Genomic DNA, 115,343 nt, shown 5'->3' on the forward strand with positions numbered 1-115,343 from the left:
AGTGTGTTGTCGGTAACATTAAAAACGGCATATAAGTAGTTATCAAATTTACCTACCATGTGGTCGAACGATAAATCGCTGGCTTGGTGATCTTTATTAGTTTTTTGTAAATAGCGTTTATCGTAATGCCAAAATAACGGTTTGTAGGGTTCCCAGTCGGTTAGTTTGCCGTCGAGCTGAATAGGGTTTTTTAAGTTATAGGCGTATAAATCGCGGCCTTTTATTACTTGGTCTAAAAAGTTGGTTTGCTCGTCAAATAAGGCAGGGCGTTCGTGCAGAGCAGTGGCAAGTGCACGCGTTGTGCCTACGAGTGTTTTTTCTTGGCCTTGGCGTAAAAACTTTTCCATTTCCCATACGTACTCGTAGCCTAGCCACGGCAGTAAAAATAAAAAACAAGAAAGCACAATAAACTTACTACGTAGGCCAAATCTAAGCATTAATGCTGCTCCCACCTATAACCCATACCATACACGGTATCGATACAATCAAATTGTGAGTCAAGGGCGATAAACTTTTTACGAATGCGTTTTACATGAGAGGTGATGGTGCTGTCGTCCACATAAATTTTTGCATCGCTCATTAAATCGTTACGACTTTTTACATGGCCTGGGCGCTGCGCCAGTGAATGCAGCATCCAAAATTCGGTCACGGTTAAATCCACTAATTGCTGTTGCCAAAATACTTGCATGCGTTGTGTGTCGAGCGTTAACTGTCCGCGTGTTATAAGTGCATTGGCATCGGCGGGATGTTCAAGGGCTTCCATTCTACGAAATAATGCGCCTATCCGTGCTGCTAAGTGTGCCAAGCTAATGTCTTTTGTTAAGTAGTCGTCAGCGCCCATACGTAAGCCGCAAACCGTATCTATTTCGCTATCGCGTGCGGTTAAAAAAATAATAGGGAGCGTTTTAGATAAGGTACGCAGGGTTTGGCATAGTAAAAAGCCGCCATCAATTTCGTGGCCAAGGCCTATATCAACGATGGCTAAATCGGGGAGTGCGTCTTTAAATGCACTTTCTGCCGTTATGCGGTCGCTGTAACCACTCACTTGGTAGCCTTGTGCGCCTAACATTTCCATGTAGTTTTCGCGAATGGCGGTTTCATCTTCAATGATGGCTATTTTTTTCATTCTACACACCCTTATTTATTTTAAAACGCACTATATCGAAGTTTTTCAGCTATGTACGGTTAAAAAGGCAATTGCCATTTTTTTGCCACAATTGCTCAGCGGTTTGCCATTTTTGCTCCCCTTTGTTGCCACTTGGTGTTGTTTTAATGCACCTATCGAAACAAAACATCACAAAGTTAAATCAATTTTAAGGATCATATTATGAAGAAGACATTAATCGCGCTAACGCTTGTTGCTGGTTTTTCTACTCCGACATTTTCATCGGCATCTGAACATTCGCCCTCAAAAGAAGCAACTCAAGAAACCGCAATAGGTTTAGGTACAGGCGCTATTATTGGTGGTGTGGTTGGTGGACCAATCGGCGCGTTTATAGGCGCATTTGCTGGTGGCTTAATTGGTGATGCAAAAGTCGCCGACAACAAACTTGATGAACAACAACGCGCCTTGGCAGTAATGAAACAAAAAACCAACGACTATCAACACGTACTTAATCATAACAATCTGTTAGAGCAGCAATTAGACGTGCTTGCACAGCAAAACGAGCAGTTAACACAATCTCAAATTAATAACCTGCTTGCGATGACCGTTCAATTTAAAACGGGTTCAAGCACCATAGCGCCTCACTTTGCTAAACAGCTCGACCAGTTAGTTGTACTTTTAAACAACCAACCTCAATTAGCGCTTGATTTAAGTGGCTTTGCCGACCAACGAGGCGATGAGCAAGCCAACCTTCTGCTCTCTAAAAAGCGTGTCAATGCAGTGCAAAGTTATTTAATAAAACACGGTGTTAGCCACAAACGTTTAAGTACACAAGCCTTTGGTGAGCAGCACACATTGGCAAATAGCAATACAATAGAAGATAACTTTTTTGACCGTCGAGTAACGCTGACTACCCGTTCACTAGCGCCTGTAAATGGCCAAACGGCGAGTAATTAATTTTAGCATTCGATGGAGTGATTTTATGTTGAGTAACCCAACCAAAATGCTTGTTAAGGCAAGCATTTTTATATTCACGGCAATAGCGCTATTAGCAAGTAATAGCAGCTATGCGCAATCGCCAAAGCTTGAACTAACCGATACCTTAGGTAAGCCCGTTAGCCCTGCCATAATATTAAAAAGCGACGCTCATATGACAGTAACAGGGTTAATTAACCATGTTGTCGTTAAGCAAACTTATCAAAACGAAAACCCATTTGCGGTGAATGCACGTTATGTGTTTCCACTACCCGACGAAAGTGCAGTGCACGCCATGACAATGCGTATTGGTGAGCGTGTTATTAAAGGGCATATTGATAAAAAAATTGAGGCCGAAAAAAAATACGCACAAGCTCAAAAGGCAGGAAAGCAGGCTGCATTGGTGCGTCAACAACGGGCAAATATGTTTGTCACTAATGTGGCAAATATTGGTCCTGGTGAACAGGTGGCTATTGAGCTTGAGTATCAAGAAATTATTAATTACCGCAGTGGCACTTTTACCATTCGTTTCCCTACCACAATTACGCCGCGCTACCATGCAATAAATGGCACATTAGAACAGCCTAGTTCAAGCCTTATGGATCAAAACTTAGGGCCCAGTGGTTGGCTAAGCCCGGTATATAACGTTCAAAAAAATAATGATGCACCTAGCAGTGAGTTTACTTTAAACATAGACATAGATGTGGGATTAGAGCTTGTTGATATAACCTCTAAACATCACCGTATTAATGTTAATAATCCCGCGTTTGGGCAATATAAAATAGCACTGAACGATACAAATGGGGCTAATCGTGACTTTATTTTAGCGTTTAAGCCGCTTCAAAAAGAAAACGCGCAAGCAGCCTTTTTTACCCAGCAGTTTGAAAATGCAGACCGCTATGGCCTTGCTATGTTAATGCCGCCAGGGGATCATTTTACGCAAACTCAGCGCTTACCCCGAGAAATGGTATTTGTAGTAGATACATCGGGCTCAATGCATGGGCAGTCTATTGAGCAGGCCAAAAAGGCATTATTTTATGCGCTGTCGTTACTTGAAAGCGACGACAGTTTTAACATTATTGGTTTTGATAATAATGTCACCACCATGAGTGATAGGCCTCTTATAGCCAGTGATTTTAACTTACGCCGAGCAGAGCGTTTTATTTACAGCCTTGAAGCCGATGGTGGCACCGAAATACAAGGCGCGCTTGATGCGGTACTTGATGGCAGTACGTTTGATGGCTTTGTACGCCAAGTGGTGTTTTTAACCGACGGCAGTGTAAGTAACGAAGCTACTTTATTTAAAAATATTCAGGCTAAATTAGGTGATAGCCGTTTATTTACGGTAGGAATTGGTAGTGCTCCTAATAGCTTTTTTATGCGCCGTGCAGCCGATATAGGAAAAGGCACATTTACTTTTATTGGCAGCACACAAGAAGTACAGCCTAAAATGGAGCAGTTATTTGATAAGCTCGCCCACCCAGCCATTACAGACCTCGCTTTAAGCGATGAAAACGGTAACAGCTTAGATTTTTGGCCGTCACCACTGCCTGATTTATATTTTGGCGAACCAGTTATGGTTGCTATAAAACTTAATGATGCTAAAAGTGTGATACTGACAGGGCAAACAGCACAAGGGCCTTTAAGTATTAAATTAAGCACACAAAATAGCTCTCAAGCCAAAGGCATAGCAAAATTGTGGGCGCGTCAAAAAATTAAGTCACTACTTTTATATAACGAGCAAAGTAGTGTTAAAGACGAGGTGCAAAAATTAGCTTTAACGCATCAGCTTTTAAGTCCATTTACTGCGTTTATTGCCATTGAACATACTCAAATTAAAGACGTTGCAGATCAAACAGCGCAAGCCGCTAACGAAGTGCCGCAAGGAATGGAAATGCGTTTGCCGCAAACCGATGGTCAAAGTAGGCTGCATATAATGTTGGGTAGTATGTTACTTATAACGTTTGGTGCTCTTAAATTAAAAAGACGCGTTAAAACATGAAAAAGTGGTTAAGTGCAGGGCTATTAATTGCTGGGCTCAGCTTGTTTGGCCACGGTTTGTATATGCAAGCAAAGGCATGGCTTGCACAAGTGCTTATTGAGCATGCGTGGCAGCAAGCTCTTGCAGAGCCGGGTAAAAAAGTAAAACCGTGGTTTTTTTGCTGACAGTTTTGTAACCGCGCAGCTTCACTTTCCATCGCATAATAAAACGTTAAGTGTGCTTGGTGGTGCGAGTGGTCGAAATTTAGCATTTGCACCAAGCCATTTTTTGCCCGCGGGGGAATTGGGCAATCGCCAAAAGGGAGCGCTAATAGCAGGTCATAACGACACCCACTTTGCGTTTTTACAGCACGCCAAAGTAGGGGAGCAGTTTACTATGCAGTTACAAAGCGGGGAGTTACAGCAGTATAAAGTCACGGCGGTTGATATAATTCATCAATCGCAGCATGACTTTTTACGCACACCGGGGCTTTATTTACTTACCTGTTATCCCTTTGATGCATTAGCATCGGGCACCGATTTGAGGTTATTGGTATCGGCAGAAATATCTTCACCAGATTCACTAAGTGGTATATCAACAACAAGCTCTTGATGGCGCTGACTAACCATAACGCCAATAAATACCACAAAAATACTAAGCCACTGCCAAAGTGTAAGTACTTCTCCCAAAATAATGGCCGATAAAATAAGTGTAAAAATAGGAATTAAATTTGAATACGCCGCTGCAGTAAGCACCGATACCTTGCTAATTGCATAGTTGTACATACCGTAGCCGCCTAAAGTAACACAAGAGCCTAAATATAAAATACTCATAAGTGCCGTTAGGTCGTGTTGATTTTCGCTGGGTAGGTCAATAAAAAATAAAAAGGGGGCAAAAAACAAACTCCCGCTAATACCTTGTAATGCAATTAAAGTCAGTGGTGAATACCGGTTTGCTAAGTGCTTAATACTAACAGTATAAAATGCAGCGCACACCATAGCCATTAACTCTAAAAAGTTACCCAATATAGGATTAGGCGCTTGTTCTGAACTTGGTGAGAGCAGCGTAAGTAAAATACTGCCGCCAATACATAGCGTAAAGCCCACTACAATGGCTTTACTTATGTATTCTTTGAGCATAAAAAATGCTAAAAACGCCACTATTATTGGCAAGCATGACACAATAACACCCGCCTGAGATGCCGATGTATATTCCATTGCGTGCCCTTCAAATAAAAAGTACAAGCAAGGCTCAGCAAGCGACATGCCCACTAAATACTTCCAATCACCTTTTTGATATTCAAAGCGAATAACATAACGCCATAAACACAATGAAATAACGAGCGTAGTAAGCATACGTAAAAATATCACTAACGCTGGATCGTAAATGGCAATGGCGTATTTAAGCGCTATAAACGAACTGCCCCATAAAAAAGTGGCAATAATTAAACATAAACTGGCAGGCATAAGACGTAATTTAAACAATAAAATATAGCGCGATCCTAGCATGAATATTTTTAACTTGTTCAAAAATACCGAGCTGGTATAAGTTAAATCATAATAAAATTTTAATAGCTAAAAATAATGCAAAGGGAACAGATAATAGTTATAAAGTTAGGTACAAGCGTACTAACTGGTGGCACCGATAAACTAGATAAAGCTCATATGGTTGAGTTAGTTCGCCAATGCTGCGAGCTTAAAAAGCAGGGGCATCAGGTTGTTATGGTATCGAGCGGCGCCGTAGCTGCAGGCCGTGAGCAACTATTAAAATCCTGTGGTACGAGCTTAGCGGATAAACAAATGTTAGCCGCCATTGGGCAGGGCCAACTTATTCATATATGGCAAAGTTTGTTTGCCTTGTATGGTGTAAACGTAGGGCAAATGCTGCTAACACGCGCTGATGTTGATGACAGAGAGCGCTACTTAAACGCACGCGATACATTAACGGCCTTACTTAGTTACAACGTGGTGCCTATTATAAATGAAAACGATGCGGTGGCGACAAGCGAAATAAAAGTGGGTGATAATGATAACCTATCGGCCTTGGTGGCTATATTAGCTAATGCAGACAAATTACTATTACTTACCGATCAAGACGGCTTGTTTACCAGCGATCCGCGCACCAATGCCGATGCAAAGCTTATTGACGAAGTAACTCACATAAACGATGAACTGCGTCAACTTGCTGGTGGCAGTGGTACTAACTTAGGCACTGGCGGTATGGCAACAAAGCTGCAAGCGGCTGATATAGCAAGGCGTGCAGGCGTTGAAGTTATTATTGCCAAAGGCGCTGGCAGCAACGTTATTTTAAAATGCATGAGCGAGCAATTACCGGGTACTCGCTTTTTAAAGTTGACAGCGCCTAAAGATGGTCGCAAAAAATGGTTATTAGCCGGGCCTAAAAGTAATGGGCAAATAGCAATAGACGCAGGCGCTATTCGTGCGCTGCAAAATAATGGGGCAAGTTTATTGGCCAAAGGAGTCACTTGTGCCTTTGGGGATTTTGAGCGTGGTGATTTAATAGATTTGATTGATACAAATAACCAAGTAATTGCGCGTGGTTTAACCCGCTTTAGTCGCTCGGAGGTTAATAAAATTAAAGGCGCACATTCAAAAAATATTGCACAGTTACTTAGTTATGACGCTGGGGCAGAAGTATTGCATAGGGATGATTTGGTACTACTTTAATGCTTAGCTAAAAAGCATGTATTTTAATTAACTGTCTAATTATTTAGTAAAGTTATAGAACATGTTTATACTGGTTAAAAATTATTCAAATTGGGTGTAGCAATGCAAGCCAATTCATGTGGCCACGAGTGGGTAGTCGAACTCACTTGTCAGGAAGACGAAAGCCATTTAGATTCGGCTTTAATAGACGTGCTAGGTGACTTACTAAGCGTCGATAATTTTGCGATTTACATAAACAAGCACGTTACCTTGCAAGCCCCACCAATACTGATAAACACACACAGCAACTTAACATACCTAGAGCCCAATCAAGCCCAATTAATACTTAATAAAGCAACACCTAGTAAAACAAGGGTTATTCATACGACTGATGATGTAACAACATACATCCCGGTTAATCATAGCGATACCATTCTGGGTGTTTTAATAATTAAAACCAAGCAGTTAATAACCGATAGAATAAGTGCATTAGCGATGTACATTTTAAATGTGTATGCGAATCAATTATGGATTTTGCATAAGTCGCGGCTTGATCCTTTAACGGGGCTTTTAAATCGGCAAACCTTTGACAAAAAAGTAATGGAAATAGTCACCGGTAATGGTTTTTTATTACCCCGAGAGCAAGCACATAAAAAACGCTGTTGGTATTTAGCCATTGTTGACATTGATTTATTTAAAAATGTTAACGATACATTTGGCCATGTAGTTGGCGACGGTGTAATTGCACAAGTTGCTAAACTCATAAAAAATAATTTTAGAATTGAGGATTATGCTTTTAGATACGGAGGGGAAGAGTTTGCAATAGTGTTTCAGTCGCAAACAAATACGGATGCACTTAATGCACTCACTCGTTTACGACAGCGAGTAGCCAGTCATGATTTTGAGCACATACAGCAGTTAACAATTAGCATTGGCTTTTTAGAGCTGCAGAGCGCTGACACCGTTTCAAGCATAGTAAACCAAGCCGATATGGCGTTATATCACTCAAAAAAAACAGGACGGAATAAGGTGACATCATGTCACGAACTTACGGTCAGTAAAGAAGTCAGGATTTCTCAATAGTATTGAGCTTTTTTGATTGTAAAATTGTGCTAAAATCTGGCTCCTTAAATTGTTGTAGTCAGAGTATTAAGCATGAAATTCGTTCGTTGGTTTTTAGGTTGTATAATTTTATTCTTTAATTTTATATTTACTCCTCGTAGTAAAAAGCGTGCAAGCGAAGAGCAAGCCAAGCTTGATCTGCAAACCTCTCATTTTAAACTTTACCAATTTAAAGCATGCCCGTTTTGTGTGAAAGTACGCCGTGCTATTAAGCGCGAAGGCTTAAACATAGAAACACGCGATGCAAAAAACAATGAGCAATATCGCCAAGAGCTACTAGAACAAGGTGGCAAAATTAAAGTGCCTTGTTTACGTATAGAGCAAAATGGCCAAACTCAATGGCTTTACGAATCTAACGATATTATTGCGTACTTAAATAAAGTAGCTGCTTAAACGATTCATTTAATTTTTATCTCACTTATTTAAAGAGACATTATCATGACAATCCGTACTCGTGTTGCCCCGTCACCTACTGGTGACCCGCATCTTGGCACCGCTTATATTGCATTATTTAACTACTGTTTTGCTAAGCAGCAAGGCGGCGAATTTGTTCTTCGTATCGAAGATACAGACCAAGTACGAAGCACACCTGAGTCGGAACAAGCGATAATGGATAGCCTACGTTGGTTAGGTCTTGAGTGGGATCATGGCCCTGATGTAGGCGGTGAATTTGGCCCGTACCGTCAGTCTGAACGTAGCGATTTATATAAAAAATACGCACACCAACTTGTTGAGCAAGGCAAAGCATTTTACTGTTTTGCAACAAGCGAAGAGCTTGACCAAATGCGCGAAGAGCAAATGGCTGAAGGTCTGCGTCCTAAATACGACGGTCGTGGTTTAAACCACACAGAAGACGAAATTAAAGCTAACCTAGCTGCAGGAAAGCCTTACGTTATCCGTATGAAAATTCCAAGTGAAGGCACCTTCAAGTTTAACGACTACCTACGCGACGAAATTGAGATCCCGTGGGAAAACGTAGACATGCAAGTGCTATTAAAAGCCGATGGCTTCCCAACGTATTTCTTAGCAAATGTGGTAGACGATCACCACATGCAAATTAGCCATATTTTCCGTGGTGAAGAGTGGATTAACTCAGCACCTAAACTATTAAAGCTTTACGAAGATTTTGGTTGGGAAGCGCCAGTACTTGGGCACCTGCCACTATTACGTAACCCAGATAAGTCAAAGCTTTCTAAGCGTAAAAACCCTACAAGTATCAATTACTACAAAGAAATGGGTTACCTACCAGAAGCGGTACTTAACTACTTAGGCCGCATGGGCTGGTCAATGCCAGACGAGCGTGAAAAGTTCACACTTGATGAAATGATTGAACACTTTGACATGAAGCGTGTATCGCTTGGTGGCCCAGTATTTGACGTAGATAAGTTAAGCTGGTTGAACGGGACGTGGATCCGCGAAAACTTGACTGACGAAGAGCTTGTGCAGCGCTTTGTTGATTGGAAGTTTAACGGCGAAATGCTAGCTAAAGTATTACCAGAAGCTAAAACGCGTATTAATACGTTGTCGGATATGGTTGATTTAGCAGGTCATTTTGTAGGTGGTATTCCAACTTACGACCCAGCGCTGTTAACGGCGGGCAAAGCCGACGAAAATGTAATACGCCAAGCACTACAATTTTTTGTATGGCAATTAGAAGGCTTACGTAGTTTTGATAAGCCAGCTATTTTTGCCATTGCAAAAGAGGTTGCCACATTCCATGAGCTTAAAATTAAAGACTTTTTAGAGCCAATATTTGTAGCAATCACAGGTAAAACGTCATCGACGTCGGTACTTGATGCAATGGAAATTTTAGGCTCTGACCTATCACGTGCGCGTTTACGTGTAGCACTTGCTCATTTAGGTATTTCTAAAAAGCAGGCTAAAAATATTGAGCGTGCTTACCGCACATACCCAAGCGCATAATCTTTAGTCATACTTTTTAAAAAGCCGAGCTTATTAAATAAGCTCGGCTTTTTTGTTTTAGGGAGCCAGTGTTAATTAGTTCTGGTATTACTGCATTTATTTCAAGTCGTAAGCTTGACCAGTACAAGTAACCGAAATGTCGCAATAAGATTGAGGAGTTTCTCTACAAGAATTAATAGTAAAGGCATTACCGCCTCTGCGCATTGCATCCACTTTAAGTGAATCAATGGCACTTGATTTGGCGCGATTGTAACTAACGTTATTGTTTTCACCACGGCCATCTCCATTACAGCTCTCGCCTTTAATTCGGCCTAATAATGAAGCACCGCTTTCATGGGCTTGTTGGTCACTATAAAATTGATGCAAATCTCTTTTATTTACATAAGTACCAATTTCATCACCTAAAACATCGTTGTTTATATTGGTATGGTAAGTAACGCCAGAACACCCAGTTAGTGCAGTTAGCACACAGGTTACAGCAAAAATACGCAGCATAATGATTAATCCCTTATTTATTGTTGGCTTAAGAACAAATTATCAATAAAAACAAAAGCAAGCAAAGCAAAAGCAAAAGTAAGTTGTATCATTTTGTAAGTGATTCGACCTCTCTTTAAATTTTTTCTGGTAGTATGGGTAAGTTATAAGCAGTTTAAGCAGTGAACAAACTATGTTAAGTCCTTACTTTCAGCAGCACGCTGATTATGTTTCTATCTCTCGTGAGCAAGGGTGTCGTTTCGCAAAGTGCGTTGCAGATGATTACAATCCACTTCATGATAAAGATGCCAAAAAGTTTTGCGCGCCAGGAGACTTACTTTTTTCTTTAGTGTTAGACCGCTACGGTATAAGTGAGCGAATGGAATTTACCTTTGCTGGCATGGTTGACGAAAATACCAAACTTAACTTTCCACAAGGGGATGATGAGTTTGATGTAACCAACGGCGATAAGGTAATTTTAAAGGTAAAACGCGAAGGTAAAACCAGCAAATGCCCAACACTTACTAATAGCTTAATAAAAAACTATGTTGAGTTTTCTGGTGCAGCTTTCCCGCATGTCATTATTCCGTTAATGGGCAAGCAAGAGGTAATGATTAACCCAGCGCGCCCTATGGTTATTTACGAATCAATGATTATTAATCTTGATAACATTGAGATTAAAGCACCAACGCTTGAATTTGCAGAGCCAAGCTTTGAATATACAGGTAAGCGCGGCAAAATTACCCTGCGCTTTAACCTATTAGAAAACGGCGAAAAAGTTGGTTTTGGTGAAAAGCACATGGTGGTGTCGGGTATTCGTGAATACTGCCAAGCAACGGTTGATGACTTAATCGCATTTTATAATGAGCGGAAAGCGACCTTAAAACCAGTTTAAAATCAGCATTTAAATGAGGCGCTATTGATAGCGCCTTTTTTATTGCTAAAGCTCAGGTATAATGGCGCTCTTTGTTATTTTAAAGCTAAGCCTATGTCTGCTACATCATTTTCATCACTTAATCTCGACCCGTTATTATTAACAGCGATTGAGCAAAATAATTACACTCAGCCTACCGCAATTCAGATTAAAACTATTCCGCCAATTCTCGCGGGCAACGATGTAATGGGCAGCGCACAAACTGGCACAGGTAAAACAGCAGCCTTTGTATTGCCACTACTACATAAGCTTTTAAATACACCTAAAAAAGATGAGCCAGGCATTGCTCGAGTGGTCATTTTAACGCCTACGCGTGAGCTTGCTCAGCAAGTGTTTGCAAGCTTTGAAAAATACGCTCAAGGCAGTAATGTTCAGGGTGCTTTAGCGTATGGCGGCGCAAGTATTGGCCCGCAAATTAAAGCACTTAAAACGGCGCAAGTGATAGTGGCAACACCAGGTCGTTTGCTCGATCATATAGTTAAAGGCAGTGTGGTGCTTTCTAGTGTTGATTCATTAGTATTTGATGAAGCCGACCGCATGCTCGACATGGGCTTTATTGATGAAATAAAACGTATTTTGCGCCATATTCCGGGCGATCGCCAAACCTTATTGTTCTCAGCCACATTCGATGACAGCGTGTTTGAGCTAAGTAAAAAACTACTTAAAAACCCCGAGCTGATTGAAGTTGATAAACGTAACTCAGCCGCCGTTGAAGTAGAGCAAATTATTTACGCAGTTGATGAAGACCGTAAGCGCGAACTTGTATCGCATATGATCGGCATGAAAAATTGGCGCCAAGTACTTATATTTACGCGCACCAAACAAATGGCCGATAAGCTTGCCAAAGAAATGTGTAAAGACGGTTTAAAAACAGAATCCATTCATGGCGATAAATCGCAAGGCGCGCGAGACCGTGCACTACAAAACTTTAAAGAAGGTACTACTCGCGTATTAGTTGCCACCGATGTAGCTGCCCGTGGTTTAGATATTCCGGCGCTTAAATACGTAATTAACTTTGAATTGCCATATATAGCTGAAGATTATGTCCACCGCATAGGCCGTACGGGTCGCGCAGGCGAGCAAGGCCTTGCAATGTCGCTTGTAAGTATTGACGAGCAATGGTTACTTGAAGAAATTGAAGTATTGCTTGATACGCGTTTAGCACCACAATGGTTAGAAGGTTATGAGCCTGACTTAAACAAAGCCCCTAAAGATAACCGAAAAAACACCAATAAAGCGCGTAAAGATCGTGACAAAAAGCGTATTACAGGTAAAAGGGCACCAAGCAGACGACGAAAATAATAGCCAATAGCATGGGGCAGTTAATGCCCCATTTAGTGATAAAAATTAGTTTTTAAATAGTATTTAGCAATTTTATACACATCAGCTGCGCTTATTTTAATGGTCACTTTTACATAAAGCGGCAAAATAAATAATCCCCCCTTTAAATCGCAATACTTTGTAAGTGTTTTTTCTTCTTACAAATGTGCATTATTACAGTTTAAATCTATACTTAATCTACGACTAATAGATTGGTAGAGCGATGAAAGGTATTATTTTTACTGAATTTTTAGAAATGGTCGAAAGCACATTTTCACCTGCCGTTGCCGATCAAATTATTGAACAAAACGAACTGGATTCCAATGGGATTTACACCAGCGTTGGTAACTATAACAAGCAAGAGCTTTTAAAATTAGTGACTTCGTTGAGCAACATTGCCGATATTCCAGTAGATGTACTGGTTAAAGAGTACGGAAAATATCTGTTAACGCGCTTCTTAGTTTACTACCCACAGTTTTTTGAAAACCTCACTACCACGTTTGATTTTTTAGATACCATAGATAGACACGTGCATGTAGAAGTTGAAAAATTGTACACCGACGTTGAGTTACCTAGTTTTCAAACCAAGCGATTAAGTGATACTCAAATGCAGATGGTTTACCATTCGAGTAATCCCTTTGCAGTGCTCGCTGAGGGGTTAATAGAAGGTGCAGCCGAGCATTTTAAGGAAAATATCAGCATACGCAGCGATATCAGTGACGATCATCAAGTTGCTACATTTAACTTAACTCTGGTCGGTTAAATATGGATGTAGCTCTTTTACAGCGCAGATTAGAACGAGAGCGTTTGGCACGAAAAGAAGCTGAAAAACTACTTGAAGCCAAATCGTTACAGCTTTACGAAGCCAATAAGGTACTCAAAGGTGCGGCTGAAAATTTGGAGCAGGAGGTTGCTAACAGAACTCACGACCTTGAACTGGCTAAACAAGATGCAGAAGCTGCGAATGAGGCTAAATCAGACTTTTTAGCAAACATGAGCCATGAGATTCTCACCCCGATGAATGCCATAATAGGCATGGCTTATTTGGCTTTAGATACTGAGCTTTCGGAAAAACAGCGCGACTATGTTGAAAAAATTCATTATTCGGCAGAGTCTTTATTAGGAATAATTAATGATATTTTAGACTTTTCAAAGGTTGAAGCGGGTAAAATAGAGCTAGAACAAAAAGAATTCAATTTTAATACCTTCCTAGAAAATCTTGTAAATATTATTAGCACGCTAGCATCACAAAGAAAAATTGAAGTGGTGTTTGATATTGACCCCTTACTGCCTGACTTTTTTATTGGTGATGCATTAAGACTCAACCAAGTACTATTAAATCTGTTAAATAATGCACTTAAATTTTCAACACGGGGTAAGGTTATATTAGCTGTAAAACTAGTTCAGAAAGTAGATAGTTATTGCAGTGTTGCTTTCTCTATTTCAGATAACGGCATTGGGATGACCCAAGCACAAGTTGACTCACTATTTAAACCTTTTACTCAGGCTGACGTATCGACAACCCGAAAGTTTGGTGGAACGGGGCTTGGTTTGGTAATAAGCAAAACATTGGTCGAACTAATGCAGGGCGATATTACAGTAAACAGCAAATTAAATAAGGGGAGCTGCTTTAGTTTTACTATTCCACTCAATTATTCGACTAAGCAAAATGAGTTTGAAATATCACAAATTAGAGCCAAGCGAGCACTTGTTATTGAGAGTTCAGATAGTCAGTTAACATCATTACAAACGCTGCTTTTAGGTTTTGAAGTAAAATTTGACACTGTAAACAACATCAACCAAGTATTAGACCGGCTAGGCATTCTACATGATTACGATTTTATATTTATAGATTGGCGAACTTTAAATTTAAATCATGATAGTGCTGCGCAGTCTTTGCGCAATAAGCTTAAATTAAATGCAAAAAAGCTAATTGTAATAGCGCCTTGTGAAAATAAAGCGCTAAACGAAAGCCTACTAGGGTTTGGTAATAACACTTATAAAGTACTCATAAAACCAATAATTAAAAGTACTTTGCATAACGTACTTTTACAAATTATGCATATAAAAACACTAAAAAAACCAGAATCACAACAGAGCTTAAATACACAAAACACACTACAAAAACTGCAAGGTATTCATATTTTATTGGTTGAAGATAACCCGCTCAATCAACAAGTAGCTACACAAATACTACGTAAAAATGGCTTAATTGTTGATATTGCTAACGATGGCCTTGAGGCATTAGATGCGCTAAAACATAAAACTTACGATGGTGTGTTAATGGACTGCCAAATGCCTAGAATGGATGGTTATAACGCAGCCACAGAAATAAAAAAACAAGCAAAGTTTAAAAATTTACCCATTATTGCAATGACTGCTAATACAAGAGAAACGGATTTATTAAAGGCGCAAGACTGCGGTATGAATGGCTATATTTCAAAGCCCATTAAGGTTGAAAGTATGTTTGAAGTAATAGCAAAGTGGGTGTGTATTTAATTTTTTTGAGTTGTTTACTTAATAAGCTGGTGAGGTAAAAAAGGCAAGCATTAGCTTGCCAAGAAGGGTGTAAATTAGTTTAACTTTACGCTATTTGTTTCTCAGCTAGGTTGAGCTCCATAGTTGCTTTTAATAAACGGTATAGGTTAATTGATGCGTCAATTTCTTCTTTACGGTTTGTTAAGCTTTCAATGTTTAAACCCAGTGGCACGTCTAGGTGTGCACAGCTTTTTAAAATTGAATCGAGATTTTCGCGGCAAATACGCACCGATTCACTCAAGGTGTTGTCTGCGTCAAGCATGCGCCATTTGGTCGCCTCTGGTACTGAAATACCCAACCACTGCATAAACTCTAGGGTTTTTTCACCGCCACATGGTGTAAACGTGAGTATAATACGTTTTGGTGTAACGCCTTGTGCCTTGCAGGTACGCGCGTAACTTGTTATTAAATCAATAGTAGCTTGAGCATTATAAACCGCTTGCGATATAAAAAATTGGCAACCTTGTGTTGTTTTTTCTATTAAGCGTTCGTGTTCATTACGTTTACTTGCATGTCGCTCTGCAATGGTAACGCCTCCTAAAAAGAAGTCATCACTTTGCTTAGCTAATGTCTTATAAGCGTCAGGTAGGCTTAGTTTAATATCACCTTCCGACGATGGGCTACCTACTAAAACGACATTTTTTAAATCAAACTCGTTTTTAGTTTCATCTAGCCACTCTTTAAATTCAGCCTCACCGCGTTGCGCTACGCTTTTGTAGGTAATTACATCTAGGCGTGATAAGTCTTTTAGCAACTTACTGTACTCACGCGGATCAACCGTTTGTTTAAATGGAAACGGACGAGCCTGATTAGTACGGCTACTCTCATCTTGAATATCGTAAATTACAACACCGTCGTATTCAATTTCGTGTAAGCGGCCTAATAGTTTTTCTGCAATGGTTTTTAACTGCGCTTTATCAGTGCCTATTTTGGGTGGCGTTGTGCCAATAAGATAAACACCTTGATTAGTGTCCTCAATTTTCTCTTGAAGTGATAAAGCCATAATCCTCATTCCAGCTCAATGGTTGATAGATTTAATATAGCAGCCATTTAGACGTCTAGATAGATTTTTTAAGTGAAAGTTTTTCAAGCAACGTGAGGATTATTCATACAAAGGAGTTCCTAAATTAAGTGCATGACACAGTTGTTTACATAATAAAGCGACTGAGGGCTCTTATATTCATTGGCTTTGGGGCATAATTAGTAGTGAAATTGTAAATATTTTGACAACAACTTTGCTCAATTTACTAAAGGACAATTATGAAATTTAAATTATTAGCAACAAGCCTTGCGGTATCACTCGCTTTAACTGGCTGTGCAATGCAAAAAAATGAAACGACGCAAACAGCAAAACAAGAACAAATAAAAAAAGCTGATGACCGTGTTTTTTCACAAGATTACCTAATTGAAGAGCTTGAGAATGGCTTACGTGTAATGGTTGTAAAAACGGATTACCCTGATGTCGTTTCGCTGCAAATACCGGTTTCTGTTGGCTCGCGCAATGAAGTGGAAGCGGGTAAAACTGGTTTTGCTCATTTTTTTGAACATATGGTATTTAAAGGCTCTAAAAAATTTCCGCAAGACGAATACACCGCCATATTCAAAAATGCAGGGGTTGATAACCGTGCATACACTACCAACGATTACACTAACTACCATTTAAACTTTTCAAAGCAGCACCTTGATAAAGTACTTGAGATTGAAGCTGATATTTTCCAAAACTTAACCTACACCGAAGAGCAATTTAGAACCGAAGCATTGACGGTAAAAGGTGAGTACTTAAAAAATAACGCCAGCCCGATTCGCAAGTTATTAAGTGCTGTGCGTGCAGAGGCTTTTGAAAAGCATACTTACAAACACACCACAATGGGCTTTTTTGAAGACATAGAAGCCATGCCAGACCAAATGGCTTACGGTAAAGAGTTTTTTGATAAGTTTTATAAGCCAGAATATGTATCGCTAGTTATTGTGGGTGATGTTGACCCAAAAGCCACAATGGCAATGGTTAAAAAACACTGGGGTGGTTGGGAAAAAGGCAATTACGTTGCCGATATTAAAGCTGAGCCAAAACAGCAAGCTCCTAAATATTTGCATGAACAAAATAAAGCCTTGCCGGGGCATTGGCTATTGGTATCGTATAAAGGTGCTGCGTGGGAACCCGCTAAAAAAGACAGATCTGCACTTGATTTAATCTCGCAGCTTTATTTTTCAAGTAACTCAGATTTATATCAAGAGCTCGTTGTTGATAAACAAATAGCGAGTCAAATGTTTACTTATAATCCAGAAACCAAAGATCCAGGCTTACTGCATGTATTTGTAAAAGTAGAAAACGCTGATGATTTAGCAAAAGCGCGTGATGCAATTAACCGCACTTATGCAAAAGCCAGAACAGAATTGGTCGATGCACAAAAATTAAGTGACTTAAAGTCTAACCTTAAATATGGCTTTATTAATGGTTTAGATTCTTCGCAAGCAATTGCATCAACGCTTGCAAGTTACATGCATTTTGAACGCGATCCTGAGGTTATTAACCAGCTTTATAAGTCGGCCGACAACATCACAGCAGAAGATATTAAAGCGGTTGCTAATAAATACTTTGTAGATAACACGCGTACTACTGTAACTATGTCGGCACTTGATAAAGCACCGGGGTTTGCAGAAGAGGCGAGTTTAAGTGCAGTAGTTGCAAAACTTGAGCAAGCCCCAGAGGCACCTGTATTTAAAGTGCTTGATAAAACCAATAGCTCGCCGCTGATTGATGTAAACTTTTTATTTAATACAGGGGCTGCTGCTGATCCTCAAGGTAAAAAAGGTGTAGCCGCGCTCACCGCCGCAATGCTTGCTCAAGGTGGGTCGCAAAGCACCAGCTACAAAGAAATTCAAAAAGCGCTTTATCCGCTTGCAGGTAATTTTGGTTACCAGATTGACAAAGAAATGCTGTCGTTTCAAGGGCGTATTCATAAAGACAATGCTGAAACTTGGTATGCACTTGTAAGCGAACAATTACTTAATCCAGGCTTTAGAGACGATGACTTTAAACGCCTTAAAAAAGAAATGATCGACGGTATTAAGTCAGGATTAAAAGCATCTAACGATGAAGAGCTAGGTAAAGAAGTACTCTACAGCACGCTTTACAAAGGCCACCCATTTGAGAGCTACAACTACGGCGATATTTCTGATTTAGAAGCATTAACGCTTGATGATGTAAAAGCATTTTACAATTCAGAGCTTACTCAATCTAAACTAACACTGGGTTTAATTGGCGCCGTGCCAAACGCGCTTAAAGCAAATATTATGAGCGATTTAGCAACCTTACCTAAAGGCGAGCAAAGCCGTTTAAGTATTCCTGATGCGCCAGAGCTTAAAGGCCATCATGCAACGATTGTAGAAAAATCAGCGCAATCGACGGCAGTGTCGTTTGGCTTCCCAATTGATACTATTCGCAGCAGCGAAGATTGGACTGCCCTTTGGCTTGTGCGTTCGTACTTTGGTGAGCATCGTAGTTCTAACTCATACTTATATGAGCGAATTCGTCAAACGCGCGGTATGAATTACGGTGATTACGCATATATTGAATACTTCCCACGTGGTATGTTTCAAACTAAGCCTGATGCAAATTTAGGGCGTTCTGAGCAAATATTCCAAGTATGGTTGCGCCCACTTCGCTCTAACAACGACGCGCACTTTGCAACGCGTACCGCATTATTTGAGCTGGATAAGCTTATTAAAAACGGCTTAACAGAAAAAGACTTTGAGGCAACACGTAACTTTTTAATTAACTACGTGCCGCAGCTTGTAGCAAGTCAAAACCGCCAGCTAGGTTATGCACTTGATAGCGAATTTTATAACACTGAATCGTTTGTAAAATACGTAACAAGTAAACTTGAAAAGCTAACGCTTGCTGATGTGAATCGGGTGATTAAAGATAATCTACAAACCGATAACGTGCAGTACGTGTTTATTACCGGTGACGGTGAAGATATGAAAAAACGTTTAGTGTCAGAGCAAACATCGCCAATGGTTTACAACACAGAAAAACCAGCGGCGCTTGTTGCAGAGGATAAAGTTATTGCCGATTACGCATTAGCTATTCCGGCTAACAATATTGAAGTAGTGAAAGTTGATAGTGTTTTTAAATAAACCTTAAAAAAACGACTTGTAGATAATTAAAAGCCCCACGTTTGGGGCTTTTTTATAGCATTGAGCCAACCTTTATCCCTAACCCTAAAATTATTACTGCGCTTATTATGGCTATTAATGTGATATGGCCTCGTAATTCTTTTTCTTTACGTTCTGACATTTTTTAGCGCCTCAACTCATTATAAAAAATACAGTGATCATCCCCAATATAAAGCTGACTACTGACGATAGTGCTAAAATTGAGGTTATATTACGCGTGTTTAAAGCTGGACTAACATCGCAAGAGTTAGTGTTATCTTCAAGTTTAATTAATTCACCTTGGCGTACTTCCAATACAGCACATAAAGCCATTGTTGTTTCTTTTGATGCTGCACCTTCTTTCTCTACCCGTTGAATTGTTCTTAAACTAACATCGCAGGCGTCAGCAAGTTGCTGCTGAGTCCAATTTAACTGGCCTCTGAGTGATTTAACAGTTGTAGGATTTAATTGCACGTTAAAGCTTCCCTACAAATAGTTCAACAATGGTTGCAGTTGCATAGCCAAACACTGCACCGCCTAATGCGCAACCAGCAATAAAAAAGAAAGCCTTTTTAGGATCGTCAGGAAGACTGCATTGAATTTGTTTGGCAACGACTTTTGTATCTTTATAAAGTGTGCATTCCATTCGCCCTGTGAGTATGTTGAGCATGTCAAACTTTACTTGGTACTGTGAGTTCTCAAAATCAAAAGAGTGGGTGCTTGTGCAATTTACATTGCGCTTTTTACTAAATAAATCATCATTTATGTACACCTCTTCTTTACCAGTAAAGTAACTTCCAAAACAGGCTATTTGATTGTCGCCATCTTGAAAATAAAATTTATAGCCGAGTTTTTTAGTATTTAATATGTCGTTTTTCATCATCGTTATCCTTGTTGAGTAGATGATGCTAATTTAGCGTTTATTATTATTTTTTACGCCGTCATGAATATGCCAGTGAGCAGTTTGGCATATGACACTGTGTATGTCATGTGTGTTTAACTACTGATTTTAATGTGTTTTATTTAATTTTCGTTCAGGTTTAAAATGAGTGTTGCTGTCGTATCATTTTTATTCTTTGATTGAGTAAATAATAAATTTAAAGAAAAGTACGCATTTATTTTTGTCAAAAAAACGCTAAGTACATATACTTTCAGACAATTATTCTTATAAGTCTGAAGGTAAGCGTGCTAGATGATAAATTATTTTTAAAGTTAGTTTTGGACACTATGCCAGAGCAGGTTGTTGTAATTAATAAAGAAGGAGAAATGGTTTTTATAAATAAAGGATGGCAAAACTTTGGTGAAGAAAATGACTGCTCATGCGGTGCTTGGGAAAAAGAAAATTATTTATTTACCTGTAAAAAAGCCGCAGACAACGGTTACGAAATAGGCGAAAGGGCATTGAAGGGAATTAATGCTGTTATTAATGCAGAGCAAGAAGCGTTTTACTTAGAATACCCATGCCATAGTGATGATGAAAAACGCTGGTTTATGATGCGTGTAGTACCATTTAAGTACAGTACTGATTTTTATTATGTAATTACGCATCAAAATATTACAGAGCGAAAGCTCGCTGAAGAAGTCCAGAAACTGGCCAATATTGATGGGCTAACTGATATATTTAATCGTGGTTATTTTGATAGCTTTTTAGAGCAAGAATGGAATAGGTGCAAGCGTTTAAACATGCCTCTTTCATTGGCATTAATTGATTTAGATGACTTTAAGCTACTTAACGACACTTATGGCCATCAACAAGGTGATGAGTGTTTAAAACAAGTTGCGGCAGTCCTTAAGCAATATACAAAAAGACCCAGTGATATTTGCGCACGTTTTGGCGGAGAGGAGTTTGTACTTGTTTATGGCAACACAAACTCAGAGCAAGCTACAATAATTATTAATGCTATTGTGGAGCAGCTAAAGCAGCTTAATATTTGTAATGCGCTGTCATTACCAAGTAAAACACTTACTGTTAGTGTTGGGCTGGCAAGTGTTATTCCTTGTAACAGTTATAAAATACAAAATATGGTTAAAGAAGCCGATGACTTATTATACAAAGCAAAAACTGCGGGTAAAAATTTAGTATGTGCAGCCGATTTAACCGTGGTTGACTAAATTTTAAATACTTAGTTGTTAAATGTGCTTTGTTATACCTAATAACCAGAACAAATAACTAAGGCGTTAACACCTTGAGCTTTAAATCCGTTAGACTTAGCAAAAGGCTCTTTTTATATCAATTTAAGGCAGTTCAGTATTATGCGTCATGAAATTTGGCAACAGCTTCGAAGTGAAGCAAATGAAGTCGTCACTCGCGAACCACTTTTAGCAAGTCATGTTTATTCATGTATTTTGAACCATGAGTGTTTAGGTTCGGCGTTAAGCTTTATTGTTGCTAACAAGTTGGCCGATGCTGTTGTATCTGCATTTACTATTCGTGAATTATTCGATCAATCATTTGTAAAATGCGATCGCATGCTGTCTTTTGTCGCAGAAGACATTAAAGCTGTAAAAGATAGAGACCCTGCCGCAGAAACCTACCTGACTGTTATTTTAAATTTAAAGGGGTTTCATGCTATTCAGGCTCACCGTTTAGCTAATTGCCTATGGCAACAAAACCGTAAAGAACTGGCGCGTTTTATTCAAAGCCGTACCTCAGAGGTGTTTGGCGTAGATATTCACCCTGCGTGTCAGGTTGGTAAAGGCATAATGTTTGACCACGCAACGGGTATTGTTATTGGTGAAACGGCGGTAATTGAAGATAATGTATCAATACTGCAATCGGTTACGCTTGGCGGTACAGGTAATGAGCAGGGCGATCGTCATCCTAAAATCAGAGCGGGTGTGTTAATTGGTGCAGGCGCAAAAGTGCTGGGTAATATTGAAGTAGGCGAGGGCGCACGTATTGGTGCAGGGTCGGTGGTATTAACTGCTGTGCCACCTCATACAACGGCCGTTGGCGTACCAGCTAAAATTATTGGCAGACCTGAATGCCCGTGTCCTGCGCAAAGTATGAACCAAAACTTTTTAACCACACCAGAGCCTGAAAACGAATCACACACCAGCGCCATGCTGTAATAGCAGCTTGTATAAATAAAAATAATTTTAAAAGGAATTAAAATGAACAAAAATAGCTTATTAACACTAGGGATAGGATTTATTGCGGGTGTAGGTTTAACGTGGAGCTACTTTAATTTATCTTCAAGTGACTCAACTCCCGCAAAGGTACAGCATGCTGATACAAAGCAGCAGACCCCTCTTGTTCAGCCAGCTAAAATAAGTGAAGCAACAGCAAAGCGTGTTGTACCAGCTGCGCCTGAGCAAAGTGCTCGCTTAGAGCAAAAAGATATTTCCCCTAAACCAGATCCACAACCCCTTGATGAGCTTCCCCTAGAAGAGCAAGTTACACAGCTTAAGCTGCAATTAGCTCAGCAAAAGTCGGTAATGGAAAGTGTGGTCAAGCAGTTGCGAGCTCCAAATGATGTGCAAGCCGCTTTACAGGCACAGTTTGATGAACAACAACGTGATGAAGAGTGGGCTTATCAAACTGAAACCGCATTACAGGATTTTTTACTTACCGCAGATTTAGCATCGATACCTGATATTGTCAGCGCAGAATGTAAAACATCGGTTTGTAAATTTAAACTTGCAGCGCCAACGGATAACGATTCATTCGATCATACCCAATGGCGAGAGCTAAACGATAAGTTAATGAAGCAAAAGCTTTGGTTGCAATTTAAAAGAACAACCTCGACTTCAAGCGACACCGAACTAACGTTACTAATGGCAACAGAGCTTTAAAGCGCTGTTGACTTTACAGAGCCATCGACCAGCTCTGTAACTAAAACATCACCGGTTTTAATTTGACCCACAGATTTAACCACCTTCCCTTGTTGTGTTTTAGTGATGCTATAACCGCGTGCTAAAACATTAAGCGGGCTTACCGAATCTAGCTTACTTGCTTGTAATGCCAGGCTATTATTGGCTTGTTGTAATTGTTGTTGTATAGCTTGGTTTAATCTTGCTTGTAACTGCGACAGCTGATGAGAAGCTTGCGCTAGCTTTTTGTCGGGAGATTGACGCATTAAACGTGGCGTTAAATTATTAAGCGTGCGCTCTTGTTGGTACAACCGGCTTTGCATAGCTTGTTGTAAGGCAATACTTAACTCATCTAATCGCTGCGCTTTTTGATTTAGCTGATTGCGCGGGTGGCATAGATTTAAACGATGTTGCAATTGGGTTGCGAGTGCACGCTTATCTGCAATACTATGTTTAAATGCATTATTTAAGCGGTTAATAAGCTGGGTTACTTTGCTATGCAACTCTTGCGTGTTAGGACTGACAAGCTCAGCCGCCGCAGAGGGGGTAGGGGCCCGCATATCGGCAACATAATCACTGATTGTGGTGTCTATTTCATGGCCTACGGCACTTATAATAGGTAAATCACTGTTATGAATAGCGCGGGCGAGTTGTTCGTGGTTAAAACACCACATATCTTCAAGTGAACCACCGCCGCGCCCTAAAATAAGTATGTCTACTTCGTTGCGTGCATTGGCTAACTCTATTTGGTTAATCAAATGTATGTGGGCTTCTTTACCTTGCACCATAGCTGGGTAAATAATGACTTCTAATTGCGGTGCCCGGCGTTTAAGTACGGTTAATATATCTTTTATAGCTGCGCCCGTTGCAGAGGTTATTACACCAATACGGTTTATATTTTGCGGCAGTGGTTTTTTGTATGCAGAGCTAAACAGTCCTTCAGCAGCAAGACGCATTTTTAGCGCATCAAACTCTTGCTTGAGTTGGCCTTCGCCTGCCGGTTCCATATGTTCAACAATTAGCTGGTAATCGCCGCGGGGCTCATAAAGTGATACGCGTGCTTTTACTGTTACTTGTGCGCCGTTTTCTGGGCGGTAACTTTGGCTTCGGTTATTACCTCGCCACATAGCCGCTTTAATTTGTGCTTTGTCATCTTTTAACGAAAAATACCAATGCCCAGAAGCTGGCGCAATAAAATTAGAAATTTCACCGGTAAGCACTAATGAAGCAAAGCCTTGCTCTAGTACTGTTCTGATCTCTCTATTAAGGCGCGAGACGGTATAAACCGTTTGCGAAGGCTTTGAAAGCATAAAAAACAACCTAAAACTATTTATGAGGCAAGTTATAAGGGAAGTTTATCATAAATATTTGCGAAATATTATTTACGAATGCCTATAACGCTGTTAAAATTTGGCCGCAATTCCTTATCTTAGATCCACATGTGAGAAGTTGCCAAAATGCTTAGAATTGCTAAAGAAGCTCTTACCTTTGATGACGTACTTTTAGTACCAGGTCATTCTACTGTTTTGCCACACACGGCAAATATTTCAACTCGCTTAACGCGTGGTATCAAACTTAACTTGCCGCTTATTTCAGCATCTATGGATACTGTTACAGAAGCTCGTTTAGCTATTGCCCTTGCGCAAGAAGGTGGTCTTGGTTTTATTCATAAAAACATGACTATTGAAGAACAAGCGAAAAACGTACGTAAAGTTAAAACCTACGAAGCGGGTATTGTGTCTTACCCGGTAACAGTGACTGCTGATTTAACAATTGCAGATGCTATGGACCTTGCTGAAGAAAAAGGGTTCTCAGGCTTTCCAGTTACCGACCCAGAAAACACTTTAGTAGGTATTGTTACAAGCCGCGATATGCGTTTTGAGACAAAACTTGAACAGCCAATTTCGACTGTTATGACTAAAAAAGAAAAGCTAGTTACCGTTAAGGAAGGCGCAGCTCGCGAAGAAATTTTAGGTTTAATGCACGAACACCGCATTGAGAAGATTTTAGTTGTTGATGATGCGTTTAAACTTAAAGGCATGATCACCGTAAAAGATTATCAAAAAGCGCAAGATAAACCACATGCATGTAAAGACGAGTTAGGTCGTTTACGTGTAGGTGCTGCGGTAGGCGTTGGTGCGGGTACTGATGAGCGTATTGCTGCATTAGTTGAAGCGGGTGTTGATGTATTACTTATCGATACTTCTCATGGCCACTCTCAAGGTGTAATTGACCGCGTATCTGCAACTCGTCAGGCTTATCCAGATCTTCAAATTGTAGCGGGTAACGTTGCAACTGCTGAGGGAGCAATAGCGCTAGCTGATGCCGGTGTTGATGCAGTAAAAGTAGGGATCGGCCCTGGTTCTATTTGTACAACCCGTATTGTTACCGGTTGTGGTGTTCCACAAATCACGGCTATTTCAGATGCAGTTGATGGCTTAAAAGGCCGCGACATTCCAGTGATTGCCGATGGTGGTATTCGTTTTTCAGGCGACATTGTGAAAGCGCTTGTTGCGGGTGCATCGTGTGTAATGGTGGGCTCAATGCTCGCAGGCACCGAAGAAGCGCCTGGCGAAGTAGAACTATACCAAGGGCGTTACTACAAATCATACCGTGGTATGGGCAGCTTAGGCGCGATGGACCAAAAAGAAGGTTCATCAGATCGTTACTTCCAAAAATCAAACGAAGCTGACAAGTTAGTACCTGAAGGTATTGAAGGTCGCGTAGCGTATAAAGGGCCAATAGCGACTATTATTCACCAGCAGGTAGGTGGCCTTCGCAGCGCAATGGGCTTAACGGGTTGTGCAACAATTGAAGAGCTAAACACTAAGCCTCAGTTTGTGCGTGTTACATCTGCAGGTATGGGTGAGTCGCATGTTCATGATGTGCAAATTACTAAAGAAGCACCAAATTACCGCTTAGGTTAAACAACGACTTGAAATTACGGGGCTGGCTTTACCAGCCCTCTTTAATAGCCACTAAGCAAATTAGTGGAATTTAGCATCTACTTTACGAGATACTCCATGAGCAAAGATATTCACGATTCACGAATTCTCATTTTAGACTTTGGTTCACAATACACTCAGCTAATTGCTCGCCGTATACGCGAAATTGGTGTTTACTGTGAGCTGTGGGCATGGGATGTGACTGAAGAGCAAATTCGCGAATTTAACCCACAAGGTATTATTCTTTCTGGTGGCCCAGAGTCAACCACACTTGAAAACAGCCCGCGCGCTCCTGAGTATGTGTTTAATGCAGGCGTTCCTGTATTAGGCATTTGTTATGGCATGCAAACAATGGCTACTCAGCTTGGTGGTAGTGTTCACAGCTCTGATAAAAAAGAGTTTGGTTATGCGCAAGTTGAAAAGGTAGGCAACTGTGCATTGTTTGATGCAATTGAAGATCATATTACCGATGGCGGCAATGGTGTTTTAGACGTATGGATGAGCCACGGCGATAAAGTAATGGAAGTACCAGCAAGCTTTAGCACTACAGCTAAAACACCAACGTGTCCGCATGCTGCTATGTCTAACGAAGAAAAACGTTTTTACGGCGTACAGTTTCACCCAGAAGTAACGCACACTCATCAAGGGCAACGTTTATTAGAGCGCTTTGCTATTGATATTTGTGGTTGTGAAAAACTGTGGACTCCAGCAAAAATTATTGATGATGCCATTGAGCGCATTAAAGAAACCGTTGGCGACGACGAAGTTATCTTAGGCTTATCAGGCGGTGTTGATTCATCGGTTGTAGCTATGCTTATTCATCGTGCCATTGGTGATAGATTAACATGTGTATTTGTTGATAACGGTTTACTTCGTTTAAACGAAGGTCAGCAAGTAATGGACATGTTTGGCAACAAGTTTGGTTTAAACATTGTTAAGGTTGATGCTGAAGATCAATTTTTAGCTGACCTTGCCGGTAAGTCAGATCCAGAAGATAAGCGTAAAGCTATTGGCCATACTTTCATTAATGTATTTGATGAGCAAGCTAAAAAACTTAAGAATGCTAAATGGTTAGGTCAAGGTACCATTTACCCAGACGTTATTGAGTCAGCAGCATCTGCTACAGGTAAAGCACACGTTATCAAATCTCACCACAATGTGGGCGGATTACCAGATGACATGAAAATGGGTCTAGTTGAGCCACTTCGTGAGTTATTTAAAGATGAAGTACGTAAAATTGGTTTAGAGCTAGGTTTACCGTACGACATGCTTTACCGCCACCCATTCCCTGGTCCTGGTTTAGGTGTACGTGTACTTGGTGAAATTAAAAAAGAGTACTGTGATTTACTTCGCCGTGCAGATGCTATTTTCATTGAAGAGCTACACAAAGCCGAGCTTTATCATAAAGTAAGCCAAGCGTTTACTGTGTTCTTACCGGTTAAATCGGTAGGAGTTATGGGTGATGCACGTAAATACGATTGGGTTGTGTCACTGCGCTGTGTTGAAACTATCGACTTTATGACTGCGCGTTGGTCACATTTACCGTATGAGTTTTTGGGTGTGGTTTCTAACCGTATCATTAACGAAATTGATGGTATTTCACGCGTTGTTTACGATATTTCTGGTAAGCCACCGGCAACTATTGAGTGGGAATAATTTACCCTGCATTTAGTTATGTAAATTAAAGTGATAAAAAACGGCGAATTAGCATGCTAATTCGCCGTTTTGTTTATTTAAAAAGCAGTTAAACTAAATGTGTGATTTTTCTCTTTACCTTTAGCGAAACTTCTCTATAATTCGTCGTCATTGCAGGGGCGTAGTTCCAATTGGTAGAACAGCGGTCTCCAAAACCGACGGTTGGGAGTTCGAATCTCTCCGCCCCTGCCATTTCTTCTTTACATCGCATTTATTAATTCTTATATTATCTTACTTCCTCATTTCATCGAGTCGTTATGCATTCACGGTACGCAGCTGTTTTTGATATTGAAAATCTCGAATTAAATACTCACTTTCGACCAGTAAATACTGAACCCCTTAGAAATAATGTTGAAAAAGAATTAACGCCTGCTTCATTTGAATCCCTTGAGCTTTCTAGCCAATTACTTGCAGATATTAATCGTGCAGCAGTGCCTGTAGCTATAAATAGCGTGGTGAAAAGCAAGCACATGCAATTAACGGGTGATCAGCTTGAATTGCCATCCCCACAACTAAATGCAACCGATAAACGTGCTTTGTGGGCTTTAATAAGTGAACACCTTGATAAACTTTAAACCTGTAAATAATGATGCCGTAGAAGCGCTTATAGCTATTGAAAACGCGTGTCATAGTCATCCTTGGACTTTAAAAACGATGAGTTCATGTATTGGTGGGCGTTATTTTAATTTAGCGGCTTTTGATAGTGGCATACTCGTTGGTTTTTACATTGGTGAAAAAGCAGGGCCCGATTTTACGCTTATGGATATATGCGTGAAGCCTGAGCACCAAGGTAAGGGGATTGCTAAGCAGCTATTGAGTAAATTTATAGAGCACGGTGAACAGCAAAATGCCGAAAATTTATTTTTAGAAGTTCGAGAGTCAAATACGCGTGCAATTAAACTTTATGAGCAAGCTGGGTTTATAGAGATGTCGGTACGAAAGAATTATTACCCAAGTGATGATGCAACTAAAAACGGTTTTGAAGATGCTATTTTAATGGGTATGGCATTAAGCTTAGGGTTTATGTAATTCTTTTTAGTTGCAGGCAGCCAACTGTTTTATTTTGAGTTAATAGCCTGCTGTATTGCCACTATTACTGAGTTTATAATTTCATCTCTTTGTGATTTATCGTTACTTTTTAGGTTTTCTTCAAGGTTGCCAGCGCTTTTGTAAATGGCATCAAAGTTAAAACATCCTGCGCTGCCTTTAACACTATGCGCAACTGCTTTTAGGCTTTCCCAATCTTGTGCATGGTGAAATGTTTTTATTTGTTCCAAATAACTGGGTAAGTTTGCTAAGTAATTATCAGATATCTGTTGAAACTTTTCACTTTTTAACAAGTCATCCCACTTATTTTGATTATCCTTTTCAAGGTGCAAGTAGCTAACAAGTACGTTCTCGAGGGCATCTTTATCTATTGGTTTTCCAAGCGCTTTGTCGCAGCCAGCTTCTATATAGGTACCAATATCGTGATTCATTACGTTTGCGGTAAGTGCAATAATGGGACCGTCGTAAGCAGCATGTCGTAGCATTTTGGTGGCTTCAAGCCCACCCATGACGGGCATTTGCATATCCATAATAATGAGTTGATAGTCGTTTACTAGCGCCATTTCTACGGCTTGTGCACCATTATTAGCTATGTCAGGCTCAAGCCCCCAAGTTTGCAACAGCAACTTAATTAGTAGCTGATTATCTGGGTTATCTTCAGCAACCAAAATATTTGCGTCAAAGCTGTTAGTCGCAAATGATAATAGAGGGTCTTTTTCAGGGGTTAATTGTGCATGATCGACAAGCAGCTCAAGCTCGGGTGTTTTGCCTTTTAAGTGGCAAGCAGCACTAATTGAAAATTCACTTCCTTCGCCCACTTCGCTTTCTAGTTTTATGTCGCCACCCAATAAATTTGCCAGATTTTTGGATATACATAATCCTAACCCAGTACCACCAAAGCGACGTGTAGTTGTCGCATCTGCTTGTTCAAACGGTTTAAATACACGAGAAATTTGATGCTCAGACATACCAATACCGGTGTCGGTTATTACAAACTCAATGAGGTTGCTTTTAGCATGATAATGCACACAAATAGAGACATGCCCTTGCTCTGTAAATTTAACGGCGTTGTTGGCCACATTAATTAAAATTTGTTTTAAGCGTGTTACATCAGTGTATATAGTTTGCGGTATTGGTAAGTCAAAAATAATATTAAGTTCTAAACGCTTTTCTTGCGCCAGTGGCGTTATGATTGACTCAATATCATGGATTAACTGCACAACGTTCACAGAGGCTTGCTCTACAGCTAATTTTTCAGCTTCAATTTTAGATAAATCCAAAATATTGTTAATGAGTTCAAGTAAGTGCTTTGAGTTTCGTAAAATAGTACTTAAATGTTGTTTGTCGTTTACTATTTTATCGTTATGTAGCAACTGCTCTGTAAAGCCCATAATAGCGGTGAGAGGGGTTCGTATTTCATGACTCATGTTTGCTAAAAAACGACTTTTAAGTTGGTTAGCTTGCTCTGCTTGAGTAATAGCGAGTTCAAGTTGGCTATTCATAGACTCAAGCGCTTGAGTTCGGCTTTCCACCTTGTCTTCTAGGTGATGTTTGTATTCTTCGAGTTGTTGTTGATAGTGCCTAATTTGATTAACCATGTGGTTAAAGTCGTTAAACAGTATGCCTACTTCGTCATCGGTATGAGCGGGTAAGCTTACTGCTAAGTCACCGTCACCTACTCGGTGACTGGCTGCACCTAATAGCTCTATTGGATTTAACAATAGGTTACGTACAACAACAAATATCAAGATAGGTAACGAGATCACTGAAATAATAACAATCAGACCCGTAATTAAGCTAATGGCTTTGCCCGACTGATGAAGTACCGCTTTGGGAATTGTTGATACGTAATAATAGCCGCCGCTCATTTGTACGGCAAAAATCATACGTTCGATTTTATCAATGCTCGATAACTCAATGGTAGAAAGTGAGCCTATGTCGGCCAAATCGCGAACCTTATTAAGTTCATATTCGCTAATGTACTGGCCTCGTAAATTATAATTAGAGCTAAATAGTATTTTACCGTCTTTGGTCAACAATAAATTGAGCGTATTGTTATAAGGCGCTTCTAAAATACTGGTATTTAAAATTGAAGGCTCAACATTTACAACAATAAACCCCAGTTGTTGTGGACGTTTTAGGTAATAACCCACGCTGTCTATTCGTTGCACAAAATACAGGCTGGTTGTGCCGTCGGGTTTTTGAACCATAAACTGCTGTTGGCTCAAATTGCTTTGTATAACCTGATTAAAAAAGGGGTAGTTTTTAGGCGCTATGGTTAAATTATTTGAATGATAGGCGTCACTTTTACCACTAGCCGACACTAGATTTATACTAATAATGTCAGGGTAGGCTTCGCTGTAACTGGCAAATACATCCATTAGAGCGCCAAGCCTGCGCGTATAATTTCCGTCTAAAAGTGCGTCATTGGCCAAAAAGTCGTTAAGTACCGGAGAGCGAGAAAGTAGCTTAGTGGTAGAGTGGAATGAGTCTATGTAGTTAAACGCTTTTTGTTGTTGCTGCTCAACAAAGCGGCTCATGATTAGATCGGCTTGTTTTTGCGTAGAGTTAGTTACATTAGTTAACGTAAACCCACCTAAAAATAGCAGGGGCAATATAACAAGCGGGGTTATATACCATAATAATCTAATGCTTAACTTACTGGTTTTCATTAACTAACTAATATCCTTGACGCAATCTTTTTATAGTATGCGTTACAAGTTTATTAAACAAGCCTGCGCTTAACTCATCGCTAAAATATAAACTTTAGTTAGAGGTAACTTCCCCTTTATGCGTAGGTTTTAATTACTTAATTAAGTAAAAGTTTTTATTTTGCTTGAGTCAAATTACAAACTAAACGGCCTGAGTTTAAATATTGATAAAAAAGATCAGTTAATAACTAACCATTGATTGTTTAAAGGGTCAAGATCAGCGAAAATAGTCTTTAATTACGATTAACATAACGGATCGCAAACTAGGAGCTAATTTACTCTTGGTTTTGGTGTGTTGAGGTTTCGGGGTTTAGCAGTTTTAGCCTTTAAACGTCTGCACACTTTATGGTGATATTATCCGTATTCAAACTATAAGAACTTTTTAATGGCAGACCAAAATCTCCTTAGCGAAATAAATAAACGACGTACTTTTGCAATTATATCTCACCCGGATGCAGGTAAAACCACCATCACCGAAAAAGTACTTTTGTTCGGACAAGCGATTCAAAAAGCCGGAACGGTAAAAGGCCGTGGCTCTAATCAGCATGCAAAGTCTGACTGGATGGAAATGGAAAAAGAGCGTGGTATATCGGTTACTACCTCTGTAATGCAATTTCCGTATAACAATGCGCTGGTTAATTTACTTGATACCCCTGGACACGAAGACTTCTCTGAAGATACGTACCGTACTCTTACCGCAGTAGATTCGTGCTTAATGGTTATTGATGCCGCAAAAGGTGTAGAAGAACGTACCCGTAAGCTAATGGAAGTTACGCGCCTACGTACTACGCCAATTGTAACCTTTATGAATAAGTGTGACCGTGATATTCGTGACCCAATGGAGCTGCTTGATGAAGTAGAAACAGAGCTAAATATTGCCTGTGCGCCTATTACGTGGCCAATTGGTTGTGGTAAAGAGTTTAAAGGTGTTTACCACATTCATAACGACGAAGCGGTTTTATACAAAACAGGCCAAGGTCATACAATTCAAGAAGTTCGCACTGTTAAAGGCCTTGATAACCCAGAGCTAGATATCGCCATTGGTGAAGAACTCGCTGAACAACTACGTGAAGAACTAGAGCTTGTTATAGGGGCTTCAAACGAGTTTGACCTTGAACTATTTTTAGCGGGTGAGCTTTCGCCAGTATACTTTGGTACCGCCCTTGGTAACTTTGGTGTAGATCATGTACTTGATGGTTTAACGCAATGGGCACCAACGCCGCTACCGCGTGAAACAGAAGACCGCCAAGTAATCGCAACAGAAGAGAACTTTACTGGTTTTGTATTTAAAATACAGGCTAACATGGACCCTAAACACCGTGACCGTATTGCCTTTATGCGTATTGTGTCGGGTAAATATAGTCAAGGCATGAAGATGAATCATGTACGCCTTGGTAAACAGGTGAGTATTTCAGATGCAGTAACCTTTATGGCGGGCGATCGCGAGCGTGCAGCAGATGCATTTGCGGGCGATATTATTGGTTTACATAACCACGGTACTATTCAAATTGGTGATACCTTTACACAAGGCGAAAAGCTTAAATTTAGCGGTATTCCAAACTTTGCGCCTGAGCTATTTCGTCGTATTCGTTTGCGCGATCCGCTTAAACAAAAGCAGCTATTAAAAGGTTTAGTACAGCTTTCTGAAGAAGGTGCAGTACAAGTATTTAGACCGCTCATTAATAACGACTTAATTGTAGGCGCGGTAGGTGTACTTCAGTTTGACGTAGTTGTAGCGCGCTTAAAAGCTGAGTACAACGTAGATGCAATTTACGAAGGCGTAAACGTAAATACAGCACGTTGGGTAAGCTCAACTGACGTTAAAAAGTTTGAAGAGTTTAAACGTAAGTGCGAAAGCAACTTAGCACTTGATGGTGGCGATAACCTAACTTACATAGCACCGAGCCGTGTAAACCTTAATTTATCGACAGAGCGTTACCCAGAAGTAACCTTTAACCATACTCGCGAAAACTAGAATCGACTGACTAAAGTAAACTGAAAGCCTGCTATGGCGGGCTTACAAAGGTAAATAATATAATGAACATTCGTACCATTTTAGTGGAAAAAGCCATTGCCGCCATGACCGCAGCAGGCCTACCAGAAGACACAAACCCAGCGGTTACACAAAGCACACGCCCACAATTTGGTGACTACCAAATTAATGGTGCAATGGGCGCCGCTAAAAAAATGAAAAGCAACCCACGTGAGCTTGCGCAAAAAATTATTGATAACCTAGATGTAACCGACATTGCTGAAAAAACAGAAATTGCCGGCCCAGGTTTTATTAATATTCATTTAAAGCCTGAGTTTTTAGCCAACAGTGTAAAAGCAGCAAACAGCGATACAAAACTGGCTGTAAACGAGCACGCAAATCCGCAAACTGTTGTTGTAGATTACTCATCACCTAACCTTGCAAAAGAAATGCACGTAGGCCATTTACGTTCAACCATTATTGGTGATGCCATTGTACGTGCGCTTGAATTTAGAGGCGATAAAGTCATTCGTCAAAACCACATGGGCGATTGGGGCACACAATTTGGTATGCTAATTGCGCATTTAGAAGATCAAATTAGCCAAGGCGTAGACTTAGAGTCGGTAGCGCTTGCTGATTTAGAAACGTTTTACCGCGATGCTAAAAAACGTTTTGACGATGAAGAAGGCTTTGCCGATAAAGCCCGTGATTACGTTGTTAAACTACAAGGCGGCGACGCGCACTGTGAAAAGCTATGGAAGCTATTTATAGCGACCTCTGTTAAACACTCTGAAGAAGTTTACAAACGTCTAAACGTAACGCTTACTCAAGCTGATATTATGGCTGAAAGTGCTTATAATAGTGAGCTTAACGACATTATTAGCCTATTAAAAGATAAAAACATAGCTGTAGAGTCGCAAGGTGCACAAGTAGTATTTTTAGATGAGCTTGCAAATAAAGACGGTGAGCCATCGGCGTTTATTGTGCAAAAATCTGGCGGCGGCTTTTTGTATGCAACCACCGATTTAGCCGCGTGTGATTACCGCTCAAATAAATTGGGTGCTGAGCGTATTTTAATATTTGTTGATGCGCGCCAAAGCCTGCACTTCAATCAAGTAGAGCTTACAGCACGAAAAGCTGGCCTTTTACGCGATGAAACAAGCTACGAGTTTTGCCCGTTTGGCACCATGATGGGCGCCGATGGTAAACCATTTAAAACCCGTACTGGTGGTACTGTTAAGCTTGCCGACTTGCTTGAAGAGTCAATTAGCCGTGCAGCAACAAAACTAGCTGAGCGTGAATCTGATTTATCGGATCATGAACGTAGCGAAATTGCCCGTAAAGTAGGTATTGGCGCCGTTAAATATGCTGATCTTTCTAAACATCGTACCAGCGATTACATATTCAACTGGGACAGCATGTTAAGCTTTGAAGGCGCGACAGCACCTTACTTACAATATGCTTATACCCGTGTACGCAGTATTTTCCGTAAATCAGGTGTCGATGCCGCTACGCTAAATGCTGATGTAGCCATAGCCGAGCCGCAAGAAAAAGCACTCGCGCTTAAACTACTGCAGCTTGAAGAAGTGCTTGATTTAATGATCTCAGAGGCTACTCCACACGTATTATGTGGGTACTTGTACGAGCTTGCTAGCCTATACATGACGTTCTACGAAGCCTGCCCAGTACTCAAAGAAGGCGTAGAGCCAAGCGTACGTGACAGCCGTTTAGTGTTGTGTAATTTAGTGGCAGATACGCTAAAAACAGGATTGGATTTGTTAGGCATTGAAGTCATGGAGCAAATGTAATCACCGTCGTATTTTAACCTAATACTGCGTTATCCACCCCGACTTACCCTAATCACATACAAATCGTATGCTCATAGGGATAAGTAGGGGTGAATGCCTTGTCTTAGGCTAAACTACTTAGGTGAACCTTCTGCTGCGTGTAGTTCGCTTTAGCTGCGTTGGTAAAACTATTTATCCTAAGTCACATACAAACCGTATGCTCCTTGGCATAAATAGTTTTACCGCCTTGCTAGCACTTCTACACTTGCAGATGGTAGGTTTGACCGTAGGTTGGGTTGAGTGAAACGAAACCCAACATTAACCAAGCACTAACCCAAAATATAAAATTGTTCTTATTACTGATTACTATTGATTGCCTGACCTTAACTTACCCACATACGCTTTAATAAACAGAGAAGGATTTGTTTATGAAACTCGAAGACATCCGCCGTGAATACCTGCAAGACGCGCTAAGCGAAGATAACTTGCAAGATGATCCATTCAAACAATTTGAAACGTGGCTTGAGCATGCTGTGGGCAGTAATATCCCAGACCCAACGGCCATGGTGGTCGCTACGGTTGATGAAACCGGGCAACCTTCACAGCGTATTGTATTGTTAAAACATTTAGATGATAACGGGTTTGTATTTTTTACTAATACCGGCTCACGCAAAGCGCAAGAGCTAAAAGGCAATAACAAAATATCGCTGCACTTTCCGTGGCACCATATGGAGCGCCAAGTGATTGTATACGGCGAGGCAAAACCATTACCTACATCAGCCGTGGCAAAATACTTTTTATCGCGTCCTAAAGAAAGCCAATTAGCAGCATGGGCGTCGCAACAAAGTAGGCCAGTGTCGTCGCGAAAAGTACTTATGGAAACCTTTGCTAATATGAAAAGCAAGTTTGCTAAAGGTGAAATTCCACTGCCTGATTTTTGGGGCGGTTACTGTGTTGTGCCTGCTAAAATTGAGTTTTGGCAGGGTGGTGCACACCGCTTACATGACCGTTTTATGTACCAGCGCCAAGCAGATAACAGCTGGCAAGTTACACGCTTAAACCCTTAATAAATTGATGATTGAGTAACCGTGCAATTTATTGACTCTCATTGCCATCTCGACTTTAGCGAGTTTGATTCAATTCGTGAATCGCTCATAAACGAGTGTATAGCAAAGGGAGTCAATCAGTTTGTTGTACCGGGTATTACGCTCGCCCAATCGCATACTCTTATCAAACTCAAAGCTACTTTTCCAAGTATAAAAATAGCTGCAGGGTTACATCCATATTTTTTAGATCAACATAAAGAATCGCACATAGAAGCACTTTTTGAGTTCGGGGTTGCAAATAAGCATCATTTAATAGCTATAGGTGAGTGTGGGCTTGATAGAAGTATCGAAGACCTTGCAAAACAAACGAGTTTGTTTGAGCAGCAAATAACGATTGCTAATGAGCTAAATTTGCCGCTTATTGTCCATCATCGGCAAAGTCATGATTTAATTTCGCAATCTTTTAAACGCTGTAAGCCAAAATATGGTGGAGTGATACATGCGTTTTCTGGCTCACTACAGCAAGCACAGTATTATATTAAACAGGGTTTTAAATTAGGCGTGGGTGGGGTTATAACTTACGAGCGCGCAGCTAAAACTCGTAATGTAATTACTCAAATTGAACCTCAGCACTTAGTGCTCGAAACCGATTCGCCCTCAATGCCACTAAATGGTCATCAAGGTGAGATTAATACGCCGCTTCATATCCCTAATGTGTTCAACGCTCTGTGTAGTTTAAAACAAAGTAGCGATAAAGAGGTGCTAGCTAAAATGCTCTACGACTCTTGCTCTGAGGTTTTTCGTATATAGCGGTTTACTTGCCAACGCTTTAAGCCACGGCCCAATTGCCATGTAAAAATACATGCAATAACTAGCATTAATAAAACCTGACGACCCAAATCATGAAAATGGCTGTGGCTATCTGAAATAGCAGCTCGTGTTAAATAGGTTACCGAAACAAACCCTAGAGGGCGATCATCATCGCTTACAACGGGTTCAACAAATGGTGTTTTAAGTTTACTTATTCCTGGAGTCGATTCTGGAAGTTGACCTAAAATATGGTGTGACTGCCAATTATCACTGCTGGCGACTAAAATCCCCTGATGATCATAAATGGTAGCCGACAGTACAAATTCGTCTTTAGCTATGTCGTTACAAATAGTGTTTAACTGAGGTTTGTTTTTTTCTATCAGTGGTGTTTTAACGTTTAAAGCCATAAATTGAGTTAAGCTTTGTGCTGTGTTGTCGGCGCTATCATATAATAACTGATGGCTTTGAAAGCTACTATTTACACCTACCCAACTAAGCAATACAAAACAGCCAGCAGCTAATAATAACCGTAAAAGTCGTTTCTTTTGTGATGCCGATATTGGATTTTTAAGATGGTTATTTTTCATAGTCACCGTATATGCTACTGACAGAATTTTGATTTGATGTTACAACTACTACTATAACCTTAAATTAACCCCGATGGCGAATTTAGCATTCATATTACCGCTTCAATTCGTTTTATATCAGTGGAATAAAAATAAACACGGAGATCCCATGTCGCAAATCAGCATGGCACAGCTTACTTCTCAGCAATCATTGTCAATGTTAACGCTCAACCAATGGTTTGCTCATAACAACGGGATTTTTACACTATTTGATGGTGTTCCAAATACACAAGAAGGGTTGTTTAGTATTGCATTTGCAGGTGACTTTAATGCGACAAGTATAGATACTTTTATTCAGTTTTTAGCTCATCATGGGCAAACGGTCACAGCATTATGCCAATACCAGCCTGATTTGGGCTTATCTCCAGCACTTTGTTTTTATACTCAAAATACAACGCAATCTATTAATCCATTAACGCTTAAAGCGTTTTCAGAAACACTAGAGTGCCAACTAGTACAAATTAATACACCGCCTAACCTTTACGAGTCGGGCTTGTTAGTAATGGATATGGATTCAACAGCGATTACTATTGAATGTATTGATGAAATAGCACGCTTAGCAAATGTGTACGATGATGTGGCATCTGTAACAGCCCTCGCAATGGCAGGTAAACTCGATTTTAGTGAAAGCTTAAATCAGCGCGTAGGTAAGCTTAAAGGCATTGAAAAAAACCTTATTGAAGAGTTAAAAAATACCCTGCCACTTATGCCGGGCATAAAAGCCTTGTGCCAAGTACTAAAGCATCACAATTGGTATTTAGCAATTGCATCGGGCGGTTTTGTACCTTTTGCAGAGCGTGTTAAGGAGCTAATAAATTTAGATGAAGTACATGCAAATGTGCTTGAATTTAAAGATGATAAATTAACTGGTAAGGTACTTGGTACGATTGTGGATGCACAGCAAAAAGCGGTTATTTTAGAGTCTTTGCAAGCTAAGCTCGGACTTGAAAAAATACAAACAGTGGCGATTGGCGATGGTGCAAATGATCTCGTTATGATGGCAAAGGCTGGGCTTGGGGTTGCTGTTCATGGTAAACCAAAAGTAGTTGAGCAAGCGCAAGCAGCTATTTGTAAAGGCTCGTTATTACAGTTACTTTATATGCTCGCTATTCCGTTAAACAAAAAATAACGATGGCATATTAGCGTTAAACCGCTTAGCGAGAGCGGTTTAACCAAAGCAGTTTACGACGGCCCATTTGGTCAACCTTTTGTTGATCTAACTCAAAATGACTTAAAGCTTCTTCTGTAATATCAACCACATCACCCACACCTGTTACCGACCATAAAGCTTCTTCCAACTCTTTAGCTTTATGTAATGCGTATTGACTCACATAGCTAAGCTCGCTGGATAGGTAATCTGTATCTGGGCGACCAGTACGTGAAATATATAGTCGCATAACAAATATAATTTGAGACTTAATCCCCTTGCTAATTTGTTCATTAAAGCTGCTGTAATCTTCACCTAATATACACTGGCTTTGAATAGCTTCGGTGACTTTATCTTGTCGGGGGTCAAAATTGATTGCCAGTGTAAACGCAAGTGGCGGATCTTGTCTGCTGCGATCTTTTATATTTGGAGTGATCACATTTAAAATTTGCTCGTTAGTTATTATACTCGACACGTCCGTTTTATTGCTCAGTAAACCAAAGTTTTGTAAAAGTACATGCAGCGGGCTTGAATATAAACCATAACCAATTGCACCCACTTTAAAATGTGCCGCTTCTTTGTGTAAATACAGCGGAAACTGGCAAACGCTTTTTGTTACCATGTTTCTAAGTGCTGTAGAAAGCCCTTCAATTTTAGGAGCCTCTTCACTTACCTTTAATTTGTCTTTGTTATTTTCAATCAATTGTGTGAAAAAACTAACGCCAGCATGGGGTAAGTCAGCCACTCTATTGGCTTTTAAGTTAACGGTGGTCAGTGACTTACTGATAGCCATAACCTCGTACTTGAGTTCGTTTAATGCATGCTTTTTAGTTATTTTTTGTAAATCAGGGAATGTTAAAAAGACAATGTCGCCTTTTTTAAAGCTAACAGGCTGATCGCACTCTAGTTGTAGTCCCATGACTGAAAAATCGCGTGTATGTCCACTCAATACCGTATCATTTATATGTAATTTAACGTCGGTTTTATATAAATAGCGTTTATGCGAGCGTAAATTTACATACTCAAGCGCAACAATGTCTAAATAGGGAGCCGTTTTATGTTTGGCATGCCCAAAAAGTTTAAGCTGATTGACCAAAGCTTTATCGTAAGTTATTTGTTTATAACGCGATTGCTCAACGCTATTACCTATACTAGTTAGTACAACAATATATTTTACGTCTTTAACTAACCCTTCAACACGAGGCGAAGGAGGTTTGTTAAGTTTTTCAATGTTACTACCAGCAGAATTTGGCAGTGAAAGTGGTATGTAAGCATCATCAGGATGACTCGGCATTATTTGAATTTTAAAGCATTGCCAGCTTTCTTTTTGACTACCAAACCCTAAAAATAAATCACGTAGTTTGGCATTATTGTTTAATTCAGTGCGGGTTGCTGAATAGTAATAAATCTTTCCAGAGGACACATGTGTAAAGGTGTACAGGTAATCTTCTTTAACTGCTGTTGGTTGTGTTAATAACCCACTGACCCGTTTATGGTTAAGCACGTTGTATAAGCAAGGTACACTTCTTTCATCGGTAAAGTAGCGCTGAATAAAAATATTATTTTCGGTTGTTAGGCTTAGACTAGGATAATACTGATCGTCTTTTTTACTTAAAAACACATACAATGAAGTAACACGAGGTATGTAATATTGCTCATAACCTTTTGATACAACCGCATCGAGTGTGTTATCTAAATTAACTTTGTAGCGGCGTTTATTTCCGTGAATAAAGCTTTCTAAAAAGTTATCGAAGGCTTCATTATTTTCAACGTAAGTTCGCTTTAAACGAATATGATTAAATTCACGTGAGATATTCTCAACGGCAACTACTTCATATTGAATGCCATTTTTTAAACCCAGTTCAAAGTCTTGCTCTAGACCCACCAAACGCATTGCTATTAGTTGGCCTTTTCTAATTATGTTTCGCTTTGCCAACTTTATTTTACAGCCACTCAAAGAAATATCAGAGGTACTTGCTTTAATATTTTTCTTATCGTTATATTCAATAGTAACTTTTATTGAATAATTCATCCTTTCTTCTGCACGGCTTTCGTAAGATGCAAATTTAATAACATTAGTATTTAGTAAATCTTCTTGCTCTTGCTTATTCCCTTTTTCGGCGGCTTCTTTTTGCATTACGCGGTGATTATTTTCCGTATTCATAACCGCTTCGTAAACAGCAAGTGTGTATTTACCATGCTGTTTTAATGCGCTTTCAAACACTTCAATGGCCGTTTCATCCATAAAGTGCTGTTTACCATTATGTTCGTAAGGTTTTACTTGTCCTGTAACTAAACCGCGTAGATCAATAAAGCGCTCGACAGGCTGAGAAAGGCGCGACATTTCCATTTTAATTAAAAACTGTTCAGGCTTCGTAAGCTCTGCTGTTTTTGATTTAAAAATTAGGTCAAACTTGGCGTTGCCTAAATATTGTTTTAGCTCATTCACGAGGGACTCGTGTTTGAGCATGATGTCATCAGCCATTTATAAAACCATCACCGTCTCTTTGAAAAAGTAGGTATACTATTAAATCCATTTATTAGAAATTCAATAAACGTGAACCGTGCTATGTTATTAATATAGGTACGGTTTTGGAGCAACTACCATTTAGTTTTTGTTATTATGTGTTATGTGCCATTTTATTGGCAAGTTACTTTTATTCAATTTTAAAGCAAAAACTATGCCCTAAGATATATAAAGGTAAAACAGTTAATTAGGTAATGATTGTGGCTTAAGAAATTTGCACAGGCAAGCTATGTTGCTATGTAAATAGATGAAATGGCAAAATAACAACAAAACAGTACGCATTTTTAAATTCAATGATTAATAAATAAGGTTATTAATGGCTAAAGCGGCAAAAGTAGAGTTTGTTTGTACAGAGTGTGGCATGAACTATCAACGTTGGCAGGGGCAATGTCGTTGCGGTGCGTGGAATACGTTAGCTGAATTTAAACCTTCAGCAGGACAAAGTAAGAAAGCAACAGCGCGCTCAAGTGTTGGCGGGTATGCCGGAGGTATTGGTGGTGGTTCTAAAAAAATTAATGACATAGCGACCGTTGAAGCCGAAAAACAACTCACAGAAATAGGCGAGCTTGACCGTGTTTTAAGTGGTGGTGTTACTACGGGGTCTGTAAATATTATTTCGGGCGATCCGGGGGCGGGTAAAACAACGCTTTTATCTGACTTGGTGGCAAGAATGTCAAAGCGTATGCCGTCTCTTTACTGTACCGCTGAGGAATCTTTGTCGCAGTTTAAAAATCGTGTTAACCGCTTAAAGTTAGACTATAACGCCGATGAGCTTTATTTGCTTTCAGAAACCAGCGTTGAGACCATTATTGAAGAGCTTGATAAAAATAAAATAAAATTTGCAGTCATCGACTCCATTCAAGCCGTTGTTACAGACACTGCAAATGGCAGTCCAGGCTCTCCTTCGCAAGTTAAAAGTGCAGCTCAAGCATTAACTCAATATTGTAAGCAGAATGACGTGACCATGTTTATTATTGCTCACGTGAATAAAAATAACGAAATTGCAGGCCCGCAAACCTTGGTGCACATTGTTGATGCGCTATTACACATAGACACCAATGATGGACAAATTCGTACCTTACGTGCCAATAAAAACCGCTTTGGTGACATTGATACTGTGGGTATTTTTAAAATGTGTGAGCGTGGAATGTTAAGCGTAGACAACCCGAGTGAGATATTTTTATCGGGCTCGACGACTGAATCCCCGGGGTCGTCTATTACCTGTATCCGTAAAGGTAATCGGAATCTATTGCTTGAAATACAATGTTTAACAACAGAAACCGAGGCTGAATTTCCACAGCGTGTTTGTGTCGGTTTAAATATGAACCGCATAAAAATGCTTACAGGTATTTTACGTAAACATACAAAAACAAAAATATTTCACGATACCTTTTTTAATATTGTGGGTGGTTTAAAAATTGATGAATCAGAAACCTGTATAGATTTAGCCCTTGTTACTGCGTTACTAAGTAGCTTGAACGAGTTTGTTGTGCCTCGAACCACTTGTATTATGGGGGAGTTGAGTTTAAACGGTGATGTGCGACCAATAGACAGCGGCGTACCACGAGTTAAAGAAGCTGCACAGCATGGTTTTACAGAAATATTTATCCCGTTTCGTAACTACCATAAATCAATGGAAGGCCTAGGCGCTAAAATAACTCCAGTAAAAACGGTACATGAGTTATTGAGCCTGATTAATTAACGCTTACAGCGACTGGTATGCAATGTTACTCTTGGGTTAATACAATTTTTATAAAAAATAGAATAAGGAAATAATATGAAAAAATTAATTATAGCCGCAGCGATTATTGCCGCAGGTGTTGGCGGCGTTAGCTACGCTAACTATGTTGCAACCCAAGAGGTTCGTGCTGAAGTAGACAAGCAGCTGGCCATGGTGAGTGAGCAAACGGGTGCAACATTTAAATATGCTGGCTTATCTGCAAGTGTTATTTCAAAAAGTGTTGAAATTACAAGTATGGAAGTAATAAGCCCTGAGGGCGAGAGTGTGGCCAACGTTCAAAGTATTGAAGTTAAAGGTTACGAAACCGATAAAATTTCGCCGCATACATCGCTTGATGTAAAAAATCTGACGCTCAGTAAAGACTTTATTGCCACACTGCCTGCTGACACAAATGCCATATTAGCGTCAGCAAGTTACAACCTGCATTCATCTTTAGATTATAATGAAGAGTCGGGTGAAAGCGATATGGTTGTAAAGCTCAATGCTCAAGATGTGATCAGTTTTAATATGGACATAGGGCTAGCTAATTCTAAACCGCTTATGGATACGTCGCTTGCGATGAGCAAAGAACAAAAGCAAGCGGGTGATACCCCTCTAACTTATGAGCAGCAACTGCAACAGCAAACACGTATGATGCAAGCAATGAGCAAGCTTGAACCCCGTAACGCAAGCTTTGTTATAAATAACCAAGGTAAACTTAAAGAGTTATTAGAAAGTGAGCTTTCAAAGCAAGGTATGACTATTGAGCAAATGCAAGCAATGTTAGCCCAGCAGTTAGAGCAAGCGCCTGTAACTGAAGAAATAGCGAATGCGTTAACCAGCTTTGCCAGCGGTTTAAATTCGTTAACTGTTTCAGCAAAATTGCCTGAAGGCCAAACTATGATGGAAGTTAACCAGCAATTAATGATGCTAGCTGGTAAGCCAGAAGAACTGGTTAAGTTTATAAATTTAGAAGTTAAAGGCGAGTAATCACGATAAGTCGTTAAATCATAATTTAAAAAGCCGCACTTGTTTAATCAAATGCGGCTTTTATTATAGATAATGTTTAGTGAAGAATACGCGCTCTAATTGTTCCTTCAACTGCACTTAGCTCTTTAAGCGCTACTTCAGAGTGGTCGGTATCAACGTCAATAACCACATAACCAATTGCTTCATCAGTTTGTAAGTACTGAGCCGCTATATTGATACCGTGCTGCGCAAACGCTTGGTTAATTTGCGTTAACACACCTGGGCGGTTGTGGTGAACATGCAATAAGCGACTACGGTTAGCAAGCTCTGGCAGTGATACCTCAGGGAAGTTAACGGCGGTAATTGTAGAGCCGTTATCTGAGTATTTAGCCAATTTACCTGCCACTTCAATACCAATATTTTCTTGAGCTTCTTGAGTTGAACCACCAATATGCGGCGTTAAAATAACGTTATCGAAGTCGCGTAGTGGCGATACAAACTCTTCATCGTTAGATTTAGGTTCAACAGGGAACACGTCAATTGCTGCACCACTTAGCTTTTTCTCGCTAAGTGATTCTGCAAGGGCATCAATATCAACAACGGTGCCGCGAGAGGCGTTAATTAAAATAGCGCCTTGTTTCATTACCGCAAGCTCTGCCGAACCGATTAAGTTTTTGGTTTGTGGTGTTTCTGGCACATGCAAACTAATTACATCAGATCGCTGAAGTAGTTGAGTCAAGTTATGCACTTGTTTTGCATTACCCAGTGTTAGCTTATCCTCAATATCGTAAAACTCGACGTTCATACCAATATTTTCAGCCATAATACCTAGCTGAGTACCAATGTGGCCGTAGCCAATAATACCCAACGTTTTACCACGTGCTTCAAATGAACCCGTTGCTGTTTTTAGCCACTCACCACGGTGAGCCGCAGCATTTCGCTCAGGTATACCGCGAAGTAAAAGCAGTATTTCACCAAGTACTAGCTCTGCAACAGAGCGTGTATTTGAAAATGGCGCATTAAATACAGCAATACCACGCTGGCGAGCGTTACTTAAGTCAACTTGGTTTGTGCCAATACAAAAACAACCAATGGCAATCAGCTTCTCTGCAGCATCTAAAACAGCTTCGTTAATATGAGTACGAGAACGCAGACCTACAAAGTGAGCGTCTTTAATACGTTCTTTAAGCTCGTCTTCAGGTAGCGATGTTTTAACGTAGTCTATATTGCTGTAACCATTTCGTTTTAGCGTTTCAACTGCGCTTTGGTGCACACCTTCAAGCAAGAGAATTTTAATTTTGTCTTTTGCTAACGATACCTTACTCATAACCTCATCCTATTTAATTTGAGGCCCATTTTTAGTGCCGATAATTACTTTATCAGCACCACGCATCGCAAATAGGCCATTGGTAACTACGCCAACAATTTGATTTATATCTGTCTCAAGTTGCTTAGCATTGGTAATATTTAAATTATATACGTCTAAAATAACGTTACCGTTATCGGTAACCACACCTTGGCGGTAGACTGGGTCGCCGCCTAACTTTAATAACTCACGTGCTACGTAGCTGCGCGCCATTGGAATAACTTCAACGGGAAGCGGAAATTCCCCCAATGTGTCCACTAGTTTGGTGTCATCAACAATACACACAAACTGCTTAGCAACTGCAGCCACAATTTTTTCACGGGTAAGTGCAGCACCACCGCCTTTAATCATTTCGTTTTGAGCGTTAATTTCATCCGCGCCGTCGATGTAAACATCGAGTGCATCGATATCGTTTAGCTCAAACACTTCAATACCGAGCTCTTTTAAACGCGCTGTAGAAGCTTCAGAGCTTGATACTGCACCTACTAAAGTGTCTTTAACTGTACCAAGGGCATCAATAAAGTGATTAACGGTTGAGCCTGTGCCTACACCTACTATCGTGTTTTCTTTTACAAACTCGAGTGCAGCCCATGCTGCTGCTTTTTTTAATTCGTCTTGTGTCATTATTTTGTGCTCATGTATGTCAAACGTGTGCTGCAAGTATGCGAATAATCACATCACCAGCAGTAATTTTTGTTGGGTGTTATTATGGTTTTAAGCGGTACGTCCCAAGACTCTATTGGCAATACATCAACTTTTTGGCACTCATGTGCAAGGCCTATAAGTCGTGTTTTTTGCCAGTTTTCATCGTGTAAACGAGCCAGTGTTCTATCGTAAAACCCACCTCCCATTCCTAAGCGATTACCTTGATTATCGAATGCAACTAATGGCATAAGTAAGTAGTCCAGCTCGGGTAAAGGGCATATTTGACTGCAATTTAGCTTAGGTTCAAAGATACCATAGCGATTTGCCTTCATGGGTGAGTTTTTCTCATAGCGCTGAAACAGCAAAGTGGCGCCATTAAATGGGTGTATTACTGGTAGGTAAATAACGTGATTTAAGTTCCATAATTCTTTAATTAACAAGGAGGTATCAAGCTCTCCGTCGTTACTTAAATAAATGGCGATATGTTGATTTTTAGCTGTTTTTTTTGTTTTTAAGTATTGAATAAAATTCATACTTAAAGATTGAGATGCTAAATTTTGCTGTTCATTAGACAAATTATTACGTAATTCGCGAATAGATTTTCTTATTTGGGCGCGTGAATCGCTCATTTTTCAAACTTACCAACTAATTAAAAAGCAAATAAAGCAGGAAACGCCAAGTACACCGCAAGTATAATAAGCAACGTAACAACCGTAGCTATTAACGAATAAAGCAATGCATTACTGCGTTTTTTAGGCTGAGTTATTAGTTCCTCGTCCAGTAATAGCTCTTCGTCTTGCCATTCGTCTTCATCTACTTCAGGGGTTTTTGTTTGGTTTTCAGGTAAGCGCTGCTCAAGGTCTTCGAGTTTTTCTTCTAGCCTGATTAAACTGCTGGTTATGTAGTCTAATGCGTCAAAAATACGCTCATCTCGCTGGCTATCACTTACCGTTTGAGTGGTTTTTTCAGTATTTGTCGATACAGCTTGAAGCTTACTTTTAATACCCATTCCAACAAGTAGCTTAGCTTGTTTTAATGCTTTGTTTTTATCGCTAGGCGCAAATAAAGGCTTACCTTTAAAAAATAAGGCTACTTTTTCTTCTGAGATTTTTAGTTTTGCCGCCAGTGTTGTACACGCTGTTTTTGAGTCAACGTTATCAGCGAGTCCAGCAAACATAACGCGAAAGTTATCGGTCATTTAAATATCCCTAAAGCTTTATAATTAAATGAGTATATACCTAAAGTATAAAAAAGTTCGAGGACCAATTAATAGTTATTTTTTAAACTATGAATTAGCGTTGCGTTACATAATTGCTAGCTATAAAAAAGGCCCTTAAAAGGGCCGTTTTTTTGCTTTAGTCTTAAAGACCCGCTGCTGCGCGAAGTGCGTCAGCTTTATCTGTGCGTTCCCATGGGAATTGGTCACGGCCAAAGTGGCCGTAAGCTGCAGTAGGAAGGTAGATAGGGCGCTCTAAATCAAGCATTTGAATTAAGCCGTAAGGGCGTAGGTCAAAATGTTCACGAATTAATTCGATTAAACGTGCTTCTTCTAATTTACCAGTACCAAACGTTTCAACACTAATAGAAGTTGGCTCTGCAACACCAATTGCGTAAGATACTTGTAATTCACACTTATCAGCAAGGCCAGCAGCCACTACGTTTTTAGCCACGTAACGTGCAGCGTATGCAGCTGAGCGGTCAACTTTTGATGGATCTTTACCAGAGAAAGCACCACCACCGTGACGTGCCATACCACCGTATGTATCAACAATGATTTTACGTCCTGTTAAACCACAGTCACCCATTGGACCACCAATTACAAATCGGCCTGTTGGGTTAATAAAAAACTTAGTTGCGCTTGTGATTAGTTCAGCAGGAAGTACTGGCTTGATGATGGTTTCCATCACAGCTTCTACTAAATCGTTTTGAGAGATGTCTTCGCTGTGCTGAGTTGACAGAACAACCGCATCAATACCTACTGGCTTACCGTTTTCGTATGCAAAAGTAACTTGAGATTTTGCATCTGGGCGTAACCAGTTAAGCTCGCCGCTTTTACGTACTTGTGCTTGACGTTGAACTAAACGGTGAGAATACGTAATAGGTGCAGGCATTAACACTTCAGTTTCGTTACATGCGTAACCAAACATTAAGCCTTGGTCACCAGCGCCTTGTTCTTCTGGGCTAGTACGGTCAACACCTTGGTTAATGTCTGGAGACTGTTTACCAATGGTGTTTAAAATTGCACACGAGTCAGCATCAAAACCCATGTCTGAGTGAGTGTAGCCAATTTCACGTACTGTTTTACGCGTAATTTCTTCTATATCAACCCATGCGCTAGTAGTGATTTCACCACCAACCATAACCATACCAGTTTTCACGTATGTTTCGCACGCAACGCGGGCATGAGAGTCTTGCTCTAGGATAGCATCAAGAACCGCATCAGAGATTTGGTCGGCGATTTTATCCGGATGACCTTCAGAAACAGATTCAGAAGTAAATAAATGTTTTGCCATTGTAATTATGCTCACAAATATTGCGCTTCACAAACGTCGGTATTAGCGCTAAAAAATTAAGGGGCGTATTTTATCTAAAACGAAACACCTTGCATAGTGTTTTTACGCCTAGACGTCTAAATTAAATTAGTTATGACATTATGGTCTTAAAAAATATTCATAATACCTCATTTTTATAGGGTTTTTAATTGCACACAGACCCCACAATAAGTAAGAATGGTCGCAATAAAAGTGCTCTTGTAACTTGAGTACATAAACGAACACATAAATACCCGCGCAAATACATATATAAGGTAGGAGAATTCATGCCATCTCGCAAAGAACTTGCAAATGCTATTCGCGTCTTGTCAATGGACGCAGTACAAAAGGCCAAATCTGGTCACCCTGGAGCCCCTATGGGCATGGCTGATATCGCAGAAGTATTATGGCGCGATTATCTAAAACATAATCCATCAAATCCAGAGTGGGCAGACCGAGATCGATTTATACTGTCAAACGGCCACGGTTCAATGCTTATCTATTCTTTATTGCACTTAAGTGGTTATGATTTACCGTTGGACGAAATTAAAAACTTCCGTCAAATGCACTCTAAAACACCAGGCCACCCAGAATACGGTTATGCGCCAGGTATCGAGACCACTACGGGCCCACTAGGCCAAGGGATCACAAATGCGGTAGGCATGGCAATTGCTGAAAAAGCGCTTGCGGCACAATTTAACCGTGAAGGTCACGACATTGTTGATCACCATACCTATGCATTCATGGGCGACGGTTGTTTAATGGAAGGCATTTCGCATGAAGCCTGTTCGCTTGCCGGCACATTAGGCCTAGGCAAGCTGGTTGCTTTTTGGGATGACAACGGCATTTCTATTGATGGTGAAGTTGAAGGTTGGTTTAGCGATGACACACCAGCACGTTTTAAAGCGTACGGCTGGCACGTAATTAGTGGCGTTGATGGCCACGATAGCGATGCAGTAAGTGCTGCAATTAGCGAAGCAAAAAGCGTGACTGATAAACCAACACTAATTTGTTGTAAAACAATTATTGGTTACGGTTCACCTAATAAATCGGGTAGCCACGACTGTCACGGTGCACCATTGGGTGATGACGAAATTAAAGCATCGCGTGAGTTTTTAGGTTGGACGGGGGATGCCTTTGAAATCCCTGAAGACATTTACGCACAGTGGGATGGAAAAGCTAAAGGCCAAGAGCTTGAATCAAGCTGGGACGAAAAGTTTGCAGCCTATGCAAAAGCATTCCCAGAGCTTGCAGCTGAGTACAAACGCCGTACAAATTCAGATTTACCTGCCGACTGGGCTGAAAAGTCACAAGCGTATATTGAGCAGTTACAAGCAAACCCGGCAAATCCAGCATCTCGTAAAGCGTCACAAAATGCATTAAATGCATTTGGTCCATTATTACCTGAATTTATGGGTGGCTCTGCCGATTTAGCAGGTTCAAACTTAACAATTTGGGAAGGCTCTAAAGGCCTAACAGCGGACGATGCAAGTGGTAACTACGTTTACTACGGTGTGCGTGAGTTTGGTATGTCGGCAATTATGAACGGCATTGCACTTCATAAAGGCTTTATTCCTTACGGTGCAACGTTCTTAATGTTTATGGAATACGCACGCAATGCGGTTCGTATGGCTGCATTAATGAAGCAACCAAGCATTTTTGTATACACGCACGATTCAATTGGTTTAGGTGAAGATGGTCCAACTCACCAACCAGTAGAGCAAATTGCCAGCATGCGTTTAACTCCTAACCTTTATAACTGGCGCCCGTGTGACCAAGTTGAGTCAGCAATTGCATGGCAACAAGCTATTGAACGTAAAGACGGTCCTACATCGTTAATATTCACACGCCAAGGTCTTGAGCAACAGGCGCGTGACGCACAACAGCTAAGCGACGTCAAAAAGGGTGGTTACATCCTTAGCTGTGACGGCAACCCAGAGCTAATTATTATTGCAACCGGTTCTGAGGTGCAATTAGCACAAGATTCAGCTACTGAATTACGCAGCCAAGGTAAAAAGGTACGTGTTGTATCTATGCCATGTACTGATGCATTCGAAGATCAATCGCCTGAGTACAAAGAAAGCGTATTACCAGCAAGCGTTTCTCGTCGCGTAGCGATTGAAGCAGGTATTGCTGATTATTGGTACAAGTATGTAGGCCTAAATGGTGCTGTAGTCGGTATGACCACTTTTGGTGAGTCTGCACCAGCTAACGAGTTGTTTGAGCACTTTGGCTTTACGGTTGAAAACATCGTAAACAAAGCAAACGCACTTTTTTAATCGTTTTTGATTAAATAAGTTAAGTAACTTAAAAACCCGCCAATGTGCGGGTTTTTTTATGCCCATATATGAAACAACTTCATCTTAAGCGTTACTGCTTTTCTTGCAAGAAAGTAAGCTATCAGGCAAGGTAGTGCGATAAAATTTATAAATAAAGATCTTTAAATTAATAGCAGGAGCTAAAATGTCTCAGTTTGAAAATGTAAGCGTAGTTAAAAAGGCCAACGTGTATTTTGACGGTAAAGTGTCAAGCCGTACGGTTGTATTTAGCGATGGAACTACCAAAACATTAGGCTTTATGCAGCCGGGTGAGTTTGTATTCGATACCAGTAAAAAAGAACTCATGGAGCTTTTAGGTGGCCAGTGGGATATTTTATTACCAGGCGAGAGTGAGTGGAAAACATTTAATGCGGGCGAGTCATTTAATGTAGACGCTAACGTAAGCTTTAAAGTAAAAGTAAGTGATTTTGCCGACTACTGTTGCTCGTACACAGATTAATAGCTAGCACAGCTAGACGTCTGAAAGCCCATGATTTATGGGCTTTGCATAAACTTTGCGCAACACATGATTTAAATCACCAAAAACCGCAAATAAACCTCAAATATCTCTCTTTTTTCCTTGTGTTAATCTAAATAGCCCCCAATACTATTTATGAGGTAACAAATAAAAGGATACCCTATGAAAATTAATCTTTCTGGTCACCATGTTGAAGTTACTGACTCTATTAGAGAGCACATCAACGAAAAATTTTCTAAAATTGAGAGCCACTTTCCATCACTTATTTCTCTCGATATGATCTTGTCTAAAGAGCATCATAAAATCCAAGCCGAAATTAGCACTAATTACGAAGGTGCGCGAATATCAGTAAAAGGGGAAAACGAAGTAATGTACCCAGCTATTGCAAGCGCAGCTAAAAAACTCGATGCAGCACTAAAACATCGAAAAGGGCAAATAAAAGCAAATTTACACGAAAAGCCTGTAAGTACAACGCCAGAAATAGCGCACGAAATCATCCAAGAGATGGAACTAAAATAATTTTTAGTCCCAAAGCACTATAAAAAAGAGCCTTATGGCTCTTTTTTATTGCCTTTAATTTAGGTAAGTTATGCAGCCTTCGGTGTTATTAATTGTGAAAATTAATAACCAGAGTGAATAACACACATAATTTGAGAAATTAATGCAGCAAACACACACTTCTTGGAAATCTCACGTAGGCGCACTAGGCCCTGGTATTTTAATGGCAACCGCAGCAATTGGTGGGTCTCACTTAGTTGCATCTACTCAGGCTGGCGCGCTATTTGGCTGGCAACTATTTTGGTTAATACTGGCTGTTAACGTATTAAAATATCCGTTTTTTCGCTTTGGTATGGAATATACCTTAGCCACTAAAAACAGTTTAGTAGAAGGCTATAAAAACAAAGGTCCGGTGTATTTTTATAGTTTTATAGGCCTAAACATACTCGCTGCTGTTGTTAATACCGCAGGCGTATTACTACTTACCGCCAGCTTACTGCATTACGCATTGCCTGTAGTTATAGAGATAACCCTGCTATGTTGGATATTGCTCGGTGTGTGCTTAGCCATATTATTGTTAGGGCACTTTAAAGCGCTCGACAGCGTTGCCAAAGGCATAATGGGGTTATTAACACTGGCTACTGTTATTGCGCTAGTTATCGCATTTAGTAATGGCCCAATGGCGCCAGCTGACTATGTTGGCCCGTCACCGTACGAACTTGTTATGCTCAGCTTTATGGTCGCGTTAATGGGTTGGATGCCAGCACCCATAGAAATATCAGCCCTTAGTTCGCTGTGGCTTAAAGAAAAACAAACTCAGCAAGTGGTTACTAAAAGCCAAGGCTTGTTTGATTTTAACGTAGGCTATTGGCTAACAGCCTGCTTAGCATTGGTATTTTTTAGCTTAGGTGTGCTGGTGCAATACGGGCAAAGCAGCAGTATTGAGCTTGGCGGTGTTGCCTTTGCTAAACAGCTTATTGATATGTACGCACTGACTATTGGCGAGTGGGCAAGGCCGCTGGTATCAGCTATTGCTTTTTTATGTATGTTTGGCACTACACTTACCGTGCTGGATGGCTACGCACGTACACTTAACGAGTCACATAAATTGCTTGGTTTTGGGCAATCAAAACACAGCCTAAATATTTGGTTAATACTACAAGCACTAGCTGGCATGGCCGTTATTTTATTTTTTAAATCAGCTCTTGGCCCCATGCTTACCTTTGCCATGACACTTGCTTTTGTAACCACCCCCGTTTTTGCATGGCTTAACTTTAGCCTAGTTCGCTCAGAGCCAGCTATTAAGCACAGCGTATTACTGCGTAGCTTAACGTGGCTAGGCTTAGTGTATTTAGTTGGTTTTGCTGTTGCGTTTGTGGCGTGGAAACTAGCAGCCTAAATATAGCCACTTACTTTAGGGTTTTAATTTAAGCCCTAAAATATAAAATTTTAGGATTAAACGAGGCATAAATGGATATTAGAACAGGCGAGCTTTCAAACCCTCACGTTATAAAGCTACTACAAGCGCATCATAACGATATGCTAAAACACTCACCCGTTGAGAGCGTACATGCACTTAATGTAACTAAACTCACTCAGCCCGATATAACTTTTTATAGTTTATGGATTGATAATAATTTAGCGGGTGTTGGCGCATTAAAAGTGCTCAATGCCACGCATGGCGAAATTAAATCAATGCGCACCTCAAGCAACTATTTACGCCAAGGCATAGCCGCTAAGTTACTCACGCATATTATTGAGCAAGCAACACTGCGAGGGTATAAAAAACTTAGCTTAGAAACCGGCACTGCTAAGGCATTTTTACCCGCACAAAAGCTTTACGTCCAATTTGGTTTTAAAGAGTGCGAACCGTTTGGGAATTATGAACTAGATCCGTATAGCCTGTTTATGAGTAAATTCCTTTAAAGTGAGTAGAGGATATTATGGCTTATAAAGTTGAACTTAAAGCTCCAGCACTGGATGAATTCGCTAATTTACGTAAACAAGTAAAGTGGCAAAACCCTGACTATAAAACATTAAAAGCAAGCATCGAAAACTCACTTTTTTGGGTCACTGTATACGACACTGATAAGTTAATAGGCACTGGGAGAGTGATTGGTGATGGCGCAATGTATTTTTATATTCAAGATATAATTGTTGCGCCTAGCTATCAAAAACAAGGCATTGGTCATTTAGTTATGACCCATATTGAAAACTACCTAAGCAACACATGCTCTAATAGCGCAACAATAGCTTTATTAAGCGCTCATGGTAAAGAAAGCTTTTATATTCAATATGGTTATGTAAAGCGTGATGGCGATGGTTTAGGGTTAGGAATGTGTAAGTTTATTAGCAAGTAATGGCTATTGCTGCATGATATCAAGATTATTAAAATAGTTTTTAGAGGTATGGCGGAATGGGCAAACGTGATTTATTTTCAGAATTAGCTACAACACTTGATGATGCCAAAGCGCATTCTCAAGGAAAACTTGCGTTAAGCACTCATAAGGTAAATGATATTAACGATCTTGCTATCTCACCCGATGAAATAGTAAATATTAGAGAAACATTTAATATGTCGCGCAGTGTGTTTGCTGACATCTAACATACTTCAGCAAGAACGCTCGAAAACTGGGGGCAAGGTCGCAGCGCACCAAATGGGCAACCAATTATCTTGTTAAAGCTTGTGCATCGTCATCTAGGGACGCTAAATCATGTAGCTAAGTTGTAGTTCTTTTGGATTATTTATTTTAAAAGACAAAAAGAAAGACGCGACCTATCGCCTTCTTGTGGCTGCTGAGAGCGATAAGCGGTCGATCAGGTGAGTCGTTTTTAACTTAGTAAGGATAAGAGGACACTTTCCTCTTGTTGCATATTTATATAAGTTACATAAAGCAGAATATATATAGCTAGCAATAACTTATGCTTTTTGCTATTAATACAAACTCATAAAATAAGGACGTTTTCGCGCTAAAAAAGGGAAAGTGTCCTCTGATAAAGTTGTTAGGTATACACATGAGTCTTCTGCCAATGGCTGATTCAGTGTCCGATGAAAAGGACGTGAAAGTAGCTAAAAGGATCATTGCTGAAAAGCAATTAGTTGGTGCTGCCAATAACACAAAATGGAATGAACTCATCTCAGAAATGCGAGAACTCCCTAATCCACCTTGCTACCGAACTAAGGTAGTTAATGGCTACATATCGGGCTGGGATAGCGAATGGTATTATCACTTACCATTCCCATTACTTAACGTTGAGTGGATTGATATAGAACTAACTGAAACTGTATTAACTTTGGTGCGCAAAATTGGCTTTGAGTTCGAAACAACCAAGTCAACAATCAGAGTTTGGGGTTACTTTCCAAAGTGTTACGAGAGTTTCGGTGAAGAGTATGCCTAACAAGAATTTAAAGCGGGACTGTGCTCCTCACCCGTTTTAGTGGACACCTCCTCATCACTTTGAGGAGGCTAACATGCCTAGATATACCCAACCTAGAAAGACTTGGTTTTACCCCGTTAATTTCAAAATCAAAGCAGTCGAACTAAGCTTACGAGACGATGTCATGTCAAAGGACGTTGCCGAGGCGCTGGATATTCATCCGTTAATGCTTAGTCGTTGGCGAAAAGAGTATCGAGAAGGTAAGTTTAAAAACACGCCGCGCCATCAAAGCAACAACAAAACAATGAGTAAACTCCCAACAAAAAAAGAGCTGGATAACATTCAAAAGCTTAAGAAAGAAAATGAGCGTCTCAAGCAGGAGAATGACCTGCTAAAAAAGTGGCAACGGTATCTGGCGGAAGTACATCAGAACGATTTGGATTCATCCAAAAGTTCGGACAAGCCTTAGGCGTCAAATACTTGTGTTCTTGGCTTAATGTGTCGCGTAGTGGGTTCTATGCTTGGCGTGAGCGTACAGTGTCAGCTAGAGCGCTGTCAGATGCTAATTTGTTGCTGAAGATAAAACACGTCTTCAATGTCAATCATCAAACCTATGGTAGCCCACGCGTATTTCATGCGCTAAAAAAAGAAGGTGTAAACACAAGCCAAAAACGTGTTGCCCGCTTAATGCGAGAAAACGGTTTAAGAGCTAGGGCGCTTAAGACTTACAGTAAACCGGCGAAGGTTAAGTTCTTTTATAAAGAGATAGAAAATAAACGCAAAGATAGTGAAAAGGCCACAGCAATCAACCAACAGTGGTCTGGCGATATTACGTATTTAAAAGTCGGGGCTCGTTGGCATTACCTTGCAGTGGTTATCGACTTATATTCACGTCGAGTAATCGGCTGGGCGTTTGGTAAAAACAAAACAACGGAGCTTACGTTAAAGGCGCTAAGGCTTGCGATAAAAAAACGACAGCCAACAGAAAGTGTATTATTTCACACTGACCGAGGTGCAGAATACCGTGCTCACGTTGTACAAAAGTATTTGGCTAGCAAAAACATCAAAGCCAGTATGAATAGGCCTGGGTGTTGTACTGACAACGCAGAAGTCGAGTCGTTCTTTCATTCGCTTAAAGCAGACTTAATTCGAGGAAATAAATTTGAGAGTAGCGGTAAACTATTATCAAAATTAAAGGTTTACCTAAATTACTTTTACAATAGACAGCGATTGCATTCGAGTTTAGGATATAAATCACCTGCCGAGTTTGAATCGGCAGTTAATTGAAACGTGGACGGTGTCCACTTTATCGGGTGAAGATCACTGCTAACAGTTTGCTCGGTTTCGCTTCGCTACACAATTTTAGCAAACAATTATCAGCCCCTTAAATGGGCGTTGGTATGACTCCCATTGTCAAGTTAAACGCACTGATCCTTGCCTAACTTTTTAAGCCATAATTATTTTAGCTCGAATTAGAGCGAGTTAATACATAGGATGAAGCAAGTAATGTCGTCGGTTATCTTGCTGATATTCGTTGGTTATTACTATTTCTAGTAACAGAGCAGACCTTACTTATTTCGTCGTGGCACCTGTCTTCAGTCTATGTTCGTGGTTCAATGCAGCGTTAGCTGCATTGCCATCCTAACGCCGTCGGTGGTTGTGCCACACCCGATGCTTGATCCCATGCATTAACTCTAATTCTTTTATCATGCGGGTACTCTTGCCAATCTAAGTTTTTTATTCACTGGCGTAAGCACCACTTCTCTTGCAATAGCCCATATGTACGCAATCATTTCTCGGGCAATGGCGGTAACAACCAGATTGTAGTGTTTCCCTTTGGCTATCATTTTTTTATAGCGTTTGCAGAGCCTAATCTGTGCTTTCCACGCAATATCAATAATGTCCTTTGGTAAACCTTCTTGTCGTTTTTGCATATCTGTGGATATATTTGCTGCATAGCGATAAGTATGTGCACCTTCCACAAGAAGGCGCCTTGCTCGGCCGTTCCCGCATTTTGTGATGGCGCCAATATGGCGTTTGCCACCACTCGAGTGTTCACTGGGTACAAGACCGAGATAACTCATTAATTTGCGGGGATGGTCGAAACGCGATAAATCGCCAAGCTCAGCAACAACGCCAGTGGCGACCAACAAACGGACACCACGCATAGCTTGTATTGCTTTTACTACAGGATAATAACGCCACTGGTGAACGTGGTGTGTTAGTTCATTATCTAGCCGCTCAAGTCGGCTTATTCGTTCGGTAATTGTGTGTAAAAATTCTTGTAAGACGATGTGCTGAGCGGGGTGTGGCAACACAAGCTCAGTGAGCCAACGTAAATGTTTTTGTGACCAATTCGCAGTGCCTTTGTAATTAATATTATTGCGAAGCAGCAGCGCCTTTAATTGATATTTGGCATCTTTTAAATCCTTCATGGCTACTTCGCGTGCACGAGATAAATCACGTACAGCTTCATCTTCAGGCTCAGGAACATAGATAGGTGTTAAATCTTCAGACTTAAGTAATTTAGCAAGCTTAAGGGCATCACGTTTATCGGTTTTAATTTTCTCACCAGGTTTTTTAGGAATAAGAGAAGGTGCAACCACATAACAGCAATGGCCAAGGCTGGTAATTAATCGGTAAATCCAATAACCACATGGGCCAGCTTCATAAACAAAATGAAGTGTTGCGCCAGGGTATTTCGATTCGAACTGGCGAACAAGCTTTTGAACGGCCATTTTGGAAGACGAAACTCGGCCAAGATGAACAGGTTGCGCACCTCTATGTTCTTCAATATAGGCAACTTCATTGAATTCTTTATGTGTATCAAGACCGATAAAAAGTATGCTATGTTTATTCATGTTAGCCTCTGCTGTTTAGTTAATTGACAAACTAATTATGGCTCTGGCTTTGAATTAAGCTAACCCACGAAAAGCGGAGGCTAACACCGTGTGGGAGTCATTATGTCTAGGTTTCTTGTGAAATTCTTCATCCGTTCAAAAATTCTCTTTTCTCTCTTTGGATTAAGTTTCATATGGTTTTTAATAGTCTTCCAAAGTGAACTAGCAAACCCTGACGTCGTGTGTAGTGCAGACTTAATTACTAAAAAAGAGTCTGTTTGCTTAATAAATATAATGGATTCTGAACGTTTCAGAGTCACCGTAAATTACGGTGGCTCTCGCGAAGCAAGTCAAGAAAAGGTAACTATCAAGTTACTTCTAACCGAAGACAGTACAGAAAACTGGTCAATAGTCCTAAGCCCAAGAGCAGCAAGCTACTCAGGGCAAACAAAACGGTATTATGGAACCTTAAACTATGGCACATTCAACAATGAGTTCCTTAAAGGAGCCACATTGACAATTCACGCCAGCGAAAATATTTCTTTGTTTAAAAAATTCGAAGTCAGAGTAGTAAGAAACCCAAATGGATCAAAAGTCTATTTGTGGGCAATAATCACTCTGATATTTCTTTTTTTGTCTATTTGGTTTAGGACTTCAATCTTTGTAAAAGGCATCGGCAGACCATTACTATATTTACTCTTTCTTTTCGTATCGTTAATATTGCTCGCGTGGGAACTGTGAAAAACCTAACAAAACACTTAAGGCACTCGCGCTGCTCGTTGGGACTCTAACACATGGGCTGCGTCACTTCGTTCCTTATTTTAGCCCATGTGTTATCGCCCCTTAGTGGGGTGTTATATGCCAAAGGTTCTTTGATGTTAGCTGAGCCTTACAATACCTTATTGGTGATAATTGTTTGCATCTTAGCCGCCTTGCATTTTAGTGGAAAACTTGGGAGTGTAAATAAATCTCCAACGCTAAAATATATGAATGAAAAATATCCTAAGCTGCCTAGATACATAACTGGTTTAGCTATATTTGTTGCAGTAGTTAAGAGTTTGATTTTGGTGATAGATGGCATATAACAAAACAATCAACAACATTCGCTTCGCTCATTGGGAAAAGCTTCGCTGTCGCTCAGGTTTTCCCTTTATTGTAAGCGTTACGAACGTCCGCAATTGGTTGTGAGTTCAACTGGTGAATGCAACGCTATCCTTATTATTAGTTAAAGGAGCGTTTACATGAAACAGAGAAAGCGTATTTATTATAATGCAGAACAAAGAAGGTTAATTTGGGATCGATATCAGCGCGGTGATAGTGCGCATGATATAGCAAGATTATTTGATCGATACCATTCATCTATATTAGGTATTATCCATAAAACAGGTGGTGTTCGGCCGCTTGAGCCCAAACGCTCACCAACGACACTAACTCTTGCAGAGCGAGAAGACATTTCACGAGGGTTAGCAGCAGGTAAGTCACTTCGAGAAATAGCGAGATATCTTAATCGCTCACCTTCCACTATTTGCCGTGAAGTACACCGCCACGGCGGGATTAAAAAATATCGAGCGAGTAAAGCTGACAAAGTTGCCTGGGAAAATGCCAAACGCCCTAAGCCTTGTAAGCTGTATGGCAACAAAGAATTATGTTTAATCATTGCTCAAAAGATGGAATCTGCATGGTCACCTCAGCAAATCTCTGGTTGGCTTAGGCGGAGATACCTGTAGTGGCATAGTTAATTTGGCCACCCATTAAGAAAGAAATGTTATGCTAATAAGCATACAAATTTGGGTGAAAAAATGACGAAATTAAAACGCGCAACGTATTCTGCGGCAATCAAGTTAGAAACAGCTCAGCTTGTAGTTGACCAAAGTTATACTCAAGAAGAAGCAGCCAAAGCGATGGGGGTGGGTAAATCAACCGTCAGTAAGTGGGTTACTCAATTAAAGCAAGAGCGGAATGGCCAGACACCATCTGCTTCACCAATGACGCCCGAACAAATTGAAATCCGCGAACTTAAAAAGCAAATCCAACGCATTGAATTAGAAAAGGATATATTAAAAAAGGCTACCGCTCTCTTGATGTCCGACTCCCTGAACAATTCTCGTTAATCGAGAAGTTAAATCAACGAGAGCGTTATCCAATTAGTGTGCTATGTAGTGTATTCAATGTGCATCGCAGCAGCTATAAGTACTGGGTCATACGGGATACAACGCCGACGCCAGAGCAAGTAAGGCTAGAGGCTGAAGTTAAAGCAATACATGCAATGAGCGGTGGCTCAGCTGGGGCACGGACAATCGCAGCAATTGCAACGAATAACGGTTTTGAATTAAGCCGTTATCGCGCCGCTAAGCTCATGATTAAACTAAAACTAGAGAGCTGCCAAGTACCACAACATCAATATAAAAGGGGTAGTAATGAGCATCTTGAAATCCCAAATTTGCTAGATAGGCAGTTTGATGTTGTTGAGCCAGATACCGTGTGGTGCGGTGATGTGACGTATATTTGGGTAGGTAATCGCTGGGCTTATTTAGCCGTTGTTATTGATTTATTTGCACGTAAAGTCGTTGGTTGGGCCATGTCGTTGTCGCCAGATACTAATTTAACGCTAAAAGCACTTGAACTCGCGTATGAAAGTAGAGGAAAACCGACAGGACTGATGTTTCATTCAGACCAAGGTAGTCATTATACAAGTTTAAAATATCGTCAACGTTTATGGCGCTATAAAATTACACAAAGTATGAGCAGGCGCGGAAATTGTTGGGATAATGCGCCAATGGAGCGATTTTTTAGAAGCTTTAAAACGGAGTGGATGCCAAAGGTTGGATACGAAAACTTTAAAGATGCTAAATATAGTGTGAGTGATTATATCAACGGATATTACAATAATGTTAGACCACATCATTATAATGCTGGTTTAGCGCCGAATGAATCTGAGGTTAGATATCAAGATTCTAAAACTGTGGCCAAAATTAGTTGACCACTACAACCCCAATAATGAGGATTTGAATGTGTCGCACGAAACAATATATAAAACCCTGTATATACAAACCCGCGGCGCCTTAAAAAAAGAGCTACAAAAACACTTAAGGACGCAGCGGGTAGTCAGGAAATCAAAACACGCCACTCTTAAAGGTAAAGGGTTAGGAAGGATAGTTGACGCTGTACCAATTAGTGAAAGGCCATCAAATGTTGAAGACAGAGCTGTTCCAGGCCACTGGGAGGGAGACTTGATCCAAGGCTCAGGAAACAGTTTTATCGCGACTCTAGTTGAGCGACACTCTAGGTATGTAATGTTAGTGAAAGTACCTAGTAATAAAACAAAGCCAGTAATCGAAGCGTTGATTAAACAAGCTAATAAGTTGCCAGCAGAGCTTTATAAATCATTAACTTGGGACAGAGGATGTGAGCTTACTAATCATAAAGACTTTACTCTAGCTACAGATATTCAAGTATATTTCTGCGACCCACAATCACCTTGGCAACGCGGTTCCAATGAAAATACAAATAGGCTATTAAGACAATACTTTCCAAAAGGAACTAACTTAAATGAGCATTCTCAGATAAGATTAAACCAAGTTGCCAGACAACTTAATGAGAGACCGCGGAAAACACTGGAATACGAAACACCTGCGGAGCGATTTAATCAGTGTGTTGCATCGAGTGGTTGAACTCACAGCACTGAGCTGTCATTGATATTAACTATCAACTCAGCTCTTTTATCGCTCTACTTATCCCGTCTAAACTCAGCGCGTACATGCGATTGTTCATTAGCTCTTTTATAAAGCCAATTGATTGATAGTACGGCCAGTGTTCAATTGGTTGTGGGTTGAGCCACGCTACTTTATCGAAATGGTTAGTTATGCGTGATAACCATGCACTGCCGGGCTCTTCGTTGTAGTGCTCTACTGAGCCACCAGGGTAGGCTATTTCGTATGGGCCCATAGTGGCATCACCCACAAATATGACTTTGTAGTCGCTGGTAAACTTGTTGATCAGCGTCATGGTGTCAATAACGTTTGAGTGGCGGCGCTGATTATCTTGCCAAACATGTTCGTATAAGCAGTTATGAAAGTAGTAAAACTCTAAATGCTTAAATTCACTGTGGGCGGCGCTAAATAGTTCTTCGCAGGTATGAATGTAGTCATCCATTGAGCCGCCAATATCAAACAGCATTAATACTTTTACCGCATTGTGGCGCTCGGGTGCCATTTTTACATCTAGCATGCCGCCTTGCTTGGCGGTTGCGCGAATGGTCTCGTTTAAATCAAGGGTGTCACTTGCGCCGGTGCGGGCAAATTTGCGTAGCTTTTTAAGGGCGAGTTTTATAGTGCGTGAGCCAATTTCGCGATCTGAGTCTAGGTTACGGTATTCGCGCTTGTCCCACACTTTTACCGCTTGGCGATTGCGGTTGCCGTCTTGTCCTATACGCACGCCCTCAGGGTTATAACCATACGCGCCAAAAGGAGATGTACCACCGGTGCCTACCCATTTATTACCGCCTGCGTGGCGTTTTTGTTGCTCTTCTAAACGCTCTTTCAGGGTCTTCATGAGCTCGTCGAGCCCACCCATCGCTTTTAGTTGGGCTTTTTCTTCATCGCTTAGGTTTTTTTCAAACTCTTTGCGTAGCCAATCTTCAGGTAAGTTGTGCTGTTGCTTTAAACTCTCGAGTAGGTCTAAGTCGGCAATACCGCTAAAGTAGTCGCTAAAGGCTTTATCAAACCTATCAAAATGGGTTTCGTCTTTTACCATTATGGTGCGCGCTAAATGGTAAAAGGCATCTACGTCGGCAAATATAACGCCTTTTTTTAAGGCGTTAATTAAATCGAGTAGTTCGCGCAGGCTTACCGGTAAACGGTATTCACGTAATTTGAAGAAAAACGCAATTAACATATTAACGGCGGCTCATGAACGCAAGTTTTTCGATGAGGCTTATGTCTTGCTCATTTTTAAGCAGTGCGCCAAACATCGGCATTAAGCCGCCTTTTTGGCTTTTGTCGTGTAATGTTTTAGCGTCTATATCCTCTGCCATTAAAAGTTTTAACCAATCCAGTAATTCGCTGGTGGAGGGCTTCTTTTTTAGGCCGTTGGCTTCACGTAAGTTAAAAAATACTTCTAATGCTTGGCGTACTAAATCTTGTTTAACGTTAGGGTAATGTACATCAACAATTTGCTGCATTTCCTCGCTGCTTGGAAAGTCAATATAATGAAAAAAACAGCGGCGTAAAAAGGCATCAGGCAGCTCTTTTTCGTTATTTGAAGTGATGATCACAATAGGGCGCTCTTTTGCGATAATGCGCTCACCTGTTTCGTAAACGTGAAACTCCATTTTATCAAGTTCGAGCAGTAAATCGTTTGGAAACTCAATGTCGGCTTTGTCTATTTCGTCAATGAGTAAAACTGGGCGTTTGCCGTTAAGCTCGGCATAGGTAAATGCTTGCCACAGCTTACCTTTAACAATGTAGTTGCCAATATCATGCACGCGCTCATCACCTAGCTGGCTGTCGCGCAAACGCGATACGGCATCGTATTCGTATAAACCTTGCTGTGCTTTGGTGGTCGATTTAATGTGCCACTGAATAAGCTCGGTGTCTAAACTTCTCGCAAGCTCTTCGGCCAGCATCGTTTTGCCTGTACCAGGTTCACCTTTAATAAGTAATGGTTTTTCAAGCATAATAGCAGCATTTACAGCCTGTTTTAGCGAGCTGCTTGCGATGTAATTGTCAGTAGAATTAAATTGCACGGTGTACCCTTGTCTGGTCTGAGCAGTATTGAATGGGGTTATAATGCCACAGTTAATCTGCAGGTCCAAGGTAGGCAAAACGAGGTATAGTTTTGCCCTCTTTTTCAACGGTTTCTAAAAACATACTAAGTGGTCGTGCCCAAATACCGAACTCACCATATAAGGCTTGATATATCACCAATTGTTCGTCTGTTTCGCTATGTGTTGCCTGATATAAAACTTTGTACTGCGGGCCTTTGTAGTGTTGATATAAACCCAGTTTTAGTGCTGTAGTCATGCTTCAATCTCTTGTATAATTTGTGTTTGCACTTTTAATGCTAACTAATTTGCCAATATTATGAACTATATTTCGTTAGATGATTACAGAAAAGCGTGGGTTTTTCGCCATAAAGACATTCCGGTATCAAGTGATGACGCAGCTAAAATAAAACCAATGAGCGACGAGCGCGCAGCTGTGCTTTGGAGCACAATGGTAAGCCGGGAGTTTGACCACCCCGACTTTTTTGATGACAGTATGTGGTGCGGCCAAGATAAAAGCTTTAGTGATGAAGTTAACTGGGAAGCAGCTTGGGAAAATGGCGATGCTTTACCACCTCAAGAAATTTTAGAGTTTTTAGGGTGGGAAGCAAATACCACGGTATATTTTTGTATGGCGCGCGATAATGTTATTGAAACAACGTTTGACGTATTTAAACGTAATTGGCAAAACTTTATGTTTTTAGCCGATGGCAGTTTACTAGTTGGTAAAAAGCGCAACAGTGTTGTGCAATTTTTAGAGTCGGGTAAAGCTAAGTTAGGTGAAAAACCAAGCGCTTAATTTTTTATGTGTGCTTAAAAACTATTCAGTACTATGTTATAAAACAGTTATCTGAATGTTTTTGAGTAAAGCAATTGGTCGCGAAAAATCAGTCACTTGGTGAACAGCAGCAAGTTGAAATTTGGCAAACTGATGCGCAAAAGGCGCTTTATGCGCAGTTGTGCAATGCATTTTATCAGCGAGAAGTTCAGCGGTTAGTCGCCGAACCTAATGCCGATAAGCTGCGTAGGCAGTTAAAAAGTTTGCCTTATTACATTGAACGAGCTGCATCGCTTGTAGTAAACGGGCATTCGCCTTTTACGCTTGATGCACAAAATGGCTCGTGGCTCGAAAAACAAAAAGCAGCGCCGCCCAATGTAAATAAACAAGCCAATGAACTTTTTTTTCAAGCGCATGCCAAAGTGGGACTAATTGTTCCGGTGATAGTAAACCAGTATGACAAATTACATCTTAGGATAGACAGTATTGATCAGGTGTCTGAAAACAAGTTGCATTGCAACGAGCTAGGGTGGTTTGATTTTTTAGGCAACAGCCTAGAGCAGCAATATGCACAACTTTTAAAGCCAAGTAAGTTGAGTTTAGCTGCAGCGTGCTGTGGGCATCAGTGGCAGTTTTCAAAGCGTTGCACACCACGTGTATTATCATTGCGTGAAATGCTACTGGCAGGGAACATTAATTGGCGCAATATAAAACGCCCATTAGCTTAGTTAAGTTAAAACTTTTAAATTATTAAATAAGGAGTGTTAAATGCGTGTTTTTCAAGTGTGCTTACTGTGCTTAGCACTGTTTGTTCAATACAGGTTATGGTTTGGTCAAAATGGTGTGCAAGATTACTCGCGCTTAAAAGGAGCGGTGGCAACCCACCAAGACACTAACGAAAAGTTGATAAAACGTAATAAAGTGCTCAAAGCCGACATAGAAGATTTAAAGCTTGGCCTTGAAGGTATTGAAGAGCGTGCCCGAAACGAATTAGGAATGATTAAGCCGGACGAAACATTTATTCGTGTTTTACCGGGCAACCAATATGAGAAATAAACAAACTATCGTTGCGATTGTACCCGCAGCAGGTGTAGGCAGCAGAATGCAGCACAATGCACCTAAACAATATATACAGTTAGCGGGTAAAACAATTTTAGAACATACCCTAACTAAATTATCTCAATTACCACAACTGCAAACTATTGTTGTTGCTCTTAGCGATACAGACCCATACTTTAGTGAACTACCATTAACCGATGCGCGCATTGTTCGTTCAAGTGGTGGCAAAGAACGTGCTGATTCAGTACTTAATAGTTTGTTATTTTTAGCACCCAATCCCCCTGATTGGGTATTAGTGCACGATGCAGCGCGCCCATTGGTTGACCTAGCAGACATTGAGCGCCTTATCAGTGAGTGCCTTAGTACAAATGAAGGCGGAATTTTAGCCACTAAAGTAAAAGACACCATCAAACGCGGCGATACACACTCAAAGCAAACTGTCCCCCGAGACGACCTGTGGCAAGCGCTTACCCCTCAATTTTTTAAGTACAGTGACCTTAAAAATGCGCTGCAAAATGCGCTACAAAGTGGGGTGCCTATTACCGACGAAGCCAGTGCAATTGAGTGGGTAAACAAACCAGTAAAACTTATAGCGGGTCGTAGTGATAATATTAAAATAACCACGCCAGAAGATTTAGCTTTGGCAGGGTTTTTATTAAATAAACAACAAAACGAGAGTGCAGTATGATACGAATTGGCCATGGTTTTGACGTACATAAATTTGGCGGCGAAGGCCCGTTAACTATTTGTGGCGAAAAAATTGATTACCCACAAGGCTTTTTAGCACACTCAGATGGCGATGTAGCTATTCATGCATTATGTGATGCTATTTTAGGTGCGCTCGCTATGGGCGATATTGGTAAGCACTTTCCTGATACAGCGAGCGAATATGAAAATATAGACAGCCGCATTTTGCTTCGTCATGTTGTTAAGTTAGCTAAAGAGCAAGGCTATGTATTAGGAAACGGCGATGTCACCATTGTGGCACAAGCACCAAAAATGCTGCCGCACATACAGGCTATGCGTGTAAATCTAGCTAATGATTTAAACTGCGATCTTAGCCAAATAAATGTTAAGGCTACGACAACTGAAAAGTTGGGCTTTGAAGGACGTAAAGAAGGTATTTCTAGTCATGCCGTGGTTATTATGAGTAAAGAGCTTGCGAGTACAAAAAACGCATGAGCGACTTAAATTATTTATACGGCGCACCGCTTTCAAAAGCTGACTTTAAAACCACTGCAGAAGACTTTATGGTAGATGAAGATCTAGCTATAGAGTTTACAGGTAACGGTGAGCATGTATGCTTGCAGGTGGTTAAAAAAGGCGAAAACACACAATACGTGGCTAAAATTATCGCGCAAAAAGCCGGTGTATCCCCTCGCGATGTAAGCTACGCGGGCATGAAAGATCGTCATGGTGTATGTAGCCAATGGTTTAGTGTAAAAGTGCCCATTAAAAAGCATATAGATTTTACAGAGTTAAATAGCGAAAGCATTTTTATAGTGTCGCAACAGCGCCACGAGCGTAAATTACGCACCGGTTGCCACAAGGGCAATAAATTTACCATTACTCTTCGTAATGTTACCGAGCCGCTTGATATATTATGCCGCATAAATGCTGTGCGTGCTGGTGTGCCAAATTACTTTGGCGAGCAGCGTTTTGGCCGCGATGGGCATAATTTAGTTATGGCCGAAAAAATGTTTGCCGGCGAACGTATTCGCGATAAGAAGTTACGCGGTATTATTATTTCAGCTGCGCGTTCACATATTTTTAATCAACTTGTAAGTTTACGTGTAAAAGAACACGGTTTAGCTAAAACTATGCACCGCGAAGTATTTATGCTCAGCGGCAGTAATGCATTTTTTGAAGATGCAATTAACGACGAAAACATAGCACGTTTAGCCTCTGGTGATATTGTAATGTCGGCACCAATGGCAGGCAAAAGTGATAAAGGGTTAACTGAGCAAGAAAAAATATGGCTTAAACCCTATCAGGCTTGGTGTGAAGGCCTGGGTGAATTAGGGCTTAAAAACGAGCGTAGAATGTTGCGTTTGATTCCTGATAACTTGGCTGTAGAAACACTTGATAACACCACACTTAAGCTGAGCTTTGGTTTACCTAAAGGATGTTTTGCAACCGCATTACTACGTGAGCTGGTGGACTATACAGATGCAAGTCCAAAAGAGCGAAAAGAAAAGGATAATGGCATAAATGAAGATACTGTTAAGTAACGATGATGGCGTTAATGCTAAAGGCATAGCGGTCTTATATAACGCGCTTACAAAAATTGCAGACGTCACTTTGGTGGCACCCGATCGCAATTGCAGTGGTGCAAGTAACTCGCTCACATTAATGAACCCATTGCGTGCAACAACTCTTGAAAATGGGTTTATGTCAGTTAATGGCACGCCAACCGATTGCGTTCATTTAGGTGTTAATCAGCTTGTTGACCAAAAACCAGATTTAGTTGTGGCAGGCATTAATCATGGCGCCAATTTAGGTGATGATACGCTTTATTCAGGCACTGTTGCTGCAGCGACCGAAGGTCGTCATTTGGGGTTGCCTGCTATTGCAGTTTCACTTTGCTCACACAATGGCGAGCACTTTGAAACAGCAGCCGCGGTAACAGTTAATATAATTAAAGAACTTGCATCGCACCCATTACCAAAAGACCAAATTATTAATGTTAATGTGCCAGATGTTCCGCTAAGTGAATTAAAAGGTGTGCAGGTTACGCGTTTAGGCGCTCGGCATAAAGCTGAAACTATGACCAAGCAAACGGACCCTTGGGGTCGAAGTATTTACTGGTATGGCTCGCTTGGTACAGAGAGTGATGCAGGTGAAGGAACTGACTTTTACGCCATTAATAATGGTTTTGCATCGGTTACACCACTCAGTGTTGATATGACCGCACACAATAGCATTAAGGCAGTTGGGGACTGGTTATCTAATTTGGAGATAAATCGTGCTCGCTAATTACACGCGAAGTGCGAAAGCGTTATCAGATTTACTTAAACGTGAAGGTGTTGAGGATCAAGGCGTACTTGATGCTATTGCAGGTATACCTCGTCATTTATTTATTGACGACGTGTTGCAGCATAAAGCTTATGAAAATACAGCGCTACCTATTGGGCAAGGGCAAACTATTTCGCAGCCTTATATTGTAGCCCGTATGACGGAGCTTTTGAGGTTGGCCGGTGTGTGCGATAAAGTATTAGAAATCGGCACGGGCTCTGGCTATCAAACAGCGGTATTGGCTAAAACGTTTACTAAAGTTTATTCTGTTGAGCGGATCAAAGCTTTGCAATGGCAGGCTAAACGGCGTCTGCAGCAGCTTGATTTATACAATGTAACAATGAAACATGGAGATGGCTGGCAAGGTTGGCAATCTCAAGCACCATTTGACGGCATTATTGTTACGGCTGCGGCTGCCACCTTACCTCAAGGTTTGTTAAGTCAACTCGCTGATGGCGGTGTATTATTAGCGCCGGTTGGCGAAGCTGATCAAAAATTAATAATGGTTATTCGAAAGGGCGAAAGCTTTACAGAGCATGTTATTGCACCAGTAAGATTTGTACCTTTGGTACCTGGTGATATTGAATAGGAATTCACTTTGAAGTTGTTTACTAAGTTGTACGATATGGCCCTAGTATGGGCAAAGCACCGCCATGCGGAGCGTTATTTAGCAGGAATGAGTTTTGCCGAGTCTGTTTTTTTTCCTATCCCACCCGATGTAATGTTAGCGCCAATGTCGCTGGCTCAACCTAGTAAGGCGTGGCGTTTTGCAAGCTTCGCGACGATTGCATCTGTGCTGGGCGGGGTAATTGGCTATTTACTTGGTTTTTGGCTTTTTGAACCTGTTGTAGAGCCGCTAATTGCACAGATGCATTGGCAAGAAAAGTTTGATGTAGCATTAAATTGGTTTAAAGAGTATGGCGTATGGGTAGTCTTTTTAGCTGGCTTTTCACCCATACCCTATAAAGTATTTACAATTGGTGCGGGCGTTTTACAGATGGCGTTTTTCCCATTTTTAATTGCTTCTGCAATCGGGCGCGGTGCCCGGTTTTTTCTAGTTGCTGCGCTTATGAAATGGGGCGGAGCGCAAATGGAGAAAAAATTACGTCAGTATATTGAAGTGCTTGGCTGGGGATTAGTAATATTAATAGCCGTTGCGTACTTATTGTTGCGTTAAGCTATATAAAATAATGTTACTTAAACATGGAGAAAAGCACGATGAATAGACAATTTATGCTTTATGTTGCTTTGTTCATTAGTGTTTTTCTCTTTGGTTGTTCATCTCGCCATGTTCCAGCGCCCGTTAGTAGCTTAAATAATAATGTTAATGACTCAAACCATTTAATTAACATTGTAGATGGCAAATATACAGTACAAAAAGGAGATACACTTTATTCAATCGCATTTAGCGCAGGAAAAGACTTTAGAGAACTTGCTAAAAACAACTTAATTTCAAGTCCTTATGTTATATATCCAGGCCAGTCAATCTCTCTCTCTCCCACTATCAAAAAAATTAAAAGCTCAAAAAAGTATACGAATTCGAGTAAAAAGTCTAGAAAAAACATACAAAATAATAACAAAAAATTAAAGAAAGGACTTGATCAGCCAAAAAAACGAGAGTATGTTCAAAAACAAGCCAAATATAAAGTTAGTAACCAAAAGCAGTTGTCGAGCGGTAAATTAAAGTGGTTTTGGCCAGCAAAGGGCAAAATTACCAAACGCTTTTCTAATAAGGAAAACGGCTATAAAGGCTTACAAATTACTAATAAAATGGGGGCTACAGTTTTAGCCGCTGCACAAGGAACGGTGGTGTATGCGGGTAACGCGCTTCGAGGTTATGGTAATTTAATCATTTTGAAACATAACGATGATTACCTAAGTGCTTATGCACATAACTCGAAATTACTTGTAAAAGAAAAGCAAAAAGTTAAGGCAGGACAAAAAATAGCAGAAATTGGCAATTCAGAGTCTTCGGTTACCGCGCTTCGCTTTGAGATTCGTTACCGTGGGAAAGCTGTCAATCCTGCTAAATACCTTCCTTAGATTTTAGGTATTGATAATTGCTCTGGAGAAGGCTTATGGCTAGCGCAGCAAAGATTGAAAAAAATATCAGCAATGACGACAAGTTTGATGAAAACACCGTTGAAGAAGCAACACCGTTACTTGAAAAAGTAGATGACGAAGACATATTTGCCAAAGAAGAAGTGACTAAAAACCTAGATGCCACCCAACTTTACTTAGGTGAAATAGGCTTCTCTCCATTATTAAGCGCTGAAGAAGAAGTATTTTTCGCGCGTAAATCCCTCAAAGGCTGTGAAGCCTCTCGTAAACGTATGATTGAGAGCAACTTACGTTTAGTTGTTAAAATTGCACGTAGATACAATAACCGTGGACTAGCGCTACTCGATTTAATTGAAGAAGGTAATTTAGGGTTAATTCGTGCTGTTGAAAAGTTTGACCCTGAACGCGGGTTTAGATTTTCAACCTATGCAACATGGTGGATACGTCAAACAATTGAACGCGCCATTATGAACCAAACACGCACTATTCGTTTGCCCATCCACGTAGTGAAAGAGCTAAACGTTTACTTACGAACAGCGCGAGAGCTAACCCAAAAACTCGACCATGAGCCAACTGCTGAAGAAATAGCTGAATGCCTAGATAAGCCAGTTGAAGACGTAACCAAAATGTTACGTTTGAATGAAAAAATAGCGTCGGTTGATATGCCAATTGGTGGCGAAAACGACAGCGTGCTGCTTGATATTTTACCTGACGAAAAAGGCAACGGCCCTGAAGGTGAAGTGCAAGACACAGAAATTAATAAACACATTGTTGATTGGTTAGGAGAGTTAAACCTTAAGCAACGTGAAGTACTGGCGCGTCGGTTTGGATTACTCGGCTATGAGCCATCTACACTTGAAGATGTAGGTAGGGAAATAGGACTAACACGAGAGCGAGTAAGACAAATACAAGTTGAAGCTCTACGTCGTTTAAAAGATATTTTGCAACAAGAAGGGTTAAGCACAGATAGTTTTTTTAATCAATTTTCTTAATAATAAATGTAAGACCTTAAAAGACTTGAATAAAAAATGCCGAAGAAATTATTCTTCGGCATTTTTTGTTAAAGCAACGCTTTTAATTTATAGAGCAATTCGTGTGCTTGACGAGGCGATAAGTTATCTGGGTCAATTGCACTTAATTGTTCTTCCACTTGTGAAGGCTCAATAACAGCGCCATTATTAAATGAAAATGCGTGTTGCTCAGCATTAGGTGCAGTAACACTTTGGTGATTTTCAAGTAACTTAAGCTTTTGTTTAGCTTGTGTAATTACCGCTTTAGGCACACCAGCCAGCGCGGCCACTTGTAAACCAAAGCTTTTGCTTGCCGCACCGTCTAGCACAGTATGCATAAATGCAATGGTATCGTTATGCTCTATTGCATCAAGGTGAACGTTTACAAGGCCCTGCGTTTGCTCTGCAAGCTCAGTTAATTCAAAGTAGTGAGTTGCAAACAGGGTTTTAGCGGATATTTTTGATGCTAAATGATTCGCTGTGGCATATGCAAGCGAAAGCCCGTCGTAGGTACTTGTACCACGCCCAATTTCATCCATTAATACCAGCGACTGCGCTGTCGCATTATTTAAAATTGTGGCGGTTTCGGTCATTTCAACCATAAAGGTTGAGCGGCCAGAGGCTAAATCATCACTTGCACCAATACGCGTAAATATACGATCGATATTACCTATTTTTGCGCTATCGGCAGGGATATAACAGCCGATGTGCGCCATTAATACAATAAGTGCTGTTTGGCGCATATAGGTTGATTTACCCCCCATATTTGGGCCTGTAATAATTAACATTTTGCGCTGACTATTAAGCTCTACAGGGTTTGCAATGAATGGGTCTTTCATTACCTGTTCAACAACCGGATGACGGCCTTGTTGAATGCTAATATTGTCGTTGTCACAAAGCTCTGGTTTAGCATAATTAAGCGCAAAGGCCCGCTCTGCTAAGTTATTTAATACATCTAAGTCAGCAAGCGCTGCAGCCATTATTTGCAGCTGTTCAATGTGTGGGGCTATAAATTCAAACAACTCTTCGTATAGTTGTTTTTCAAGCGCGAGTGCTTTTGATTGGCTACCAAGTACTTTGTCTTCATGCTCTTTAAGCTCTGGAATAATATAGCGTTCATTATTTTTAAGCGTTTGACGGCGAATATAATCAGCAGGGACTAAATGTGAATTAGCGCGGCTCACTTCTATAAAAAAGCCGTGTACTCGGTTATAGCCAATTTTTAATGTACTAATGCCTGTACGTTCACGCTCGCGTTGTTCAAGCTGCTCAAGTACATCAGTTGCCCCTTTACTTAGGTTACGCCATTCATCAAGTTCACTGTTATAACCCGGCGCAATTACGCCCCCATCACGAATAAGTACTGGCGGGTTATCAATAACAGCTCGCTCTAGCAATGCTTGTAGCTCAGGTAATTCAGGCGAGTGTTTGATAATACTTGTAATGCGTGGGTCGCTCGCATCACTTAATAAATTATGCAGGGGGGCAAGCGCTTGTAGTGCACTGCGTAAGCGTGTTAAATCCCTTGGGCGTGCAGTACATAATGCTAAACGCGCTATTACACGTTCTATATCACCAATCTCTTTTAGCGACTCGTGCAATTCGCCGCACAGTTGTGCGTCTAAAATTGCGCTAATAGCATTTAGACGAGAGTTCAACTCGTCTTTATTTCGAACAGGTGTATGAATGCGGCGTTTTAATAAGCGTGAGCCCATTGCTGTGGCTGTTTTATCAAGTACTTGTGCAAGCGTGTTTTCAAATCCGCCCGATAGATTAACCGTTAGCTCTAAATTTTTACGGGTTGCGGCATCTAATATAACAGCGTGTTCGTTGTGCTCAAGCGTAATGGCGCGAATATGAGGCAAAGCAATGCGCTGTGTATCTTTCACGTATTGCATTAAACAGCCTGCAGCTACGAGCGCTGAGTGAGCTTTTTCTACACCAAATCCAACTAAATCCTTTGTTCCAAATTGATCGCATAATAAGTGCTGAGCCGTATCTAAGTCGAACTCCCATTCAGGGCGACGACGAGCACCTTTAATATGTTCGATTAGATGGGTGTTTTCAAAATTTTCGCTATAAAGCAATTCTGCTGGCGATAAACGCTGTAGCGTTGAGCTTAACGCTTCGTCAGTATTGACTTCAACAACGTTAAAACGCCCAGAATTTATATCAAGATACGCAACACCGTATTGGCCTTTTTTATTTTGCCAAACAGCGGTCAGTAAGTTGTCTTGTCGTTCTTGAAGAAGCGCCTCATCTGAAATAGTGCCCGGTGTTACAATGCGGACTACTTTTCGTTCAACAGGGCCTTTACTGGTTGCGGGGTCGCCAACTTGTTCACAAATAGCAACTGATTCGCCCATTTGTACCAAACGCGCTAGGTAGTTTTCTACGGCATGATAAGGCACACCTGCCATAGGAATTGGGTCGCCACCGGCTTTGCCACGCTGAGTTTGCGAAATATCGAGCAATTGAGCTGCACGTTTTGCGTCGTCAAAGAAAAGCTCATAAAAATCTCCCATACGATAAAACAATAAAATATCGCGATGCTCTGATTTTATTTTTAGATACTGCTGCATCATAGGGGTTTGTTGTTTTATAGTGTGTGGTGCAAAAAGATCAAACGACATGTATTTACCCAAAGGCTGAATATGGAATTACATCAAGAGATTAAAACACTTGCTGCGAAATTAGGTGTTATTTTAACGGATAAATGCTTATGGATCACTACTGCTGAATCATGCACGGGTGGTGGAGTGAGTTATGCACTAACAGACACACCTGGCAGCTCGCGCTATTTAGGGCGTGCATTTGTTACTTATAGCAATGAGGCAAAGCACGAACTACTCAATGTAGCGACGAGTACGTTAGAGCAGTATGGTGCTGTGAGCGAGCAAACCGTAAAAGAAATGGCGTTGGGGGCAAAAAATCTTGCCAATGTTGACGTTGCTATTGCTATATCGGGGATAGCAGGGCCGGGTGGAGCAACACAAGATAAGCCAGTGGGTTTTGTATGGTTCTGCCTACAAATTGCAGATAAACAATTTACATTTAAGCAAATATTTAGTGGTGATAGAGCCCAAGTTAGAATGCAGGCTATTGAATTTGCTTTGAAAAATACAATTGAAAAGATAAATTTATAAATTTCGCTTGATACTGTGGTTTCATACAGTATACTTGTTCGCATTAGCCGGATTTGGAGAACAAAATGAACGATAACAAACAAAAAGCGTTAGACGCTGCACTATCACAAATTGAGCGTCAATTTGGTAAAGGTTCAATCATGAAGCTGGGCGACAATAAAGCCCTGAACATTGATGCAGTATCTACAGGTTCATTAGGGATCGACATTGCTTTAGGCATAGGCGGTTTACCAATGGGTCGTATTGTTGAAGTATATGGTCCTGAATCTTCAGGTAAAACAACACTGACTTTGCAAGTTATCGCACAAGCTCAAAAAGAAGGTAAAACATGTGCCTTTGTTGATGCTGAGCATGCTCTAGATCCTGTATACGCTCAAAAGCTAGGTGTTAACATTGATGAGCTGTTAGTTTCTCAACCAGATACGGGTGAGCAAGCGTTAGAAATTTGTGACATGTTAGTGCGTTCAAGTGCTGTAGATGTTGTGATTGTCGATTCAGTTGCAGCCCTAACACCTAAAGCTGAAATTGAAGGCGACATGGGCGACTCGCACATGGGCTTACAAGCACGTTTAATGTCGCAAGCATTACGTAAGCTTACGGGTAATATTAAACGTTCAAATACATTATGTATTTTCATTAACCAAATTCGTATGAAAATTGGTGTAATGTTTGGTAACCCAGAAACAACAACCGGTGGTAACGCGCTTAAGTTTTACGCATCAGTTCGTATTGATATTCGTCGTATTGGTTCGGTGAAAGAAGGTGATGAAGTTGTTGGTAACGAAACGCGCGTTAAAATCGTTAAAAACAAAGTAGCGCCTCCGTTTAAACAAGCCGAATTTATCATCATGTATGGTGAAGGTATTTCTAAGCAAGGCGAGCTAATTGATTTAGGCGTTAAGCACAAAATTGTTGAAAAAGCAGGTGCTTGGTACAGCTACAATGGTAACAAGGTAGGCCAAGGTAAAAACAACTCAATTAAATTCTTAAAAGAAAACGTAGAAATTGCAAACGAAATTGAAGGCAAACTACGCGACATGTTATTGCTTAAAGCAACAATTGAACCAGAAGATGGCGAAGATGTACTTGGTGATGACGCTAACCTTTAAGGTTTAAAACGTTCTTCAAGCTTGATTTGACCCGAGCTTTACAAAAACGCTAGCCAGTAATGGTTAGCGTTTTTTTGTGTGAAAGCATTTATTAAGTCGTTACTAATTCACCTAACTAAACGTGCTGTTTTTAGGCTATAAAGCCTTAATAGCATTGGGTTTACTGTATTAACACTATGGCGGTTTTGTAACTACAGTTTTAAAAATGAAAAACGACACAGACACTGTGTCGTTTAAATTGTGTGATTAAAATATACTTATGATTAACTTTACAGTTGCCAGTTAACAGATAAGGCATAGTTACGCGGCGCGCCGTAGTAACCTTGTGCCCAAAATAAGCTATGCAGATACTTTTCGTCAGTGGTGTTATTTACGTTAAAAGTAACACCTACGTTTTGAGTAATCTTGTAGTTGGCCATCAAATCAAGAATACCATAAGCACCTTGGTTTGTTGTTACAAGTGCTGTACCCGTTGCGTCAAAGACTTGTACACGGCTCACCGAACCTTGCCAGCGATAGTTTGCACCAAATGTTAAGCCTTCAAAAAACGGTACCTGATAAGTAGCGGCAAGTTTTAATTGATTTTCTGGTGTGTAGTCTTTTACTAAATCGTCACCTTTAATGCTTAGATTACTAAAGCTTACGCTAGTGCTTAAACTCTCAGTAAGTTTACCGCTTAGTTCTACCTCAAAACCGTCACTACTAATCCCATCAGCAGCATAGTAGCGCGTATCACTCGGTAATGAATCAGGTAGTGCAACTGCAAGGCCTTCCTGTTTAGCATCAAAATACGCCAACGTTAAAAACACTTGGTCTTCTAAAAGCTGTGCTTTTAAACCTATTTCGCTACTTTTGCCAGTAATGGGGGCAAGTTGCTCAGCGTTTATATCCAGCTCTTTTTGTGGCACGAATGTTTCGGTATAGCTTGCGTAGGCTGAGAGTGAATCTGTAAAGTCGTAAACCGCACCAATATAAGGAATAACTTCACTGTCATCTCGTGTTTGTACTACCCCATATGCAGTGCCTTTTGTTTCCCAGTCGGTGTAACGAACACCTGCAAGCACACTTAGTGGGTCACTTAGTTTTATGCGAGTAGATACATAAGCAGATTGCTGCTTGTTTTTAATATCACTGCCGTTTAAACCATCTGCAAGTGTTGCTTCTGGCGCTACGCCATTCCATGTATCAAGCGATGGCATGGCAGGAAAGCCATTACCCGTTGTGTAATCGTAGAGTGACTGCTCGTTATAATCCATGTTTGCTTGGCTTACACCAAATGATAGGTCGTGCTCTTGACCAAATAAATCAAACTTACCACTAGCGTATAAATCAAACAGGTCGTGTTTATCCTCGTAATCATAACGGCTTGCGTAACCAGTAAGACCTAGGCCTGTTTCTCTATCGGGTGTGCCATAAACATAAAAAAGCTCTGAATCTTGCTCGTTTTCAATATGTGCATAACGGGCGGTTGCTACCCAAGTTGCTGATAAGTTTTGCTCAAGTGTTACATAGACCTGTTCAGCACTGTTGTCCCAGTATGACCAATCTGATGCAGTACTAGTAGATGCATCGTAATCAGTGGCTGAGCCATCAGTGTAGTAAAGGGGTAATGCTCCCCAAAGCGGGCTATCGGCATCTTTTTGTTGATTAACGTAGTTGAGACTTAGCGTTGTATCATCTGTTAATTTACCTTCATAAGCTAAGTAACCTATTGTTTTGTCAGTTTCGTAACGGTCCAAGTAAGATTCTGCTTTATGCTTAGTAAATACCGCGCGTACAGCGTGCTCATCGTTTATTGGAGTCGAAACATCAACCTCTAGTCGTTTGTTATTCCATGAGCCATAAGATACAGATGCATGCGCTTGTGTTATGTAGGTCGGTTTTTTAAGTACCATGTTCACTGTTGCAGAAGGGTTTCCTGCACCGGTCATTAAACCGTTAGCCCCACGAACAATTTCAACACGGTCGTAAATAGAGGTATCTAATGAGCCTTGAATTGACCCCGAACTTTGTGGAATACCCAAGCCATCTACTTGAAAGTTTGTGATTTCAAATCCACGGGCTTTAAAGTAAGTCCGATCTGTTTCTATTTGCTCCACCGTTACACCGGGTGTGCTTTCAAGAACGGAGTTAATATCATCTAACGAAAAATCGTCCATTAATGCGCGCGAAACAACCGAAATACTTTGCGGGGTTTCTTTTATTGAAAGGCCTAATTTAGTTGCAGACTGCGCATCTTCGGTAATGTAGTTTTTATGATGCTGGCCATATACGGCTATTTTCTCTAATGACTCGTTGTTAGTTTTTAACTCCTGCGCAAACGTATTTCCAGATAAAATTAAAGAAGTAACAATGCTTAGTTTAGACAAACGCAAAATAGTAGGGGACGACATATCGGTTCCAGTTCGTTATAAAATTGGAACTTATGCTAATCTAAATGATATTGATTTGCAATTGCATTGTTGTGGTTTGTTTATCTTTTAACTAATTTGGGCCAGCTTAATTAATACCTTAGGTTTATTTTAAAATTATGTAGGGTTAAATTAAGAGGTTTATTAACCAAATTTAAAGTTATACGCATAAAAAAAAGCGGCCTAAGCCGCTTAATTTATGGAGTAGACTTTAAATTAAAAAGCGTATTTAACAGAGAATTGTAAGCGGTCTAAATCACCATCAATACCGCTTTGAGTTTCTCTCTCAGCATGTTTTAACTCTGCACCAAATGTTAGACGTTTAACCGGAGAGTATAAAATATTTGCGCTATAGCTTTGCGTTGATTCAGTTGGATCACCTGAAATGCTCAACAAATCAGTGTTGTTGTCAGCTGAAAAGAATGAGTAAAGGAATGTTGAACGCCATTGGCTGCTCCATTTATGCTGATAAGCAACAAAGCCAGACGTTGAGTCGATTGCATCTAACTCATCACCATTGAGTACGGCACCATGAGCAACATTTAAGCCTACATATCGGCCTAAACCTTTACCTTGTGTCAGCATAAATTTAATGTTGTCGTCACCTACTTTAAACATACCCGATGCACTTACGCCAAATGACGTTTCATCAGCATCAATACCGCCTACTTTATACGTTAATTGGCGAGCAAGTGCGGTTACAACAAGGTTACCCCAGTCTGCTTTGTGTGTGTATCGTGCGGTAAAATCAGGAAGCGAAGCATCATCAGTTGCAACGCGTGCTCCGCCTGTTGTTGTGATTGTGCTTTCAGGGTTTTCTAATGAGAAAGACCACGCACCTGTTGTGTATTTAATTTGAGCTTGGCGAACAAACACTGTGCCTTCAGCAGGGCCTACAAAGTCTAACGTTTCAGGAAGAGCGCCTACGTTTTGAAAGTTTGACCATGTTTGGCCAAATAACCATCCGTCGTAGGTTATAAAAGCGTGGCGGATGCGTGGAGCGAAAGAGTTTGATACGCGTTCATTACCACCTGCGGCTGAGGCAAGAAAATCAATTTCAATCTTGCTGTTAATTTTTTTACCGTTATCTAGCAAGGTCGACGTACCAAAATTAAAACGCGATTGACGCGCATGCATATCAAACACTGCGTCTGAGCTGTCATCATCACCTACAGTTAAAGTACTGGGTACATAAAAGTCACGACCAACGCTTGTACCAGCAGAGGCACCCGCTGAATAATCACTCCACATCGTGTCGAGTTTAATATATCCGCCGTAAGTGAACTCTGTGTCACCAATCTTTGCAGCTGTAGCCGCATAAGTAGTGCTTGATAGTGCACATAAAACAGCGCTTGCTGCGAGTGTTTTTAATGGAGTTATTTTCATACTGGTATCCCTTGTTTAGGCTACTTGTTGTTTATAATTTTTTACTCGTTTTTGCCAATACTTGCTACAGGTATAGATTACGAATAAAAATAAATAGTGTGAGTCTGTTCAGTGTTAATAAATATTCTTTTAATTTTTAAACAACGCATGCAATAGTTTTTAGATTTGCTTAATTGTTCAACACAAATACTTTAGATATGTGTAGTGTTTACTCAATTATCTATTGGTCTATAAGACTAAGGTTTAACAGTGAAGTAATCTTTTGCTACCTTTATTTAACATCATGTATTGTTTAGGTAAAAATATTTAAGCTTATTAATTATATAGTACAAATTAGTAATATGGAGGCGAGTACAACTAAGGTCTAATACTTAATAAAGCACTGCTGAGTAATCCTTGTTAAGAGCCTAAGGCAAGTAATTTAAACGGAGACTAAGATGTCACAAAGTATCTATCCTGTTCCTAATCATATAAAAGACACAACACTTGTTGATAAAAATAAATATAATTCGATGTACCAGCAGTCAATTAATGACCCCGAAAGCTTTTGGCGAGAGCATGGTCAACGCCTCGATTGGTCTACTCCTTATACTAAAGTTAAAAACACCTCTTTTGATAAAGGGCACATCAGTATCAAATGGTATGAAGATGGTTTCTTAAATGCCTCTTATAATTGTATTGATCGTCATTTAAAAACCAAAGCCGATAAAATTGCACTTATTTGGGAAGGTGATGACCCGTCACAAAGCGAAAATATTACGTATCAGCAATTACACGATGAAGTGGCCAAATTTGCTAATGGTTTAAAAAAGCTAGGTGTGCAAAAAGGTGACCGAGTTGCTATTTACATGCCAATGACCCCGCAGGCTATTTACGCTATGCAGGCGTGTGCTCGCATTGGTGCAATTCACTCAGTTGTATTTGGTGGCTTTTCACCTTCGGCAATCGCTGACCGTATTAAAGACTCTGGTGCTAAAGTGGTCATTACATCAGATGAAGGCCGACGTGCAGGTAACTGCGTGCCATTAAAAGCGAATGTTGATGAAGCCGTATTACAAGATTCTGTAACCACTATTGAGCACGTGATTGTACATCAGTTAACAGGTGGTGAAGTTGATTGGCACGATCACGATATTTGGTGGCACGACTTAGTCGCTGACTTACCAGCGCAGTGTGAACCAGAGCCAATGAACGCAGAAGATCCGCTATTTATTTTGTATACATCAGGTTCAACAGGCCAACCTAAAGGGGTTGTACACACAACTGGCGGTTATTTAGTTTATGCGTCAATGACTCACGAGTACGTATTTGATTTACAAGATGATGATGTGTATTGGTGTAGTGCCGATGTAGGTTGGATCACCGGACACAGTTATATTGCATACGGACCGCTGGTGAATGGCTGCACACAAGTTGTATTTGAAGGCGTACCTACATACCCAAGCGCAGGAAGAATGGGTGAGGTGGTTGATAAGCATGGTGTCACTATTTTATATACTGCGCCTACAGCGATTCGAGCATTAATGGCCAAAGGTGATGAGCCTACCGCAACTTCACATCGCGATAGTTTACGTATTTTGGGTTCCGTAGGTGAGCCAATTAACCCAGAGGCATGGAACTGGTACTACGAGAGTATAGGTAAGTCTAATTGTCCAATTGTGGATACCTGGTGGCAAACAGAAACAGGTGGCATTATGATCACGCCACTACCTGGTGCTACAGACACGAAGCCGGGTTCTGCAACCCATCCATTTTTTGGTATTGCTCCGGCACTTTATGATGCAGAGGGAAATACACTAGAGGGCGCGGTTGACGGCAATTTAGTTATTTTAGATAGCTGGCCATCACAAGCGCGTACCGTTTATGGTGACCATGAGCGTTTTGAACAAACTTACTTTAGTGCATACCCTGGCGTTTACTTTACCGGTGATGGTTGTCGTCGTGATGAAGATAGCTATTACTGGATAACAGGGCGTGTTGATGATGTACTCAATGTATCGGGGCACCGTTTAGGCACTGCTGAAATAGAAAGCGCATTAGTTGCCCATGAAGCTGTGGCAGAGGCTGCAGTAGTAGGTTACCCGCATAATATCAAAGGCCAAGGCATTTATGTTTATATTACGCCTAACGAAGGGGTCACGGTGAGTGATGAGCTTACAACAGCGGTTCGTAATTGGGTTCGTAAAGAGCTCAGCCCAATAGCCTCTCCAGATATGATTCAATGGTCTCCGGGTTTACCTAAAACACGCTCAGGTAAAATAATGCGTCGAATTTTGCGCAAAATTGCTGCCAATGAGCACGAGCAATTGGGTGATACGTCAACCCTTGCTGATCCGTCGGTAGTGGATGAACTTATCGATAATCGATTAAATCGATAAATACGCGTTAAAAGCTTGATTACAAGTTAATTCTAAACGTAGTATATCGGCTGTTACTTAGTAATAAGTATCAGCCGAATTTTTAGGAGTGAACCATGAGTCAGTTTTTAATAGCGGACGATCATCCGTTATTTCGTGAAGCACTAAAGGGCGCACTGAGCGCAAAATTTGAAGGGCTAAAAGTGTTCGAGTCGTCAGATTTTGATAGCACATTGCAAGTGCTAAGCGAGCAAGAAGATCTTGATATATTACTGCTAGACCTTCATATGCCAGGTAATGGTGATTTGTATGGTCTTATTCGTATCCGAGAAGAGTACCCAAGTTTACCGATTGCTGTGGTTTCAGGCAGTGAAGACGTTAATATTGTTTCTAAAGTCATGGGTTATGGTGCTATGGGGTTCATTCCCAAATCATCGTCATCGGACGATATTGCCAATGCAATTAACCAAATACTTGAAGGTGATACATGGCTGCCAAAAGAGCTTAAAAACAAAGTAGCCGAAATCGAAGGTGAAGACAGAGAAATTGCAGCGCAAGTCGCTTCTCTTACACCTCAGCAATACCGCGTTTTACAATATTTGCATGAAGGATTACTCAATAAGCAAATTGCTTATGAGTTGCATATTTCAGAAGCAACAGTAAAAGCACACATTACCGCAATTTTTAGAAAGCTCGGTGTCTATAACCGCACTCAAGCCGTACTTATCGCTGCTAAATTACAACTAGAGCCTATTGAGCCAGCTCAATAATGGTTTAACGGCTTTGAAGCGATTTATTACCGTTATATTTTACCCGCTATTTTGAATTGGCATTTTAGCGCATGGGAATATTGTCGGCTATGATTTGAAACGCATTTAATTTAGGGCAGGCGTAGGTTAACCCCTTTAGGCAGCGTCTGCTTAGCATTTATGCTTTTTTATCTTTTACTGATAAAAAACAGGCTTAATACCTATTCCTCCTTTTGTGTTATTTGACTTTACTCACAAACCATTCACCTTTTAAACATGATCTAAATTACAAATAATGCTAGGTTACGGCAATTTTATAACTTTAAGAGCAGGGTATGACAGACTCCACACACTCACCTAGCAACAATCCAAATAAGGGATTATTTAATCGGTTTTTAGCCACCGTCGAATTTTTAGGCAATATGCTGCCTCATCCAATTACACTATTTGCAATATTTGCAGTGGCGATTGTTGTGTTTAGCGGCATTGCAGATTGGTTTGGATTAAGTGCAATAGACCCTCGCCCGGTAGGCGCTCCAGGGCGCGCCGCTGACGGCGTTATTGAAGTCGTAAGCTTATTAAGCGCTGAAGGTTTACAACGCATTATGGCTGGGCTTGTTACCAATTTCACAGGATTTGCTCCCCTAGGTACCGTGTTGGTTGCATTATTGGGTGTGAGCGTTGCTGAGCACTCGGGTTTGCTCTCTGCGGCTATGCGAGGCATGGTAATGGGCGCCTCTAAACGTTTAGTTACGTTTATGGTCGTGTTTGCCGCTATTATGTCAAATACGGCTTCAGAGCTTGGCTATGTGGTTTTAATTCCGCTCGCAGCGATGATTTTTCATAGCTTAGGGCGTCACCCATTAGCTGGCCTTGCCGCTGCATTTGCAGGTGTGTCGGGGGGCTATAGTGCTAACTTATTATTAGGTACTATTGATCCGCTCCTTGCAGGTATTACAACTCCTGCGGCTCAAATGATCGATCCAACCTATGTTGTTGGCGCAGAGGCAAACTGGTATTTCATGATGATATCGGTGCTTTTAATTTCAGTGCTGGGTACTTTAGTAACTGAAAAAATAGTTGAGCCACGCCTAGGCAAATATAATCCAGATGAAGCCAGTATTGACCTGTCGCAAAACAGCATCGATACCCTTACCCAAAAAGAAAAGTCAGGTTTAAAGTGGGCTGGCATTTCTTTACTCGCAGTTTCTTTATTACTTGCATGGACCATCGTTCCTGACGATGGCATTTTACGAAACCCTGCAACCGGTGAAGTTGCGGGCTCTCCTTTTTTAAAAGGGATTGTGGTTATTATTTTTGTGACATTTAGTATTCCTGGTTTTGTATATGGTCGTGTTGTTGGCACTATGAAAAACGATAAGGATGTTATTAACGCCATGAGTAAAAGTATGAGCTCGATGGGGTTATATATTGTTTTGGTATTTTTTGCGGCTCAGTTTGTAGCATTCTTTAAGTGGACTAATTTAGGCACTATTTTAGCTATAAATGGTGCGGCGCTTTTACAAGCTTTAAACCTGACAGGCCCTGAAGTATTTGTATTGTTTATTTTAATGTGTGCACTAGTAAACCTAAGCTTAGGCTCGTCGTCAGCGCAATGGGCGATTACAGCGCCTATTTTTGTTCCTATGCTTATGCTAATCGGTTACGCGCCAGAAACTATTCAAGCGGCTTACCGTATTGGTGACTCGGTAACAAACTTAATAACCCCGATGATGAGTTACTTTGGTTTAATCCTTGCTGTGGCTGTTAAGTACAAAAAAGATATGGGGATAGGTACGCTGGTTGCCACCATGCTGCCATACAGCATTATATTTTTTATTGGCTGGGTCATTTTGTTTTATGTGTGGGTATTTTTACTGGGTATGCCTGTAGGGCCTGAGTCTCCTACGTATTACACACCGTAATTACTTATTTTACGCGAACAATAAAAAAGCCAGCTTAGCTGGCTTTTTTTAGCAAATGAGCGTGATATAACCACAAAGGTTAACGCGTCCTAGCTAAACACCACGGTTTTATTACCATTTATAAATAGCTTGTGCTCTGAAGCGAGTTGCAACGCTTTACAAAAAACTGTTTTTTCAACGTCTTTACCCATTTTTGCCATCATTTCAGCCGTGTTAGCATGCGTAACACTTGTCACGTCTTGCAAAATAATTGGGCCTTCATCTAATTCATTATTTACAAAGTGAGCCGTGGCACCAATAATTTTTACGCCGCGCTCAAATGCCTGGTGGTACGGCTTTGCACCAATAAATGCAGGTAAAAAAGAGTGGTGTATATTAATGATTTTACCGTCAAACCGGCCTACAAATTCAGGGCTTAAAATACGCATATATTTGGCTAAACCAATTATATCTGGGTTATAACTAGCAATTAAATCGCCTACTTGTTGGTCATGTTCACTTCGGCTTAGCCCAACATGCGATACCACATGAAATGGCACACCAAATCCTTTCGCAAGTGGTTCTAAATCAGGGTAGTTAGCAATAACAGCGAGCACTTCAATATTAAGTGTTTGCTCAAACTGTTTTAATAGCATACCACCTAAGCAGTGTGCTTCTTTGGTGGCAAGCAGCACCACTTTAGTTTTTGCATCGTCGTGCAATGCAAGTTTGGCGCCTTCAGGTAATAAAGCGCGTAGCTGCTCTAAAAAGTCACTTTGTGGTTGCCCCGTCAGCTCAGTGCGCATAAAAAAACGTTTGGCGTCTTTGTCTACAAATTCGTTATTCCGAGTAATGTTCAAGTTATTTTGATGACAAAGCCCGGTGATTTTAGCAATTAAGCCCACATCGTCGGCACATTGGGTGGTTAGTATGTAACTCATTTTCCTCATTCTTACCCTGTGATTAATGTTTCATTATTTGTGTTTTAAAACATAAAGCAAGGGCTTTGTGGGCTAATCAAATATTAATCATGTTATTGCACGCTTTTAGTTTAATTTAGACGTTACATAGCGGTGGGTCATATTTAGGTAAATAAAAAATGCCACCCAATTATACAGGTGGCATTTATCTGAAAATGCTATTTTTTTGGCTCAGACGCCAAGTCGTCTTCTTGACGTAAAAAGCCAGCGGCTTCTTCATCGTCTTTAGTTAGAGTAGGTTGCATAGGCATTGCGCGAGTTTGTTGATTCAACTGGTGTAGTTGAGATGCATTACCTAAATCGCGTTCACTCGTAATAGAGGCTATGGATTCGCGGTCTTTCAAAAAGGCGATTACATCTTTTTTGATTGCTTGTAATTGACCTTCATCTTTGTGCATTTCCATAATATGGCGAGGATGCTCAAGGTTTTTCATACCTGTTGCGGCAAAGGTTGTCGAAACGACACGTGAAACAATCACCCAAGGTGTTATGCTGCTGCGCACTAAGGTGTTTTCTGAACGAGTGCTATCGTGAATACCTGTACCTGTTGATATTTTTGACTCAGTAAATGTGCCTTCGCATTTAAAATATACCAGTAAAGATTCAAATTGCATTTCGGCAAAAAACAAGTGTGCGCTGTTGCTTAGCAACTGGGCAAAGGCTTTAATTAATACACCAATCAGTAATAAGTGAACACTTGCCATTAACAGTTCACTAAACTCAATAATATTTTGATTATTAAACGCTTGCTCAATGTTATTTATATTTGCTGCATCAATATAGTGGTAAATATTAATAAACGAGTAGGCAAGCAATACGGTAAAAGTAAGCGCTACAATATAAAGCAAGTTACCGCTAATTAACGCAATTAAACGCGAAAGACTAAAGTGCTTACCTAAATCCATCGTGTGCAGTTTAGGTTGGATTTCTTGAATCATTTCACCTTTAAAGCCGCCTTTACCTTCAATTTGCTCTTGTAATTTAGGATCTAGCTCACGGTAAACCCTATTAGGTACTTCTTTATAACGGCGATTAGCCATTACTAAGTTATCAAGATTTATAAAAATTTCATCTGGATGAACAGACTCTTGCCAGTTTTCACGTAGTTCTGATACTTCAGCGCTTGGTGTCACTTCGTTTAAACGCGCTTTAATCATCACAAAAACAAGTGCACAACTAAGTGCAGCTAAAATAATAATGGCAGTTAAATAGAGGCCCGCGTTAAGGTTGGGTAATTGCTCAAGCCAATTGTCTATTTGTTGTTTGCTTATGCGCTGTTCCTGCATTATCCACGACATAGACAGGCCTATAGCAATGGGCAATATAAAGGATAAAGAAATGATTTTAGCAAGAGCACCAGTACCTAAGGCTTCAATATTCTTTTCTGCATTACGTGAAATAGGTTTGCCAGAAGAGCGCCAAGAAAACAGCACATAAAACATTAATATGGCACTATATATTGGAAAAGCTAGTTCGCCAGCTTCACCGGTAAAACCAGACAGTGACACAAAGGCGACCAATGCGTAAGCGATAAGAGCAACCAGTGTGCTTATCCATGAGCCAAATAAACGTTGGGCAACATTACGTATTGGGTAGGGTAAAAATAATAGTTTTGGTACTAAACTATGTAGCAAACGCGATAAAAAGCCATTCGGTTCTTTAAAAGTACTGTTTTTGCGACCAACAAGCATTTCTTCTAATGTTTGCGCAGTGTAGGCTACTTCGTTTTTTTCTTCTTGTGCAGTTGAGGTTTGTGACTTACTAAAATTAAACGCCAACGATGTCGGGTGGTTTCTACCTACGAAGTACTTAAGCGTTGCATAAATACCGCCAGATAAGGTACGAATACCTAGCGCGAGTATTAACATGCCAAATATCATTAAGATCCAACCTGCTGTTGCATCTTCTTTTACAGAGCTAGACGCGATAACAAGCAAGCTGATGCCAACAACAGATTCAATAAGCCCTCTTATTGCTTTTACTTTACCTTCTAGTTTGAAAGGGTTTTTTAGTCCAAGATCTATTGATCCGTAATCAAAAGCCATCAAATGCTCCTTATAAATAGTAAACCTTAAAAAGGGAATATCAGCATAGCTAAAATAATGCATGCATTAAGACATTATTGCTTAATTTCTGATTATATATCAATAATATTGTTCAGTTTAAGGTTATTTGAATATGTTAGTTTAAATGTTTTATAGGCTGTCATTGATCAAAACGGAGTGCAGTGATTATGAAGTTAATTTATGTGGATGATAATTTACCTGGTATCACTCGAAAGCTTAAAAACAAGCAATGGCAGTATTTCGATCCTATTGGCAAAGTAATAAAAGATGAAGCGGTAATTGAGCGTTTGAATGGCTTAGCATTTCCGCCTGCGTATAAAAGCGCATGGTTTTGCCCCGAAGAAAACGGACATATTTTAGCGACAGGATTTGACAGTAAAGGGAGAAAACAATACCGATACCACCCAGAGTTTAGAGCTCAGCAAGAAGCCAAAAAATACCAGGCTTGTGGTGTATTTGGCCATAAACTTCCTTTATTGAGAGCTCGCTTGGAGTCAGACTTACAAGGCAGTGAGCTTAATGTAGAACGTACATTAGCGGCTGTAGTTAGGCTTATGGACTTAGGGGCACTTAGAGTCGGTAACGAGCGAAACGTAAAACAAAACAAAAGCTTTGGCGCTACAACCTTACGCACCCGACACGCAAAGCTGACTGGGAAAAATATTCAGTTAAAATACCGGGCTAAATCTGGAAAAGAGCGTGAGGTCAACATTACCGACAGAGTACTAAGCCATGTAATTAAAGACTTACAAGATTTACCTGGGCAACATCTATTTCAGTATATAAGTGAAGGTGAGAGCACTAACGTAACATCGAGCGAAATAAACCTATATATACAGCACATTATGGGGGAGGAGTTTAGTGCAAAACATTTTAGAACCTGGCGAGCAAGCGTTATTGCTTTTAAGCAGCTAGCTAAAGCCAAAGGCGCACTTACCTTAAAAAGCATGCTCGATTGTGTATCTCAGCAATTAGGTAATACCCCAGCAATAGCACGCAAATCTTATGTTCACCCTGATTTAATTACACTGTGTAAAGAAGATGAAGCAGCTCAAAATGCGTGGCGTGAGTCACTTACGTTACCTCGCAAGACTAAGTATTTAAGCAGATACGAACGTGGTTTTTTAGCGTTTTTAAGCGATTAATCGACATAGCAACTTTACACACTTGAGTATATTTATTACACAAGTAGTTTGTATTGTAACTTAAATGAAATGATTTTATTTTAATAAATCTAACCTTTTCAATTTCTTAGTGTTGAGTTTGTTTTTGGCACCGACGTTGCAACTCTCGTTGATAATTAAACGGCAAGTACATATGCATTTATCAACACTATTTAGCGAGGGGCGCACCGTGAAGGGACTATTTACAAAAAAAGGTTTTACCAAATCAAACAAAGCCACTTTGAAGGGGGCTTTGTTTGTGAGCTTAGCAAGCATGTTTACTTCACCTATATTCGCGAGTGATGATCTTGATGGTGTTTTACTTGCCAGCTCCTCACTGACCACTTACAGCTCGCAGCGCTACACGCAAACTAAAGATAGCTATTACTTTGATCAATACGCAGCCCAATTAATAAAGCGTACGGAAAAAGCGATTAATTGGTACCAAGAAATAGTGAATCGCGGTGGGTTTATTCCTTTACCCGCCAGCGAGTTGCTTGAACTAGGTAGTAACAGTAAAGCGGTGAGTTTACTCGCTATGCGTTTATTTCAAGAACAAGATTTACTCACTAACGTATGCACTAAAGCGCCGTGCATTTTTGATAAACATATTGAGCGCGCTGTAAAGCAGTTTCAACATCGCCATGGCTTAAAGGTTGACGGTCGAGTTGGCAAAAACACGTTTGCTAAACTTAATATTCCAGCTGAGCAAAAACTCAATAAGTTAAAGTTAAACTTTTATCGCATTACCAACTTTGCCGGTTCGAGCGATGAACAGTACGTGTATGTAAATATTCCTGAGTATCAGTTGCGCTATGTGAAAGTAGGTGATGTAAAACTTCAAAACAACGTGATTGTAGGTAAACCTAGCTGGGAAACACCGGCATTTAGTGATGAAATAGAAAAATTTGTTGTTAACCCTGAGTGGCGCATACCTATCTCAATTGCTACTAGGGAAATAGCGCCTAAAGTAGCAGAAGACCCTGATTACCTTGTTAAAAACAATATTGAAATCAGAAAAAACAGCTACATAGACTCACAAACAGTTAACCCAAATAATATTGATTGGAATTCAATTAAGCCTTATCAGTTTGACCATTTTTTAGTGAAACGTGCGGGTGAAAAAAATCCCCTTGGTGAAGTAAAATATTTGTTCCCTAACCCTGAGGCTATATATGTACATGATACACCTGCAAAGCAGCGCTTTAGCCAAACAAGACGTGCGTTATCGCATGGCTGCATAAGAATTGAAGACCCTTTTTCACTTGCTCAAGAAATAATTAAACACCAAGGTGAAGAGCATGCATTGGCACAAGTTAACGATGCACGAAATGAAAACAGCACACAAACATTTTATTTGGACGAGCCATTACCCATTCATTTAGTTTATTGGACTGCGTGGGTGGATGAAAACAAGCTCGTTAATTTTAGAGATGATATTTACAAACGCGATCAAAAAGCACTCCTAAAAAATGATAACCAGTCGGTTATTGCAGCATTATTAGAAAGTAAATAATGAGAGGTAATATGAAATTAATCGGTATTTTATTAATCAGTATGCTGACTACTCTGCTTAGTACGCATTTATTTGCTTCTCAGCCTGCTAAAACGGCTCATCAGGTTGTTGATATACAAAACAGGCCTGCTTTTGAGGACGCAGAATTTAGTTTAAAAATTAACGATATTGTCATGCCATACTCACTTTTTTCGGTGTTTGTAATGCCCAATGAGCAGTTTGAATTTGAAGTGCTATATGCGCAATCACCCGATGCTTACACATTAATTAGCGATGAAAAGTTCATGCTAACTGATACTAACCGTTGGCAATGGCAGGCACCGGATACTCCCGGCTTAACATCGGTAATAATTGAATCGCCAAATAAAAAACAGCGCATGAAAATTAACGTGTTTGTAAAAGTACCTGCCGATAAAGTAGAGGGCGGAAAGCTAAAATATTATCAAATAGGGCATTACCCAAAGCAATCGCAAATTAAAGATTCAAAGCACTATATTGTTCCTGACGGGTTTGTTGAAGTGACCCCAGAGAATGAAGGTACCAAATTATCGCCTCATTTTTCTTTAAAAGAATTTGTGAGTAAGCAAAAAAGTAATCATCCCAAGTATCTTTTTTTGCAAAATAAACTGCTGCTAAAGTTAGAAATGATTCGTAAGGAACTAATTTTAGAAGGCATTCCAGTTAGTAACATGGTGGTGATGAGTGGTTACCGAACACCTTATTACAATAAAGCCATTGGGAATGTGAAACTGAGCCGTCATGTGTTTGGAGACGCAGCAGATATTTTTATCGATAACGATGGAAATTACCGTATGGATGATATTAATAAAGATGCAAAATACACTATTGAAGACGCAAAAGTGATGGCAAATATTGTCGAGTCGTTAGCCAAACGCGAATCATTTAAAGGCTTATTAGGTGGGTTGGGCGTTTATGGCCCTAAACCGCACCGAGGGGCATTTATACATGTGGATACGCGCGGTTTTAAAGCCCGCTGGGTAAGTAAATAAAGTTTACACCTAATAAACAATAAATATATTGGCTACTTTTTATTAGGTGTAAGTGTTTTTATTGCAACATAAATGTTTCGTATTCTAGGTCTTCAAACTGCCTAGATAACCAAAACAAGCCAACTACAGAAGTAATTATTGTAGAAAGGGCAAATCCGTAGCCATAAAATTGTGGCCCAAGTGCAATAGATAAATACGTAAGCACAATGTTTAATGCTAAAAATAGGCCCGAAAGGATTAACACAGTAAAGCGTTTATCAAGATAGAACAAAATATTGAGAATAGATAAAAATATTACCTGCACGCCTACGCCTACTACATCAATAAAAAGTAATGTTTTATAGTTAGGATCAATCCCAATGTAGGTAAGAATTTGCTCGCCCCACAATAGTAAACACGCAACAGTAATGCCTTGAATTTTAAATATGTCGTACAAGCCACCTCGAGCTGTTGTGATCATGTTGTCTTTTAAAAAGTAAATTTCTTCGAGCGAGGAGCCGCCCCTTATCGCAGAATAAAACCGGTCATATTGTTCTACAAAGTCAGTTTCCATTCTTACTAAAAATACCGCCATGCCGGGGATAATTGATAAATAGGCCAAAAATATGGGGAGATCGTAAATTGGGCTAGCTCTAAGGGGGCCTATAATATGTATGGATGTACTTGGTGAAAACCAAAACAAAATTTTATCTGCCCAAACGCCAATATTGTAAAATAGCCCGCAAAAGAACAGCATGTAATAGACTTTTTTTCGACTCATAAAGTCGAAGCTTATTAGTTTATTACCTGGGTAGCGACGAATAATCATGAATAAAAAACTAAAAAATAACAGCGCCTCACCTGCAAAAAAAGCAAAAAAGAGTCCATCTAATTGCCAGTCACGTAGTAATAATGCAAGTAGCACCATAAACGCGTACCCGCTGAGCATAGTGATTAAAATAAGCCGATACTCTTTCATACCCGATAAAAATATAGCACCAAGCCATTGATTACAAAGGCTAACAAAGCCACCTAAAATAATAATTTTGGTTACAACGGGTAAAGGTAAAAATGGCCAAACAGCAAATCCAACCAGTAATGCACCAATCGTTGTAATAAGTTGTGCACCAAGTAAATTGGGGAGTACTGAGTCGTCGTCTTTTGTAAAAAATAAATCTGCCACAAAGCGCGTTAGCATAAGCTGTAAGCCGCCAGTTAATATTAACGAGGCCGCCATCATGTAAGTTATCAGGGTTAGAAACTGAATAATTAACAGCTTAGGTAATACTATTCCAAGGCTTAAAATACCAATAAGCATTAGAGCGATGATCGACAATAACCAAGGGCCTGAACCGATGAGACCAGCGTAGCTATAGGCTTCAAAAACAGAGAGGAGGGTATTTTTTTTGAGAATTTTCCGTATCTCAAAACCTATTCCGGCCATGACATTGTATCCTTATAAAGCTTGTCGTATCGGGCAAACATGTGGCTTTCGTCATAAAATGCTTTTACACGTTTTAAGCCGCTTGATTGATACTCATGCCATTTATCGTCGTTATTAAGTATGTTTGTAATTTGTACGGCTGTATCGCTTGGCGATGCAATAGAAACAACTTCACCTGCTTTACCTAAAGCCTTGTCTTGTTCTGTGGCACCTTCAATAATTTCTCGACACGAGCCAACATCACTGGCTAGAACAGGTACGCCTGCTGCCATTGCTTCTAGTAACACTAAGGGTTGGGCTTCAGAAATAGATGTTAATGCAACAAGGCCTAACTTAGGGAGTATTTCAGCTATATTTTGCATACCCAAAAACTTCACGCTGTTCTGTAACTCAAGGCTGCCCACCAGTAACTGGCACTCTTTGTAGTACTTTGGGTCTTCTTCAAAAGGACCTATGATCCATCCCTCTATTGCGGTCATGCTTGATTGCACTTCTTTAATGGCACGAATAAAGGTTTTAATGTCTTTGATTGGTACTACACGCCCAATTAAGCCTACTGTTAATGGAATAGTTTTAGAACGTGCAGCCAGTGCTTTAGCGTAGTGAGCGGTTTTAATGCCGTTTGGTACGACTAAAGAGCGCTTCTCACAGGCTCCATCTTTAATTTGGCGCTGCCTATTACCTTCGTATAGTGAAATTATTCTATCGGCTTGGTGGTAACTCGTGCGGCCAATTTGCTCGAAAAAAGTGATCCACATTCGGCGAATAAAGCCCATTTCGGTATTTAAGTTTTTACCTAAAATAGCTTCAGACTCTTTTATCCAATCGGCTTGAATTAAGTCTATTTTTCGCTCTTTCGTATAAATACCGTGCTCTGTTAATAAGTAAGGCGTGTTATTAATTACGCTTGCACCTGCACCTAAAAAACCAGCATAGCCTGTCGAAATAGAGTGTATAAGTTTAACATTCGGTAATTGGCGGGCAATATCTGCAATTTTAAACAAAGGCTTATACAAATTACGGTACGACCAAAAGAAATCAATAAAAGATGATTCGTCGCAAAATGTTAAATAGTAGTCAGCCAATACCTGCCAGGATGACTCGCTATATAAAAAGTCAGCTTCGTTTATACCATTTTTTTGCCCAAGTTGTTCAAATGTAAATTCAAGTAACTCGGTGGGAATAGGCTCTTTTGAGTCTCTAAAATAACTTTGCAGTTGCTGCCAAAACTCAAACAACTCTTTTTTATATTTAACGCCGTGCTTTGCTTTTATATCAGTATTATTTTGCTCTACTAGATAATGAACATGCAATTTTGTAACATTTTTTGGAAGTGTGTACTTAATATCGCCATAGTGCTCAGAAGCACCGCCTAAAAAAATAAGTTCAAAGTTATAATGAGGTAGCCCTTCAATAATTTGATGAACCCAACTTGATACCCCCCCACGAACATAAGGATAAGTACCTTCTAATAATAATAATATATCGGCATTGGGTTTAGGCATTCCAATACTCCTGTAATTGGCGAAGTTCGCTCCCTTTAGGTTGTTCAGGTAACTCTTTTAAGTAGCGTTTACAGTCATCGTACTTATTCATGCAAAAGGCAACTTCGGCTTTGTAGGGTAAAACATGGCGACGCGCCATACCTAATTCAGTTGCTTGTACAAGAAAATCAAGCGCACGTTCGTAATAACCCAACGCTAAATAAACACGCCCTAAAAATACATAATTGGCTGGTTTTTGTGCGTACTCAATACTTTGTAAACTGAGTGCTTCAGCTTTTTCTAATACATATGTTTTTAGAGCGCCTTGTGCAAGCCCTAAATAACTAAGCTCCCAATACACGTGTGCTAACTGTTCTTGTAAGTTACTTAGCTCAGGCTGTTTTGTGGTGTTAGCAATTTGGTGTTGATAAACGCTAATTTTTTCGTTTAATTTTGTTTCTTTGGCATCAAGTGTTGAGTAAGCAAGTAGGCGTATATCGTCTTCTAAATCTTTGAGGGCAAGTTTTAATATTGGGATTGCTTGGCTGTCGCGCATGTGGCGAGCAGCCATTACTGCAGTTAAGCGTTTGTTAGGTTCGCTTGCGTATTTTAAAATGGCTTTTACGCCACCAATTGAATAAGTAGGGTTCGCCGAAATATCAGGGACTTCAAAGGGGAGTTCTGGAATTTCATGCTCTATTATTTCGGTATCATCACTTTTAAGTGGCTTACATAGCGCAAACGTAAGCGCCATCACAACACCTAAAATACCAAATACAGGTAAGCTAAACAGTAATAAGAATAATAATAGCGTGCCATTTATAAGCGTTGTTTTATATTTTTTAGGAATTAAAACGTAGCTTACAAAGGTAAAAAGTATGCTTGCAATGGCATGCAGTAAAATTACACCAAACCAGTTTGGTGTACTAAGAATTTCTTGCAGTGCAAAATACTCGCATAAACATGCAACTAAGGCGGCTATCACAACTTTAATCATGTAGGGCTACCAGTTTAGATAATTCATCCTTATTGACTGGAAACGCCACTTCTTGCTCAATAATAATATCGAGTTCTTGTAATGTTTTACCGGTACGTTCTTTACACCAGCTATTCATTCGCATTACAAAACCATCTTTTTCAAGCTCATCGGCAAGCGGCATCAGTATTAACAGAACTTGTTTTTCATTATCGTATAAATAAATGTCTAACCCTCGGCGAGCCTCGGTTAAATACTCCATCAGCCGTCGAGATTCATCATTAATACTTAGCGCGTTCACCTTTAAAAAGTGTGAAGGAATTTTATAACGCTTTGCTTCTTTGTTTGCGTGTTTAACTTGGCGCTTAAAGTATGGCGACTCTTCACGGGTCATTATTGGATTAGTGATTTCGTGACGCAATAAATCACCAATGTGTCCGGCCATAACGGCAAGTAAAGTAAGGGTGTTTTCTTTGAGAGCAAAAAACTTCACTTTTTCAACTAAAATAGCCCCATAAATTGTGTCGTTCACATCAATCAATGGAATAGCAATATGGTACTTGCTATCACCCGATGAGGCTTTTGGATTTTTAAGTGACACCAGTTCTTTTTCGTCAAACATGGCAGCTATTAATGGGTCTGAATTAGATGGCTCACTCATTTTTCCTACACTAGCTAGTGCCGGCTCTTGTATTTTATCGTTTTCAACTTTATATAAGCCTGCTTTTTCTATCGAGCCATATTCTATAAATAGATTTAAAATAACCTCTGCGGCACTGTCTAAGCGTCTTTCTTTTAATTTACCAATTGATTCTCGTACTGCTTGTAATGACTCACGTAAACTAAGTGTATGTCCAGCAAGCATTTGTTCGATTCGGTCATGTGATGAGCTAATTAAATGATATTGGCGCGTAAATTTTTCAAGTCGGTCTGATACATAGGCTAGTTGAATGCTTTGCTGTTGATTAGTTCGCTCCCATACATCTCTAAATTCACCTGCCACCATAACTACAATAATGTAGCCAATCATGGCGTTAATATTAAACTCACTTTTAGGGTCTAATATATTGCTTTGTATTAGCAATAATTGCCCTACTAGTAAGGTTAAAATACTAATAAAACCTTTTGAAAAGCCATAGCGTAGAGCAACAAGCAACGGCCCTAATACTGGCCAAGAAAACCCTCCTTGCGTCCAATAGGGGTCCTCAGCATTAAATAGAACAGGCAGCCCTAAAGCTAAAGCGGTAAAAAAACATACCTCAGCCCATATCTGTAGCTCAGGAACGTCTCTTGGGCGTAAGAAATGTGTTTTCACTCACTAACCTCAATATAAGACACTAAATCGGCAATTACATCTTGCGCAGTTGCTGCAATGCTATCGCGTCCCCAACCGCTTTTTGCAATGGTGCCGGTCCAAATTGGCGTTGTTTCACCGTTTTTTGTAAGCAATAAAGTAAGTGCAACCACAGGCTCTCCATCAAGACCTGCTTTGTAACGCCATTCTTCAATACTGCCACTAAGTACATAGTCAGCTTGTTGAGTATTGAGCCATTGCATTGCGTTGTTTAAACGGTATTGATCGTCTAAAGGTGGCAGGTCTTTACTGCTATTTCTTGGTGCACGAAGTAACTTAGGAAGCTTATTTTGTTGCCAAATACTTGCTAAAATATCTTCAGCGCGCTCACCTGCCAGTGGTGTTTGTGCATGATTAACAAGCGGTAATAAAGCCACGGTAGTTGCTGGGCTAATTTCGATATCATCAGCAACTCGACTTGTAGTACACGCCGACAAGAGCAAAACCAAACTAAGTATAACTAAGCGAAACATATTCTCTCCTAACATTAAAAATGTATGTAATATCCTAATTGTAACTGTGTATCTGAGTTACCGACCTTATTACTACTTTGGTAACCGAGCTGTAATTTAAATAAATCATCACCAAGTACTGACCATCCAGCACCACTGGAAACAGACACATCAATTGTATCGTTCAGTGTTTGGTAGCCCGTACTTATGTCAAATAACCAAGACGGACTGGCACCCAAGTATGGGGGCGTTAATGACCCTGTTGAGGCAAAAGAAGTACCTAGGGCAAAGCGCCTAAAAGGTTCAATAACTATGCGTCTGGGTCTTCTGTCTGTATTAATCGCAGTATTTACTCGTTCAAAGTCTTGCCATTGCGCACTAAAGTAGGCGTTCCAAATAGGGCGATCTTTTAAAATACTGTATTGGTAGCGTGCGTTATATTCTTGTCCATTAACGAGTGTGCTGTTGTTGTCTCTACGCGTGAACGACATTGCAGCTGCTGATAGCTGCACGCTTTGTCTGTTATCAATATTATAATTTATATAAGCCGTAGCTTTATTAAGTTGCGCATAGCTGAGTAACACTTCAGATTGGCGGTTTTCGGCGTTGTAGTGTAAGTTTACGCCAACTTGAGTACGCGCATCCCACTGATAACGAGAATCTAAATTTACGCCTTGTCGGCTAACAATATCGCCCTGATGCGTATCAACTTTTGCATTTAAAGCCCAACGGCCAAACGTCATTGTATTTTCTATTGCGAATAGCAGTCCGTTATTGCCAAGGTTTTGCTGATCGCTAAGGCTCAGTTTCCACTGGCCTTTTGCATAAGGAAAATACACATTTATGTCGTATTGCGTACTATTAAGCCCTGCTTGCGGTGATAGGTTTACTTCAAGTGCGCGAAAGTAAGCTGTGCGCGCGTTTCTTAAAAAGCCTAGCTGAGCTTCACTTGGCTCGTTAATTAGCTCTTCATACCAACGTTGCATAGTTGCATAAGGTTGGTTTAAGTATAAAAGCGCACTTAACTGATCGTTTTTGCCAAGTGTATTTGTATCAAATAATTGTTTGATTTTACTAAATTCACCTTGAGTCATGTACAGCTGAAGTGCTTGCCAGGGCTCAAGTTTTTGCGCAGCACGGCGTGATAACCACCAGTTTGCTTGTGCTGTGCCTATGGTTTCAGGGGCTAACTCATCGAGTGTGTTTAGCTGCATTAAATCTGGCATAGCCATAGCGCCAGCCCATCTAAACATAAGTCCTCGATATGCATATTTATCTTTAGGTAAATGCTGAAGAAGATAATGATTAAGCTCTGTGGCGTTGGCGTAATAGCCGAGTTGTTTCATTACATCGGCTAAGTTTACTAATGTGGTTAAGTCGCTAGGCTCAGCTATCGCTAGTTTACGTAAGTAAAAATAAGCACTGTTATATGACTTTTCATAAATAGATAAGCTCGCTAAAAGTTGACCCCACGCATAAGTTGGGTTGTTGTCAGCATAGTTATTTAAAATACGTTTAATCATGATGCTGTCGTGCATTTGCAGTGCTAACCAACCTTGTGCAAGCACCACATCGGGGCTGTATTCGCTCAGTTTTGCGGCGCGGTTGAGCGTTGTATACGCTGAATTTAAATCGCTCTGATTTTGATACCAGCTAGCTAGCGTTAACCAAGCAGGGTATAGCGCCTTGTTATAGCGTTGCTTGTTCAGTTCGTTATAGATTCGTTCAACGGCGTTTGAATCGTTTATTTGCGTACTTAAATTAGCAATGTCAATTAGCTGACTTTCGCTCAGCGAAGGTTGCTGCCATAAATGCGCAAGTAACGCTTTGGGGTTACCTACAAAGCGTATTTGCTGGTACTGCAATAAATCGCTTTCGCCTAATTTACCCAGTGATTTAAGTTGTTCAAGGGCATAAAGCTGTTCTTTTTTATCATTTACCCTGAGCGCCATGTCAACGCGAGCACTCCAAAACTCGTCGTCGGTACTTTGCTGCTTTTGCTTTAAAATGGTTAGTGCCGTGTTAAAGTCGTTATTTAACCAAAACGCACGGGCTAGCCACATTAAATCTTCTTCGTTTTTGGGGCCCTGATAAATAGGCCATAAATTACGTAAACCGCTTAAGTTACCTGTGTCATGTAATACTTTTGCTTTCCAATATTGTGATAATACGCTTTTACCGTTTATGCTTTCAAAACGCTCTATGTGCTTGAGCTCTTGTTTGGCATCGCCAATAAACTCGTTGGTTTGCATCCATTTAGTAAAGCCATTGCCTTTTAGTTGCCTATTTTTAGCTTTGTAAGCGTAAATGTCGTTAGCGTCTTGGTACAAGTATAAAGCCGTTGCATCGTTAATACTGTCTGTAAGCATAGCTGCGGTAACGGCTTTATTTATCATTAACCATTTAAATTCTTTGAGTGCAGCTCTTGGCTTATTGAGCCAGCGCTTTACTTTCCAGTTAAGTAAATGAAGCTCTTTATCGTTAGGTTTTTGTTTTAGTAGTTTTGAAAGCAATAATTCAGCGCTGTTAGCATCGCCATTGGCTAGGTGAAGCTGCATTGCCAGTGTTAAGTACTTAATATTGTTAGGCTCTTTTTGCAGCAGTTTTGTAGCTGCAATAATTGCATCTTCTTTATTGCCTGCTAAGTCAGCAAGATAAAGTGTGCGCTTTATATTTGATTGATCTCCATATTGCTTCCACCACGCATAAGCTTGCACCGCTTCGTTTGCACCCAGTGCGGTTTCAATCGCTTTTTCGGCTATTGTTTTGCTCATGTTATTTTTGTAAAGCAGCAACGCTTTTGCAGGTTGGCCTGCCGTTAGCCAATAATCAGCGGCAATTAACGGCTTTTTGTGTGTTTCATAATATTGTGCAAGCTTTACATTCAAACCGAGTGCCTTAGCTATACTAAGGATGTCTTCGTTCCATGGTTTATAGGCGCTAACCTTTAATGAAAGTTCTTCAAATCGGTCATCTACATTGGCACCACTTGCAAGCCATAATGAGTAAAGTAACTTTATTTCAAGTTCTGTTTTACGCTTACTTTTTGGCAGTTTTTCAAGCTCATTAGTTGCGTTTGAATATTCACTCAATGCTATATGAAGTTCAGCCAATTTAGCGCGCAGCTTTTCATTGTTAGGGTCAGTATTAAGTGCAGCATGCAAGTATGACTTTTCAAACGTGTAGTCTTGCGAAAGTGCATCGTCTTCAAAGAATAGGGTGTGCGGAAATAGCGCATATAATGAAAAACAGCTAACAGCGAGTATTGTTAAAATTGTTTTTATTGAAACCAAATGAGGGCGCTTTTTGGTATTCATTACTTAGCAACCCCTGTGCAGTTTAGGTAACCAAAAAAATCACCTGCAGGCAGTTTAAAGTGGGTTATTTTTGCGCGAGTGATACCTTTATAACTTTTTCCCATGTGAGATATAAATTGGCATGAGCGGGCATTCACTAAATCAAGTGTTGCAGGTATCCACGCTTTAAAACTAACAGCGCCATTTACTTGCCATGTATCTATTACTACATTGGCAGAGGCTAAATAAGGGGCATTATCTTTTTGGCTATGGTCAAAACTAATACGCGAAATACCCTCTACAGTATGTACGTAGTTGCCTTGTTGCGTTACTCCTAGCAGCCCATCGCTTTGTGATATGTTTGCAATATCAAAGTCGCTGGGTATGCGAAGGGTGCGAATGTTTTTTGAACTAAACAACCAGTCGCCTTTACTATTTTTAGCTAAAGCAGAAAAGTAAAAATCTTTCGCAATTTTTGCATAGTGGCTTAAGTACACCGGTGTATTAGGTCTTTGTAATACATAGTCAATATTATGCTTTAGGGCATCAAGCCCTGCAGGAACTTCGCCAGAATAAAAATGATAGTAAATAGTATAGGGCTTTAACCTGTATGGCTTTTCGGTTATTTCAAAGGTTTCTGTTAGTCGCTTAAATCCGTAATACGGGCCATGCCATAAATTAGTGTATACGTTTTCGTTCAGTATTGGCGCGTAAATTTGATACAGTAAATCACCCTCAGGGCGCGCAATCGGCGATATATGGGAAAGGCTAGGGTTATCACTATTTACATCAGTATTGCCGCCATTTACGTTTAGTACACCAGCATTACGCGCTATTTTTAATGCGTCTGGACCGGGTGTAGCATCGCCAGACCACAACATAAGCACCGTTTTTTTTCCTTTAGGTACTAGTCTTTCATTAATATAATTAATGGTGCCGGTAATTTCTTTTTCTAAGCTAATTGTGTCATAGCCAGGTACATCCAAGTGAAACCCATAGTCAGTATCTTCTTCGTCAATTTCTTTTCGGCCAGAAAGCGCGGTCCAAAAGTAAGGGTGACTATAAGTATGCGAAGCGACCTCTACATAGGGAAGTTCAAAAATACTGCGCGCAATTTTTTCTAGTTTTTTACTGTGCTTAGCATGAATTCCTCCAGGCTCTATATCAGCCTGAATAATAGAAGATGTGATGGGAAGTTTATAAGGTTTAATAATGTCATCGCGAATGACCTCTGCGGCATATGGGCTGCCATCAAAGTGTGCAATGCTGGTAAAGCCATCCCCATCTATATGCATAGTAAGCATACGTCTGCCACTTTCTGTCGTTGTGTCTGGAGCGAGTATTGTGGGTAACCCCATGGCTTTAGTAAGCAGTGTAAGTGGGTCAATAACCCAATTACTACCTTCCATTGGGAGCGTATCAATCAGCCATGGGGCAACAATAACTGCGCCATATTTGGTTTTGGCACTTTGTACAACGGTGCTGCCATCAGCCGCTTTTATATCAATAAGAGTTGTGGCTTCTGGCGCTAATTTTAATAAATAAGGTTTGGTAATAGCAGGCGAAGAGCTTGACTCACCTTTTAACCATGGTGCTAAATAATTAAGTTCATAAGGCCCTGGAGGGGAGCTGTTAAGTGTTTCCACGCCTAATGCGGCTAATAATTTAGCTGATTGTGGTAGCTCACCTACCACTAACTGAGGCACTGTACCTAGGCTAGCTTCGAGCCAATTTATTACACTTGGGGAGTAAAAGCCCCCCATGTTTGTCCATGAAACAATTCCAGCATGTAAACTTGGATCAACTAATGGCAACTCTCGTTTTGCTATATCAATGTAGTCAGGAATATAACCTAAATACTCAATAAGAGTGGCTAGCTTTAAATGAACTGTAGAATAAATAAGGGGTTTTAAGTCACTATTGTACGGAATAAGCACGCGCCTAGGTACGGGGCTAATAGTTGATGTTCCCCAAGTTTGTAAATGCCCATCGGTTACCCAAGCATTAAACCCTGAAGCGATAATTTTTTCAGCCATTACAAGGCGTTTGTCAGGTTTTGCATAGTCAATAACTTGAACATTAAAACCTAAGCTTTGCGCTTTTTTAAGTTGAGTTGTTAACCATGCTTGATCGTTCTTAGAGGTTAACTTGTAGCTATTCTCAAGTGGATTAAAGTGGCTAAATAATCCCTCAGCAACTAAGTCGGTTGCAAGGTTTTGTAGGCTTGGCAGTAATTCAAAGCCACGATTGAGCACTAATTGCTTTTTAAATACTAAAGACAGATCTTTTATTATTGAAACTAATCCAGCTTGCTGCGCTAATTTATCGTAACGTTCGTTATCTAATAATTGATAGCTATCAAGGGTGTCTAAAAACAACCCGCTAAAGCCACGTTCTTTTAATATAACAGCCGAGCTATTTAATTGTTGTTGCCATTGCTTTGAAGTTAAATCGGAAATGTAGCTATTCCAATTTGGGTTTGTAGTAAGTGAATAGTCACTTTTATTATATGATTCGCCAATGCTCAAATAAGCATAAACAGCAATGTTACGTTCTTTAAACCAATTTAATTCATGCTCAGTCACTAACTCAGGTTGCACAACAACGCGTGAGTAAAAAGTCATTTCAGCTAAAGGCATTGGGGCTGAATAGTAAAAAGCGATGCTGTTATTAACGGGCTTTGCTAGTAACTGCGCTGATACTAAAAGCAAAAGCCATAAAATATATTTCATTAATGATTCGTTATGTTAATTTTAAACTATTGCTCAAAGGAAAGCATTTCGAGGTTTTTCTAGTTATTTTGTATTAGTTATTATTATATGTTAACAAAAATAAAAGGTCTATCATGTTGTTTTAAATTTATACTAAATCAATCTATTATTTAGGTGGTGTTATTATTGCAAGTTAATGAATTTAAATAAATAAAACCTTTAAGAAAGGCTTGGATTTTAAACGAGATTTGTAAAGAAATGTAAGTTTTTATTGCCAGTTCTGGATAAATTTAAAAGCCATTTCGCTTATAAAATGGCCTTTAAAAAGTTTATTGTTTTAAATATTAATCATTACCTAATACAAATCATGTTTCTTCCTTGCGATTTAGCTCTGTACAAAGCGCTGTCGGCGGCACACATTAATGCTTCAGATGTTCTATATTGGTTATTGTATTCACACGCTAAGCCTTGGCTAACACTAATTTTAACGTTGTCAGGTAGGCCTATTTCTCTAAAGTTTAAATTTAAAATTCTATCTTGAATACGCTTGGCTATCATCTCAGTGTTTGAAATATGAGATCGCGGTAATACCACGGCAAACTCTTCTCCACCATATCGGGCAACTAAGCTGTCTTTTGACGGCAGGCATTCTTCAATTGTTTTTGCTACTTTTTGCAAGCATTTGTCACCTTTTACATGCCCAAAGTTATCGTTAAATAATTTAAAATAATCAATATCAATCAATATAAAACTTAATGGTTGCTTGTTCATTAGACATGTTTGCCAATCTTTGTGGATAGTTTTTTCTAACGTTCCACGATTTGCAATACCAGTTAGGTGATCGAGCTTTGAAAGTGTTTCGAGTACTTTATACTTTTTTATATGTTTAGAAATGTCATGCATGATGCAAATAAATAAAGGAGTATTATTAGTTGTTGCTGGTGGAATGCATGAAACCGAAAGTTCTACATCTAAAAAGTTACCATTAGCTTTAATTATTTTTACTTCTTTGGGGCCATGATTTAGCGGCGTTTGATAATTGTTTTTCCAACTTTCAAACATGTATTCGTAATCGTCACGGTATTGCTCTTGTAAAAAATGCTGCCACTTTTTACCAATTAATATATCTGAAGGAACATTAAAAAATCGTGCAGCTACCGGGTTTACCGATTCAAAAACACCTTGTGCATTCACAATAAATATAGCATCGGCCATAACGTTAGTGACATTAATAATCGCGCTTATTTTTTCATTGTTAACACGCTCAGAAAGGCTGTTTACTAATGTTGATACAGCGATATTTTCGTTATTTAGTTTGCTGTGTTGATTATTGTTAGACATGGCAGTTGCTCATTTTTATTGTTAATGAAACTTGATGTCTAGCAGTGTATTCAATTTATGGGTTTTAAACCTTTCGGTAATCTTCTTTTTTAAGTTGTTGTTTTATTGGTTATTATTGGTTATTATTGGTTGATAGCTAAGGGGGGGTATAAATTAATGACACAGGCATAAATTAGTCCTGTGCAATTTAAGAATAAGTATTACTAATTAGAGTTCTTTTTCATTCTTAACTTGTGGATCAGTGCTTTCATATTTATTGCCATTACATTCAACGTTAAAAATTAAGCATACAGAGCCATTATTTTCATCTGTGTCGGTAATGATAATTGTGTGGCCGTTGTCACTTACTTTATAGCTGAAGTCTTGGGCGCATGGTTTTTGTGTGTCGATATCGGTGATAGTAGCGCCAGTAAATACGAAACCATTTTGAATTGTGGCGTCGTCTAAATTATAGTTGCCAGCGGTTTCAGTTCTTACAACACCACCGCCAGTAGCGGGTTCGTCATTTTTTGTATAGCTAAAAATAGCTTCACTATTGTTAAGTTTAATATTTACTTGAAAGTCGACATTTTCTAGGGTGTTATTCATATTATTTCCTTTATGAGTAATTATAGTTGGAAGTTCGTAATGCCTAATTTAACTAGGCTTGTTTTTATTTCTGATATCTCGTCTTCCCTGTTTAAACAGGTATAAGCTTGTACTAGTGGGTATGTTATTTTTACGCTCTGACTTATTTTTGCAGCTTCAGAAATAGCTTTGATAGCGCTTAAGCAAAATTGCTCTCGCTGTTTATTAGTTGTAGCTAAGTTTGCTTTGATTAAGTTTATTCTTGTATATACTAAGTAATCACCAGTTTTAGTTAGGTTGGATAATTGATGTTTGTAGTTTTCATTATTCTCAAGCTCAGTTAATAACTTCTGCGCTTTGAGTGATGATTGTCTATTTATAAAATATTGAATCAGTGTAATTTGTGTATTAATAGTGCTGGTATTTTTAAAATTTTGAGATTTTAAAAAATTAATTATTTTTTCAATTGTTGAGTCAGTAGCTTCATCAGTAGATAGCATTAGTGAAAGTGCTAAAGAGCGATAATACATAAGCTGAAATTTATTGTTTTTTGGATCTTGTACTAAAGCTTCATTGATAACTTGATTAGCCAAGCTGGCTTTTTTATGTGCCATCCGTTTATCACTCAAATAGCTCAGTAAATAACTTTGTTGCATATATAGGTTTGCTGATGTGTAAAAAAGGCTTGCATCACTAGGGTAGTTAGCAATCAATTTTGTGATTACTTTAACTGCAGCTTCTAATATATTAACTGCTTCATTAAAGTTACTTAGCCTCTCTTCTGTTTTTGCAAGCCAACTAATTGTATCGGATTTATCTCGAAGTAAGTCTTTGTTATTAGGTTTCAGTTCAAGCGCTTTATTCTTAAGTAAAAGTGACTCTGCAAAGTTCTTTTTTGCAGCGCTGTAGTTAGATTTTTTTATGTATAAAGAACCTAAAGAATTAGATGAATACGATAATTCCATAATGGAGTTAAAATCATTGGCTGCCAGCGCATACATTTTTTTACTGTAATCGTGGTATCTTTTAAACATTTGCTCAGTAGCTTGATGATCATTTTGATCATAAGCTAATTGACCAAGCCAAAAGGCATTGGCGCCTGCAAGCGTGAGTAGCTCTAAGTTGTTTGGCTGAATTTTTAATAATGCCTCAAGGCGAATGCGGGCGTTTTCAAAGGCGGTGAAGGCCTCAATGGTTTTTCCGCGCGAATAGGCCACTTCCCCCATGGCCTCAAGGGTTTGTGCGTACTGAAAACGGTTGTTAAATTGTGCTTTATTATTGCTAAAGCTAAAAAGTGAACTTGAATCGTCAGTTTGATCAGTAAAATACTCAAGTGCTTTATTACTAATACCATCAAGTAAGTCCATACGTTCAACGCTACGTAATTTATCCGCAAAGTCGCCGACCATAAACCCGAGTAAGCTTTCGGCTTCTTGGCGTTTTTGCTGTGCTAGTTGCTGCGCTTGAAAGCTGGTAACACTCATTAATAGGGCAACACAGGTAAGTAAACAAAGCAAAGCGACAGTGCCACGTTTTATGGTTGTTTTTGTTTTACTATGCTTAAGAGAGCTGGTTATAAGGGCGTGTTCGTCATCGCCTAGTTCAAATGTGTTGTCGTTCAATAAGGTAACGGCCTCTTGCAGCGGTTTTCCTGTCGCAAGGAGGTAAGCATTACTTTTACCTTCATCTATCCAATTTTGTGCTTGGTGTTGTAAACGGCTTTTTATTGCTAATGAATCTTTGTGATCGCTTATCCACTGCTTTGCGCGTGGCCATTGACGCAATAATGCTTCGTGCGCAAGGCTAAAACAGGCTTCGCCATTTTGTAAGTGCGATACAAATAAGCGGCTATCGACCATGGCTTGTACAAGTTCTATTTGGCTAGTGTTAGTTAATGCCTTCCAGCGGGCTGCGCGGCTAGTAATAGTTTTACCATCAGGGTTTAGCGTTATTAATTGTGATAACACGCTTTTTAGTTGCAGTTGTTGTTTGTTGCTAAGGCCTATAAATACATCTTCTGCTTTTTTGCCTATGGCGCCCTCAATACCGCCAAGTTTTTTATACACACTGTGTAACAACTCATTATTATCACTGCGCTGTAAATACAGCTCTTGCAGTGTGTATTGCAGCATGGGTAGTGCATCGGGATTGTTGGCGGTATCGGCGCAGAGTATTTCATCCAGTGGTGTTTGGGTTTGTGGGTCATGTGAAAACGTTAAATTAGCGGTTATTGCTGGCAAGCGAATAATTTGTTGAAGCTCGTGCCTGTTCGGTGGTGTTAAGTCGTAATGCGCGCCATTAGCTTTGCCAGCCATTAGGCTTGGTTGCTCAACCACTAAAGGGTAAAAATCGTTTCTGCACGCACTAAATACAATCACCGCTTTAGACGTTGCTAAGCGCTCAATAACTGATAAAAATTGGCTACGTGTTTCATCATCAAATAAAGGTGATGAAAGTAGGACCTCTAAACGGTCTATGAACAAAAATAATTGCGGTTTGTTAAGCGTTGGTACTGTTTTAGTTAGGGCATTTGTTAAAGTATGAATAACGTTATTAGTGTTTTGCGTTAATTGCTGGGCGAGTGTTTCGGCGCTTAAACCATCAAAGACAGGCAGGTTATTTATATCCCAATCAAGCATGGCAGACGCTAAGTCTAAATAAAGCCGGCTGTGGTCAATATCTGCAAAATCTAGTTGAGTATACGAAACAACACCAATCCCGTTGTAGCCGCGCTCATCAAGCAGTTTAGGTAAAATGCCTGCGTTCACTAAGGATGATTTTCCGGTACCACTTGGACCTAAAATTAAGCAAAAAGCGCGACCAAAATTCACTTGGCTAGCCACTCTTTCCAATAAAGTGGTAATAGCCTGATTTCGGCCAAAAAACAGGTGGTTATCGGTTGTATTATAAGCGCTTAATCCTAAAAATGGAGATCCACCTTGCCAGCTTGTTACTTTGGGGGCTTCTTCACTTAAAGGAAAGTCTAACTTTGCAATAATACGGTAGCCACGTTTTCTTATTGTTTCTATGTATTGTGGTGCACTTGCTTTATCGCCAAGAGCTTTGCGCAACTGTGTAATTATTTTATGTAGCGGGTTATCGCCTACTTCAATATTTTTCCAACAGTGGTTAAGTAGTTCGTCACTGCTAACAAGCTCCCCTTTTTTTGAGCATAAATAGATCAAAACATCCATGGCTTTTGGTTCTAGCTGCTTGTTTTTACCAGCATGTTGAATGCTGTTTGATAGGGGGCTTACCTGCCAATCGCCTAAATAAAATGGGCTGAGGTTCATTGTGACTCATTGTTGTTTTTGCTGATCTAAATATGTATCGGCTTGTTAAGCTGTAACTTTATAGTACAGAAAAAATGGCAAACCAGTATGGCTTTTAGTCAGTGGTGTTGAGTTATTTTAACGCCAGCCCTTGGCTAGACCAGCGTTGTATTTACAGTTATAGGTCGTTTTTATTTATGGTAACAACACGTTGCGGGAAAGGAATTTCGATATTGGCGTCGTTAATGGCTTTGTACACTCCACCGTTTATAGCTAACTTTGTTTCTATAATTTTCGTGGTGGGTACCCAGTATCGGTAGCTAAGGGTAACACCGCTATCGGCAAAGCGCTCAATGCCTATTTGCGAGTGCGGGTTTTGAGCAACTAACTCGTGTGCGTTGAGTACCTCTTCAATAAGATTAATTGCGGTATCAGCACATGCGCTATAGGCAATATCTATTTCACCCTTAACTAACGAGTAACTAAATGAGTTATGAATTATTTCGCCCATTATATGTTTGTTAGGGATGGTGATTTCTACTTTTTCTTCATCTATTAAAATGGTGTAGCCAAGCTCTATTGTTTTAACTTGACCGCTTACATTTTTAACTTCAATGGTATCGCCAACTACAAAAGGGCGTGTAGCGATAATGGCAAGGCCAGCACCATAATTAGACAGCATGCCCTGTAGTGCTAAACCTGCACCCAAAGAAGCTGCACCTATTGCCGCCACAAAGGGAGTAACACTTATCCCTATCTTGCCAAGCGCTATAATAATAACCATAACAATAAGCAGTACTTTTACAACACTACTAACAAAGTTTGTAAGCGTAATATCCACATTATGGCGAGTCATTAAATTGGCGACTATTTTAGATAGTTTTTGTGCTATCCAAAGGCCAATCAACAATATAAAAACAGCCCCTACAATTTGCATGCTGTAGGTAACTAAATACTCAGTGAGCATATTGTAATACTTTTCAAACTGTTCGATTTCAGAACTGATCATTATGGGCTCTTAACTCGTGTAATTAAATTTTTGTAAACTATAGCAAACTGTTTACTAAAAAAGGATAGAGGAGTGGGACTATTATGGCCGTTAGCAATGCACTGAGCGCCATAGCTACTGATGAAAATGCACCTATTTTAGGGTGTTCAGCAAGTGCCGCTGCTGTCCCAATAGCGTGGCAGGCCGTCCCCATAGCAACACCTTGGGATTCATGACTGCCTATTTTTACCAATTTAAACAGCATGAAACCAAATAATGCCCCTAATAAGCCAATAAAAATAACCATAGCGGCGGCCAAAGAGCTGATCCCCCCCAATGAATCTGTAACAATTAAAGAAATAGGCGTTGTGACGCTAAGTGCCGCCACAGAGGCACTTAGCTCAGAAGGAACCTTAAAAAATACACTTAATAAAAAAGCCACAAAAGTTGCATTTACAATACCTAAACTGCAAGTACCTAGTATGAGTAATAGGTTTTTACGTACGTGAATAAACTGCTGATACAAAGGTAGCGCTAATGCGACAATGGCGGGCTCTAAAAGCCAGCTTAGTAGCTGGCTATGATGGGCAAACTTGGAGTAAGGCAGGTTTAAGTTAATCAATAACAAAGCAATAACGGCAATACTTAAAAAAACAGGGTTTGTAATTGATTTTAAAGCACTGTTTTTCATGCGTGTGTTAAAGGCCCTAAGCAGTAAAAACAAAGCAATAATTATAGGAACACATAACCACCAAATGTCAGGCTTTAATTCAGTCATTGTTTTTTCTACTTTTGAAAAAAACCATTACTGAGCTAACTAGTAATAATGTACTTGCTGGCACAATAAAAATAACAGACATTAAAAAAGGCCAATTAGATTTTATAAGGTTTAGGTGTTCAATAAAGCCAACGCCAGCGGGAATAAAAAAAATAGGCATAACATTTAAAATTGGAGAGGCACAAGGCTTTAGGTGTTGCTCTTTTACTATGCCTGCTAGCAGCAACGCTAATAAAATAACCATAGCGAGTAAAGGGGCAGGAAAGCTGCCTCCTGTATAATGCATAATAAGTTTAGCGCAAGCTAAACACAGCAAAATGATTGCGCTACTTAAAAGGTATTTCATCATTATTACTCAATCTAATAGGGTGCATTTAGTTTAACAATCAATAACAGCGTGTACATTGTGTCTTAGTATTACCGCTATTAATGCATTACCACCGTTTGGCGTTTTTGTATTTTATATCGGATTTACCTTTTGCTTTTGCAATGGCTTTTTTTGTATTTGGATTTGCTAGTAAACGAATTTGACTCCAGGTTTCTTTTGCGAGTATTTCTCGTTGCCGTGACTTGTAGCTTAATTGAGTGATACGTTTAATAGCAGCTAGGGTATCGGGTGAGCGTTCAAGCAATGTACTCAGCAGTGTTTGGGTTGCAAGTTCAGTGTTGTTTGTCAGTTGTGTTACCAGTCCAAGCTCGTTTGCTTGCTCTGCAGTTATAGGGTTCGCGTGGCTTGCAAGCCAAAGTGCTTGGTCGCGTTTAACAAGTCCGCCCATCATTATATTTGCTCCCATGTCAGGACAAAGCCCCCAGCGGGCTTCCATAATAGCTAGCTTGGCGTCATTGTGAACAATTCTGTAATCAGCTCCTAACGCTATTTGTAAACCCCCACCCAAACAATTGCCATTAATTTGTGCAATAACAGGTACGCTTAACGACTGCCAACCCAGTACTACTTTTTGCGCTAAGTTTTGGTTGCCGGGTAACCACTTAAACAGTAATTTTATGATATTTAAAGGTGAGGCCATAACTGCGGCAATATCAAGCCCTGAACAAAAATGATCGCCATCCCCCTTTATAATTACCGCACGAATAGTACGATCCTTTTTTATATTTTTAATCGTGTTATTTAACGACACAAACATAGCAAAGTTTAATGCGTTTTGTTTATCAGCTCGACTCAAGGTAACCGTTGCAATACCGTCTTGCTTTTCTAGTTTTATCATTATTAACTCCTCTGACCTGTTGCTTGAGCTTATGCGGTTAGAAAGGTGAAGTAAAGTGATGTAGTTTTTAAAATAGATTGAATTTATTTGTAAATGAGCAGTCTGAATGACTTGGTTTTATTTTGATAATTAACAAAGTGTGGTTTGAGGTTAAAAAAGTCAGGTTTTTAAACGCTTTTTTATCAAATAGCTAATCAGATTTGATAACATATCGCCAATTATTAAGGTTAAGGTTACGCAACTATGTCGGGTCCACGTTTATTTACAATCGAAGAAGCAACACATCAAGCTTATGATATTTTTTTAGAGTTAGCACCGAGTAACTTAAGTGATGACGACGTTGAAAACTTTAATGAATATCGAGAAGACCTTGGCTTTATTGAAGAAGATGAACCTGACGACCAGTGGCAAGATTTTGTAGCGCTTGAAATTGAGCCAGAACACTTTATTCAAGTGTTAGTGGGTTTAGAGTTTGATAATGAAGATGTGCTATTTGCAAAAATTTTAATTAGCCGTGATAAAGACGCTCCGTTTTGCCATATTTTATGGAAAGAAAGTGAATAAGCCCCACTGCTTGTTTATTTTTTATTAAGTGGCGAGAGAGAATGTTGCGTAAGTATTTATTTATAATTTTTATTTTAATTAGTAGCTCTTGCTGGGCTGTTGATCCATTTGAAGATTTTCATGAGTATGGGCAGCTTTCTGACGAAGAAATTCATGATTTACACAAAGGCGAAATGCTTTACGGCGATACTGAGTTTGGGTTTATTTTGTCTCGGGGTAATATCAATTCAACCAGCTTTAAGCTCAAAGGTAACCTTTACCAAGATTTTGAAAAGTGGCGAAACCAATTCAAAATTGACTCCCTTTATAAGCGCGACGAAAATGACGACACTGGAGACAGCGATGTAACTGCAAACCGTGTGTTTGTATCTGCACAAGGTAACTACAAAGTAGGCGTTAAAAATTCATCGTTTTTTATTTATGGCGATTACGAGGAAGATCAGTTTAGTGGCCTTAAATTTAAAAGCACCATTGCAACAGGGTATGGTGCGCGTGTTTATCAGGGCACTAAGAACAAAGTAGATATTGATATCGGGCCTGGTTTGTACCGTTCGGTAGCTGATGAAGACTCAACGGTGAGTGAAAGCGAAGAAAGTAAAACCGGTTACTTACTTCGTGTTGCTATGCAATGGGAGCGACTGGTTTCAAAACGCACACGTTTTAATCAAGATGTGAGTATAGAGCAGTCATTGTCAGGGTTAAATTCACGATTAAAGTCTGAAACTGCGCTGATTAGTCAGGTTATAGGGGCGGTGTCTCTTAAGTTTGCTTATATGTATCGTTATAATTCAAAACCAGAAGATGATAAACTTAAGTTTGATTCTGAGCTCAGTGCTACTTTAGTGTATAGCTTTTAAGTATTTTATTTAATTAGAGAATAATATGTATCAGCATAAACAGTATGCGGTGTTTATCTTTTTTGTTTTGACCTGGATTGGTGGCTTTGTTGCTTTAGCGTGGAATTTAATTGGGGCAGATTGGCCGTTAATTATTTTTGCAGGTGTATTGGTACTGGTGGGCTTTTTGTTTCATGGCTTAACAGTTAAAGTAAACGATAAAACAATTAGCTGGGGATTTGGCCCTGGTGTGGCAGGCCAGCAAATTACGCTTAGCGATATTTCTGAGGCGAAAGCAGTTCAAAACTCTTACAGGCATGGTATTGGTATTCGTATAACGCACGATGGGTGGGTTTATACTGTGTCTGGATTTAGTGCTGTTCAGCTAACGCTTAACGATGGCACCTTGTATAGAGTGGGTACAAACGACCAACAAGGGTTACTAGACGCACTAAAAAAACAAAACGTACCAGTGGCACAGCCTAAAAAGCAACAAAGTGACCCCAAGGTGGTTAAACGTAATAATATGATATAAAAAAAGCGCCTTAGGCGCTTTTTTATAAAAGGTTTTATTAGTGGTCGTGACCACAACCACCTTCGCCATGTACATGGCCATGGGTGAGTTCGTCTTCTGTTGCGTCACGCACTTCAAGTATTTCTACATCAAAGTTAAGCGTAATACCTGCAAGCGGGTTATTGCCATCAACAATGACCTCTTCATCTTGAATATCAATAATCATTACTGATTGGTCGCCATCATCTGTTGATGCGCGAAATTGCATACCCACTTCAATTTCCATACCATCGAACATCGACTTTGGTACAGCTTGCATTAGGTTGTCATGGCGTTCACCGTAACCATCTTCAGGTTCTACTTTTACGCTTAGCGTGTCACCAGGTTGCTTACCTAGTAGTGCGTTTTCAAGGCCTGAAATTAGATAACCAGTACCCACAATAAAATGTAGCGGCTCACCACCGAACGAGTTATCAATGCTGTTACCATCATTATCCATCACTGAATAATGCATTTTTACCACTTTGTTTGCCGCAACGATCATAGTCATTCCTATTTATTCATCATCTAAAGAGTAGGGCAGAGGCAGAATGTTTAGCTCTACCTGAGGCGCGTGTTTTGCACGAAGTACTTGCGTTGTTTCAGTATCGTTTGGCAACACAACAAGGCCAGTTAAGATCTTTGTTTTTTCATCAAAGCTTTGCGCAATAAGCTTACCAGCACGACGCCAGTTTTCACCCAGTTGTACTTCAAGTTCGGGTTCGTCCAGCATGCTTTCGCTTTGCCCTGATACGATATACATTGCTCGCTTATTTTTACCAAGGTATTTCATACGGGCTACAGTTTCTTGCCCTGTATAGCAGCCTTTTTTAAAGCTGATTCCACCAATGGCTTGTAAATTAACCATTTGCGGCACATATTCACCAATTGCATCACTGCTCAGCTGTGGCTCGCCAGCTAAAATTGCTGCTTGCTGCCACAGGGCATCGTTATCAAGCGTTAAAACGCTATCAGGGATTGCAAACTGACTATTAACCATAAGCAACACTCGGTTATCAGCCAGCTTCAATGCTTTACCGTTATCAAAGTCACACGCTATTATATTGTCGTCAAAAGCAATACCCAGCTCTGTTAAAATCGTAGATAAGTCATCACCAATAAGGCCAATTAACCGGTTTGAAGACGCACTTATGTCTACTTTTGCAAATACTGCGTATTTCTTTAGCTCAACTAACGATTGCTCTACCTCAGCACTACTGCCAGATAAGTAGTAACTGTCTTGGTGAGAAAATAGCTTAAATACGCCCCAAAGTTTTCCTTTGGCGCTACAGTGGCCGGTCCATAAAAAATTGCTGTTGGTTAGTTTATTTAGATCTTGAGTAATTTGCCCGTGCAGATAAGATAATTTATCAGCACCTGTAAGGCTAATAAGTTGGTGAGATAACGGACATGCGTAAACGCTAGACATAAAAACCTTCTTTGCAATACAAATGAAGTGACATAATAACGCAGTTGCTACGTATGGTACAGACAAGCACCCGCAGGGGTGTATTTATTTTATAGTTGATTAATAGCTGCTAAACCGGCTTGTGTTTGTTAAACTCGAGTCAATTCAGTATGAGGTTTAAAATGGTTGAAATTCATAGTAAAGCACGTATTCGTTGGGCTTGTCGTCGTGGTATGTTAGAGCTAGATGTTTTGTTTATGCCGTTTGTAGAAGAAGCATACGATTCTTTAAATGCAGAGCAACAAGCTATTTTTCAGCGCTTGTTAACACAAGAAGATCCTGATCTATTTGCATGGTTTATGGGCCATGAAAAATGCAAAGACGAGCAGCTAAATAGTATGGTACAACTCATATTAAACAGAGTTCGTGTATAGGTTCACTGTAAAAAATAATAAAGCAGACCACAAACCCATTGTGGTCTTTTTTTGTGTGCTTATTTTAATAATGTGTTTATTTTTAAGCTCTTTTTTGGCAATCCTAATATGTATTTTTGCCAACCTGATAACCG

At 40.0% G+C, this 115,343-nt stretch carries 103 protein-coding genes, 1 tRNA gene and 2 pseudogenes (2 of these 106 cut by a window edge); 65 read left to right on the forward strand and 41 right to left on the reverse strand.

Annotation, left to right across the window (positions count from 1 at the left end; genetic code table 11):
- On the reverse strand, positions 1-437 hold the 5' end (the start) of the coding sequence (gene pdsS, locus MTP24_RS03530; RefSeq protein ID WP_243532799.1) for a proteobacterial dedicated sortase system histidine kinase. It extends 1,699 nt beyond the left edge of the window; only the first 437 of its 2,136 coding nucleotides appear in the window; its start codon is at positions 435-437; the stop codon falls past the left edge of the window.
- Complete coding sequence (pdsR, locus tag MTP24_RS03535; RefSeq protein WP_039036477.1) at positions 437-1,126, reverse strand: proteobacterial dedicated sortase system response regulator; 690 nt, start codon at positions 1,124-1,126, stop codon at positions 437-439. Before pdsR ends, pdsS begins: the two co-directional genes overlap by 1 nt.
- Positions 1,127-1,327: 201 nt before the next feature.
- Between pdsR and pdsO the strand changes: the two genes are divergently transcribed.
- Genes pdsO through MTP24_RS18975 form a run of 4 tightly spaced genes read left to right on the forward strand, consistent with a single transcriptional unit; the run spans position 1,328 to position 4,673 of the window.
- Positions 1,328-2,062 (forward strand): sortase-associated OmpA-like protein PdsO, encoded by a 735-nt coding sequence (gene pdsO, locus MTP24_RS03540; protein ID WP_243532801.1) that lies wholly within the window; start codon positions 1,328-1,330, stop codon positions 2,060-2,062.
- A 25-nt stretch (positions 2,063-2,087) separates the two neighbouring features.
- Positions 2,088-4,082, forward strand: coding sequence for a marine proteobacterial sortase target protein (locus MTP24_RS03545; RefSeq protein ID WP_243532803.1), 1,995 nt, complete (start codon positions 2,088-2,090; stop codon positions 4,080-4,082).
- Positions 4,079-4,246: a hypothetical protein gene (locus MTP24_RS18970; RefSeq protein WP_347814587.1), complete on the forward strand. Its 168-nt coding sequence runs from the start codon at positions 4,079-4,081 to the stop codon at positions 4,244-4,246. Before MTP24_RS03545 ends, MTP24_RS18970 begins: the two co-directional genes overlap by 4 nt.
- A 52-nt stretch (positions 4,247-4,298) precedes the next feature.
- Positions 4,299-4,673 carry a sortase gene (locus MTP24_RS18975; RefSeq protein WP_347814588.1) on the forward strand — a complete coding sequence of 125 codons (375 nt, stop codon included), beginning with the start codon at positions 4,299-4,301 and terminating at the stop codon, positions 4,671-4,673.
- Here the strand turns inward: MTP24_RS18975 and MTP24_RS03555 are convergent.
- A complete protein-coding gene (locus MTP24_RS03555; protein ID WP_008130411.1) occupies positions 4,568-5,527 on the reverse strand; it encodes a DMT family transporter in 960 nt (319 codons plus the stop codon). The two genes, MTP24_RS18975 and MTP24_RS03555, sit on opposite strands and share 106 nt — an antisense overlap.
- A gap of 117 nt (positions 5,528-5,644) precedes the next feature.
- On the opposite strand from MTP24_RS03555, the gene proB reads away from it, so the two are divergent.
- From proB to gltX, 4 genes are all read left to right on the forward strand, one after another.
- A complete protein-coding gene (gene proB, locus MTP24_RS03560; protein WP_243532806.1) occupies positions 5,645-6,748 on the forward strand; it encodes a glutamate 5-kinase in 1,104 nt (367 codons plus the stop codon).
- 102 nt (positions 6,749-6,850) lie between these two features.
- Positions 6,851-7,810, forward strand: coding sequence for a GGDEF domain-containing protein (locus tag MTP24_RS03565; protein ID WP_243532809.1), 960 nt, complete (start codon positions 6,851-6,853; stop codon positions 7,808-7,810).
- Between the two features lie 72 nt (positions 7,811-7,882).
- The gene (locus tag MTP24_RS03570; protein WP_138740920.1) at positions 7,883-8,242 is read left to right on the forward strand and encodes a glutaredoxin domain-containing protein; all 360 of its coding nucleotides are present in this window, start codon (positions 7,883-7,885) and stop codon (positions 8,240-8,242) included.
- Between the two features lie 45 nt (positions 8,243-8,287).
- Positions 8,288-9,772 (forward strand): glutamate--tRNA ligase, encoded by a 1,485-nt coding sequence (gltX, locus tag MTP24_RS03575; RefSeq protein WP_008130406.1) that lies wholly within the window; start codon positions 8,288-8,290, stop codon positions 9,770-9,772.
- Between the two features lie 96 nt (positions 9,773-9,868).
- Here the strand turns inward: gltX and MTP24_RS03580 are convergent, their stop codons facing one another.
- On the reverse strand, positions 9,869-10,267 hold the full coding sequence (locus MTP24_RS03580; protein ID WP_243532811.1) for a hypothetical protein: 399 nt from the start codon (positions 10,265-10,267) through the stop codon (positions 9,869-9,871).
- Positions 10,268-10,439: 172 nt separating this feature from the next.
- Here MTP24_RS03580 and MTP24_RS03585 point away from each other — a divergent pair, with 172 nt between their 5' ends.
- From MTP24_RS03585 to MTP24_RS03600, 4 genes are all read left to right on the forward strand, one after another.
- Positions 10,440-11,141: a DUF3581 domain-containing protein gene (locus MTP24_RS03585; RefSeq protein WP_039036485.1), complete on the forward strand. Its 702-nt coding sequence runs from the start codon at positions 10,440-10,442 to the stop codon at positions 11,139-11,141.
- 93 nt (positions 11,142-11,234) lie between these two features.
- Positions 11,235-12,482 carry a DEAD/DEAH box helicase gene (locus MTP24_RS03590; protein WP_243532812.1) on the forward strand — a complete coding sequence of 416 codons (1,248 nt, stop codon included), beginning with the start codon at positions 11,235-11,237 and terminating at the stop codon, positions 12,480-12,482.
- A 241-nt stretch (positions 12,483-12,723) separates the two neighbouring features.
- A complete protein-coding gene (locus MTP24_RS03595) occupies positions 12,724-13,263 on the forward strand; it encodes a heme NO-binding domain-containing protein (RefSeq protein WP_243532814.1) in 540 nt (179 codons plus the stop codon).
- A gap of 2 nt (positions 13,264-13,265) precedes the next feature.
- Complete coding sequence (locus MTP24_RS03600; RefSeq protein WP_243532816.1) at positions 13,266-14,999, forward strand: response regulator; 1,734 nt, start codon at positions 13,266-13,268, stop codon at positions 14,997-14,999.
- A gap of 85 nt (positions 15,000-15,084) precedes the next feature.
- Here MTP24_RS03600 and MTP24_RS03605 read toward each other — a convergent pair whose 3' ends face one another.
- A complete protein-coding gene (locus tag MTP24_RS03605) occupies positions 15,085-16,041 on the reverse strand; it encodes a methylenetetrahydrofolate reductase (RefSeq protein WP_138741221.1) in 957 nt (318 codons plus the stop codon).
- Between the two features lie 257 nt (positions 16,042-16,298).
- Here MTP24_RS03605 and MTP24_RS03610 point away from each other — a divergent pair, with 257 nt between their 5' ends.
- The gene (locus MTP24_RS03610; RefSeq protein WP_243532818.1) at positions 16,299-19,178 is read left to right on the forward strand and encodes a M16 family metallopeptidase; all 2,880 of its coding nucleotides are present in this window, start codon (positions 16,299-16,301) and stop codon (positions 19,176-19,178) included.
- 171 nt (positions 19,179-19,349) lie between these two features.
- On the opposite strand, the gene MTP24_RS03615 is transcribed toward MTP24_RS03610, so the two are convergent.
- Together MTP24_RS03615 and MTP24_RS03620 are read right to left on the reverse strand one after the other, a co-directional pair.
- Entirely contained in the window at positions 19,350-19,670 is a 321-nt protein-coding gene (locus MTP24_RS03615; protein WP_010555809.1) for a helix-turn-helix transcriptional regulator, read from the reverse strand.
- Position 19,671: 1 nt separating this feature from the next.
- Positions 19,672-20,079 (reverse strand): hypothetical protein, encoded by a 408-nt coding sequence (locus MTP24_RS03620; protein ID WP_138527740.1) that lies wholly within the window; start codon positions 20,077-20,079, stop codon positions 19,672-19,674.
- A 302-nt stretch (positions 20,080-20,381) separates the two neighbouring features.
- On the opposite strand from MTP24_RS03620, the gene MTP24_RS03625 reads away from it, so the two are divergent.
- The 3 genes from MTP24_RS03625 to MTP24_RS03635 all read left to right on the forward strand — a co-directional run bounded on the left by MTP24_RS03625 (position 20,382) and on the right by MTP24_RS03635 (position 22,991).
- On the forward strand, positions 20,382-21,308 hold the full coding sequence (locus MTP24_RS03625; RefSeq protein ID WP_138741223.1) for a sensor domain-containing diguanylate cyclase: 927 nt from the start codon (positions 20,382-20,384) through the stop codon (positions 21,306-21,308).
- Between the two features lie 141 nt (positions 21,309-21,449).
- Positions 21,450-22,268, forward strand: a complete 819-nt coding sequence (gene cysE / locus MTP24_RS03630; protein ID WP_243532821.1) for a serine O-acetyltransferase — start codon at positions 21,450-21,452, stop codon at positions 22,266-22,268.
- A gap of 42 nt (positions 22,269-22,310) precedes the next feature.
- Positions 22,311-22,991, forward strand: a complete 681-nt coding sequence (locus MTP24_RS03635; protein WP_243532823.1) for a hypothetical protein — start codon at positions 22,311-22,313, stop codon at positions 22,989-22,991.
- Here MTP24_RS03635 and xseA read toward each other — a convergent pair.
- A complete protein-coding gene (gene xseA, locus MTP24_RS03640) occupies positions 22,988-24,319 on the reverse strand; it encodes an exodeoxyribonuclease VII large subunit (RefSeq protein WP_243532826.1) in 1,332 nt (443 codons plus the stop codon). The two genes, MTP24_RS03635 and xseA, sit on opposite strands and share 4 nt — an antisense overlap.
- Positions 24,320-24,466: 147 nt before the next feature.
- On the opposite strand from xseA, the gene guaB reads away from it, so the two are divergent.
- The 5 genes from guaB (at position 24,467) to rimI (ending at position 28,678) form a co-directional block, all read left to right on the forward strand.
- Positions 24,467-25,936 (forward strand): IMP dehydrogenase, encoded by a 1,470-nt coding sequence (gene guaB / locus MTP24_RS03645; RefSeq protein WP_008130378.1) that lies wholly within the window; start codon positions 24,467-24,469, stop codon positions 25,934-25,936.
- Positions 25,937-26,032: 96 nt separating this feature from the next.
- Entirely contained in the window at positions 26,033-27,610 is a 1,578-nt protein-coding gene (guaA, locus tag MTP24_RS03650; protein ID WP_039036494.1) for a glutamine-hydrolyzing GMP synthase, read from the forward strand.
- Positions 27,611-27,764: 154 nt separating this feature from the next.
- Positions 27,765-27,841 (forward strand) — tRNA-Trp (locus tag MTP24_RS03655).
- 65 nt (positions 27,842-27,906) lie between these two features.
- Positions 27,907-28,224 (forward strand): hypothetical protein, encoded by a 318-nt coding sequence (locus MTP24_RS03660; RefSeq protein WP_203984556.1) that lies wholly within the window; start codon positions 27,907-27,909, stop codon positions 28,222-28,224.
- Complete coding sequence (gene rimI, locus MTP24_RS03665; RefSeq protein ID WP_203987320.1) at positions 28,211-28,678, forward strand: ribosomal protein S18-alanine N-acetyltransferase; 468 nt, start codon at positions 28,211-28,213, stop codon at positions 28,676-28,678. Before MTP24_RS03660 ends, rimI begins: the two co-directional genes overlap by 14 nt.
- A gap of 29 nt (positions 28,679-28,707) precedes the next feature.
- Here rimI and MTP24_RS03670 read toward each other — a convergent pair whose 3' ends face one another.
- A complete protein-coding gene (locus tag MTP24_RS03670; RefSeq protein ID WP_138741297.1) occupies positions 28,708-31,368 on the reverse strand; it encodes a hybrid sensor histidine kinase/response regulator in 2,661 nt (886 codons plus the stop codon).
- A gap of 424 nt (positions 31,369-31,792) precedes the next feature.
- Between MTP24_RS03670 and prfC the strand changes: the two genes are divergently transcribed.
- The 4 genes from prfC (at position 31,793) to MTP24_RS03690 (ending at position 37,022) form a co-directional block, all read left to right on the forward strand.
- On the forward strand, positions 31,793-33,382 hold the full coding sequence (gene prfC, locus MTP24_RS03675; protein ID WP_243532828.1) for a peptide chain release factor 3: 1,590 nt from the start codon (positions 31,793-31,795) through the stop codon (positions 33,380-33,382).
- 62 nt (positions 33,383-33,444) lie between these two features.
- A complete protein-coding gene (gene argS / locus MTP24_RS03680) occupies positions 33,445-35,187 on the forward strand; it encodes an arginine--tRNA ligase (protein ID WP_243532831.1) in 1,743 nt (580 codons plus the stop codon).
- A gap of 407 nt (positions 35,188-35,594) precedes the next feature.
- Entirely contained in the window at positions 35,595-36,233 is a 639-nt protein-coding gene (gene pdxH, locus MTP24_RS03685; RefSeq protein WP_008130371.1) for a pyridoxamine 5'-phosphate oxidase, read from the forward strand.
- 21 nt (positions 36,234-36,254) lie between these two features.
- Positions 36,255-37,022 carry a TatD family hydrolase gene (locus MTP24_RS03690; protein ID WP_243532833.1) on the forward strand — a complete coding sequence of 256 codons (768 nt, stop codon included), beginning with the start codon at positions 36,255-36,257 and terminating at the stop codon, positions 37,020-37,022.
- On the opposite strand, the gene MTP24_RS03695 is transcribed toward MTP24_RS03690, so the two are convergent.
- The gene (locus MTP24_RS03695) at positions 36,989-37,609 is read right to left on the reverse strand and encodes an AhpA/YtjB family protein (protein WP_039036500.1); all 621 of its coding nucleotides are present in this window, start codon (positions 37,607-37,609) and stop codon (positions 36,989-36,991) included. The two genes, MTP24_RS03690 and MTP24_RS03695, sit on opposite strands and share 34 nt — an antisense overlap.
- A gap of 148 nt (positions 37,610-37,757) precedes the next feature.
- Between MTP24_RS03695 and serB the strand changes: the two genes are divergently transcribed.
- The gene (serB, locus tag MTP24_RS03700; RefSeq protein ID WP_243532835.1) at positions 37,758-38,777 is read left to right on the forward strand and encodes a phosphoserine phosphatase SerB; all 1,020 of its coding nucleotides are present in this window, start codon (positions 37,758-37,760) and stop codon (positions 38,775-38,777) included.
- Positions 38,778-38,802: 25 nt separating this feature from the next.
- Here the strand turns inward: serB and MTP24_RS03705 are convergent, their stop codons facing one another.
- Positions 38,803-41,280 carry a PilZ domain-containing protein gene (locus MTP24_RS03705; RefSeq protein ID WP_243532837.1) on the reverse strand — a complete coding sequence of 826 codons (2,478 nt, stop codon included), beginning with the start codon at positions 41,278-41,280 and terminating at the stop codon, positions 38,803-38,805.
- A 358-nt stretch (positions 41,281-41,638) separates the two neighbouring features.
- Here MTP24_RS03705 and radA point away from each other — a divergent pair, with 358 nt between their 5' ends.
- Positions 41,639-43,024 carry a DNA repair protein RadA gene (gene radA, locus MTP24_RS03710; RefSeq protein ID WP_008130364.1) on the forward strand — a complete coding sequence of 462 codons (1,386 nt, stop codon included), beginning with the start codon at positions 41,639-41,641 and terminating at the stop codon, positions 43,022-43,024.
- Positions 43,025-43,099: 75 nt separating this feature from the next.
- Positions 43,100-44,032 carry a hypothetical protein gene (locus tag MTP24_RS03715; protein WP_243532839.1) on the forward strand — a complete coding sequence of 311 codons (933 nt, stop codon included), beginning with the start codon at positions 43,100-43,102 and terminating at the stop codon, positions 44,030-44,032.
- A 76-nt stretch (positions 44,033-44,108) separates the two neighbouring features.
- Here MTP24_RS03715 and serA read toward each other — a convergent pair whose 3' ends face one another.
- The 5 genes from serA to metK form a co-directional block, all read right to left on the reverse strand.
- Entirely contained in the window at positions 44,109-45,338 is a 1,230-nt protein-coding gene (gene serA / locus MTP24_RS03720; RefSeq protein ID WP_006791939.1) for a phosphoglycerate dehydrogenase, read from the reverse strand.
- Positions 45,339-45,347: 9 nt separating this feature from the next.
- A complete protein-coding gene (rpiA, locus tag MTP24_RS03725; RefSeq protein WP_058428471.1) occupies positions 45,348-46,001 on the reverse strand; it encodes a ribose-5-phosphate isomerase RpiA in 654 nt (217 codons plus the stop codon).
- Between the two features lie 53 nt (positions 46,002-46,054).
- Positions 46,055-46,651 carry a 5-formyltetrahydrofolate cyclo-ligase gene (locus MTP24_RS03730; protein WP_243532841.1) on the reverse strand — a complete coding sequence of 199 codons (597 nt, stop codon included), beginning with the start codon at positions 46,649-46,651 and terminating at the stop codon, positions 46,055-46,057.
- 20 nt (positions 46,652-46,671) lie between these two features.
- On the reverse strand, positions 46,672-47,220 hold the full coding sequence (locus MTP24_RS03735; RefSeq protein WP_243532843.1) for a hypothetical protein: 549 nt from the start codon (positions 47,218-47,220) through the stop codon (positions 46,672-46,674).
- Positions 47,221-47,383: 163 nt separating this feature from the next.
- Positions 47,384-48,535 carry a methionine adenosyltransferase gene (gene metK / locus MTP24_RS03740; RefSeq protein ID WP_243532845.1) on the reverse strand — a complete coding sequence of 384 codons (1,152 nt, stop codon included), beginning with the start codon at positions 48,533-48,535 and terminating at the stop codon, positions 47,384-47,386.
- A gap of 305 nt (positions 48,536-48,840) precedes the next feature.
- Between metK and tkt the strand changes: the two genes are divergently transcribed.
- The 9 genes from tkt to MTP24_RS03785 all read left to right on the forward strand — a co-directional run bounded on the left by tkt (position 48,841) and on the right by MTP24_RS03785 (position 56,512).
- Entirely contained in the window at positions 48,841-50,832 is a 1,992-nt protein-coding gene (gene tkt / locus MTP24_RS03745; RefSeq protein WP_243532846.1) for a transketolase, read from the forward strand.
- Positions 50,833-51,016: 184 nt separating this feature from the next.
- Positions 51,017-51,331: a pyrimidine/purine nucleoside phosphorylase gene (locus MTP24_RS03750; protein WP_138740245.1), complete on the forward strand. Its 315-nt coding sequence runs from the start codon at positions 51,017-51,019 to the stop codon at positions 51,329-51,331.
- Between the two features lie 180 nt (positions 51,332-51,511).
- Entirely contained in the window at positions 51,512-51,868 is a 357-nt protein-coding gene (gene raiA / locus MTP24_RS03755) for a ribosome-associated translation inhibitor RaiA (protein WP_006791946.1), read from the forward strand.
- Positions 51,869-52,010: 142 nt separating this feature from the next.
- Positions 52,011-53,246, forward strand: coding sequence for a divalent metal cation transporter (locus tag MTP24_RS03760; RefSeq protein WP_243532848.1), 1,236 nt, complete (start codon positions 52,011-52,013; stop codon positions 53,244-53,246).
- Between the two features lie 71 nt (positions 53,247-53,317).
- Positions 53,318-53,773, forward strand: a complete 456-nt coding sequence (locus MTP24_RS03765; protein WP_243532850.1) for a GNAT family N-acetyltransferase — start codon at positions 53,318-53,320, stop codon at positions 53,771-53,773.
- Positions 53,774-53,790: 17 nt separating this feature from the next.
- Positions 53,791-54,207, forward strand: coding sequence for a GNAT family N-acetyltransferase (locus tag MTP24_RS03770; protein ID WP_243532851.1), 417 nt, complete (start codon positions 53,791-53,793; stop codon positions 54,205-54,207).
- A gap of 56 nt (positions 54,208-54,263) precedes the next feature.
- Positions 54,264-54,452: a hypothetical protein gene (locus MTP24_RS03775; RefSeq protein WP_243532853.1), complete on the forward strand. Its 189-nt coding sequence runs from the start codon at positions 54,264-54,266 to the stop codon at positions 54,450-54,452.
- Positions 54,453-54,862: 410 nt separating this feature from the next.
- Positions 54,863-55,246 (forward strand): DUF6678 family protein, encoded by a 384-nt coding sequence (locus MTP24_RS03780; RefSeq protein WP_243532855.1) that lies wholly within the window; start codon positions 54,863-54,865, stop codon positions 55,244-55,246.
- 73 nt (positions 55,247-55,319) lie between these two features.
- Positions 55,320-56,512, forward strand: a protein-coding gene (locus tag MTP24_RS03785) for an IS3 family transposase (protein ID WP_086007403.1) whose coding sequence is annotated in 2 segments (ribosomal slippage) — positions 55,320-55,625 and positions 55,628-56,512 — 1,191 coding nt in all. Because the reading frame shifts where the segments join, the coding sequence is not laid out codon by codon here.
- A gap of 419 nt (positions 56,513-56,931) precedes the next feature.
- Here the strand turns inward: MTP24_RS03785 and MTP24_RS03790 are convergent.
- Positions 56,932-58,086 (reverse strand): IS110 family transposase, encoded by a 1,155-nt coding sequence (locus MTP24_RS03790; protein ID WP_138740772.1) that lies wholly within the window; start codon positions 58,084-58,086, stop codon positions 56,932-56,934.
- Between the two features lie 854 nt (positions 58,087-58,940).
- Between MTP24_RS03790 and MTP24_RS03795 the strand changes: the two genes are divergently transcribed.
- The 4 genes and pseudogenes from MTP24_RS03795 to MTP24_RS03810 all read left to right on the forward strand — a co-directional run.
- Positions 58,941-59,150, forward strand: a complete 210-nt coding sequence (locus MTP24_RS03795) for a hypothetical protein (protein WP_243532857.1) — start codon at positions 58,941-58,943, stop codon at positions 59,148-59,150.
- A 156-nt stretch (positions 59,151-59,306) separates the two neighbouring features.
- Positions 59,307-59,786 (forward strand): annotated as a pseudogene (locus tag MTP24_RS03800) (helix-turn-helix domain-containing protein); the annotation flags it as partial.
- A gap of 78 nt (positions 59,787-59,864) precedes the next feature.
- Positions 59,865-61,045, forward strand: a protein-coding gene (locus tag MTP24_RS03805) for an IS3 family transposase (RefSeq protein ID WP_203985558.1) whose coding sequence is annotated in 2 segments (ribosomal slippage) — positions 59,865-60,123 and positions 60,123-61,045 — 1,182 coding nt in all. Because the reading frame shifts where the segments join, the coding sequence is not laid out codon by codon here.
- 1 nt (position 61,046) lies between these two features.
- Positions 61,047-61,736: pseudogene (locus MTP24_RS03810) on the forward strand (IS30 family transposase); the annotation flags it as partial.
- 34 nt (positions 61,737-61,770) lie between these two features.
- On the opposite strand, the gene MTP24_RS03815 reads toward MTP24_RS03810, so the two are convergent.
- From MTP24_RS03815 to MTP24_RS03825, 3 genes are read right to left on the reverse strand one after another with little or no spacing between them, the layout of a single operon-like run.
- Positions 61,771-62,958: a VWA domain-containing protein gene (locus tag MTP24_RS03815; protein ID WP_243532859.1), complete on the reverse strand. Its 1,188-nt coding sequence runs from the start codon at positions 62,956-62,958 to the stop codon at positions 61,771-61,773.
- A gap of 1 nt (position 62,959) precedes the next feature.
- Positions 62,960-63,808 carry a MoxR family ATPase gene (locus MTP24_RS03820; protein WP_243532861.1) on the reverse strand — a complete coding sequence of 283 codons (849 nt, stop codon included), beginning with the start codon at positions 63,806-63,808 and terminating at the stop codon, positions 62,960-62,962.
- Between the two features lie 52 nt (positions 63,809-63,860).
- A complete protein-coding gene (locus MTP24_RS03825) occupies positions 63,861-64,085 on the reverse strand; it encodes a DUF1653 domain-containing protein (protein WP_006791952.1) in 225 nt (74 codons plus the stop codon).
- 60 nt (positions 64,086-64,145) lie between these two features.
- Between MTP24_RS03825 and MTP24_RS03830 the strand changes: the two genes are divergently transcribed.
- The 11 genes from MTP24_RS03830 (at position 64,146) to rpoS (ending at position 71,731) form a co-directional block, all read left to right on the forward strand.
- A complete protein-coding gene (locus MTP24_RS03830) occupies positions 64,146-64,625 on the forward strand; it encodes a DUF2947 domain-containing protein (RefSeq protein ID WP_006791953.1) in 480 nt (159 codons plus the stop codon).
- A 74-nt stretch (positions 64,626-64,699) separates the two neighbouring features.
- On the forward strand, positions 64,700-65,332 hold the full coding sequence (locus MTP24_RS03835) for a hypothetical protein (RefSeq protein WP_203984539.1): 633 nt from the start codon (positions 64,700-64,702) through the stop codon (positions 65,330-65,332).
- A 40-nt stretch (positions 65,333-65,372) separates the two neighbouring features.
- Entirely contained in the window at positions 65,373-65,660 is a 288-nt protein-coding gene (gene ftsB / locus MTP24_RS03840) for a cell division protein FtsB (protein ID WP_006791955.1), read from the forward strand.
- A complete protein-coding gene (gene ispD / locus MTP24_RS03845; RefSeq protein ID WP_008126883.1) occupies positions 65,650-66,351 on the forward strand; it encodes a 2-C-methyl-D-erythritol 4-phosphate cytidylyltransferase in 702 nt (233 codons plus the stop codon). Before ftsB ends, ispD begins: the two co-directional genes overlap by 11 nt.
- Positions 66,348-66,845, forward strand: a complete 498-nt coding sequence (ispF, locus tag MTP24_RS03850) for a 2-C-methyl-D-erythritol 2,4-cyclodiphosphate synthase (RefSeq protein WP_008126885.1) — start codon at positions 66,348-66,350, stop codon at positions 66,843-66,845. Before ispD ends, ispF begins: the two co-directional genes overlap by 4 nt.
- Entirely contained in the window at positions 66,842-67,894 is a 1,053-nt protein-coding gene (locus MTP24_RS03855) for a tRNA pseudouridine(13) synthase TruD (RefSeq protein ID WP_243532864.1), read from the forward strand. Before ispF ends, MTP24_RS03855 begins: the two co-directional genes overlap by 4 nt.
- Positions 67,875-68,639: a 5'/3'-nucleotidase SurE gene (surE, locus tag MTP24_RS03860; protein ID WP_006791959.1), complete on the forward strand. Its 765-nt coding sequence runs from the start codon at positions 67,875-67,877 to the stop codon at positions 68,637-68,639. The genes MTP24_RS03855 and surE overlap by 20 nt, the downstream gene beginning before the upstream one ends.
- Complete coding sequence (locus MTP24_RS03865) at positions 68,629-69,267, forward strand: protein-L-isoaspartate(D-aspartate) O-methyltransferase (RefSeq protein ID WP_243532866.1); 639 nt, start codon at positions 68,629-68,631, stop codon at positions 69,265-69,267. Before surE ends, MTP24_RS03865 begins: the two co-directional genes overlap by 11 nt.
- A 9-nt stretch (positions 69,268-69,276) precedes the next feature.
- Positions 69,277-69,855, forward strand: coding sequence for a YqaA family protein (locus tag MTP24_RS03870; RefSeq protein ID WP_243532868.1), 579 nt, complete (start codon positions 69,277-69,279; stop codon positions 69,853-69,855).
- 41 nt (positions 69,856-69,896) lie between these two features.
- Positions 69,897-70,721: a peptidoglycan DD-metalloendopeptidase family protein gene (locus tag MTP24_RS03875; RefSeq protein WP_058428486.1), complete on the forward strand. Its 825-nt coding sequence runs from the start codon at positions 69,897-69,899 to the stop codon at positions 70,719-70,721.
- A 35-nt stretch (positions 70,722-70,756) separates the two neighbouring features.
- Positions 70,757-71,731, forward strand: coding sequence for an RNA polymerase sigma factor RpoS (gene rpoS / locus MTP24_RS03880; RefSeq protein ID WP_243532871.1), 975 nt, complete (start codon positions 70,757-70,759; stop codon positions 71,729-71,731).
- Positions 71,732-71,799: 68 nt separating this feature from the next.
- Here rpoS and mutS read toward each other — a convergent pair whose 3' ends face one another.
- Positions 71,800-74,382 (reverse strand): DNA mismatch repair protein MutS, encoded by a 2,583-nt coding sequence (gene mutS / locus MTP24_RS03885; protein WP_243532873.1) that lies wholly within the window; start codon positions 74,380-74,382, stop codon positions 71,800-71,802.
- Between the two features lie 21 nt (positions 74,383-74,403).
- On the opposite strand from mutS, the gene MTP24_RS03890 reads away from it, so the two are divergent.
- Together MTP24_RS03890 and recA are read left to right on the forward strand one after the other, a co-directional pair.
- Positions 74,404-74,895, forward strand: coding sequence for a CinA family protein (locus tag MTP24_RS03890; protein WP_006791965.1), 492 nt, complete (start codon positions 74,404-74,406; stop codon positions 74,893-74,895).
- Positions 74,896-74,960: 65 nt separating this feature from the next.
- Entirely contained in the window at positions 74,961-76,004 is a 1,044-nt protein-coding gene (gene recA / locus MTP24_RS03895) for a recombinase RecA (RefSeq protein ID WP_243532875.1), read from the forward strand.
- 269 nt (positions 76,005-76,273) lie between these two features.
- Here the strand turns inward: recA and MTP24_RS03900 are convergent, their stop codons facing one another.
- On the reverse strand, positions 76,274-78,397 hold the full coding sequence (locus tag MTP24_RS03900; RefSeq protein WP_243532877.1) for a TonB-dependent siderophore receptor: 2,124 nt from the start codon (positions 78,395-78,397) through the stop codon (positions 76,274-76,276).
- A 234-nt stretch (positions 78,398-78,631) separates the two neighbouring features.
- Positions 78,632-79,801, reverse strand: a complete 1,170-nt coding sequence (locus tag MTP24_RS03905) for a DcaP family trimeric outer membrane transporter (protein WP_006791968.1) — start codon at positions 79,799-79,801, stop codon at positions 78,632-78,634.
- Positions 79,802-80,238: 437 nt separating this feature from the next.
- Here MTP24_RS03905 and acs point away from each other — a divergent pair, with 437 nt between their 5' ends.
- From acs to MTP24_RS03920, 3 genes are all read left to right on the forward strand, one after another.
- On the forward strand, positions 80,239-82,179 hold the full coding sequence (gene acs, locus MTP24_RS03910; protein ID WP_006791969.1) for an acetate--CoA ligase: 1,941 nt from the start codon (positions 80,239-80,241) through the stop codon (positions 82,177-82,179).
- 95 nt (positions 82,180-82,274) lie between these two features.
- On the forward strand, positions 82,275-82,928 hold the full coding sequence (locus MTP24_RS03915) for a response regulator transcription factor (protein WP_243532879.1): 654 nt from the start codon (positions 82,275-82,277) through the stop codon (positions 82,926-82,928).
- Positions 82,929-83,242: 314 nt separating this feature from the next.
- Positions 83,243-84,832, forward strand: a complete 1,590-nt coding sequence (locus MTP24_RS03920) for an AbgT family transporter (RefSeq protein ID WP_058403014.1) — start codon at positions 83,243-83,245, stop codon at positions 84,830-84,832.
- A gap of 89 nt (positions 84,833-84,921) precedes the next feature.
- On the opposite strand, the gene purU is transcribed toward MTP24_RS03920, so the two are convergent.
- The gene (gene purU, locus MTP24_RS03925) at positions 84,922-85,752 is read right to left on the reverse strand and encodes a formyltetrahydrofolate deformylase (protein WP_010555843.1); all 831 of its coding nucleotides are present in this window, start codon (positions 85,750-85,752) and stop codon (positions 84,922-84,924) included.
- A gap of 197 nt (positions 85,753-85,949) precedes the next feature.
- Complete coding sequence (locus tag MTP24_RS03930) at positions 85,950-87,836, reverse strand: hypothetical protein (protein WP_243532881.1); 1,887 nt, start codon at positions 87,834-87,836, stop codon at positions 85,950-85,952.
- A 188-nt stretch (positions 87,837-88,024) separates the two neighbouring features.
- Between MTP24_RS03930 and MTP24_RS03935 the strand changes: the two genes are divergently transcribed.
- The 3 genes from MTP24_RS03935 (at position 88,025) to MTP24_RS03945 (ending at position 91,546) form a co-directional block, all read left to right on the forward strand.
- Positions 88,025-89,002, forward strand: coding sequence for a DNA topoisomerase IB (locus tag MTP24_RS03935; protein ID WP_243532883.1), 978 nt, complete (start codon positions 88,025-88,027; stop codon positions 89,000-89,002).
- 208 nt (positions 89,003-89,210) lie between these two features.
- A complete protein-coding gene (locus MTP24_RS03940; RefSeq protein ID WP_243532885.1) occupies positions 89,211-90,536 on the forward strand; it encodes a L,D-transpeptidase family protein in 1,326 nt (441 codons plus the stop codon).
- 11 nt (positions 90,537-90,547) lie between these two features.
- Positions 90,548-91,546 carry a D-Ala-D-Ala carboxypeptidase family metallohydrolase gene (locus tag MTP24_RS03945; protein WP_138740264.1) on the forward strand — a complete coding sequence of 333 codons (999 nt, stop codon included), beginning with the start codon at positions 90,548-90,550 and terminating at the stop codon, positions 91,544-91,546.
- Between the two features lie 58 nt (positions 91,547-91,604).
- Here the strand turns inward: MTP24_RS03945 and pelG are convergent, their stop codons facing one another.
- The 14 genes from pelG to MTP24_RS04015 all read right to left on the reverse strand — a co-directional run bounded on the left by pelG (position 91,605) and on the right by MTP24_RS04015 (position 111,414).
- Complete coding sequence (gene pelG / locus MTP24_RS03950) at positions 91,605-92,969, reverse strand: exopolysaccharide Pel transporter PelG (RefSeq protein WP_058428493.1); 1,365 nt, start codon at positions 92,967-92,969, stop codon at positions 91,605-91,607.
- On the reverse strand, positions 92,957-94,474 hold the full coding sequence (gene pelF, locus MTP24_RS03955; RefSeq protein WP_243532887.1) for a GT4 family glycosyltransferase PelF: 1,518 nt from the start codon (positions 94,472-94,474) through the stop codon (positions 92,957-92,959). The genes pelG and pelF overlap by 13 nt, the downstream gene beginning before the upstream one ends.
- Entirely contained in the window at positions 94,467-95,450 is a 984-nt protein-coding gene (locus MTP24_RS03960) for a protein PelE (RefSeq protein ID WP_243532889.1), read from the reverse strand. The genes pelF and MTP24_RS03960 overlap by 8 nt, the downstream gene beginning before the upstream one ends.
- On the reverse strand, positions 95,443-96,744 hold the full coding sequence (locus MTP24_RS03965; RefSeq protein WP_006794124.1) for a PelD GGDEF domain-containing protein: 1,302 nt from the start codon (positions 96,742-96,744) through the stop codon (positions 95,443-95,445). Before MTP24_RS03965 ends, MTP24_RS03960 begins: the two co-directional genes overlap by 8 nt.
- Positions 96,741-97,256: a hypothetical protein gene (locus MTP24_RS03970; RefSeq protein ID WP_006794125.1), complete on the reverse strand. Its 516-nt coding sequence runs from the start codon at positions 97,254-97,256 to the stop codon at positions 96,741-96,743. Before MTP24_RS03970 ends, MTP24_RS03965 begins: the two co-directional genes overlap by 4 nt.
- A gap of 14 nt (positions 97,257-97,270) precedes the next feature.
- Positions 97,271-100,552: a tetratricopeptide repeat protein gene (locus MTP24_RS03975; RefSeq protein ID WP_243532891.1), complete on the reverse strand. Its 3,282-nt coding sequence runs from the start codon at positions 100,550-100,552 to the stop codon at positions 97,271-97,273.
- The gene (locus MTP24_RS03980; RefSeq protein ID WP_243532894.1) at positions 100,552-103,263 is read right to left on the reverse strand and encodes an endo alpha-1,4 polygalactosaminidase; all 2,712 of its coding nucleotides are present in this window, start codon (positions 103,261-103,263) and stop codon (positions 100,552-100,554) included. The genes MTP24_RS03975 and MTP24_RS03980 overlap by 1 nt, the downstream gene beginning before the upstream one ends.
- Positions 103,264-103,593: 330 nt before the next feature.
- Entirely contained in the window at positions 103,594-104,583 is a 990-nt protein-coding gene (locus MTP24_RS03985) for a sensor domain-containing diguanylate cyclase (protein ID WP_243532896.1), read from the reverse strand.
- Between the two features lie 207 nt (positions 104,584-104,790).
- The gene (locus MTP24_RS03990) at positions 104,791-105,171 is read right to left on the reverse strand and encodes a DP-EP family protein (RefSeq protein ID WP_243532900.1); all 381 of its coding nucleotides are present in this window, start codon (positions 105,169-105,171) and stop codon (positions 104,791-104,793) included.
- Between the two features lie 20 nt (positions 105,172-105,191).
- The gene (locus MTP24_RS03995; protein ID WP_243532902.1) at positions 105,192-108,443 is read right to left on the reverse strand and encodes a winged helix-turn-helix domain-containing protein; all 3,252 of its coding nucleotides are present in this window, start codon (positions 108,441-108,443) and stop codon (positions 105,192-105,194) included.
- Between the two features lie 157 nt (positions 108,444-108,600).
- Positions 108,601-109,431, reverse strand: coding sequence for a mechanosensitive ion channel family protein (locus tag MTP24_RS04000; RefSeq protein ID WP_008132787.1), 831 nt, complete (start codon positions 109,429-109,431; stop codon positions 108,601-108,603).
- Positions 109,432-109,468: 37 nt separating this feature from the next.
- Positions 109,469-110,188 carry an LrgB family protein gene (locus MTP24_RS04005; protein ID WP_243532904.1) on the reverse strand — a complete coding sequence of 240 codons (720 nt, stop codon included), beginning with the start codon at positions 110,186-110,188 and terminating at the stop codon, positions 109,469-109,471.
- Positions 110,181-110,534, reverse strand: a complete 354-nt coding sequence (locus MTP24_RS04010; protein ID WP_058428504.1) for a CidA/LrgA family protein — start codon at positions 110,532-110,534, stop codon at positions 110,181-110,183. Before MTP24_RS04010 ends, MTP24_RS04005 begins: the two co-directional genes overlap by 8 nt.
- An 88-nt stretch (positions 110,535-110,622) precedes the next feature.
- Positions 110,623-111,414, reverse strand: coding sequence for a crotonase/enoyl-CoA hydratase family protein (locus tag MTP24_RS04015; protein WP_243532906.1), 792 nt, complete (start codon positions 111,412-111,414; stop codon positions 110,623-110,625).
- A gap of 243 nt (positions 111,415-111,657) precedes the next feature.
- Between MTP24_RS04015 and MTP24_RS04020 the strand changes: the two genes are divergently transcribed.
- The 3 genes from MTP24_RS04020 to MTP24_RS04030 are packed head-to-tail and all read left to right on the forward strand — an operon-like array spanning position 111,658 to position 113,349.
- Entirely contained in the window at positions 111,658-111,978 is a 321-nt protein-coding gene (locus MTP24_RS04020; RefSeq protein WP_006794135.1) for an HI1450 family dsDNA-mimic protein, read from the forward strand.
- Positions 111,979-112,022: 44 nt separating this feature from the next.
- Positions 112,023-112,835 carry a DUF481 domain-containing protein gene (locus tag MTP24_RS04025; RefSeq protein ID WP_243533662.1) on the forward strand — a complete coding sequence of 271 codons (813 nt, stop codon included), beginning with the start codon at positions 112,023-112,025 and terminating at the stop codon, positions 112,833-112,835.
- Positions 112,836-112,860: 25 nt separating this feature from the next.
- On the forward strand, positions 112,861-113,349 hold the full coding sequence (locus tag MTP24_RS04030) for a hypothetical protein (protein WP_058550905.1): 489 nt from the start codon (positions 112,861-112,863) through the stop codon (positions 113,347-113,349).
- A 37-nt stretch (positions 113,350-113,386) separates the two neighbouring features.
- Here MTP24_RS04030 and MTP24_RS04035 read toward each other — a convergent pair whose 3' ends face one another.
- A complete protein-coding gene (locus tag MTP24_RS04035; protein ID WP_243532908.1) occupies positions 113,387-113,872 on the reverse strand; it encodes a peptidylprolyl isomerase in 486 nt (161 codons plus the stop codon).
- A gap of 12 nt (positions 113,873-113,884) precedes the next feature.
- The gene (gene ygfZ / locus MTP24_RS04040; protein ID WP_243532910.1) at positions 113,885-114,796 is read right to left on the reverse strand and encodes a tRNA-modifying protein YgfZ; all 912 of its coding nucleotides are present in this window, start codon (positions 114,794-114,796) and stop codon (positions 113,885-113,887) included.
- Positions 114,797-114,957: 161 nt separating this feature from the next.
- Between ygfZ and MTP24_RS04045 the strand changes: the two genes are divergently transcribed.
- Together MTP24_RS04045 and MTP24_RS04050 are read left to right on the forward strand one after the other, a co-directional pair.
- The gene (locus tag MTP24_RS04045; RefSeq protein WP_006794140.1) at positions 114,958-115,209 is read left to right on the forward strand and encodes a succinate dehydrogenase assembly factor 2; all 252 of its coding nucleotides are present in this window, start codon (positions 114,958-114,960) and stop codon (positions 115,207-115,209) included.
- 55 nt (positions 115,210-115,264) lie between these two features.
- Positions 115,265-115,343 carry the 5' portion of a hypothetical protein gene (locus MTP24_RS04050; RefSeq protein ID WP_033025877.1) on the forward strand. 278 nt of this gene lie beyond the right edge of the window, so only the first 79 of its 357 coding nucleotides appear in the window; its start codon is at positions 115,265-115,267; its stop codon lies beyond the right edge, outside the window.

The sequence above is a fragment of the Pseudoalteromonas sp. APM04 genome, assembly GCF_022809815.1.
Taxonomy (GTDB): Bacteria; Pseudomonadota; Gammaproteobacteria; order Enterobacterales; family Alteromonadaceae; genus Pseudoalteromonas; species Pseudoalteromonas marina.

Excerpts from the sequence above, each read along its gene's own strand:
- pelG (WP_058428493.1), bottom strand. The coding sequence starts at position 92,969 with ATGGCCGGAATAGGTTTTGAGATACGGAAAATTCTCAAAAAAAATACC.
- MTP24_RS03875 (WP_058428486.1), top strand. The coding sequence starts at position 69,897 with ATGAATAGACAATTTATGCTTTATGTTGCTTTGTTCATTAGTGTTTTT.
- MTP24_RS03595 (WP_243532814.1), top strand. The coding sequence starts at position 12,724 with ATGAAAGGTATTATTTTTACTGAATTTTTAGAAATGGTCGAAAGCACA.
- MTP24_RS04010 (WP_058428504.1), bottom strand. The coding sequence starts at position 110,534 with ATGAAATACCTTTTAAGTAGCGCAATCATTTTGCTGTGTTTAGCTTGC.
- serA (WP_006791939.1), bottom strand. The coding sequence starts at position 45,338 with ATGAGTAAGGTATCGTTAGCAAAAGACAAAATTAAAATTCTCTTGCTT.
- MTP24_RS03610 (WP_243532818.1), top strand. The coding sequence starts at position 16,299 with ATGAAATTTAAATTATTAGCAACAAGCCTTGCGGTATCACTCGCTTTA.
- rpoS (WP_243532871.1), top strand. The coding sequence starts at position 70,757 with ATGGCTAGCGCAGCAAAGATTGAAAAAAATATCAGCAATGACGACAAG.
- raiA (WP_006791946.1), top strand. The coding sequence starts at position 51,512 with ATGAAAATTAATCTTTCTGGTCACCATGTTGAAGTTACTGACTCTATT.
- MTP24_RS03975 (WP_243532891.1), bottom strand. The coding sequence starts at position 100,552 with ATGAATACCAAAAAGCGCCCTCATTTGGTTTCAATAAAAACAATTTTA.
- guaB (WP_008130378.1), top strand. The coding sequence starts at position 24,467 with ATGCTTAGAATTGCTAAAGAAGCTCTTACCTTTGATGACGTACTTTTA.
- MTP24_RS03945 (WP_138740264.1), top strand. The coding sequence starts at position 90,548 with ATGAAATTAATCGGTATTTTATTAATCAGTATGCTGACTACTCTGCTT.
- MTP24_RS03750 (WP_138740245.1), top strand. The coding sequence starts at position 51,017 with ATGTCTCAGTTTGAAAATGTAAGCGTAGTTAAAAAGGCCAACGTGTAT.
- MTP24_RS03985 (WP_243532896.1), bottom strand. The coding sequence starts at position 104,583 with ATGTCTAACAATAATCAACACAGCAAACTAAATAACGAAAATATCGCT.
- MTP24_RS03980 (WP_243532894.1), bottom strand. The coding sequence starts at position 103,263 with ATGAAATATATTTTATGGCTTTTGCTTTTAGTATCAGCGCAGTTACTA.
- MTP24_RS03605 (WP_138741221.1), bottom strand. The coding sequence starts at position 16,041 with ATGGCTTTATCACTTCAAGAGAAAATTGAGGACACTAATCAAGGTGTT.
- pdsO (WP_243532801.1), top strand. The coding sequence starts at position 1,328 with ATGAAGAAGACATTAATCGCGCTAACGCTTGTTGCTGGTTTTTCTACT.
- radA (WP_008130364.1), top strand. The coding sequence starts at position 41,639 with ATGGCTAAAGCGGCAAAAGTAGAGTTTGTTTGTACAGAGTGTGGCATG.
- MTP24_RS03735 (WP_243532843.1), bottom strand. The coding sequence starts at position 47,220 with ATGACCGATAACTTTCGCGTTATGTTTGCTGGACTCGCTGATAACGTT.
- MTP24_RS04020 (WP_006794135.1), top strand. The coding sequence starts at position 111,658 with ATGTCGGGTCCACGTTTATTTACAATCGAAGAAGCAACACATCAAGCT.
- ftsB (WP_006791955.1), top strand. The coding sequence starts at position 65,373 with ATGCGTGTTTTTCAAGTGTGCTTACTGTGCTTAGCACTGTTTGTTCAA.
- ispF (WP_008126885.1), top strand. The coding sequence starts at position 66,348 with ATGATACGAATTGGCCATGGTTTTGACGTACATAAATTTGGCGGCGAA.
- MTP24_RS04045 (WP_006794140.1), top strand. The coding sequence starts at position 114,958 with ATGGTTGAAATTCATAGTAAAGCACGTATTCGTTGGGCTTGTCGTCGT.
- MTP24_RS03715 (WP_243532839.1), top strand. The coding sequence starts at position 43,100 with ATGAAAAAATTAATTATAGCCGCAGCGATTATTGCCGCAGGTGTTGGC.
- MTP24_RS03705 (WP_243532837.1), bottom strand. The coding sequence starts at position 41,280 with ATGGCTGATGACATCATGCTCAAACACGAGTCCCTCGTGAATGAGCTA.
- MTP24_RS03600 (WP_243532816.1), top strand. The coding sequence starts at position 13,266 with ATGGATGTAGCTCTTTTACAGCGCAGATTAGAACGAGAGCGTTTGGCA.
- MTP24_RS03930 (WP_243532881.1), bottom strand. The coding sequence starts at position 87,836 with ATGGCTTTTGATTACGGATCAATAGATCTTGGACTAAAAAACCCTTTC.
- MTP24_RS03960 (WP_243532889.1), bottom strand. The coding sequence starts at position 95,450 with ATGATTAAAGTTGTGATAGCCGCCTTAGTTGCATGTTTATGCGAGTAT.
- MTP24_RS03670 (WP_138741297.1), bottom strand. The coding sequence starts at position 31,368 with ATGAAAACCAGTAAGTTAAGCATTAGATTATTATGGTATATAACCCCG.
- MTP24_RS03620 (WP_138527740.1), bottom strand. The coding sequence starts at position 20,079 with ATGATGAAAAACGACATATTAAATACTAAAAAACTCGGCTATAAATTT.
- rpiA (WP_058428471.1), bottom strand. The coding sequence starts at position 46,001 with ATGACACAAGACGAATTAAAAAAAGCAGCAGCATGGGCTGCACTCGAG.
- MTP24_RS03935 (WP_243532883.1), top strand. The coding sequence starts at position 88,025 with ATGAAGTTAATTTATGTGGATGATAATTTACCTGGTATCACTCGAAAG.
- MTP24_RS04005 (WP_243532904.1), bottom strand. The coding sequence starts at position 110,188 with ATGACTGAATTAAAGCCTGACATTTGGTGGTTATGTGTTCCTATAATT.
- MTP24_RS03825 (WP_006791952.1), bottom strand. The coding sequence starts at position 64,085 with ATGACTACAGCACTAAAACTGGGTTTATATCAACACTACAAAGGCCCG.
- purU (WP_010555843.1), bottom strand. The coding sequence starts at position 85,752 with ATGAGTTACATACTAACCACCCAATGTGCCGACGATGTGGGCTTAATT.
- MTP24_RS03900 (WP_243532877.1), bottom strand. The coding sequence starts at position 78,397 with ATGTCGTCCCCTACTATTTTGCGTTTGTCTAAACTAAGCATTGTTACT.
- MTP24_RS03790 (WP_138740772.1), bottom strand. The coding sequence starts at position 58,086 with ATGAATAAACATAGCATACTTTTTATCGGTCTTGATACACATAAAGAA.
- tkt (WP_243532846.1), top strand. The coding sequence starts at position 48,841 with ATGCCATCTCGCAAAGAACTTGCAAATGCTATTCGCGTCTTGTCAATG.
- MTP24_RS03770 (WP_243532851.1), top strand. The coding sequence starts at position 53,791 with ATGGCTTATAAAGTTGAACTTAAAGCTCCAGCACTGGATGAATTCGCT.
- MTP24_RS03590 (WP_243532812.1), top strand. The coding sequence starts at position 11,235 with ATGTCTGCTACATCATTTTCATCACTTAATCTCGACCCGTTATTATTA.
- MTP24_RS04035 (WP_243532908.1), bottom strand. The coding sequence starts at position 113,872 with ATGATCGTTGCGGCAAACAAAGTGGTAAAAATGCATTATTCAGTGATG.
- MTP24_RS03565 (WP_243532809.1), top strand. The coding sequence starts at position 6,851 with ATGCAAGCCAATTCATGTGGCCACGAGTGGGTAGTCGAACTCACTTGT.
- serB (WP_243532835.1), top strand. The coding sequence starts at position 37,758 with ATGTCGCAAATCAGCATGGCACAGCTTACTTCTCAGCAATCATTGTCA.
- xseA (WP_243532826.1), bottom strand. The coding sequence starts at position 24,319 with ATGCTTTCAAAGCCTTCGCAAACGGTTTATACCGTCTCGCGCCTTAAT.
- MTP24_RS03760 (WP_243532848.1), top strand. The coding sequence starts at position 52,011 with ATGCAGCAAACACACACTTCTTGGAAATCTCACGTAGGCGCACTAGGC.
- MTP24_RS03890 (WP_006791965.1), top strand. The coding sequence starts at position 74,404 with ATGGAATTACATCAAGAGATTAAAACACTTGCTGCGAAATTAGGTGTT.
- MTP24_RS03815 (WP_243532859.1), bottom strand. The coding sequence starts at position 62,958 with ATGTTAATTGCGTTTTTCTTCAAATTACGTGAATACCGTTTACCGGTA.
- prfC (WP_243532828.1), top strand. The coding sequence starts at position 31,793 with ATGGCAGACCAAAATCTCCTTAGCGAAATAAATAAACGACGTACTTTT.
- MTP24_RS03775 (WP_243532853.1), top strand. The coding sequence starts at position 54,264 with ATGGGCAAACGTGATTTATTTTCAGAATTAGCTACAACACTTGATGAT.
- MTP24_RS03855 (WP_243532864.1), top strand. The coding sequence starts at position 66,842 with ATGAGCGACTTAAATTATTTATACGGCGCACCGCTTTCAAAAGCTGAC.
- recA (WP_243532875.1), top strand. The coding sequence starts at position 74,961 with ATGAACGATAACAAACAAAAAGCGTTAGACGCTGCACTATCACAAATT.
- MTP24_RS04030 (WP_058550905.1), top strand. The coding sequence starts at position 112,861 with ATGTATCAGCATAAACAGTATGCGGTGTTTATCTTTTTTGTTTTGACC.
- MTP24_RS03585 (WP_039036485.1), top strand. The coding sequence starts at position 10,440 with ATGTTAAGTCCTTACTTTCAGCAGCACGCTGATTATGTTTCTATCTCT.
- surE (WP_006791959.1), top strand. The coding sequence starts at position 67,875 with ATGAAGATACTGTTAAGTAACGATGATGGCGTTAATGCTAAAGGCATA.
- proB (WP_243532806.1), top strand. The coding sequence starts at position 5,645 with ATGCAAAGGGAACAGATAATAGTTATAAAGTTAGGTACAAGCGTACTA.
- MTP24_RS03555 (WP_008130411.1), bottom strand. The coding sequence starts at position 5,527 with ATGCCTGCCAGTTTATGTTTAATTATTGCCACTTTTTTATGGGGCAGT.
- MTP24_RS03795 (WP_243532857.1), top strand. The coding sequence starts at position 58,941 with ATGTTAGCTGAGCCTTACAATACCTTATTGGTGATAATTGTTTGCATC.
- MTP24_RS03905 (WP_006791968.1), bottom strand. The coding sequence starts at position 79,801 with ATGAAAATAACTCCATTAAAAACACTCGCAGCAAGCGCTGTTTTATGT.
- MTP24_RS03545 (WP_243532803.1), top strand. The coding sequence starts at position 2,088 with ATGTTGAGTAACCCAACCAAAATGCTTGTTAAGGCAAGCATTTTTATA.
- MTP24_RS03995 (WP_243532902.1), bottom strand. The coding sequence starts at position 108,443 with ATGAACCTCAGCCCATTTTATTTAGGCGATTGGCAGGTAAGCCCCCTA.
- MTP24_RS03660 (WP_203984556.1), top strand. The coding sequence starts at position 27,907 with ATGCATTCACGGTACGCAGCTGTTTTTGATATTGAAAATCTCGAATTA.
- MTP24_RS03765 (WP_243532850.1), top strand. The coding sequence starts at position 53,318 with ATGGATATTAGAACAGGCGAGCTTTCAAACCCTCACGTTATAAAGCTA.
- MTP24_RS03780 (WP_243532855.1), top strand. The coding sequence starts at position 54,863 with ATGAGTCTTCTGCCAATGGCTGATTCAGTGTCCGATGAAAAGGACGTG.
- guaA (WP_039036494.1), top strand. The coding sequence starts at position 26,033 with ATGAGCAAAGATATTCACGATTCACGAATTCTCATTTTAGACTTTGGT.
- ispD (WP_008126883.1), top strand. The coding sequence starts at position 65,650 with ATGAGAAATAAACAAACTATCGTTGCGATTGTACCCGCAGCAGGTGTA.
- MTP24_RS18970 (WP_347814587.1), top strand. The coding sequence starts at position 4,079 with ATGAAAAAGTGGTTAAGTGCAGGGCTATTAATTGCTGGGCTCAGCTTG.
- MTP24_RS04015 (WP_243532906.1), bottom strand. The coding sequence starts at position 111,414 with ATGATAAAACTAGAAAAGCAAGACGGTATTGCAACGGTTACCTTGAGT.
- MTP24_RS03915 (WP_243532879.1), top strand. The coding sequence starts at position 82,275 with ATGAGTCAGTTTTTAATAGCGGACGATCATCCGTTATTTCGTGAAGCA.
- MTP24_RS03920 (WP_058403014.1), top strand. The coding sequence starts at position 83,243 with ATGACAGACTCCACACACTCACCTAGCAACAATCCAAATAAGGGATTA.
- MTP24_RS03695 (WP_039036500.1), bottom strand. The coding sequence starts at position 37,609 with ATGAAAAATAACCATCTTAAAAATCCAATATCGGCATCACAAAAGAAA.
- pelF (WP_243532887.1), bottom strand. The coding sequence starts at position 94,474 with ATGCCTAAACCCAATGCCGATATATTATTATTATTAGAAGGTACTTAT.
- metK (WP_243532845.1), bottom strand. The coding sequence starts at position 48,535 with ATGGCAAAACATTTATTTACTTCTGAATCTGTTTCTGAAGGTCATCCG.
- pdxH (WP_008130371.1), top strand. The coding sequence starts at position 35,595 with ATGAAACTCGAAGACATCCGCCGTGAATACCTGCAAGACGCGCTAAGC.
- gltX (WP_008130406.1), top strand. The coding sequence starts at position 8,288 with ATGACAATCCGTACTCGTGTTGCCCCGTCACCTACTGGTGACCCGCAT.
- MTP24_RS03580 (WP_243532811.1), bottom strand. The coding sequence starts at position 10,267 with ATGCTGCGTATTTTTGCTGTAACCTGTGTGCTAACTGCACTAACTGGG.
- MTP24_RS03970 (WP_006794125.1), bottom strand. The coding sequence starts at position 97,256 with ATGTTTCGCTTAGTTATACTTAGTTTGGTTTTGCTCTTGTCGGCGTGT.
- MTP24_RS03730 (WP_243532841.1), bottom strand. The coding sequence starts at position 46,651 with ATGAGCGATTCACGCGCCCAAATAAGAAAATCTATTCGCGAATTACGT.
- mutS (WP_243532873.1), bottom strand. The coding sequence starts at position 74,382 with ATGTCGTTTGATCTTTTTGCACCACACACTATAAAACAACAAACCCCT.
- acs (WP_006791969.1), top strand. The coding sequence starts at position 80,239 with ATGTCACAAAGTATCTATCCTGTTCCTAATCATATAAAAGACACAACA.
- cysE (WP_243532821.1), top strand. The coding sequence starts at position 21,450 with ATGCGTCATGAAATTTGGCAACAGCTTCGAAGTGAAGCAAATGAAGTC.
- MTP24_RS03570 (WP_138740920.1), top strand. The coding sequence starts at position 7,883 with ATGAAATTCGTTCGTTGGTTTTTAGGTTGTATAATTTTATTCTTTAAT.
- ygfZ (WP_243532910.1), bottom strand. The coding sequence starts at position 114,796 with ATGTCTAGCGTTTACGCATGTCCGTTATCTCACCAACTTATTAGCCTT.
- MTP24_RS03830 (WP_006791953.1), top strand. The coding sequence starts at position 64,146 with ATGAACTATATTTCGTTAGATGATTACAGAAAAGCGTGGGTTTTTCGC.
- MTP24_RS03990 (WP_243532900.1), bottom strand. The coding sequence starts at position 105,171 with ATGAATAACACCCTAGAAAATGTCGACTTTCAAGTAAATATTAAACTT.
- pdsR (WP_039036477.1), bottom strand. The coding sequence starts at position 1,126 with ATGAAAAAAATAGCCATCATTGAAGATGAAACCGCCATTCGCGAAAAC.
- MTP24_RS03635 (WP_243532823.1), top strand. The coding sequence starts at position 22,311 with ATGAACAAAAATAGCTTATTAACACTAGGGATAGGATTTATTGCGGGT.
- argS (WP_243532831.1), top strand. The coding sequence starts at position 33,445 with ATGAACATTCGTACCATTTTAGTGGAAAAAGCCATTGCCGCCATGACC.
- MTP24_RS04000 (WP_008132787.1), bottom strand. The coding sequence starts at position 109,431 with ATGATCAGTTCTGAAATCGAACAGTTTGAAAAGTATTACAATATGCTC.